A 113,905-nucleotide genomic window follows, 5' to 3' on the forward strand; every position below is an offset into this window, starting at 1 on the left:
CAACCGCACCCGCCCGCACGAACTGCGCCACCGCATCCTCGGCCGCGAGAACCTTTCCCATACTCACGACTTCCGTCCATGTTCTGCCCACGCGCACCGACTCAGCCCGACAACCGCACCCGCCCGCACGAACTGCGCCACCGCATCCTCGGCCGCGAGAACCTTTCCCATACTCACGACTTCCGTCCATGTTCTGCCCACGCGCATCGACTCAGCCCGACGACCGAGCCAGGCTCGACGAACCAGGACACGGCCTCGGTGGCGGTCAGTAACTTACGCACGCCGACCGCCACTCGGTGTAGAAGTCCCAGACCTGCGGCGAGCACTCGGGCGGGCCGAACTGCGACAGCTTGGCGCCCATGTGCGGCAGATGCGCGTACGCGCCCACGCCGGGCCGGTTGACGTGGAGCATCCCGGCCTCGAAGCGTTCCAGCGCCTCGAAGATGAGGGCCGGGTCCTGGGTGAAGATGGTGCCGCTCATGCCGTACTTGACCGAGTTGGAGATGCGCATGGCGTCGTCGAAGCCGTCGCAGTCGACCACGGAGAGCACCGGCCCGAAGATCTCCTCCTGGGCGATCTCGCTGTCCCACGGCACGTCGCGCAGCACGGTCGGCTCGACGTAGAAGCCGTTGCCGGGCGCCCGCCCGCCGCCCGCGACGACCTTCGCGCCGGCCTCCTGGGCGGTTCTGATCGCGTCCAGGCAGGCCTGCATGCGCGCCTCGCTGATCACCGGGCCGATGTCGGCGCCGACCTTGATCTGCGCGACCTCGGCGACCAGCTTGTCCAGGAACTGCTCCTTGACCGCCTTGTCCACGACGACCCGGGAGGTGGCGCTGCACCGCTGCCCGGACTGGCCGAAGGCGCCGAACGCCGTGGCCTTCACCGCCTTGTCGAGGTCCGCGTCGGCCAGCACCAGCACGGCGTTCTTGCCCCCGAGCTCCAGCTGCGTGCGCAGCAGGCGGGGCGCGCCCGCGGTGTGGATGGCCAGGCCCACCGGCAGCGATCCGGTGAAGCTGATGCCGGCCACTCCCGGGTGGGAGACCAGCGCCTCACCGGCGGCGATGTCGCCCTGCACGAGGTTGAGCACCCCGGCGGGCACGCCCGCGTCCACGAACGCCTCCACCAGCAGCGCCGCGGTCAGCGGCGTGAACGGCGACGGCTTGAGCACCGCCGCGCACCCGGCCAGCAGCGCGGGCGCGACCTTCCACATGGGGATGGCCAGCGGGAAGTTCCACGGCGTGACCAGCCCGACGACGCCGATCGGCGCGCGGAAGGTGTAGGCGAAGGTCCGCGGCTCCTCGGCCGGCAGCGTCTCGCCCTTGAGCCGGCGCCCCTCCCCCGCGGTGAAGTCGAGGATGGCGAGGGCCCGCTTCACCTCGCCGCGGGCCTCCTTGAGCAGCTTGCCCTGCTCGCGGGTGATCGCCTGGGCGAAGTCCTCCGCCCGCTCCTCGATGAGGCGCTCGGCGGCCCGCAGGTGCTCGGCCCGCTTGATCGGCCCGAGCGCCTTCCACGCCGGCATGGCCGCGGCGGCCGCCTCGACGGCCAGTTCGACGTCGGCGCCGCCGGACTCGGCGAAATCCCCGATGTGGTCGGAGACGTCGCCCGGGTTGATGTTCGGCCGGGTCTGCCCGCTCTCGGGGGCACGCCATTCGCCTCCGATGTGGTTGAGCAGGTAGCGACTCGGGATCGTCGCCATCGAGTTCCTTTCCTCTCATGTTCTAGTACGGCAAAGCCTCACTGCCAGGGATGTTCCGGACAAGGGGGATAAGCCTGATGCCCCCGATAGACAGCGGCTATACGCCTCTGCCTATGGCCGCCATAGGCAAATCACACATTGGCCGGGCCGTACACCTGGACTAGACATGCCGAAAGCCACCCCTCTCGATGGCAAGGCGCGAGTTCACCCCGAATTCACCTCCTTGAAGCCCGAGGGATATCCGACATAAGCCAGCATTCGGTGCGAAATCCCTCAGAAGGGTAGATAAAGGATGAAAATTCGTATCGGGGTTGCTCTCGCATCCCTGTTCGCGCTGACGGCCTGTGGCGGAGCGGGTGCGAGTGACTACGACTGGGCCGCCGCACCGGACGCCGCGAAGATCGCCGAGCAGGGCAAGGAACTGCCCACGTACGGCCTGGCCCCCGACTGGGCCAACTACGGCGAGGTGGTGAAGACGTTCTGCGCCAAGCACAACGGCGCCTGCGCCCACAAGGACACCGACATGTCGTCCTCGGAGGAGATCGTCCGCATCGACGCGGAGAAGGCCAACCCCATCGCCACGGCCAGCGACATCGGCCTGATGTGGGGCCCGGTCGCCGAGGCCAAGGGCGTGGTGCCCGCCTACCAGCCGCCGTCGGCCGCCAAGCTCAAGGACTGGCAGAAGGGCAAAGGCGGCTGGGTCGCCACCTTCGTCGGCGCGCCCGCCTTCGTGGTCAACACCGACAAGGTCAAGAACCCGCCCAAGAGCTGGGCCGACCTGCTCAAGCCGGAGTACAAGGGCATGATCGCCACCAAGAACCCGACCTCGTCCGGCACCGGCCAGGCCATGGTCGTGGCCGCCGCGGTCGCCAACGGCGGCTCGGCCGACAACCTTGCACCGGCCTACGGCTACTTCAAGAAGCTCAAGGACACCGGCAACCTCAGCGACGTCAAGATGAGCGAGGAGACGCTGGAGAAGGGCGAGGCCCCCATCCAGATCAACTACGACTTCAACGGCATCGCGCAGAAGACCGCGCTGAAGGAGAAGAACGTCAACGTCGAGGTGATCATCCCGGCCGACGGCTCCGTCTGGTCGCCCTCCGGCCTGATCATCAACAAGTACAACACCAAGAAGGGCGACTTCCTCAAGGGCTTCCTCGAGTACGTGCTGTCCGACGAGGCCCAGCTCCTGTTCGCCAAGTTCGGCGCCCGCCCCATCCGCGCCCTGAACGGCGACCTCCAGGTCCCGGCCGAGGCGAAGGCCAACTGGCTGCCGGAGAGCGCGTACGCGCCCGTGAAGGAGATCGAGATCACCAAGGTCAACGTCGAGACGATCCTCGCCGACTGGGAGGCCAAGGTTCTCGCGTGACCTCCCACGTAGAGGGACGACCGGCGATGCTCACGCGCCGGTTGTCCCCCCGCAGATTCCTCACCAGGTGGGGGCCGGCGCTGCCCCTGCTGGTGTTCACCACGGCCACGCTGGTGCTGCCCGCGATCATGCTGGTGTACGAGAGCTTCGCGCTGCCGGACGGCGGCCTCGGCTTCGAGCACATCACCAAGGTCGCGAGCAACCCCGTGGACCGCCAGGCCATCGGCGGCTCACTGGCGCTCGGCGTCGTGCAGGCCACGCTGGCCACCGCGATCGGCGCCCCCGCCGCCTGGCTGATCACCCGGATGCGCCTGGGCGGGCGCGCCTTCTGGCTCTCGCTCATGAACGTGGCGTCGAACTTCGCCGGCATCGGCCTGGCCTTCGGCTTCGTCGCGCTGATCGGCTCCACCGGCATGCTGACGCTCATCCTGAAGGCGCTGCTCGGCGTCGAGGGCAACCCGTTCCCCTCGACCGGCTCCTTCAACGGCATGAACCTGGTCTACCTGTACTTCAACGTGCCGATGTTCGTCCTGCTCACGCTGCCCGCGCTGAGCGTGCTCAAGAACGACTGGCAGGAGGCGGCCGAGGTCTGCAAGGCGACCCGGTGGCAGTTCTGGCGGTATGTCGGCATCCCGGTGCTGTCGCCGTTCGTGATCGCCGGCTGGCTGCTGGTCTTCACCTGGACGATCGGGGTCTACGCCGTCGCGTACGCGGTGGCGGCCTCGCCGGGCTCGCAGAAGCTCATCACCCTGCAGATCGGCACCACGCTGGAGACCTCGGTCTTCGGCCTCGGCCGCGCCGCCGTCCTGTCGGTGCTGCTGATGATCCTGGCCATCGGAGCCACCGTGCTCTACCGGCTCTGCCTCAAGCGCGCCGCGAGGTGGTTGTGACCAGACGCGTCTTCCTCGGCCTGCTGGCCGTCTACTTCGGCCTGCCGCTGCTGGCCGCGCTGCTCTACTCGGTGGCCACCCGGTGGACCGACACCCCGCTGCCCGACGGCTACACGCTGAGCCACTGGATCAACGTCTTCGCCAAGCCGGACGTGGTCGGCGCGCTCGGGCGTTCGCTGCTGCTGTCGGCCGTGGTGGTCGTCATCGAGATCGTGCTGGTCGTGCCGGCCGCGTACTGGTCGGTGGTGCACAATCCGCGCATCGGCTCGATGATCCAGACGATCGCCGTCATCCCGTTCGCGATCCCGTGGGTGGTCGTGGGGGCGGGGATCCAGCTCGTCACCAAGTCGGTGGCTCCCCAGCTGTTCGGCACGTTCTGGCTGCTGGCGGCCTCGACCGCGGCGATCTCCTTCCCGTTCATGTACCGAGCGGTGGAGAGCTCGCTGCTGGCGGCGGGAGCCGTACAGCTGAGCGAGGCCGCTGCGACGTGCGGGGCCAGCCCGATGCGGACGCTGCTCAAGGTCATCGTGCCGGCCATTCGCGGCGGCGTCGTCTCCGGCGCGCTGCTGGTCATCGCGACCGCCATGAACGAGTTCGCGCTGGCCAAGATCCTCGTCGGCGTCAGCTTCGAGACGCTTCCGCTGTGGTCGGCCCGCCAGTTCGTCTCCCGCACGCTCGGCGACCCCAACGCGCTCGCCGTCGTCACCATCTTCACCTTCGGCCTGCTGTTCGCGCTGTCCGCCCTGGTCGTCTGGCTCGGCCGCGGCAGGGTGAGCGCGAGCATGGGAGGGAACACCATCTCATGAGCCATGTCGTACTCGACCGCATCACCAAGCGCTTTTCCGGGCACACGGCGCTCAACGGCGTCAGCGTCCACGTGGAGCAGGGCGAGATGCTGGCGCTGCTCGGGCCCTCTGGCTGCGGCAAGACGACGCTGCTGCGCTGCATCGCGGGACTGACCGCCTTCGACAGCGGCCGGCTGACCATCGGCGGGGCCGACATGTCCGGCGTGCCGGTCAGGAAGCGGCCGATCGGGATGGTCTTCCAGTCCTACGCGCTCTTCCCCAACCTCACCGTCCGCGGCAACGTCGCCTTCCCGCTCACCGTGCGCAAGCAGGACCGCGGGCGCACGAAGGAGCGCGTGGACGAGATGCTCGCCCTCGTCGGCCTCGACCAGCTGGGCGACCGGCTGCCGAACCAGCTCTCCGGCGGCCAGCAGCAGCGCGTCGCGCTCGCCCGCGCCCTGTCGCCCGGCCCCGAGGTGCTGCTGCTCGACGAGCCGCTGTCCGCCCTCGACGCCCAGGTACGCACCCGGCTGCGCGACGAGGTACGCCGCATCCAGCACCAGGTCGGCATCACCACCGTCTTCGTCACCCACGACCAGGCCGAGGCGCTGGCCATCTCCGACCGCGTCGCGGTCATGAACGCCGGCGACATCGAGCAGTGCGGCCCGCCCGCCGAGATCTACACCGCGCCCTCCACCCGCTTCGCCGCCGGCTTCGTCGGCAACCGCAACACGCTCGAACTGTCCGCCGTCGACGGCAGGGTGCGCGCGGGCGGCGCGTTCGACGTGCAGGCGCCGTCGGAGCGGGTCCTCGCCATGTTCCGCCCCGAGGACGTCGAGCTCTCCCGCGACGGCGAGGGCGCCCGCGCCACCGTGGACGTCACCGTCTTCCTCGGCGCCACCACCCGCGTCTACACGCAGGTGCAGGTCAACGGCCACCCCGCCACGGTCTTCGCCGACATCTCCTCGCGCGCGGCAGCCGGCCTCACACCGGGCGACGAGGTCCGCATGCGCGTCGCCGACGCGCACGTCCAGGTCTTCCCCGCCTGACATTTCCGGTGCGGCCCCGCCGGGCGATCCCCCGATCGCCCGGTCAGCCGTTTCCTGTGGCCAGTACCCACGCGAGCGTGACCGGGACCGCCGCCCCCACGACCAGGAGCACCAGCACCCGCAACCACCCCGGCAGCCCCCGCTCCGTCACCACCGCGGCCGCCGCCCCGCTCAGCCCGAACGCCACCACCGCCGACACGCTGTCCGGCACCGTGTCGGTCCACACCGGCAGCACCCACTGCCCGAGCAGGACCAGCGCGACCAGCACAGCCGCCAGCCACCCGGTCGCCGCCGCCCGCGCCACGTTCACCAGCCGCAGCAGGTAACCAGCGCCGACCAGCACCGCCGCCGAGACCGCCGCCTGGGTCCCGAGCAGCGTGACCAGGCATCCCCACTCCTCACAGCCGACAGCCTGGTAGATCAGCTCGACGCTGGCCCACCACACCAGCCCCAGCGCGGCGTAGACCGCCGCCGCTCTCACCCACCGCCCCCGCATGGCCCCATCATGGCCAATCATCGTGATCTACGCGAGGTCGGCGGCCCGCTTCTCGTCCCAGGCGGCCTCGGCGACCCGGCCCAGCTCGCGCAGCGCGACGGCCCGGTTGGCGTGCACGTCGGCCTGCGGTTCCAGCTCCAGTGCCCGGGTCAGGTCGGCCACCGCGCCTTCCAGATCTCCCGTCTCGTAGCGCAGCACGCCCCGGTTGGCCCAGGCCGCGGCCAGCTCGGGCGCCGCCGCGACGGCCAGCTCGAACGCCTCGTGCGCGGTGGTGTACCGGCCGGCGGCGGTCTCCAACTGGCCGAGAACCGCCAGCAGGTGCGGATTGCCCGGCGCCAGCAGCAGCCCGGCCGTCACGTCGGCCCTGGCCTCCTCGTCCCGCTCGGCGGCGGCCAGCAGCCCGGCCCGGTTGATGTAGGCGTCGAGGTAGCCGGGATCCAGCACGATCACGTGGCCCAGGTCGGCCAGGGCGCCTTCCTCGTCGCCCTCGGCCAGGCGCAGCTCGGCCCGGTTGTAGTACGCCTCGGGCAGCGGCGGGCCCGCCTCGATCGCCGCTTCGTAGTCGGCCAGCGCCTCGGCGTACCTGCCGAGCCGGAAGCGCAGGTTGCCTCGGTCGACGTAGTAGTCGGGGAAGGCGGGGTCCAGCGCGATCGCCGCGTCGTAGTCCTGCAGCGCCTCGCGGGTACGGCCCGCGCCGGCCAGCAACTGAGCCCGGTTGGCCAGCAGCACCATCCGGTGCACCGGGTGCCGCTCCCCCAGTCCCTTGGCCAGCTGAACCGCCGACTCCACCAGCTCCAGCGCCCGCCCGGCGTTGCCGAGCCGCAGCTCCACCAGGGCCAGGCCGTTGCGGTCGAAGCCGAGCTTGAAGGCGCGCTCGACCGGGTCGGGCAGCAGGGTCGAGATGGCGATCGCCTGGTTGAGCCAGGCGCGGGCCCGGCCCAGGTCGCGTTGCGCGGGATCGGGGTGGCGGGCGTCCAGCATGGCGATGCCGTACGCGCCGGCGGCGTGGACGGCCGGATCCTGGCTCACGCGCCGCACGCGCTCCCACAGCGCCCGCGCCTCCCGGGTACGGCCGAGCCCGCCGAGCGCGGTCGCGGTGCGCTGGGCGAAGCGCCACCACAGGGCGCCACCGGCCGGGGCGCGGTCCATGCCGCGCTCGCCCAGTTCGACCACCGCGTGCAGGAACCCCTCCCGCACACACCGGTCGACCGCAAGCCACAGCTCCTCGGCGTCGCGCTCGTCGCCGGGATGTTCGGGTCCGTCCTCGTAGACGGTGAAGCTCAGCACCTCCGCCGGAACCCTGCGCATCAGCACGTTCAGCAGTTCGGCGTCAGTGGGGTCGGCCCGCGCCGCGTTGCACACCACGACGGTGCCGCCGGGCGGAGCGACCATGCGCACGAACTCGGCGAGCCCGTTGGCGATCCTGAGCGTACGGCGGGGCGCGGGGACCAGGATCCGCTCGTCGTCGGGTAGTTCGGCGTCGAGCGTCACCCGCCTGGCCGGCACCCGGTCGCGAAGACCGGGCGCGGCAGCACGGATCTCAATGTCGTGGGCCGCCACGAGACGTTTAGAACGTTCCATGGCGGCCGGCACGAGGTGGTGCAGTAGCGCTGCCCCGACGGTATAGGGACCATGAGGCAGCCGGTGCGCGTCGATCGGCGGCATCAGCAGCGACATCTCGTCCACTTGGGCCGGTGGTGCACCCTGAACCCTGAGATGGGACCTGTTCTCGATCACCCCTGGTGAATGACGCTGGAGGTCCCGGTAAGCTTCGCGGTTCCTGGCTTACGGACGACGATGCGCTTCATGGTGTACCTCTCTGTACGGGGGTAATTCACCATTATTCGGACACTCCACCGAATATCAAGATTTATAAGGAATAAGCCGGAGGCCAATAGGTGAGAACTTGTTGTAGCTTATTGGCCGTTATTTGTTGATTAGTTGGGCCGAAACCAGCTTGCTGCGGTGACCTTCTGCCGTTCTGCCTCCTCGATGAGCGTGCACAGACAGCGACCCAGCAAGGTCACCGACTGACAGCACCCCGGTCCCACGGTCGAGCGCGCCCTGACGATCGCCGTGGCACGCTGGAGCAGGCGGTCGAGACTCGGCTCGCCGCTGCCCTTGACGGCTCGGTTGTTCCACGGACACGACTCCCTCTCCGTGCAGGCCATCGCCTTGACCGGCACGATCGGCAGCGCCGTACGGACCAACTTGAGAGGATCGTCGCGTTTGACCCTAAGGTCCGCGAGGACCTTGGAGGCGCGGCGCGAGACCCGCAGCAGCCCGGCGTCGGAGCTCGGCGGGGACTGTTCGGTCCTCGCCACCTCGCCCGACATCGGCGGGCCGCCACGCCCGGGTACGACGAGCAGCATCGCCCCCGCCATGAGCCCGCCGCCGATGATCAGGCTCAGCCCGACCGGCTCGCTGAACCACAGCACCGCGATCGCCGCCACCCAGAGCGGTTGCGACGACATCAGCACCGCGCTCGGCACCGCCGGCACGTGAATCTGCCCGTAGGAACGTGCCAGGAAGCCCAGCGCGCAGGCCACCACCGACAGATGCGCCAGGATCGTCCAGTCGCCCCCGGTGGACGGGAGCACGATCCCGTCACGCGCCGCGAAGGCGCCGGTGGACAGGCCGATCGTGGCCAGCTGGATGACGGTGACGGCATAGGCGTTGAAGCCCTGCCTGGCCCTGGACACCCGCGCCAGCAGCAGCGTGTGCCCCGAGTAGAGCGCCGCCGCCCCGAGCGTGGCGGCCAGCGCGACAATGGATAGCTCGTGGTCCTCGGCCCCGCTCAGCAGGGTGAACACCGTCATCCCCGCCATCGCCAGCGCCACTCCCACCCAGACCCGCATCGGGACGCGAACCCGGAAGAGCGCCAGCGCGAGGAGCGGCGTGATGATCACGCTGCACCCCACCGCGAAGCCGGACACCGAGGAGGGCAGACTCTCCAGCGCGACCGCCTGGGCCGTCTGCCCCACACCGAACATCACCCCGAGAACGATCGCGTTGATCCAGGTGGATCGCGAAAGCCCCCGCAGACACCCCGGCCGGAGGAGAACGAGAGTGATCGCCGCGATGGTGTATCGCTCGGCGAGCAGATCCTCCACTGGTAACCGGTGAATGAGGTCCTTCATCAGCGGAAACGCCGACCCCCAAGCGGCGCTGACGAACAACAGAAGCACGGCTCCCAGGAGGGGTCGGGGAGCGGGCACGCCTGCCATGGGAAAAGCATGGCACTACAATCAGCAGCCGTTGGTGTACAGCCCGGAGCTGGTGATGCTCCTCTACCACTCGGAGTGAAGCTCCTCACTCACGGGTTCGCACACCCCTACCCGGCCCCCCTGACGAATCGTCCAATCCCCACAATTCCCCCGGCCACCTTGGGCATCTCCTTCCACGTTCCCCGGACGTGAAAAGGGGCGCCAGTCGTGACTGGCGCCCCGGAGAAGGACGGATCAGCGTTCCGCGACGGCCGCGGAGGTGAGGCGCTTCTCGATGAACACGACGGTCAGAGACCCCACGTTCCGCCGGGAGACCTCCTGCCACCCCAGCGCGAAGTACAGCGCCAGAGCGGCCTTCTGGTTGAGCGTGGTGTCACCCTGGACGCTGTGAAAGCCGAGCTCCAGTGCCCGCGCCTCCAGAGCCTGCACCATGGCCCGGCCGAAGCCGCGCCGCTGGAACTGCGGATGCACCCGCAGCCGGCACATCTCGGCCATGCCGGCGTCGACGGGCTTGATGCCACCCATGGCCACGACCCGGCTGTCGACCTCGCCGACGAGGAAGTCACCGCCGCACGCCAGATAGATCTCCTGGATGCGGGGGAAGTCGTCGTCGTAATAGACGCCGTCGCCCGGCGCCAGGCCCACCTCCGCGAGGCAGATCCGGTGCAGGGCGAGGATCGTGTCAAGGTCAGACCAGCGGTAGCGCCTGATCTTCAGGTTCATGCACCATTGCTCCCTTCCCCGACGGGTGCCGCCTGTGGCTTGTAGAGCTGACTCTGGAAGTCCGGCAGGTCGGGGTGGTTGGGTTCCCTGGCTTTCACGGACTGCTCCAACTGCAGAGCGGGCCGCATGACGAGTTCGGTGCGGTACTCGTCGGTGAGTTTCATGAGAGCGGCCGTGCCTATCTTGAGCGCTTCGCCGACGTCGCCCTCGATCAGGCGGCACTGCGCCTGGTCCAGGCGGATGAGCGTCTGGTCGAGGATGTGGTCGGAGTATTTGTCGAGCGCCTGGCCCAGGACGACCTCCGCTTCGAGCGTCTGCCCGAGCTTGGTGAGGACGTCACCCTGGTAGAAGTAGAGCTGCTTCTCGGTGTAGCCGAAGGCGACGTCTTCCTGCTCGTGCGCCTTCATGTGGGTGAACGCGTTCCTGGCCCGCAACAGCGCCTTCTTGGCCTGGTCGACGATCTCCTTCTTGCTGTCGGTGCCGGAGATCATGGCGAGCGCGCGGGCCTCCACGACCGGCGCCATGGCCTGCGCGGCGCAGGATGTCTGCCCGGCCAGGTCGCGGCTCTTCTTCGCGAGGTTGAGCGCTTCGCGGGCGTCGCCGTAATAGAGGGGTACGAGAGCTTCGCGAGCGGTGACCCACGCGCGCAGGGCCCGGTCGCCCGTCTCGTCGGCCGCGGTCCGGCCGGTGCGGAAGAAGGACCTGGCCAGCCGGTGGTCGCCCAGGTTGATCATGATCATGCCGCTCAGCCCGGCGAGCTGGGCGGCCATGCGGCACAGCCGTTCCTGAAGGTCGATCGGCTGCCTGCGCGACATCGCGGCGCGCACCGCGCTCAGCTCCAGCAGCACGTCACACAGCAACCGCAAGGGCGCGGTCGTGGTGTACTGCCGGCCGAACGCGAGGGTCGCGTCCTCCCACTGGTCGAGCATGGCGGCGGAGACGGACGACGAGACCAGCATCTCGTCCATCCGTCTCCTGATGCCCTCGGCGGCGCCGATGACCTGGGCGTCGAGCTTGAGCGACGTGTCGCCGCGCAGCAGCCTTAACAACGTCCTGCGCATGACGTTCTCGTGCTCTTCGCCGGCCTCGTCGGTGGGCTCGGTCGAGGAGGCCGGGACCCAGACGTCGCGCGGGCGGTCGATCTCGATGGCGTCGATCGTCTCGCTGCGGACCACACCGGGCATCCGGTGCCCGTGGCCGCAGATGCAGGGGCCGTCGTAGCCGAGCGACTTGGGCTCGACCCGGTAGACGCTGCACAGGTAGTGGAGGTATTCGGGTCCGGGCCGCTTGAGCCCGCTCTCGTACGCCGACAGCAACGTCTCACCGATGCCCGGCGGCGGCTTCTCATCACGCTCGAACAGGGCGCGAACCTGCTCGATGACGTCGGCCAGCGCGATGCCGTGGCTCAGGCGGTGACCCTTGATCTTGGTCGTCCCGAACTGTGGCTCACAGGCTTCGTGGATCTCCTCAGCGATCTGGGCAGCGGTACGGCCGGCGGCAAGGCCCTTGGCCCGGATCCGCCGTGCCATTTCCGTTTCCCTGTGCTGTCTGCCGGACATCCCGGCCCCTCTCACACACGTCCCGACGGGTCCGCTACCGCTGACGCAGCGTAGTCCAAAGATAGCACTGCGCCTACCAAGAACTATGGCCCATTAATGACAGGTTGAAAACGTCCTCTTGAAGCTTACGGTTAAGGATCGTCCCCCCGCGGACTGTTTCTTACAACCCACTAGGGAGAACGTCGCCCCCTGTGCGCGAAGGGCCTCGTTGCGTCACCGGCCGACTTGAGTCATCTTTTGCTCACCAGCAACGACTCAAGGGAGGCATCGAGGTGGGAGGCGACAACGTCGGACACTTGGAGAGGCTCGCGGCGGAACTCTGCAGCCACGGGCTGCTCGCCAGAGTAGTGCGGACGCAGTCCGGCCGGCTCTTCGTACGGGTCATCAATCCTGCGGCCACCAGCCTGTCCGAAAACGTCACCTGCCGGCCGAACGCCGACGTTCCCGACTGGTGGTACTGCTGGTCGTGGGGCGAACGGTTGCACACGGCCGACGATCCGGCCGGTGCGGCGACCAAGGTCGCACGCGTGCTCGCCGCGGTGGGGGAGTGACCATGCGGTGATCCGGGTGGAGCGCAGCCACCTCGGCTCACCGCGCCCAGCGCGGCCTCTCGGAGCCGGCGAGGTGCCCGGTGCGGAGGGTTTCCGTTTGCGGAGTCCTTGGGCATCTCGCCGGTTCCGGCCCCTTTCTCAGCTTGTAGGCCGCCTTCCGGGTCGAACCGGAGGGTGCATCGGGGGATCCCTCCCGGAGAACGGCACGGGACATGCTTCCGGGTGTGTGTCCCGTCCGAGCTGCCCGTCACCGGAGCGCCAGGCCCGCCCTCCGCGGCCCCGGGCCATGGCGACCCCGTCTTCCCCGGCGTGATGTGACGGCGGCCGGTTCGGTCGGCGGTATCTTTTGAGGCGATTTGCTCATTAGTGACCGTCGACCGAACCGCATCCGGAGGGGATCCACCTCGTGCTCCTGCTGGCTCCACCGTCATCCACGCCGTCCCCCTCGCCGAGTTCCACGTCGTCGTCCCTCAACCCGACGCAACTCATCAACGATGTGAGCAAGGCGTGCACGAATGACGGGTCGTTCTGCAGCCTGCTCTACGACCTGCTTCCGGTGGGTTCCTTCGCGCCGCTTCTGGCGACGGTCATCACGATCGCGCTGATCCTGGTCCTGGCTCTGCTGGTGCGCAATCTGGCGCACCGCCTCATCGGCCGGGTGGTCAACCGGGCCTCCACCACCACCCCGATCGCCGGCCGCTTCCGCAAGAACGGCGCCGCCACCGACGGCATCGACGCCCTCCTCAACGAACGCCGCAAACAGCGCGCCGAGACCATGGGCTCGGTACTCAAGCACATCGCCTCGATCGTCATCATCGGCACCGCCATCCTGACCGTGCTGGACCGGCTGACCATCCCCATCGCCCCGCTGCTCACCAGCGTCGGCATCCTCGGCGTGGCGATCGGCTTCGGCGCGCAGGAGCTGGTCAAGGACTTCATCGCGGGCATGTTCATGCTGCTGGAAGACCAGTACGGCGTGGGCGACGTCGTGGACGTGGGCGCCGCCGTGGGCACGGTGGAGGCGGTCACGCTCCGGGTGACGCGGCTGCGCGACGCCGACGGCCGGGTCTGGTACGTGCGCAACGGCACCATCGCCCGCGTCGGCAACGAGTCGCAGGGCTGGTCGCGCGCCTACGTGGACGTCCCGGTGGCCTACGACTCCGACGTGGCGGCGGTTCGCGAGCTGCTGCAGCGGGTCACCACGGAGCTGTGGGAGGACCCCGAGTTCCGCGAGTCGGTGATCGTGGAGGAGCCGAGCGTCTTCGGCGTGGAGCAGTTGTCGGACAGTTCGCTGGTCTTCCGGGTCTCGGCCAAGACGCTGCCAGCCCACCAGGCAGAGGTCGCCCGCGAGCTGAGGCTCCGCGTCAAGGCCGCCCTGGACGGAGCGGGAATAGCCATCGCCCCCTAACACTTAGGCTTATACCGTGACTGAGATTTCCTTCTATGACGCCGTCGGAGGCGAGGAGACGTTCCGGCGCCTCGTGCACCGCTTCTACGAGGGCGTCAGGGAGGACCCCTTGCTGCGGCCGATGTACCCGGAGGAGGATCTCTCCGGCGCCGAGGACCGGCTGCGCGGCTTCCTGATCCAGTACTGGGGCGGGCCGACGACCTACAGCCAGGAGCGCGGCCATCCCCGGCTGCGCATGCGCCACGCGCCGTTCCCGGTCGACGAGGCCGCACGGGACGCCTGGCTGCGGCACATGCACGACGCGGTCCAGGATCTGGAGCTGGCCGAGGACCTGGAGAAGCGGCTCTGGGACTATCTGGTGTACGCGGCGCACAGCATGGTGAACACTCCGACATAGCGGGCATGACACGCCACATGGATATCCCCTGGTGGCGTGATGCCATCGTCTACGAGATCTACGTCCGCAGCTTCTCCGACGCCTCCGGTGACGGTGTCGGCGACCTTCCCGGGATCCGGGAGCGCCTGCCGTACCTCAGAGATCTGGGTGTGGACGCGATCTGGCTGACGCCGTTCTACACCTCGCCGATGGCCGACGGCGGGTACGACGTGGCCGACTACCGTGACGTCGATCCGCTGTTCGGGACGCTGGGCGACTTCGAGTCGCTGGTCTCCGACGCGCACGAGCTCGGGCTGAGGGTGGTTGTGGACATCGTGCCGAACCACAGCTCCGACCGGCATCAGTGGTTCCAGCAGGCGCTGCGGGGCGAGCGGCGCGAGCGCTACCTCTTCCGGGAGGGCGGGGCGCTGCCGCCGAACAACTGGCAGTCGACGTTCAGCGGGCCCGCGTGGACGCGGGTGGCGGACGGGCAGTGGTATCTGCATCTGTTCGCGCCGGGGCAGCCGGACTTCAACTGGCGCGATCCCGAGGTCCACGCGGAGTTCCTGGACGTCCTGCGGTTCTGGCTGGATCGCGGCGTGGACGGCTTCCGCATCGACGTGGCCATGGGCCTGTACAAGGCCGAGGGGCTGCCCGACGTCGAGGACCAGTCGTTCACGTCGGTCTCGCCGGTGTGGGGGCAGCCGGAGGTGCACGAGGTGTACCGGCAGTGGCGCAAGGTCCTGGACTCCTACCCTGGTGAGCGCATGGCCGTCGGCGAGGTGTGGACGGACAAGGCGGAGGATCTGGCCCAGTACGTGCGGCCCGACGAGTTGCACCAGAGCTTCAACTTCGCGTGGCTGCAGGCGCCGTGGTCGCCGACGGCGTTCAAGAAGGTGATCGACGAGACGATGGCGACGGTCCCGTTCGCGACGTGGGTGCTGTCCAACCATGACGTGGTACGGCACCGCACCCGCTACGACACCGAAGACCCGGGAACCGGCCTCAATAGGGCAAAAGCCGCACTGCTCACCATGCTCGCCCTGCCCGGTAGTGCATACCTCTACCAGGGGGAGGAACTTGGACTCCCAGAGGTTAAGAATCTTCCCCCGGAAGCCCGTCAGGACCCAGTCTTCATCCAGTCCGAGGGCAAGCTCCCCGGCCGCGACGGCTGCCGCGTGCCGATGCCCTGGACCGCCCGCGGCGCCTCCTACGGCTTCTCGCCCGGCGACGTGAAGCCCTGGCTCCCCCAGCCGGAGGTCTTCGGCGAACTGAGCGCGGAAGCCCAGACCGGACAGAGCTCCTCAACCCTCGAGTTCTACCGCCAAGCCCTGACCACCCGCCGTGACCTCATACGTTCCCTGCCATACACCGTGGAGTGGCTGGATTCCCCCGAAGGTGCGCTTTTCTTCACCCGTGGCCCGCTGACCTGCGTGCTCAACTGCGGCCTGGAACCCGTGCCGCTCCCGCCGTACGAGAGCCTGATTCTGTCGAGCGGCCCGCTCGACGGCGGCCTGCTCCCGCCCGACACGGCGGCCTGGCTCCACCGCCCCTAGCCGGCCCGCGGGCGTCATGACGAGTCCTGATCATGGCGCCCCTGGCCCCGCTCCGCGCCGACCGGGATCACCGGCAGCGAGGCCAGGCACAACACCAGCCCGACGCCGAACCCCGCCCAGAACCCCGTCTGCGCGATCAGCACACCGAGCAGGGGCGCGGCGACCAGGGCGACGACGTTCTGGACGCCGTTGTGCGTGCCGAGCACCCGCCCCGCCCAGCCGGGCCCGGCCAGCTCCCCCGCGGCCAGGTAGGCCAGCCCGTTCCCGGCCACGGTCATCACCGCCGCCAGCGCCAGCGTCACCGGCCCCGCCCACGCGATCGCCGCCATCCCGGAGACCGCCTGCGCGCCGACCAGCAGCGCGAGCACCGCCGCCGTGGTGACCGTGAGGATCCGCAACGGCCCCATCCGCAGCCCGGTCCGGTCCGACCAGCGCCCCACCGCGATCCGCACCACCGCTCCCCCGATGGCCGCCGCCCCGAAAAGCTGCCCCGCGTGCACCTTGTCCCATCCGTAGGTGCCGACGAGGCAGGCCACGCCGTACGTGCTGACCGCGATCTGCGGCACGACGTGCAGCGCGCTCGTGCCGTGCACCCGCCACAACTCGCTCTTGCGGTACGGCGAGGCCGCCTGCGGAGCGCTCGCGGCGGCCAGTTCGCGCGGCGGCTCGGCCAGCAGCAAACCGGCCAGGACCGCAGCGACCAGACAGAACCCGGAGCAGACCAGCAGCACACCCGACAGCCCGTACGCGCTCGACACCGCGGGCAGCAGGAACCCGGCCACCGCCATCCCGAGCGTGTAGGAGACCTGCCGCAGCCCCATCGCGACGCCGCGCTCCGGCGGGTCGAACCACCGCAGCACGATGCGCCCGCCGCCCACCATGGCCGCCGATCCGGCCGCGCCCGCGAGCGCGAGCAGCGCGACGACCGCCCACGGCGCCTGCGCGAACGCCGCCGCCGCCAAGAACAGCGAGGCCAGCCCGACCCCGGCGCCCAGCGCCACCCGCTCGCCGCGCCGGTCGGCCAGCGCGCCCCAGGCGACGAGGGCGAGCAGGATCCCGATGCCGGGAGCGTTCCCGATCACCGCCGCGACGGGCAGCGACACCTGGAAGTCGCGCTGGATGTCCGGCATGACCAGGGGAAGCCCGAATAATCCGAGCGTGACACTCGCATGAGCGTTGACGCCGAGTCCCAGCATCCCCCAACGCCTCTTATCGCCCACAACCTCCGATATTTCACGATGTGAGGTTGTTTGCGCGAGCCTGTATTACTCCGCGAGATACCGCTTGAGATAGATGAGCTCGTCCTCCAGCAGCCGGCGCGGCGCCGCGCGGTCCACGTCGTAGGCCACGAGCACCGACCGGGCGGTCACGAAGACCTCTTTTTCGTCCCGGATCTCGTACTCCAGCGTGAACCGCACCGGCCGTACCTCGGTCACCCACGTCTCCACGTTGACCGGATCTGCCCGGAACGTCAGCGGACGCCGGTAGTCGATCTCATGCCGGGCCACCACGAGCCCCTTGAACGGCGCGTCCCCGGCACGATACGGGTCGATGTGCAGCATCCCCAGCCGGGCGTCCTCCAGATAGTCGAAAAACCGCACGTTGTTGACGTGCCCGAGCGAGTCGATGTCGGCGAACCTGACCATCCTCGGGAAGATGTGCCGCTTGGCCGGGGATCTCTTGACCACCCCTCCACGCTATCGACTGTCATGGTGTGGTTATGGGCTGGGGATGCCGTTCCCGTCGAACCCCTGCCCGGCCAGCACGTCGTCGAGCGTCACCCGGGTCCCGCCGTGGTCGCCGTCGGACTGGGCCAGCTGGATCAGCACCCCGTGCGCCTCCTTCGGGTGCAGGAACACCTCGCGCCAGCGCGGGTCGCCGGTGTTCAGCCCGTGCAGCCGGTACCCCTTCCCGGTCAGCCTGGCCACCGCCGCGTCCATGTCCGTGACGTGGAAGTTCAGGTGATGGACCCCGCCCCTGCCCCGGGTCAGCGCGAAGAAGCTGTCGAAGAAGTCCGATCCGGCCAGGGGTTCCATCAGTTCGACCTTGCCGCCTCCGGTGTAGGTGAGCTGCACGGTCCGGTACCCGGCCGCCCGGCTGTCGCCACCGCCGCCCAGGTGCCGTCCGCCCAGCAGATCCTGGTAGATCGGGAGCAGGTCCCTGATCCGGGGGGCGGCCACCGCCGTGTGGTCGAACGTCACGCCGAGGCCGTCAAGATCTTGTTCCAGTCCCACGCTTTGGCTCCTCTCGCGCCATCTAGAACTTGATTCTAGACATGCCCGTGCAGGCCCCAGCACCGCGGCTCCTGTCCACGGCGCCGCTGGTCCGTTGTTGCACTTGTCTGGGCAGGCGGGGCCGTGACGGCGGGTGCCACGTCCGACGTGAGAAGCGATCCCCCCGATCGGCGCGAGCCCACGGCGGCGGGTGGCGTGGGGGTGGCTCCGCCGTAACGGATGGGCCGCGGACGGCGAGAAGCACCCGATCGGCCGTAAGCCAGAACAAGAAGAACCTGAAACACCCGCACAAGCCGAACCACGACCTCAGGAAACGCCCACAACGCAAAAGCCCGCCGCCCTCGCGGACGAGGACGGCGGGAAACCGGAGCTAGTCGCGGTGGAGCTTGCGGTAGGTGACGCGGTGGGGGCGGGCGGCGTCGGCGCCCAGGCGCTCGATCTTGTTCTTCTCGTAGTCGGCGAAGTTGCCCTCGAACCAGAACCAGTTCGAGCCCTCCTCCCAAGCCAGGATGTGCGTCGCGATCCGGTCAAGGAACCACCGGTCGTGGGAGGTGATGACGGCGCAGCCCGGGAAGTCGAGCAGGGCGTTCTCCAGCGAGCCCAGCGTCTCGGTGTCGAGGTCGTTGGTGGGCTCGTCGAGCAGGAGGACGTTTCCGCCCTGCTTGAGGGTGAGCGCCAGGTTGAGGCGGTTACGCTCGCCGCCCGACAGCACCCCGGCCTTCTTCTGCTGGTCGGGGCCCTTGAAGCCGAACGCCGCGATGTACGCCCGCGAGGGCACCTCGACCTGCCCGACCTTGATGAAGTCGAGGCCGTCGGAGACGACCTCCCAGACGTTCTTGTTCGGGTCGATGCCGCCACGCGACTGGTCGGCGTAGGAGATCTTGACGGTGTCGCCGACGATGATCGCGCCGTTGTCGGGCTTCTCCTGGCCGGTGATCATGCGGAACAGCGTGGTCTTGCCGACGCCGTTCGGGCCGATGATGCCGACGATGCCGTTGCGGGGCAGGTCGAAGGTGATGTTTTCCATGAGGACGCGGTCGTCGAAGCCCTTGGTGAGCTTCTCGGCCCTGATCACCGTGGTGCCCAGGCGCGGGCCCGGCGGGATCTGGATCTCCTCGAAGTCCAGCTTGCGGTGCTTGTCGGCCTCGGCGGCCATCTCCTCGTAGCGCTGCAGACGGGCCTTGCTCTTGGTCTGGCGGGCCTTCGGGTTGGAGCGGACCCACTCCAGCTCGTCCTCCAGGCGCTTCTTGCGCTTGACGTCCTTCTGGCCCTCGACCTTCAGACGCTGCGCCTTGGCCTCAAGGTAGGTGGAATAGTTGCCCTCGTACACGTAGCAGCGGCCACGGTCGAGCTCCAGGATCCAGCCGGCCACGTTGTCGAGGAAGTAGCGGTCGTGGGTGACGGACAGGACGGTGCCCGCGTACTTCTCCAGGTGCGACTCCAGCCACTGCACGCTCTCGGCGTCCAGGTGGTTGGTGGGCTCGTCGAGCAGCAGCAGGTCGGGCGCCTCAAGCAGGAGCTTGCACAGCGCCACGCGGCGGCGCTCACCACCGGACAGCGTCGTCACGTCGGCGTCCGGCGGCGGGCAGCGCAGCGCGTCCATCGCCTGCTCGAGCTGCGAGTCGAGCTCCCACGCGTTGCGGTGGTCGAGCTCGTCCTGCAGCTTGCCCATCTCCTCCAGCAGCGCGTCGCTGTAGTCGGTGGCCATCAGCTCGGCGATCTCGTTGAAGCGGTCGAGCATGCCCTTGGTCTCGGCCACCGCCTCCTCGACGTTGCCGAGGACGGTCTTGTCCTCGCTGAGCGGCGGCTCCTGCTGGAGCATGCCCACGGTGTAGCCGGGCATCAGCTTGGCGTCGCCGTTGGAGGGGTGATCCAGGCCCGCCATCATGCGCAGCAGAGTCGACTTGCCGGTGCCGTTCGGGCCGAGCACGCCGATCTTCGCGCCGGGCAGGAACGAGAGCGTGACATCGTTCAGGACAACCTTGTCGCCATGCGCCTTGCGTACGCGCTGCATCGTGTAGATGTACTCGGCCATGCTCTCTAGCTTAGGGCGTGCGGCGCCCCGCCCTGGCCACGGTTGCGGCTAACGTATGCGGGTGCGCCAGGGACGGGTCGAGGTCATCGCGGGGCCGATGTTCGCGGGCAAGAGCGAAGAGCTCCTGCGGAGGGTACGGCGGGCCGTCATCGCCGGCCGCCGGGTCGAGGTGTTCACCCACCGGCTGGACGTGCGCAGAGGCGCCGACCGGGTCTCCTCCCACGCCGGCGCCGACCATCCCGCCCGCTCGGCCGCGACCGCCGCCGAGATCGAGTCCATGGCCGACCCGGCAGCCGATCTGGTCGCGGTCGACGAGGCCCAGTTCTTCGGCCCCGATCTGGCCGAGGCCGCCGACCGGCTGGCGGTGCGCGGCGCCGTCGTGGTCGTCGCCGGTCTGGACGTGACCTTCGACCGCCGGCCGTTCGAGCCGCTGCCGTCCCTGATGGCGCTGGCCGAGCGGGTGACGAAGCTCACCTCGATCTGCCTGGTCTGCGGCAACGACGCGATCTTCCACGAGCGGGTGTCGCACGCGGGCGGCAGCGCGACCGATGTGGTCGCTGAGCACGTCGGGGGCGAGGACAAGTACCAGGCCCGTTGCCGGGTCCACGTCAGAAGGTAGGGCTAACCCCCCTATGGTTCGGGGTGTCCACGGGCTTAGAACGGGGGGAGATCTTCAACAGACTCGTCATCATGACCACCGAGACGATCGCGCGGCCGGGCACCGGCAGCGACTACGCCCGGCTACTCCAGCGCGTGACCGACGCCGGCCTGATGCGCCGGCGCCCCGGCTACTACGTGGTGCGAATCGGCCTCATCCTCGGCCTGTACGCCGGCGGCCTGGCCGCCTTCTTCGCGCTCGGCGACTCCTGGTGGCAGGTGGGCGTGGCCGTGTTCTTCGCCGTCATGTTCGCCCAGGTGGCGCTGGTTTCCCATGACATCGCCCACCGTCAGGTGTTCCGTACCGAGAAGCCCACCAGGATGACCGGCTGGGTGACCGGCAACCTGCTCGTCGGCATGGGCTACGGCTGGTGGATGGAGAAGCACACCCGCCACCACGCCAACCCGAACCACGAGGACCTCGACCCGGACGTCCGCCCCGACGTCATCGTCTGGTCCAAGGATCAGGCGCGCTCCAGCAAGGGATTGGCCCGCATCATCGGCCCCCGCCAGGCGCTGCTGTTCTACCCGCTGCTCCTGCTCGAAGGCCTGAACCTGCACGTGTCCGGCTTCCGCTCGCTGACCAACCCGAAGCTCAAGTTCAAGGCCGTCGAGGGCGTCCTGCTGACCGTTCACGTCGTCGGGTACCTGGCCGCGCTGTTCCTGGTGCTGTCGCCTGTGAAAGCGCTGATCTTCCTCGCCGTCCACCAGGGACTCTGGGGCCTGTACATGGGCTCGGTCTTCGCCCCCGGGCACAAGGGCATGCCCACGCTCAAGCAGGGCGAGAAGCTCGACTACCTGCGCCGCCAGGTCCTGACCACCCGCAACGTGCGGGGAGGCGTCGTCACCGACGTCGCGATGGGCGGCCTCAACTACCAGATCGAGCACCACCTGTTCCCGAACATGCCCAGCCCGCACCTGCCGCTCGCCCAGTCGTTCGTCCGCGACCACTGCGCCGAGATCGACGTGCCCTACTACGAGACGAGCCTGATCCAGTCGCACCGCGAGGCCCTGCAGCACATGCACGAGGTCGGCGAGCCGCTGCGGCTGGGCAACCTCGAGTAGCCACCCGGGGGGGTGTCGAAGGGGCGGGCGCGGGAGGGGAGCGCCCGCCTCTTCGGCGTCAGTGCCGGTGGCCTTTGGCCGTCAGTGCCGGTGGCCGTCGTCGCCGTGCTGCGGCTCCGTCGAGTTCTCCACCGCCGTGTACGGCACCGCCGCCGCCTTGGCCAGCGCGCCGGTGTTGGCGGCGGCCGGGTCAGGACGGCCCGCGTGCGCGCACTGGCCGGTGGCCGCACCGGTGATCCGGTTCGCCGCGCCCAGGTTGGCCGGGGCGGCGCTGTTGCCCGTGCAGACCAGCGCGCCGCGTACGGTGCTCCCGGCCAGCGCCGGCGCCTGGTTACCGGTGAGCACGAGCGCCCCGCGCACCTCGGTACCGGCGATGACCAGGGCTTCCTTGGTGCCCTTGATCTCCACCGCGCCGTTCACGCGGCCCTTCAGCAGGTGCACCTGTGCCGCCTGGGACGTGCTCAGGACGCCCGAGATGCTGCCGCCGCGCATGACCAGGGAGGCGCCCGGCCGTACCGACACAGGACCGGACACCTTTGCGCCTTCCAGGCAGGTGACGCCGGAGGTGACCACGAGCGCGCCCCGGTACGTGCCGGTGACCGTGCGGTCGCACGCGGGCGGCGGCGCCATCGTGGCCACCCGGAAGCTGCCGGACCGGCCGTAGTTGCCCGCGGCGTCGATGGAGCGGTACTCGATCGTGTGGCGGCCGCGCGGGAGCTTGCCGTACACGAGATGGTCGATCACGGTGCCGCTCTCGCTGAACGTCCACGGCAGGTCGGCCGAGGTCGGCCAGCCGAAGTAGTTGAACCAGCCGTCGCCGTCCACGCGCGACTCGGACACCACGTAGCCGTCCTTGTCGTCGCGGCCGGTCAGCTTCATCGTGAACGGCCCGTTGTACAGGTACAGATCCCCGTCCTTCACCACAGGCGCGGACAGCTCATAGCCAGTCGTCGGCGGCGTCCCGTCGACGGTCCAGGTAACGGTGTCCGCTCCGGCGGTCGCGGTGAGCGTGTGAACACCCGGGCTCAGGTCCTTGAGCGCGAAGTCGCTGCCCGAGTCGCCCACCTTCGTCCCGTCCAGCTTCCAGGTCACGGGGACGAGCTGCTGCGCCGGATGCGTGGTCTCCACGTACATGACGTCCTCGCGCCCGGCCGGCCTGGTCGCGGGGGCGGCGGAGACGATGCCGGGCGCCAGCCCGTCGGGCGGCGTGGTGAGCGCGGTGTCGACCGTCCACGTCCTGGTGCGGGTGAGCGCGGCGCGCACCGCCGGGTCCCGCACGAACTCCGTCGTGTCCGCGACCGTCGCCGTGACCGTGTGCCTCCCCGGCGACAGGTTCAAGGTCCGCAGGTCAAGAGCATCCTCAGTCGACGGTACGGCGGCGCCGTCCACACTCCAGGTCACCTTCAACGCGTGACCCAGCGGCCGCATCGGCTCCACCCACAGCACCCGATCCGCACCCACAGGCACGTTCACCGGCGTCGAACCCTGGATCACGTCGGTCTTCGCGGTGATGCGCTGCACCATCACCTCGCGGCTGACCTGGTCGAAGTAGTAGCCGAGCGACTTCATCATCGAGTGCCGCGAGGGCCGCCACACCCCCGTCGAGGCGTACAGCCCGCCCTCGAACCGCGCGATCGGCCCGCCCGACTCGCTCTCCTCACCCAGCCAGCGCCACCACTTGCGCTTCTGGTCCAGCATCTGCTGCTCGGTCAGCAACGAGTGATGCGCACTGGACGGCTCAGGCCCGGTATAGGCGCCGCCAGGGACGCCACGCTGGTAGTAGTCGTACTCGTCCTGGAGCCCGCCCAGGGAGTGGCCCAGTTCGTGGGGGCTGATCAGGGCCGACATCGCGTTGCTGCCGGAGGCGGTGGCGTAGGAGCCGCCCGCGCCGCCGTACGTCTTGCTGTTGCCCAGCGCCAGAATCTGCCGATTGCCAGGCGTGGTGCCCGCGACCATGCTGGCGTAGCGGTTGGCGGCGGAGTTGTTCATAGTGATCAGCCGCTGGACACTCTGTGCGTTGCACTGCCCCCAGAACCCCATGCTCAAGGGCGTGTTCTTACGCGGCGAACTGAGATCCGGATCGCAACTGATCCCCGAGTCGGCCGAGACGATGTCCACGCGGTAGACGTTGATGTAGTTCCGGTAGCTCTTGAACGGCTCGATGGACCACATCACGTTGAGATGCCGGTCCACGTCGGTCTTGAAGGCGGCCTGCTCGCTCTCGGTATACCCGTCACCGAGAAGCACCAGATTGAAACGCTTGGCCGGATCCCCGGTGACCTGCACCGGAACCACCGTCGCCGCACCTGGCTCGGCGGCACTGGCGGGAAGCGGGTGAACGAGAAGTGATCCGGCCAGCAAGAGGGCGGCTAAGGCGCCGGTGGCGCGCAATGGGACCTCCGGGGTGTGGTACATGACGTGCTAGTACTATCCGCGCACGCCACCCATCCGTCCCATCTCACCTGGGCATAACCCCAGCGATATACCCCCACCCCCACCAACCCACCACCCACCCCAGCCAACACACCCACAACCACCCACTCACCCAGCACACCCACCACCGCCCACCCCCGGGCCAGCACACCCGCCCCGGTCCACCCACACAGCACACCCTCCCGCCTCCACCGGACAGCACGCCCTCCCGCCACCACCCACCCAGACAGCACACCCCCCGCCACCACCCGGACAGCACGCCCTCCCGGCACACCCGGGCAGGACATCGCCGACTACCCGGGAAGCCCACAGCGCGACACCTCACGCGGCAATCCCCAGGTACCCCGAAAGGCCCCAACGCGACGCCTCACGGCACACGCCTCACGGCACACGGCACACGGCGCACGGCACACGGCACACGGCACACGGCACACGGCACACGGCAGCGGCACAGGTAGCACGCCTGCGGCATGTGGGCAGCGGCACCCCTGCACGTCACTGCCACACCACACGCCCGAGACACCAGGGCACGTCACGAGCGCACGGGTCCTGAGGCAGCACCCGGGCCGCAGACGTGCCCGTGTCCTGAGGCGGCGCGACCGCAAGAGCCCGCAGCGAAACCCACAAGCGCCGGGATACCGCGTGGTCGGAGGGGTTCTGGGGTGGGGGGCGGTCAGGGTGGGGGGAATGGCTGGCCGTTGGGGTGGGGGCGGTCAGGGTGGGGGTGGGTCGAGTGGGGGTGGTCAAGGTGGGAGGAATGGCTGCCGTGGTGGGGGTGGTCAGGGTGAAGGGAGTGGTGGTCAGGGTGAAGCGAGGGACGGGTGGGGTGGGGGTGGTCAGGGTGCGGGGAGGGGTGGGTCGGGTGGGGGTTGGGGTGGGGGGGTGGGTTGGACGGCGGGGATGCAGATGCGGTCGCGGCCCAGTTCCTTCGCGCGGTACAAGGCGAGGTCGGCGGCGGCGAGGAGTTCGATCAGGTCGTCGCCGTGGATGCTCATGATGGCCACCCCAGCCGAGATCGTGATGGTGATCATGGCGTCGTCGGCCGGGATGGCCATGCGGCCGATGCGGTGGCGCAGGCGTTCGGCGACCCGGCGGGCTTCGGAGATGTCGGCTCTCGGGAGGAGGACCACGAACTCCTCGCCGCCGAAGCGGCCCACCACGTCGTAGTCGCGGAGCTGGCCGCGCAGGGTGGCTGCCACGCCTACCAGGACCTGGTCGCCTACCAGGTGGCCGTGGGTGTCGTTGACGCGTTTGAAGTGGTCGATGTCGATGATCAGCAGGGCCAGCGTCTCGCCTGTGCGGCGGGCGCGGACGATCTCGGTGTCGGCTTCGCGCTGCCAGGCGGCCGCGTTGAGGAGGCCGGTCTTCGGGTCGGTGCGGGCCGCCGCCTGCAACTGGGCGTGCAGGAGGCTGCGCTGCAGCAGGACGACCGGCGGCAGGGCCAGGACCAGCAGGGCCAAATTCAGGCCGCAGGCTATGGCCACCGTGACGCCCAGGCAGAGCTCGACCACGTCCAGCAGGACGCTCTCCCGGTCCCACAGGACGTCGCGCCAGCGGGTGTCGGGGTCGGCGGTGTGGGCGGCCACGGCGATGAGCGCGGTGTTGAGCAGGGCGAACAGCGTGGCGCAGGCCACCGCGTAGAGGATCGGGGCGCCGCCGCCCCTGGACAGGACGGCCGGGTCGGGGACCAGTCGGTGGAAGACCACCGAGGCGGTGCACCCGGCCAGGCCGATGGCGGCCGAGCTGAACACGCGGCGGTACAGGACCGTGGCGCGCACCCGCAACTGGAGCAACACCTGCAACAGGATCGGCGAGAACAGGGCGTAGACCGGCGGCAGCAGCAGCGCCACCGGCAACCACCACGCCGACAGCAGGTCGCGTGAGACGCCGGCCGGCATGCCCAGCCGCCTGGTCGCTTCGATGCAGACCGCCCCACAGGCCATCAACGCGCCGAACATCAGCAGATCTGACCAGCTAAATTCGGCAGATGTCGCAAAGACCGCAATGGCCGCGACATCCAGGATTACGATCCCTATGAGATAGACCACGAGGGCGCGGCGCTGCCCCAGCAGCGGCCAGCGGCCGGCCAGTGTTGACACACCGTCGCGAGACTTGACCGAGGTGTGACTGGTCGCCGCCATCCCGTCTCCTCTCAGACTAACGATGTGTAACACAATAGTTGCGGAGTGTGCGTTGCGCGATGGGAACCGCTACCTTTGGCTCGGTGGCCTCATGCGTCATGCGGCCACCGAATGGGATGCCGCTCACTCCGCGAGCGGGCCGTGCGGGAAAGGAGCAGCCATGGTGCGGGGCGTGACCTGGACCTGACAGATGCTCTCAACATCTGACACGGGCAACACCATCGGCTGATCCGCGAGGTGATCCGAGCTCTCCAGGCTCGGGGACACCGACACGTCACGGCCGGTGCCCCCTCCTCCTCCGCCCGCCCGCCTGACCTCAGGCGGCCGCCCGCTCCTCGACGGGATCGCCTGAGCCGTCGCCTGCCGCGCCGAGCACCCTCACCAGCGCATCCCCGTCGTCGAGCGCGCCCTCCGGCTCCTCACGCCGCCCCCGCCGCCGTCCACGAGCGGTCTCCGCCCCGCCCTTCCCCGGCTCCCGAACAGCCCCGGCCTTCCCAGATTCCGGAACAGCCCCAACCCCACCCTTTCCGGGCTCCGGAACCGCCCCGCCCTTCACAGCCTCCCGGGCGCTCCCAGCCTCGCCCTTCACGAGCTCCCGCGGGTTTACTGCCTCGGCCTGCATGAGCTCCCGAGCGACTCCGGCCTCGCCCTTAACAGGCTCCCCAGCAGCCCCGGCTTCGCCCTTCACGAACGGCCCAGGGCCCGGTCCGACCTCCTGAGCCGCTCCGGCATCACCTGTCTCAGGCGGCACGAGACCACCGGCGAGACCGAGGTCCCCACCGGCAGGCTGGAACGCACCGCCCGAATCCCACCCGGACGACCCCAGCACCCGAACCTCCCCAGCCGCGGCCGGAAGAGCGGCACGGAAGGGGTCGCCGCCGGTCAGGACACGCTCACGGGACTCCAGCGTGCCGAACGCCGGGTCGAGCTCGGCACCACCGGAGCGGGGACGGCCGCCGCCCATGGCCCAGTCCTGGGTGTCCTCGTCGAGCCGTTCGCGCCGCTCCCTGCTCACGATCGAGGCCCCGCGCTCCGGCTTGCTGAACACGCCGGTGCCCCACCGCAGGTCGTGACCCACAGAAGAGGCCTCCACCTCGGCCATGAACCGCCGGTCGTCCTCGGCCCCGAACTCCCTGATCCGCAGCTTCCCCGACACCACGACCGGGTGCCCGACCCGGATCGACTGGGCGACGTTGTCGGCCAGCGCGCGCCAGCACCGTACGGCGAAGCAGACCTTCTCCCCGTCGGCCCACTGGCCGGTCTTCTTGTCGAAATAGCGGTGGCTGGTCAGCACCCGCAGCGAGGTCACCCGGACCCCGTCCTCGAAGGTGTATTGGCGCGGCTCGGATGCGACGTTGCCGGTGAGCGTGATGTAGATGTCGTTCATCGGTTGCCTCCCATGCGGCGGGCGGGCTGCCCGCGGACGGAGGCCACGTTCTCGCGAACGGCACCCGGGAGAACCCGCCGAACGCCGTTCTGGGGACAACCGGCCCCTGTGGAGAACTCAGCCGGTGAGGCCCCTCATGGCGGCGGCGAACTCGTTGTGCCTGGTCAGCTCCCGCTCAACCGGCTCCACGACCATGCTCTCCGCCACCACGCCCACCCGACGGCGCATCTCCCGCTCCAGCCGCTCACGCTCGCGCGAGGCGCCCAGAACGACGAAGTTCCGCGAGGCGACCGCCGACAAAGCGCCCAATCCAAGCACGGAGGCCATCATCACCCCGACCCAGGGCAGCGCGGCCGTATCGCCGAGCACCGCGAGCGCCGACGGCAACGAGTCACCGGCCGTCAGCCCGACCCCCAGCCACACCAGCCCGAGGAAGAACGCCGCCACCAGCGTGTACTGCCACGCCTTGAGCGCCCGCCACCACCCCGGCACCCGGTCGAGCTCCGGCGCGACTTCGGCCAGCTCCTCGGTGAGCGCCTGCGGAAGCTGCCCGGCGCGCGAGCGAGCCGCGTGGTGCAGCCCGGTCCGCCACACGTCGGTCATCCCGCCCGTGAGCCCGTCGGCCAGCGCCTGCACGGCGTTGACCACCTCGGCGGGCTGCGCGGTGATCCGCCCGGTGACGACCTGCATCTCGTCCAGCTTGAGGCTCTTCAGCGGATCCGGCCGGAACTTCGCGATCCATCGCGGGTACGGCCAGCCGACCCACCGCCCGGACCGCTCGGCGTAGATGTTCTCCATGGCCTCGCCCAGCGCGGGCACGCCCACGGCGTCGCAGAGCGCGTCCGTCAGCCCGACCCGGCGCGCCGCGTCGACGTTGGCCGGCGCCTCGCCCACGGGGGAGGTTTCGGCCAGCCGTCTGGTCAACCGGTCAAGGTCGGCGTCGAGGCGCTGGATGGCGGCCCGCCGACGGGAGACCGCGTCGGCGATCACGCTCTTCAGGCTGTCGATGCCGCGCCCGGAAACGGCCGAGGTGGGCACGACGGTCGGCTGCGCCACGCCCTCGCGCTTGAGCAGGTCGTTGAGGTCGATGACCAGCTCGGCCAGTTCTTCGTGGGAGAGCCGGTCGGACTGGTTGAGCGCGAAGACGGTGACGGCCTCGTGCCCGGCCAGGTCGGTGACGTAGCGGCGGTGGGTGGAGGCGTCGGCGTACTTCTGCGGGTCCAGCACCCACACCACCAGGTCGGCCAGCCCGATCAGCCGGTCGGCCTCGTTGTCGGTGAGCGCCCTGATCGAGTCGTGGTCGGGCAGGTCGAGCAGGATCAGCCCGTGCAGGCGGCTCTCGCCCTTGTCGAGCGCGCTGGCGCGGGCGAAGCGGTGCCGCCACTGCACCTGCAGCCAGTCGAGGAGCGGCGCCGCGCCGTCGAGCCCCCACACGCAGGCGTGGGTACGCGCCGTCGTCGGCCGCCTGACGCCCGTCGGCGACAGTTCGAGCCCGGAGACCGCGTTGAACAGCGTCGACTTGCCGCTGCCCGTGCCTCCGGCCAGCGCGACCACGGTGTGCTCCGACGAGAGCTTGAGCCGGTCGCCGGCGCGCAGCAGCAGGGCGCCCGATTCGGTGAGCAGCTTCTCGTCGAGCCGACCCGGGCCGAGCTCCACGATCTTGGAAAGGGAGTTGAGCCGTGGGCCGAGCCCCGGCCTTCCGGTGGTGGTGACAGCCGTCATCGAGCGACCTCGAGGTTGTATGTCGCCTGGTAGAGCCTCGTCGCGGCCGACTCGTCCGGTATCCCGGCCGCGTCGAGCGCCTGCACGTAACGCATGGATTCCTCGTCGAACAGCACACCGATCCTGGCTCGCAGGTCGCTGAGCGCCTTCGCGCCGATGCCGCGCAGCGACTCGGCGCCGAGCAGGGCGTTGACCAGCTTGTGCGGCACGCCCTCGACGCTGCCGCCGCTGAACATCGCCACCATGAAGATCAACGCCAGCGAGTCGGCGTCGAACGACACGATCTTGGAGATCGACCGCTTGGCCACGCCTTCGGTCCTGACCAGCTCGGTGACGTGCTCCTGCCAGGCCGCGATGGCCCGGTTGGCGCGGCGCGCGAGCTCGTCGGAGGGGCGTTCGAGCCCGGCTCCGAGCAGCCCGCCCAGCTCGGCGCGGTGCCGCCAGCGGGCCACGACCTCCTCGGAGGCCCGGTTGGCCGCCGCCGCGATCAGCGACTCCAGGCCGGTGCGGATCGCGGTGCGGAAGGCCTGGATGCGCTCGGGCGTCTGCTTGGCCGCCTTGCCGCGCCTGCGTACCTGGAGGGCGCGGGTGAGCTCGCCGGAGCCGGTGAAGTCCTGCCAGCGGGCCAGCACCTCGCCGTTGACCAGCGAACCGTTCTTGGTGGCCCGCTCGATGTCGGACAGCGCGCCCAGGTAGGCGGCCTCGACGTCGGTACGCAGCTCGTTGCGGAAGGCGACCTGCTCCTCCAGCTGCCTGGCCAGCTCCGGCACCCGGGTGCGGAAGCTGTCGAGCACGCCGTCCAGCGTCTCGCGTACGGCAAGGGCCCGGCGCTCCTCGTCGACGGAGAGTTCGGCGAGCCAGAGCCGCAGGTCGGTGACCTCGCTGTCTGGCAGCCTGCCGTCGGTGACCGTGGCCTCGTTGACCACAAACCGGTCGGCGTCGCCCAGGCCGTACTCGGTGAGCATGCGGACGAAGTGCTTCAGCACCACGTCGCGCGCCCTCGGCTGGACCCGCGAGAGCACGATGCCGAGCCGGGCGCCGCGCTCCTTGGCCAGCCGCAGCAGCTTCCACGCGGGCGCGTCGGCGTAGCGGGCGGCGGTGGTGACGAAGATCCACAGGTCCGCGGCGTCGAGCATGCGGTGGGCGACGTCGTGGTGCTCCTCGACGACGGAGTCGATGTCGGGGGTGTCGAGCAGCGCCACGCCCTGGGGCAGCTTCTCGGTGGACACCACGACGAGGCTGTCGAGCCCGGTCTCCGGGGTCGGCTTCTCGATCCTCGTCAGCCCGCCGAGCAACTCGCCCGAGCTGAACCACGGCAGGTCGTCGGGATGGCAGGCCAGCACCGGTGTCCCGGTGGTGGGCCGGCGCACGCCGGTGCGGCTGATGTTCTTCTCCGCCAGGCTGTTGACCAGCGTGGACTTGCCCGCACCGGTCGACCCGGCCACCACGATCAGCGCCGGAGCCGTGCTGGTGCGCACCCTGGGCAGCACGTAGTCGCGCAACTGCGCCAGCAGGTCGTCCCGCGCCTGCCGCGCCTCCTCGGCACCGGGCAGGTCAAGCCCGAACCGCAGGTCGGCCACGCTCAGCCGCAACGCGTCGAGCGCGACGCCGAGCCGCTGAGCCGCCTCCTTGGGCAGCGCTTCCTCCCGCACCGCCTGCGCGGGCGCGTCCTGCCCCTTTTCCGGTACGGCTTCCGCCGCGTCCTCGGCCACCTCCGTGGCCTCGCCGTCAGCTTGGTCCTCGGTGTCCGCGTGGTCTTCTACCTCGGGCGCCTCGTCTACCTCTGGCGCCTCGGCGGCGTCCTCGGCCACACCGGGCCCGTCAGGCCCGTCATCGTCTCCGGCCTCGTCGTCATGCTCGGCGACGTCACCGGCGTCCTCATCCGCAATGTCCTCGTCTGCCACGTCCTCGGCGTCGACGTCCTCGCCGCCCGGATCCTGGGTCGCCTCAGCCTCCGGTGGATCGGCGTCGTGTTCGGCGGCCGGGTCGGGGGCGGCCGGCCGTACCTCTGCGGGCTGTCTGATGGGAGGCATGAACAGCGTCCGCTCCCCCGCGGACTCCTGGTGCCCGTCACCCATGGTGTTCACGGAACCCGCTCCGATCGAACCATCTCGACCTCCTGGCCGACCTTTACGACGTCACCGACGACGACGATCGCCGGGGGCCGTATCCCGGCCGCTGAGACGCGGTCGGCCACGGTGGCAAGCGTGGCGGTGACCGCCCGTTGCGTGGGAAGAGTACCGTCCTGTACCACCATTACGGGAGTTTCCGGCGAACGTCCGTCTCGCTGCAAGGCCTCGGCCACCTTCGCCAGCCGTTCCACGGCCATCATCAGCACGAGCGTGCCCTCGGAGCGTGCCATTCCGGGCCAGTCGACCGTGGAGCGTGGATCGTCGGGCGCGACGTGCACCGAGATCACGTGGAACTCCTGGCTGACCCCCCGGTGCGTGACCGGGACCCCCGCGGCGGCCGGGACCGCGACCGGGCTGGTGATGCCCGGCACGACCAGCACCGGGATGCCCGCGTGGGCGCAGGCCAGCATCTCCTCGCCGCCGCGCCCGAACACGAACGGGTCGCCGCCCTTCAGCCGGACCACGAACTTGCCCTGTCTGGCCCGCTCGATCAGCACCTCGTTGATGGCCTCCTGGGGCAGCGAACGCCCGTAAGGCACCTTGGCGGCGTCGATCAGCTCGACGTCGGGGGCGAGTTCGTCGAGCAGCGCCCGGGGCGCGAGCCGGTCGGCGACGACCACGTCGGCCTGGGCGAGCAACTGCCGCCCGCGCACGGTGATCAGGCCCGGATCGCCCGGCCCGCCACCGACCAAGGCGACACCGATGGGTTTCGCCCGGTTACGGCGGGCGTCGACGGTGCCGTCGCGCAGCGCGTCGACCACGGCGTCGCGGATTCCGGCGGCCCGGCGCGGATCGCCGCCCGCCGTGATCGCGACGCTGATCTCGTCGACCTTGCCCGAGGCGGGCGTCCAGGCGGCGGAGGCGTCCTTGTCGTCGGCGCGCACGCACCAGATCCGCTTGGCCTCGGCCTCGGCGGCCACGGCCGCGTTGACCGCGTGGTCGCTCGTGCAGGCCTGCACGAGCCACGCGCCGTCGCAGTCGCCCACTTCGTACGGCCTGGCGTGCCAGGTGATCCGGCCGGCGGCGATCAGGTCGTCGAGCGCCGGAGTGACGGAGGTCGAGACCACCGTGACCGCCGCACCGGCCTCCAGCAGCGCGGGAACCCGTCGCTGGGCGACCCGGCCGCCACCGACGACGAGGACCCGGCGGCCGGAAAGCCGCAGGCCGAGGAGGTAGGGGCCCATGGGGCGAATCTCCCGTTCGCGAAGGTTGGTGTGTTAGGAGGTAAACCTAACGGAAGATTGGCGATGTGGAACTAGCGGCCGTCAAGTAGAGGCTGCCGGGGATCCCAGCGCGGCCCGCCTCCATCGTCCTTGCGGCGTCTGGCCATCGCTGACAGAGCCTCAAGGATAACGCGGTTGCCGAGGAAGGCGGTGATCTCCGCGTGATCGTACGGCGGCGCCACCTCCACCACCTCCATGCCGGCCACGGGCAGTTCGTAGCAGATGCGGCGGACCGCGTCGAGAAGCTGCCTGGCCGACAGCCCGCCGGGCTCCGGCGTGCCCGTGCCGGGCGCGTGGCCCGGGTCGCAGACGTCGATGTCGACCGAGAGGAAGATCTGGTCGCACTCGTCCAGCGCGATCGTGAACGCCTCCGTCAGGCACTCCTCCAGCCCACGCGTGACGATCTCCGTCATCTCGTAGGAGCGCATGTTCTGCCCGGCCATCCAGTCGAGCGTCTCGGGCCCCGGCCAGTAGCCGCGCAGGCCGATCTGGAGGAAGCGGTCCCCCCTGATCGCCCCGGACTCGATCAGCCGGCGCATCGGCGTGCCGTGCCCGTGCAGGTGCCCGAACTCGATGTCACCCGTGTCCGCGTGCGCGTCAAAATGGATCATCGAGGTACGGCCCGGCTCGAACGCCCGCGCGGTGCCCTTGGCATCGGGCAGCGCCACGGTGTGGTCACCGCCGAGGATCAGCGGGATCGCACCGGAGGCGGCGATCCGGTGAACGGCGTCCTCGATGCCGGCCAGCGAGCTCTCGACGTCTCCCGAGTACATCTCCACGTCTCCGGCGTCCAGCACCCGCAGGTCCTGGAGGGCGTCCACGCGGAGCGCAAGGCTGGGCCTGGAACCGTCGTGCGGCAGGTAGCAGGCCTGGCGCAGGGCCATCGGGCCGAACCTGGCGCCCGGCCGGTTCGAGGTGCCGCCGTCGAAGGGGGCGCCGACGATGACCACGTCCGCGCCGGCGTAGGTGGCCGGATCGGCCACGTCGCACCGCTCGACGCCCAGGAAGGTGATGTCGGGTCCGTACATCGCACCGTAACGAGTCACCATCCCATCATCACACCCCGCCACCCACCACCCCCGGAACCCCGCGCCACTGAGCGACCCCGGCAAAGGCAACAGCCCACACCTCCCGAACCGGCCCAGAAAGCGCCACCCAGACACCCGGCCAAGCAACTCCCCGGCCACAGTCCCCGGAGCAGCCCCGGTCAGGAATTCCGGGGACACAGGGACACGGGGGACACAGGGACACGGGGGACACAGGGACACGGGGACACAGGGACACGGCCCTAAGCCAGGAGACACGGCCCCCCGGACACGGTGAGCGGGTTCCGGGAGACGGGAAGCCGCACCTGGACAGGCCTCAGAGGGCGCGGGTCAGCTGGGCTTCTCGGTTACGCCGGCGGCGTCGAAGGTGGCGACGTCGTGCATGACCCGGACCGCCGCGCACACCAGCGGATGCGCCAGCAGCCCACCCGTCCCCTCGCCCAACCGGAGCTCCAGGTCGACCAGCGGCCGCAGGCCCAGGTGCGCGAGAGCCACAGCGTGACCGGGTTCGGCGGAGCGGTGACCCGCCACGCAGTGGTCCGCGACCGAGGGGGACAGCGCGTGGGCGGCCAGGGCGGCGGCCCCGGCGATGACGCCGTCGAGGATCACCGGCACCCGCGCCGCCGCCCCACCGAGGATGAACCCGGCGATGGCCGCGTGCTCGAAGCCGCCGAGCGCGGCGAGGGTGGACAGGGGCGTCGAGGCAGCGGCGTTGGCGTCGAGTGCACGGCGGACCACCGCGATCTTGAGGGTATGGGTCGAGTCGTCCACGCCGGTGCCCCGGCCGGTGACCGCGGCGGCGTCCGTGCCGGTGAAGGCGGCGATGAGGGCGGCCGAGGCGGTGGTGTTGGCGATGCCCATGTCGCCGGTGATGAGGCAGCGGGCCCCGTCCGCGATGAGGGTGCGGGCCACGGAGATGCCCGCTTCGAGCGCCTGTACGGCCTGCGCCTCCGTCATCGCCGGCCCGAGGGAGAGGTCGGCGGTGCCGTACCCCACCTTCTTGATCATTAGGCCGGACGCGGGCGGAAGGTCGGCGGCCACGCCCACGTCGACGACGGTCACGGACGCGCCGACCTGGGCGGCGAAGGCGTTGGCCACCGCTCCCCCGGCCAGGAAGTTGGCCACCATCTGCTGCGTGACCTCCTGCGGCCACGGGCTCACGCCCTGGGCGTGCACGCCGTGGTCGGCGGCGAAGATGGCCAGGGCGGCGGGTTCTGGCATCGGGGGCGGGGAGGTTCTGGCCGCGCCCGCCAGGCGTACCGCGACCTCTTCCAGCACGCCGAGCGCGCCGGGAGGCTTGGTGAGGCGGTCCTGGTGGGAGCGGGCTTCGGCCAGCGCGCGGGCGTCGGCGGGGCGGATCGCGGCGATCGTCTCTTCCAGCACGCCCGCCAGACTAGCTAGTGGACGAGCTGGAGCGCTTCCTCGTAGCGGTCGATGACGACGTCGGCGAGGGTCTCGCAGTCGCCGATCACCTCGGCGCAGCGGATGTCGAGGTCGGGGTGTCCGGCGCCGTAGGCGAGCGCCTGGGCCCAGACCTTCTCCAGCATGACCCCGGCGAACAGCAGGTAGGGGACGACGATGACGCGCTTGGCGCCGAGCCGGCGGCAGCGCTCCAGGCCGCCGGGCACACCGGGCGGGGTGACGGAGACGAAGGCGGTCTCGACGGTCATGAAGTCGTAGGCGTGCGTCTCCCAGAACAACCGCGAGACCCGGTGCACCTCCGCGTTGGCGACCGGGTCCGTGGAACCCTCGCCGACCAGCACGACCGCGGTCTCGCCCGGCTCGATCCGGGGAATCTCGTCCAGGACGGCGGCGGAGTCGACGACGCGCAGGCGGGGCCGTTCGGAGACGGGCTCGACGATGTCGGCGGCGGCGTCCTTGAGCCGCTCGGCGAGGACGGCCAGCACGCGGGGGTCGGGGCCGAGGGGGCGGCCGTAGTCGTACATGAGCGTGGGGTGCCTCTCCTGCTCCAGGGCCATGGCGGCGGGGAAGTCGTCGCTGACCCGGCTGAGGCTGAGGGGCAGCGCCACCAGACGGTGATGGCCGCGTGCCACCAGGGAGGCGACGGAGTCGCTCAACCGGGGGGTCGCGCGTTCGAGGTAGCCGCCGGATACATCGGCGGCCTGCTCGTCGAGGCGGCATCGGAGCCGATGGACGAATCTGCCGAACTCTGCAGAATCGCCGTCATCGTTCGAGCCCTGCCCGACGAGCAGCAGCGGCGGCTTCATGTGTAGGGGTTCTCCGGTGCGTAGACAAGACACGCGAGGATAACCGATCGGCGACGGTTCAGAGAACCCTTGCGTGCACCACGAACACGGGATCGGCGGCTTGCAGGCCGTGTGAGCCGTCGGAGTGGGCGGTCAGCCTGGAGGCCTGGATCTGGGTGCCTTCGGCCTGGTAGCCCTGCTCGCGCAGCAGGTCGAGTACGGCGGGCACGTGCTCGACGGTCTTGAGCGAGCACACGAGCGTGCGGGGGCCGCGGGCGGCGCAGGCGGCGATCACGTCGGTTCCGCCGCCGCCGACGAAGATCGCGTCGGGGTCGGGCAGCGGTTCGAGGGCGGGCGGGGCCTGGCCTCGGGTGAGGGCGACCTTGACGCCGTGTTCGATGACGTTGGCGCGCAGGCGGGCGCAGGCCTCCTCCTCGCGTTCGACGGCGACGACGGCCGCGCCGAACCTGGCGCACTCGACCGCGATCTCTCCGGCTCCGGCGCCGACGTCCCAGATCAGGTCGCCGAGGCGGGGGCCGAGCTTGGCCAGGATGAACGCGCGTACCTCGGGCGCGATCCCCGTCCCGAACGGCAGCGCCCACTCCCCCGGCCCCGGCTGTGCCCCGGCCACCCAGCCCGGCTCCTTGGGCCGGTGCGACGGGTCGAGGACGAGCACGACGTCGGGGTCCTTCCACGGCCGGGTGGTGGCCTCGCCCATGCGGCTGTGGGTGACGCGCTGGCCGGGTCCGCCGAGGTCCTCGCAGACGATGAGGGAACGCGGGGTGGTGGGCGCCAGTTCGCGGGCCAGTTCGGCGGGGCCGACGCCGGGGGTGCACAGCACGGCGACCTTGGTGTGGGCGCGGCAGGCGTTGACGACCCGGGCGAGCTGGTAGGCCCCGGCGGGGGCGACGACGAGTGCGTCCTCCCAGTTGAGCCCGGCACAGGCGAACGCGCGGGTGATCACCGCGCTGGCGGGCAGCACCTCGGGCTTGATGCCGCGGGCGCGCAGCGCGGCGACGGCGCCGAACAGCCCGGGGTCGCCGTGGGCGAGCACGACGGCGGGTCCTTCGCCCTGTTCGAGGTGGTCGTCGAGGGCGCTGAGCAGCGCGTCGGACGAGGCGGTCGGCGCGTCGATCCCGAGTTCGCCGATGAGGTCGTCGGGGCCCACCACGAGTGCGGCCGCGCGCAGCCGGTCGGCCGCCATGGCAGGAAGGCCGGAACCGTCCCAGCCGATCACCGTGATTGTCACCCCCTCAGAGTGACGTCTTTCCCACCAGGTCGGAAGGGATGAGGCCATACACGACGAGGTCCTCGCCGTGGCCGCCGTTGCGGGCCACGCCCTCGCGGACGAACCCGGCCTTCTCCGCCACCCGCTGCGAGCTGGTGTTCGACGCCGCGGCCCGCAACTGGAGCCGCTGGAAGCCGTGGTCGTCGAAGATCCAGCGCGCGACGGCGAGCACGGCCTCGCCGATGTAGCCCTGCCCGCGCGCCCACGGCGCGGTCATGTAGCCGACTTCCGTGGTACGCATCCGCCAGTCGGTGTCCTTGAGGTCGACGCTGCCGACGTACCGTCCGCTGTCGCGCTCCTCGACCGTCCACGCGACGCCCTCGCCGTCGGCGCGCGCCTGCTCGACGTGGCGCAGGAAGCCGCGCGCGTCCGCCTCGGTGTAGCCGCGCGGAACCGTGGTGAAGGCCTGCGTCCGCGCGTCGGCGCCGGTCGCGGCCAGTCCGGGCAGGTCCCGCCGGTCCGGCCGCCGCAGCCGAAGCCGCGCCGTGAACAGCTCGTGGTGCGGGAAGACCTCTTTGGCGATACGGCTGTCGCCGCGCAACAGCCCGAACATGGCCAGGTCGTGCGGCCCGTCGTCCTCCAGGACCGCGGCCCGCAGCACGCCCTCCCTGGTGAAGCCCGCTTTCTCGGCGACCCGGATCGAGGCGGTGTTGTCGAGGTTGGCGGTCAGGTCGATGCGCCGCAGCTCGGTGTGCGCGAAGACGTGGTCGGCCAGCCCGGTGACCGCCTCCGGCGCGAATCCGCGGCCCCGGTAGAGCGGGTGGACGCCGTAGCCGACCTCGGTGGTGCCCGCGGTCCACGAGGTCTTGAACAGGCTGATCGCGCCCACGACCAGCCCTTCCGCGTCGGTCATGGCCAGGTGCGCGCCGGTGCCTGAGCGCTGCAGCTCGTGCGCGCCCGCGGTGAGCCACGGGGTGATCCCGGCGACGTGCGTGGGCGCGCCGGGCGGCAGGAAGATCGCCCCGGACTCGACGATCGCGCGGATCCGGTCGGCGTCCTGGGGCCCGAACGGGCGCAGGACCAGGCGTTCTGTCGTGACGGTGAGCTGTGCGTCGAACACGTGCGAAGGCTACCCAGTCAGGTGCTGATGATCACTTCCAGGGTCCTCGGACCGTGCACGCCCTCGACCCGGTTGAGCTCGATGTCGCTGGTGGCCGACGGTCCGCTGATCCAGGTGAGCGGCCTGGCCGGGTCGAGCCTCGCGACCGCGTCGGGGACGCCGCCGACGATCTGGTCGGCGCGCACCAGGCACAGGTGGTAGTCGGGCAGCAGCGTCTGGGCCCGCTCGCCCTGGCGGGTGTCCAGCACGATGGTGCCGGTCTCGGCGATGGCGATCGCGCAGCCGGTGACGACGCCGTCGGCCGCCGCCAGCTCGTCCCGCGTCCACGCGCGTTCGCCGGGCACGACCATCCGCTTGCCCTCGGTCAGCTCGGCCACCTTGGCGTCCACGTCGGCGGCGGGCACCACGTGCACGATGGCCCGGTAGTCGTCCAGCCGCTCGGCGAACAGCCCGACCGGGTCGGCCACGGTGACGCTGGTGCGGTAGTCGCGCGGGATCTCCACGTCGGGAGCGCCCTTCACGGCCGCCCTGATCCGCCCCAGAATCTCCTCACGCGCGCCCATCGCGCCCGTATCCATCCGGTCGCTCACCTCTCCTCACTCACTCCGCGGCCGCCCTCGTTCCTCGGGCGTCCACTCCGCTCGCTGCGTCGGGTTCGCTCCCACCAATCTCTGAACGACTCTTCGGGAATGTCCGGCAGGTCTCTGGTGTCGGTCCAGGCCGAGAGGGGGCCGGGGAGGCGCTTGGGGACCAGCTTGCGGAAGCGGGTGGCGAGGCGCTGGGCCTTGGCCAGCCGTACCTCGTTGTTGAGCACCCAGCCCGCGACCTTCATGCCCGCGCGTTCCACCCGGCCGTGCGGGACCTTGGCGCGCAGGTCGACCAGCACCTCCGGGATGTCGATCGCGACCGGGCAGGCGTCGAAGCAGGCGCCGCACAGCGACGAGGCGTAGGGCAGCGAGGCGTCCAGTTCGGTGTCGAAGCCGCGTAGCAGCGGGGTCAGGATGGCGCCGATCGGGCCCGGGTAGACCGAGCCGTAGGCGTGGCCACCGGTGCGTTCGTAGACGGGGCAGACGTTGAGGCAGGCCGAGCAGCGGATGCAGCGCAGCGCCTGGCGACCGACCTCGTCGGCGAGCACGCCGGTGCGGCCGTTGTCGAGGAGCACCAGGTGGAAGTCCTGGCCTTCGGCGGAGCCGGTCCAGGTGCTGGTGTAGGGGTTCATGCGCTCGGCGGTGGAGCTGCGCGGCAGCAGCTGGAGGAAGACCTCCAGGTCGCGCCAGGTGGGCAGCAGCTTCTCGATGCCGACCACGCTGATCAGCGTCTCGGGCAGGGTCAGGCACATGCGGCCGTTGCCCTCGGACTCCAGCACGACCAGCGTGCCGGTCTCGGCGATCATGAAGTTGCCGCCGGAGACGGCGACCTTGCTGGCCAGGAAGCGTTCGCGCAGGTGAAGCCGGGCGGCGTCGGCGAGCGCGGGCGGGTCGTCGGTCAGGTCCGGCGGCGCGGGGCGGCCCCATTCGGCCATCTTGCCGAGGAAGATCTCGCGGATCTCCGAGCGGTTGCGGTGGATCGCCGGGACCAGGAAGTGCGACGGGAAGTCCTCGCCGAGCTGCACGATCAGCTCGGCCAGGTCGGTCTCGTACGCGGTGATGCCCTCGGCGGCCAGATGCTCGTTGAGCCCGATCTCCTGGGTGGCCATCGACTTGACCTTCACCACCTCGCGCTCGCCGGTGGCCTTGACCAGGTCGGTGACGATGCGGTTGGCCTCGGCGGCGTCGCGCGCCCAGTGGACCGTGCCCCCGGCGCGGGTGACCGCCTCCTCCATCTGCAGCAGGTAGCGGTCGAGGTGGCGCAGGGTGTGGTCCTTGATCGCTTTCCCGGCCGCGCGCAGCTCCATCCAGTCCGGCAGTTCCTCGACCGCCTTCACGCGCTTGCCGCGGATGGTGTGCGTGGCCTTGCGCAGGTTGTAGCGAAGCTGACTGTCCTGTACGGCTACCGCCGCGTTGGCCGGAAAGCCGCCGGGCATGCCGAGGAAGGTGCCGCTCATCGTTCCTCCGTCGCTGCCAGGATCTCGGCCAGGTGCATGATCCGCACCCCGGTCCGCTGGCGCTTCATGGTGCCGCCGATGTGCATGAGGCAGGAGTTGTCGGCCGCGCAGAGCACTTCGGCGCCGGTGTCGAGCACGTTGCGTACCTTGTCGGCGCACATGGCGGCGGAGACGGCCGGGTTCTTGACCGCGAACGTGCCGCCGAAGCCGCAGCACTCGTCGGCGCCGCCCAGCGGGATGAGTTCGAGGCCGCGGACGTTGCGCAGGAGGCGGGTGGGGCGCTCGCCCAGGTGGAGGCTGCGGAGCGAGTGACACGTCGGGTGATATGTCACCCGGTGCGGGAAATATGCGCCTACGTCGTCGATTTTGAGGACGTCGAGGAGGAACTCCGACAGGTCATAGACCTTCGGGGCCACTTCGGCCACGGCCGCGGCTCCCCTGCTGCCGGGCTGTACCAGCTTGGGGTACTGCTCGCGCACCATCGCCGCGCAGGAGCCCGACGGCGCGACGATCGCGTCGTACCCGGCGAAGACCTCGGTGAAGTGGCGCGCCAGCCGTACCCCCTCATCGCGATAACCGGTGTTGACGTGCATCTGCCCGCAGCAGGTCTGGGCGGCGGGGAAGTCGACATCGCAGCCCAGCCGGCGCAGCAGCGACACCACCGCCTTGCCGGTGCCGGGGAAGAGCGTGTCGTTGACGCACGTGATGAACAGGGCGACCCGCACGGCACTCCTTCCTCTCTATGGTCTGACCACTGTATGGTCAGACCATAGAACGCGACAAGAGGGGTGCCCGTGACCGACACCGGATGGCGGCCCGTGAAACGGACCCGCGCGTTCGAGGACGTGCTGGCCCAGATCGAGCGCCGCATCGTGGAGGACGGGCTGACCGTCGGCGACCGGCTGCCCGGCGAACGCCAGCTGGCCGAGCAGCTCCAGGTCGGACGCTCGTCGGTGCGCGAGGCGCTGCGCGTGCTGGAGACGCTGGGCGTGGTCTCCTCCCAGGCCGGGCGGGGTCCGGACGCCGGCGCCGTGCTCACCTCCCGGCCCGACAGCGCGCTGACCGACCTGCTCAGGCTCCACCTCGGCCTGGCCAGCCTGGAGCTGCGCGAGGTGATCGACACCCGGCTCATGATCGAACGCTGGGCCGCCGCCGGCGCCGCCACCGCCCGCGCCGGCACCACCGCCCTCGTCGCCGCGCTGGAGGGGATGGAGCGGGCTCGGACGGCGGAGGAGTTCGTGGAGCACGACACGGCCTTCCACTGCGCCATCGCCGACGCCTCGGGGAACCGGCTGATCGCCGCGATCATGCGCTCACTGCGGGAGTCGGTGCGGCGGTACGCGATCGAGGCGGTCGAGCAGCTGGGCGACACCCGCGTGCTGCAGGACGGCCACCGGCGCATCCTCGCCGCGATCGACGCCGGATCGCCCGAGGAGGCGGCGCGCGCGGTCACCGACCACCTGGCCGACGCCTACCCCACCCTCTTCCCCCGCCCCTAACCGCCTCCCCCACTCCCAGCCGCCTCCCCCACCCCTCGCCGCCTCCCCCACCCCTCGCCGTCTCCCCTGCCTGAGCCGCCTTCCTCGGTCCTAGCCGCCGAAGGCGGCCTTGGTGTCTCTGGCCCACGACTCGAAGGAGCGCGATGGGCGGCCCAGAACGTCCTGGACCGCCGTGGTCACCACCGCGTTGCCCTCCGCCGCGATGAACGCCCAGCCCTTGGCCGCCGCCTTCGCGTAGGCCGGGTCGGGGATCTGGGCGGCGGCCTGCTCGATCGGCACGTTCACCGTCTCCACGCGCCGCCCGATCGCCCGCCCGATCAGTCCGGCCTGGTCGGGGGTGCTGAGCAGGTCGGGCCCTGTGACCTCGTAGATCCGGCCGTGGTGTCCGGAGCCGGTGAGCGCCGCCACGGCCACCGCCGCGATGTCGCGCGGGTCGACGATGCCCTGGCGGCCGTCGCCGGTCATGTTGGGGATCGGCTGCCCGGCCTTGACCGTCTCCGCCCAGCCCAGGGCGTTCGTGGCGAACATCGAGGGCCGGACGATCGTCCACTCCAACCCGGATCCGGTGACGGCGCGCTCGCCGGCCCCGTGCATGCCGCCGACGTCCTCGGGGTCCTCGCTCTCGCCCGCCCCGATGGCCGAGATCTTCACGATCTTCCGCACCCCCGCCCTGGCCGCCACGTCCACGAACGCGCGGTCGTGCGCGGCGATCTCGGCCCCGAACGGCGTCAGCAGCAGCGCCGCCGACACCTCCGTCACGGCCGCCTCCAGCGACCGCACGTCCCCGAAGTCCCCGTGTACGGCGGGCCCGGCCACCTTGCCGGGATCGCGGGTCATCGCCCTGGCCGGGACGCCGGCCTCGGCCAGGAGCCGGGTCACTTCACTGCCGATGGTGCCCGTGGCACCGGTGATCAGAATCATGCCGTCCACGCTGCCAGCGGCGCCCCGGCGGCCTATAGGAAGAATCGGCACGGCCTTGGGGTTGGCCACGGTCATGAGAACCCTGGAGGCCGAGGTGCTGACCCGGCCGGCGTACACCGATCACGAGGTGCACGTGCGCGCCCCGGACACCGCCGCCGTGCTCGCCTTCCGCAGCGGCAGGGACGGGACCGGACTGGTGGTGCTCGGGCCCAGGACCCGGGCGTCCTATCTCGCCCCGGGCGACGTTCCGCGCTGTGTGACGATCCGGCTGCGCCCCGGGACGGCCAGGGCTGCGCTCGGGGTGACGATGCGCGCGCTGGTGGACCAGACGGTGCTGCTCAGAGACCTGTGGGGAGCCTCGGCCGACACCCTCCTGAACCGGCTGGCCACCCGTGACGACGCCGAAGTGGCCCACCGCCTGGCCGGAGCGCTGGAGGAGCGGGTTCGGGCCGGATCGGCGGCCGACGCCGCCCGCGCCGATCTGGTGGACGCCGCCGCGGGACTCCTCACCGGTGCGGGCCGGGTGCCCGAGGTGGCCCGCGAACTGGGCGTCTCGGAACGGCACCTGCGCAACCTCTTCCACGACGCCGCCGGCATGTCACCCAAGCGCTACGCCCGCATCCACCGGGTACGCAGCGTGCTGGCCGGGGCCGGCGAGGAGCCATGGGCGGAGCTGGCCGCGGAGACCGGCTTCTACGACCAGTCGCACCTGTCGGCCGACTTCCGCGCGCTCATGGGCACGCCGCCGGGCGCCTTCCGCGCCGGCCGCCTGCCCGCCCCGATCCCGTGCGGCTGGTCACTCCTCTAAAACCCGGTCACTCCTGGAAAACCTGGGCTTTCCTGGAGAACTGGTCACTCCTGGAAAACCTGGGCACTCCTGGAGAACTGGTCACTCCTGCAGGTCGGCGACGCGGCACGAGGCTCCGGCGCAGCCGCGCATGGCCGTCAGCCGCGCCTGCAACCCCAGCACCAGCCCCAGGGGCGCGGTCCCGGCGAGGTTGTTCAGCTGGTCGGGGTCCTGGTTGAGGTCGTAGAGCTGGGTCTCGCCGGTCTGGTACTGGACGTAGGTGTAGTCCTTGGTACGCAGCGCCGCGTAGTCGGGCACCGGCGTCTGCTTGGCCGACATCTGGTTGAGCGGCCGGTTGAACTCCACGAGCACGTTCTTCCGCCACGGCCGCGGCGCCTGCCCGCGCAGGAACGGCAGCAGCGAGCGCCCCTCGGCGAAGGCGGGGGTGGCGGCCCCGCCGAGCTGGGCGAAGGTGGGGGCCAGGTCCACGGTCGCGGTCAGGTCCTGGACAGTCGCCCCCATCGGCACTCCCGGCCCGCGCACCACGAGCGGCACCCGGATCGCCTCCTCGAACGGCGTGGTCTTGCCCTGCTTCATGCGGTGGGTGCCGAGGTGGAAGCCGTTGTCGGAGGCGAAGAAGATGTAGGTGTCGGCGAGATTGCCGGTCTCCTGCAGCGTGGTCATGAGCGAGCCGACCAGGTCGTCGACGCCGAGCATGGCGCGCAGCCTGGCCCGGTAGCGCTCGTCTACGCGCTCGATGGCCCGCTGGCCGAGCTTCGGCATCGAGCGGAGCCAGACGGGCTCGTTGCTCACGTCCTCCTGGTTGAAGTTCTTGGTCCTGGGCGCCTGCGCGTCGGGGAAGGCTCCGGCGTGCCGTACCGCGGGATTGGCGGGGTTGTGGGGGGCGACCGGGGCCAGGTAGAGGAAGAACGGGCGCTGGCCGGAGGTGTGGACGAAGTCGCGCACCTTGGTCGCGAGCACGTCGGAGAGGTAGTCCTCCTCGGCCCATCCGTAGTCGACGAGGGTGCCGTTCTCGTTGAGGCGGTAGCCGTACTCCTCGTAGAGGTTGCGGACGGGCACGCGCCAGTCGTCCCAGCCGGGCGGCACGTAGGTGGGCGCGGCGGACTCGCCCGGGTAGTGGTTGAGGAATTTGCCCATGAGGGCGGTGCGGTATCCGGCGGACTGCATCCACGTTCCGATAGTGGAACGTTCCAGGCCTGAACGGTAGAACTTGTCGAATCCGCCTTCCGGCGCCGTGTTGGTCAGAACGCCGTGGCTGTGGACGTACTGGGATCTCAGGATCGAGCTGCGCGAGGGGCAGCACCAGGAGTTGGTCACGAAGAAGCGGTCGAACGAGGTGCCCTGGCTCACCAGCTGGCGGGTGATGTTCGGAAAGTACTGCAGCGTGCCCGACTCCAGGTCGTCGACCAGGACGAGCACGATGTTCGGCTTGGGCGCCCCCACCGCTCCCGAGGCGAGCGTCGTACCCATCGCGGCAGGTAGGAGCAGCAACAGGAAGGCGAGACGACAGAAACCCTTAACCACAGAACAGACTTCCCCGAAAGATGGTGCATTGACACCCAACGGCGTGCGCAGCACTAATAGAACTTAATTCGGAGGTGTCACATGAAGCTCGGGCTGAACCTCGGCTACTGGCAGCGCAACGCCGACGACGCGACCGACGCGGTCCTCGCGGCCGAGCGGCTCGGCTACGACTCGGTATGGACGGCCGAGGCCTACGGCAGCGACGCCTTCACCCCTTTGGCGTGGTACGGCGCACGCACCAGCCGCATCAAGCTGGGCACCTCTGTGGTCCAGCTGTCGGCCAGGACGCCCGTGGCCACGGCGATGACCGCGATGACCCTCGACCATCTGACGGGCGGCCGCCTGCTGCTGGGCGTCGGCGCCTCCGGCCCGCAGGTCGTCGAGGGCTGGTACGGCCGGCCGTTCGCCAAACCCCTGGCCAGAACCCGCGAGTACGTGGACATCATGCGCCAGGTCTGGCGACGTGAGGCCCCCGTCACCAGCGACGGCCCGCACTACCCCCTCCCCCTGCCCGGCGAGCTCGGCAAGCCCCTCAAGCTCATCACCCACCCCTTGCGCCCCGACATCCCCGTCTACCTCGGCGCGGAAGGCCCCAAGAACGTCGCCCTGGCCGCCGAGATCGGGCAGGGCTGGCTCCCGCTGTTCGCCTTCCCCTCCAAGATCGAGGAGATGTACGGCGCCGCCCTGGCCGACCGGGGCCCCGACTTCGAGATCGCCGCCATGGTGATGGTCGTCATCTCCGACGACGTCCGATCCGCGCTGGACGGCGTGAAGATGATGCTCACCCTGTACATCGGCGGCATGGGCGCCAAACACCGCAACTTCCACGCCGACATCATCGGCCGCATGGGCTACGCGGAGGCCGCCGAGCACATCCAGGCGTTGTATCTCGCCGGCCGCAGGGACGAGGCGTTCAAGGCGATCCCGGACGAGCTGGCCGACGGCATCTCGCTGGTCGGGCCGCCCGGCCGGATCAAGGAGCGGCTGGAGCTGTGGCACAAGTCCCCGGTGACCAGCCTGCTGGTGATGGGCCCGCGTGACGAGGACTCCCTGCGCACGGTCCGCGACCTGGTCCTTTCCTGACCTTCCAGGCGTCAGGCCAGGAAGGCGCGCAGCACGGCGATCAGCACGGCCGGGTTGTCCTCCTGAACGAGGTGGCCCGCGTCCGGCACGACCGCGAGCTCCCAGTTCGGGAGGCGATCGGCCAGGTGTTCTGCGACGGCCTGGGTGAGCACCCTGCTGCGGCCGCCGCGGACCAGCAGCACCGGCACCCCGGCCAGCTGGGCGGGCAGTCTTTCGATGGCCGCGAGGATGGCGGGGAAGTCAGGGGGACGCAGATCACCCTTGGGCGCCCAGTCCCCGCCGGGCCCACGGCGGAACAGGGTGCCCATCCGGTGGGCGACACCCGCGCGGTCGGCGCGCGGGTTGACGCGCAGCGCGGCCTCCACCACCGTCTCCAGGTCCGCCACCGGGCCCAGTCCGAACATGAAGGCCCGCACCTCGCTGGTGCTCTCGAAGTCCACGCCTGGCGCGACGTCGACGAGCGCCAGCCGGTCCACCAGATCGGGCCGCGATTCGGCCAGCCGGGCCCCGACCACGCCGCCGAGTGACATGCCGGCCAGCCGTACCCGGTCGAGGCCGAGGTGTTCGGCCGCGGCGGCGACGTCGGCGGCGTGGGTGTCGATGCGGTAGTCGTCGGACCAGTCGCTGTCGCCGTGCCCGCGCAGGTCGAGCGCGATCAGCCGGGCGTCGCCGCGCAGGCCGAGACTGACGAAGTCCCAGGTACGCGCGGTCAGCCCGCCGCCGTGCAGCAGGATCACCGGAGCGCCGGTCCCGCCCCAGTCGAGCCCATGCAACCGGCAGCCCTCGCGGGAGAAAAGGATCTCGCGCGGTGGCGCCGGATCGTGGATCGCCACCCCGAGGGCCGCGGCCAGCTCAATCGTGGTTCGCACGATGCCTCCTTACCTTGGGGCCTCAAGGTAAGAGAATTACCTTGGCCCGTCAAGGTAGAGTGGGCATGTGACCGGCCGAGTACGACGCAAACCCGACGACGCCAAGCGGATGATCCTTGAAGCGGCGAGCAGGCTGCTCACGGCGGGCGGTCCCGCCGCCGTGCAGGTACGCGCCGTCGCCGCCGAGGTCGGGATGACCGACGCCGCGATCAACCACCACTTCGGCACCCGCGATCGACTCCTGGAGTCCCTGCTGCGGTTCGGCGGCTCCAAGCTGAAGGCCGAACTACGCGCCGTCCTGGAGACCTGGGCCGACGGCCCGGTCGACCCCGCCGAGCTGGTCCACACCCTCTACGCGCTCTACAGCGGCGGTTACGCCGCACTGGCGATCGCGCTGCACCAGTCCGGCTGGCGCGACCCCGGCAGCGGGATGCTCGACGAGGTGGTGGACAGCCTGCACGCCCAGGCCCGCCCGCACTGCGAGAGCACCGGAAGAACCCCGCCGTCGCGCGAGGCGATCCAGCTCACGATGGCCGGACTGCACCAGGCCGTCGCGCTGGAACCGCTGTTCGGCGGCGAGTTCCGCAGAAGCGTCGGGCTGGACGAGGACGCCAGGGACCGCACGCTCGACTGGTGGATCACCCTCCTGCGCGCGACCCTCGCAGGGGGCCCGCGTCCCGACTAGGGAAGCGGGCGGGCGCCGCGGAGGAACTGTTCGACCGCGGTCTCCACGAGTCCGTCGAGGAGTTCCGGAGGGACGAGTTTGCCGTTGATGAGCGCGGCGATGCCCTGGAGGGTCGCGAACAGGACGATCCCGATCCTCGCGGTGTCGCCCTCCTGGAGCTTGCACTCCGCCTGCCCCTGAAGGATCAGTTCGATCATCAGCCCGAAGGGGGCCTCGGCCGCCTCGGCGATCTGCTTCGCGTCCGGCCGGTGCTTGCTGGTGTACATCAGTTCGAGCAGCGCGGCGTTGTCGGTGGCGAAGCGGGTGTACGCCGTCATCGTGGCCCGCACGCGGGAGGCGAAGTCCTCGCCCGCGCCCGCCATCGCGGTGCGCAGCGTGCTGTCCAGGCGGGCGAATCCGGCCACCGCGAGCGCGTCGAGCAGCGCCTGGCGGTTCGGGAAGTGCCGGCGCGGGGCGGCGTGGCTGACGCCGATCTCCCTGGCCAGATCACGCAGCGCCAGCTGATCGGCGCCCTGCTCCCGCAGAACGCGTTCGGCCGCGTCGAGCAGGGCGACGCGGAGGTTTCCGTGGTGGTAGGGGCGCTCCTCGGTCACTTCTGGCACGGGTCGAGGTTAGCACGATGTCCCCGTTGACAACATTGTTGTCGGTGCCTACTTTGTAGTCCATGACAACATTCTCTGCTTCCGACGTCCCGTCCATGGCGGGGCGTACCGTCGTCGTCACCGGCGCGAACAGCGGGATCGGCCGTGCCGCGGCGCACGTGCTCGCCGCCAAGGACGCGCGGGTCGTGCTCGCCGTGCGCGACGTCGGCAAGGGCCGGGCGGCCGCCGCCGGGATGTCCGGCCGCGTCGAGGTCCGGCGGCTCGACCTCGCCGACCTCGCCTCGGTGCGCGCGTTCGCCGAGGACTTCACCGAGCCGGTCGACGTGCTGATCAACAACGCGGGCGTCATGATCCCGCCGTTCTCGCGTACGGCCGACGGGTTCGAGCTCCAGTTCGGGACCAACCACCTGGGGCACTTCGCCCTGACGAACCTGCTGCTGCCGCGGATCAGGGAACGGGTCGTCACCGTCTCGTCCAGCGGGCACCGGATGGGCTCGATCAACTTCGACGACCTCGGCTGGGAGCGCAGGCCGTACCGGGCGATGGGGGCTTACGCGCAGTCCAAGCTCGCCAACCTGCTGTTCACCTCGGAGCTCCAGCGACGGCTCAGCGAGGCCGGCTCAACGGTGATCGCGACCGCCGCGCACCCCGGGACGTCGGCCACGAACCTGCTGCGGTTCGACGGCCGTAACCGCGTGCGCTATCTCGCGGCGAGGGCGGCGATCGGCCTGCTCGCGCAGAGCGACGACGACGGCGCCCTCCCGACGCTGTACGCGGCCGTGAAGGACATCCCGGGCAACAGCTACGCGGGCCCGCGCGGCTTCCTGGAGACACGCGGCGCACCCAAGCTGGTGGGCCGCTCGGCGAGAGCGCGCGACGCCGAAGCGGCACGGCGCCTGTGGGAGGTCTCCGAAGAACTGACGGAGGTCACCTTTCCCCGGCACTCTCTCCAAGCGGCCTGAGCCGCACCTAGTCCTTGAGCTTGGTCGTGACCAGGGCCGGGTCCGGAGCCTTGACGGAGACCTTCTTGCCCCAGCCGGTGAAGGTGCTGACGGCGGTGAACGTCTCATCCTCCAGACCGGGGAAGCTGACCACGGCCGCGGCGGCGTAGGTGCTGGTCACCTTGGTCACCAGGCCGGACGGGGCGACGTTGATCGTGTACTCGACGGGAGTGGTGTCGCGCCGGGCGAGGATCGTGCTGGCGAACCAGGGCGAGATCTTGTGCAGCTCCTTGAGCGTGACCTTCCCGGTGTACGCGTTGCCGCTGCGCTTGGCCCGCTTGACCAGTGCCGACAGGGTGCCGAGCTCGGCCGGGTTGATCACCTGGCCGAAGAAGCCGTAGCCGCCGGCCCCCATCAGCACGTTCTTGGTCTTGAACCAGGTCTTGCCCTTGGGCATGTCCTCGGCCCAGCCGCCGCCGTTGAGGTAGAGATCCTTGCCCATGCCGATCACGCGCTCCGGCTTGCGCGAGTCGGTCATCTCGATCGTCGGGCTGACGATCCTGCTGGTGATGTCGTACGCGGCGAAGCCCTTCTTGCCGAACGCGAAAACGCCTTTGCGCTTGACCAGGTCGACGCTGCCTCCGTCGGCCGACATCATCGTGATGTCGCTGAAGCGCACCCCCGCACCGGGCTTCATCAGGCTCTTCAGGACACCTACGGGGTCCTTCGGCGCGGCCTGGGCGGGGAGAGCGCCGGCGACCAGCGCGCCGGCGGCCGCGATGGCCGCGATCATCTTCTTCATGGGGGCGGATCCTGACAGACCCAGATCACCAGGAGATCACTCGCGTAAGGTCAGGACGTGGACAGTTCTCTCTTCGTCCTCGTCGAGGACCTGCGCGGCGAAGGCGTCGACAAGGTGCTCGACCGGGTGCTGGGGTACGGCGTGGCCGGGGTCACCGTCGGCGCCGTCCATCACGGTTCCCGCGACGTCACCCCGCACGGGCCGTCCAAGCTGACCCTGCGGCACGACGGTGCCCACTTCCCCGTGCCGGAGGACCTGTTCGCCGGGCTGCGCCTGGTGCCGCCGACCGGCTACACCGACGCCTTCGACGGTCTGCTCGCGGCCTGCCGTACACGCGGACTGAAGTTGCACGGACGGGTGGTGTTCCTGCGCAACGGCACGCTCGGCGCCCGGCACCCCGACGTGACCGTGCTCAACTGCTTCGGCGATCGCGGCTACCTGACCGACCTGTGCCCGGCTCATCCAGACGTGCGGCAGTATGCGGTGGCGCTGGCCCGGTCCGTCGCCAGGCTCGGGGTGGACAGCGTCGTGGCCGAGGGGCTGCATTACCGGCCGTTGAAGGCCGAGCGATCGTTCGTGCCGCTGGGGCCGATGGACGCGTACCTGATGGCGCTGTGCTTCTGCGACCACTGTGTGGCACGGGCGTCCGGCCTCGGCGTCGACGCCCGCGCGGCGCGCGAGGAGTGCGCGCGGATCGTCGGCGGCGTGCTCGACGGCGACCCGCCCGCCGAGGGCGAGGTGACCCGCGCCGCCCTGAACGCCTACGCCGGACCCGACGTCGTCGCCTACGCCCGCGCCCGCACCGAGACCATCACCTCGCTGGTCGCCGACGTGAAGGACGCGGTGGCCTGCGAACTCGTCTTCGTCGACCCGACCGGCGCCGTGAAGGGCTACCGCGACGGCCTCCCGTCTCCGGCCCTGGCCGCGCACGACGCCTGGCTCCTCGGCGTCGACCCGGCCGCGCTGGCCGACCTCGTCTCCTCCTTCGCCGTCCTCGCCTACGCGCGCGACGCCGCCCGGGTGGCCGACGACGTGCGCGCGTACCTGCGCTCGGTCGGCAAGCATCGAGAGGTACGCGTGGTGCTGCGCCCGGGCTACCCCGACAACGACTCGGCCGACCGCCTGACCGCCAAGGTGCGCGGAGCCCGGGCGGCCGGCGCCCACGCCGTCGACTTCTACGCCTACGGCCTGGCCAGCCACCGTGTGCTCGACCGCATCCCCCACGCGCTCTGTCCTACCTCACGGGAATGATGAGGCCATGTCCGAGGCGAGCATCCAGATCGTCCCCTACGACCCGGCCTGGCCGGAACGCGCCGCCACCGCGATGCGGGAGCTGCGGGAGGCGTTGCCCGGCGCGTTCGCGGACATCGAGCACATCGGCTCGACCGCGGTCCCGAACCTGGCGGCCAAGCCGATCATCGACCTGATGGCAGCGGCGGCGGACCTCGCGCTGGTCGAACGGCGTGAGGTGGCGCTCACCGGCCTCGGCTATGAGCGGCACTTCAACGACATGTCCGACCGGCTCCTGTACGTGCGCGCGAGGGGCGGCGTCCGCGCTTACCAGCTGCACGTGGTCACGCTCGTCAGCTGGCCGACGCGCAACCAGCGCTTCTTCCGCGACTACCTGCGCGAACACCCCGAGGACGCGGCCCGCTACGCCGAGCTCAAGCAGACGCTCGCCGCCACCGGGATCGCGCCCGGCGACTACGCCCGCGCGAAGACCGAGCTCATCCAGGAGCTGACCGACCGGGCCCGGCGGGAACGGGGCCTGCCGTCGGTTCCGGTCTGGGAGAAGTGAGCTACCTCTCCGCCGCCGCGACCAGCCCGGTGATCAGCATGTCGAGGGCCGCCTCGAAGTCCTTCTCCCGGTCGGTGTCCGGCACCAGGGCCAGCAGGCGGCTGAAGTGGGGTAGCTGGGCCGGGTCCACGCGGCGCAGGTAGCCGTCGAGCTGCTGCCTGTCGATGTCGCCGTAGAAGTCGTCGCTGGTGAACCCAGCCGTGGTCAGCATCAGCGAGCCGAAGATCAGGCTGTTGACGGCGGCCATCGCCCGCCGTACCCCCGCGTCGTCGAAGCCCGCCTGGAACAGCGCGCCCACCAGGTCGTCCAACGGGCGCAGGGCGGCGAGGGTCCTGGGGTTGGCCTGGTCGGTGGCGAGGGCCATCGGGACCACGGGGTGGCGGGCGAAGGCACGGTAGGTGCCGAGAGCCATCGCGCGGACCTGCCCGTGCCACGGGAGCGCGGGGTCGGGGCGGTCGATCTGGCTGAAGACCCGCTCGGCGATGCCGTCCAGGATGTCGGCCTTGTTGGAGACGTGCCGGTAGAGGGACATCGCCTCGACTCCCAGCTTCTTGGCCAGGCGGCGCATGGTCAGCCCGTCCAGGCCCTCTTCGGCGGCCAGGGCCAGTGCCGCGTCCAGCACTTTGTCCCGGCTCAGTGGCTCGCGCCGTGACACCTCACGCTCCTTTCGGCTTGACGAGCTTACAGCGTATGCATCATCGTTTACTGCGTAAGCTTACGTCGTAAGCAAGGAGGGGTTCCGTGTTTGACGTCATCGTTGTGGGCGGCGGGCCGGTAGGGCTGCTGCTGGCCGGGGAGCTGCGGCTCGCGGGGGTCGAGCCGCTGGTCCTGGAGGCGGCCGCCGGGACCGAACGCAGACGGCGGAGCCTCGGGCTGCGCTCGGTGAACGCGCGCAGCACCCAGACACTCGCCCTGCGCGGCCTGGACGAACCGCTGGCCCAGGCCCAGGAGGCGCAGTTCAAGGAACTGACCGACTCCGGCTCCGCCGACCTGGTCGCCTTCCTCGCCCGCGCGGTCCGCGACGGGCAGATACGCGGTCACTTCGCCGGGCTGCCGCTGCTGACCGAGGCTCCGGGCAAGGCCGACTACTTCCTGCTCAAACAGCACCTCCTGGAGCAGGTGCTGGCCGACTGGGCCATCGGGCTCGGCGCCGAGATCCGGCACGATCGCCAGGTCACCGACATCTCCGACGCCGGGGACCACGTCCTCCTCACGCTGGCCGGAGGCCGCACGCTCGAAGCCCGCTACGTCGTCGGTTGTGACGGTGGCCGGAGCACGGTGCGCAAGCGCGCGGGGTTCGCCTTCCCCGGCACACCACCCACCATGACCGGCCGCACGGCGGTCGCCACGCTCGCCGACCCCACCCTCGTCGCCTCCGACCTGCGCGGCCCCGGCGGCCTGGTCAACCTCTCGCTCGTACCCGGGGAGATCGCCACCATCGAGTACGACGGCGGGCCGGAAGAACGCGACGAACCCATGACCGCCGAAGAACTCCAGGCCAGCATCCGGCGCGTCAGCGGCGTCGAGGTGAAGGTGAGCGATCTTGAGGTCGGGATCCGCTACAGCGACAACACACGGCTGGCCGAGCCGTACCGCAAGGGCCGGATTCTGCTGGCCGGTGACGCCGCGCACGTGCACTCGCCGATCGGCGGCCAGGGGCTCAACCTCGGCATCCAGGACGCGGCCAACCTCGGATGGAAGCTCGCCCTCGTCGTGAAGGGGCAGGCGGACGAGGACCTGCTCGACACCTACACCGCGGAACGGCGACCGGTGGCCGAACGGGTGCTGCGCAACACCCGCGCCCAGGTCGCGCTCATGCGGCCGGGCGCCCAGGTGGACGCGCTCCGCGAGGTGCTGGCGGAAACGCTGGAACTGCCGGACGCCAAGCGGCACTTCATCGCCATGGCCAACGGCGCCGACATCGACTACGCGCCGCACTCCGCGCATCCGATGGTCGGCAGGTTCCTGCCCGACGTGGAACTCCACGACGGCCGCGGCCTGCTGATCGGCCTGAACACCAACACCGATGATCGGGTACGGCATGCCGGGAAGCCCGCACCCGACGGGCTCACCGCCGCACTGGTCCGGCCGGACGGCTACGTGGCCTGGGCCACCTCGTCGGGCGACGTCACCGGCCTGACGGACGCGCTCACCCACTGGTTCGGCCGACTATCGTCGGGCTAGATCGAGAACAACCGTATACAGACAAGGAAACCGTATGACCACCGCGCTCATCGTCGGCGACCTGCAGGCGGGCATCGTGGACAACTATCCCTTCGCCGCCGGCGTGATGCCCGTCGTGGAAAAGGTCGTCGCCGCGGCCAGAGCCGCCGGAATCCCGGTGATCTTCATCCGGTTCGGGCTGCGGGCCTCCGGCCTTGACGTGTCAGCCGGGAACCAGGTGATCAGCGGCCTGCACGGGGCCGGGACACGATTCCACGCAGAGTCGCCCGAGACGCACGTGCACCCGCGCATCGAGCCGCTGCCCGGCGAAGCCGTCGTGCTCAAGCACCGCGCCAGCGCGTTCGCGGCGACCGACCTCGACCTGATCCTGCGCGCCCAGGGCGTCGACTCGATCGTGCTGACCGGGGTGGCCACCGGGGCGATGGTCGCCGCCACGTTCTACGACGCCGCCGACCGCGACTACCGCCTCACCGTGATCAGCGACGGCTGCGCCGACGGGGAGGCGGACGTGCACGACTTCCTGGTCGGCCGCGTCTTCCCGGCCAGGGGCGCCGACGTGCTCACCGGCGAGGAGTGGATCGCCCGCCAGTAACCAGACTGGGTGGCAACAGCCGTTCAACAGCTCAAGCAGAGGACTGTCCGCGGGCGGCGAGCTCTTCGGCCAGTTCCATGCAGCGCAAGCGGGCCGGGGAGAAGTCGTAGGGCATCTTGCCGGTGGCTTCGAACACGCTCATGGACTCTTGCCCCGCCTCATCAGCGGTGGCGGGGTGCAAGGCGTCCCAGGAGTCGAAGAGCGCGTCGTCGCTCGCCGCCAGGCCGGAGTCCTCGATGACGGCTTGCAGGGCCTCTTCGAAGGCGTGCCGCTCGGCGGCCACCCGGGCCACGCGGGGGTCATCGACGGCGATCGAGTCATCGAGTGCTTCCTCGGCGGCATCGACACGGTCGGAGTCCTCCCGCAGATCCGGGTGGGTGGCCAGGGCGATGAAACGGGTGGCCTGGACGGCCGCGCCGAGTGGACCGAAGATCCGCTCGGTGACCAGCAGGGTGTCCAGGTCCGCCTGGCGCAGGGAGCCCTCGGGCAGGCTCTTGAGGCGGCTGGTGACGAAGTCGGAGAGCAGACCCATCCTGCTGCCCTCGGTACGCATGCGCCGCACGGCGGTCCGTTGCCGCCGTAGTTCCGCCTCCCGGGCGAGGAGGGTCTCCTCCAGCCGTTCCAGGATGCCCGCGATGCCGTCTTCGCTGCCGGCGCCGGCGGAAGCCGTGTCGGCGTCACGGATGTCGTCCAGGGCGACCCCGGCATCGGCCATCTTGCGGATCCACAGCAGCCGGATCATGTCTTCGTAGCCGTAGCGGCGGCGATCGTCGCCGCCCCGCACGGGCTCGGGGAGCAGGCCGATCTCGTGGTAATGACGGATCGCCCGCGGTGTGGTGCCGGCGAAGGCCGCCGCGTCACCGATCTTGACCTGGCGCGGCGGGACGAAGGACGAGTACATGAGCAGGGCCTTCCTCAGCGGGGCGGGACGTAAGTCCACCCGACCACATACCGCTACGGAACGTGCAACCCGCGCGGCATCCATGCCAGCTGCGTCGGGCCCGCCCTCCGCCAGGACAACCGCGGGCCGGGTCACAGCCACCGAAGTAGCCCTGCGACCTGGACCGCTGCGCGAGGAGTATGACCTGTCTTCACATACCCGAAGCGGCCGGTGCCTTGGCCAGCCCACACACCCAACCGCCTCACCCGGGCTTGCCCCTCAACAGAACGCCCGAGCGGAGCGAGGACCAAGTCCTTGTGGGGGTGTGGGGGGCGCTGAGCCCCCCACGTGTCACAGCCCGGAGCCTCCCCTTGCGCGAAGCGCCTTCTGAGATGAGCGGAGGCCCGAGTTAGTCGGGGCGGGGAGCCGGGTCGGCAGTGACCGCGCGTAGCAGTGGCCTGCTCAACGCTCCTGCCCCGATCACCCCGCCGAAGCCCAGCCCCACACAGACCGCCAGTGTGATCAGGCCGTTCACGCTCACCGAGCCCAGCATGAACGGCATCGCGCAGAACGCGCCCACCGCGATCGCGCCGCCGCCCATCACCGTCAGCGGGATCAACGTCTCCGCTCGCCGCGCCTGGTCGAGGACTGACAGCGGCGTCCCGGCCAGCCGCAGCAGCGCGTACGTCTGCCGACGGTCCAGCACCGACGACGCGGCCGTGATGCCTGAGCTGGCGATCGCCACCAGGAACGACACCGACAACACCACTACCGTCCCGGCCCCCACGTCGGCGAGCATCTGCATGCCGAATCGCTGGTCGTCGGACTCGGTGGTCGGGGTCCGGCCGGGGGTCAGGCCGTCCAGGGCCGTTCTGGCCCGGTCGATGACGCCGGCGTCCGCTGTGGAGCCGAGGGCGGCTACGACTACCTTCTTCTCGGCCTTCACCGTGGCTTGCACGCCTGCCTTCGACAGCCGTTCCTTGGCCTGGGTCACCGCGTCCTGCGCCGACCCCGACAACACCGTGACACGCAACTGCGCCGGCCCCGGGTCGGACGAGAAGGCCGACGGGCTCAGCAGCCCCAGGAAGCCTGCCACGAACCCGGTCAGCGCCACCCCGCTGACCGTGCGCCAGGCCGAGCGCGGGTCGTCCACGAGCCGCCGCCCGGCCAGCAGCCGCGCGGGACGGCGGGCGGATCCGGCCGTGATCCGGCCGATCAGCGCCACCACCCATGGCCCGACCAGGTTGATGCACAGGAACGCCAGCCCGATCACCACCGCGATCACGCCCACGCTGGTGCTCCGGCTCAGCATGGGAACGGCCGCCAGCACCGCGATCAACGCCAGCACGCGGAAGAACCGCAGCCCCGGCGGGGTCTCCCGCTTGGCCACCCCCAACGGGCTGACGACGACCCGGCGCAGTCCCGCCACCGCCGACATGCCGACGAGCAACGGCACCGCCACCAGCGTCGCGGCCAGGACGAGGGGGCTGGGCCACAGGTCGGACAGGTACCAGACGCCGCCGCCTATCTGAATGCGCGACAGCAGGGGTACGGCCACGCCGTACAGGATGGCGCCCGTCAGCGCACCGGCGAGGGCGACGATGACCGCCTCGGCCACGGTCATGCCGGCGACCTGGCCTGGGGTGGCGCCGATGAGCCGGAGCGAGGCGAGGCGCTGGTCGCGGCGGGCGACCGTGAGACGGGCCGCCGCGCCCCCGAACACGAGCAGCGGCACGATCATGAGCACGGTCGCGATCAGCGCCAGCACCTGGTACGCCTCGGCCTCCTCCGACGCCACCCCCGCGAAGGAAGCGATCTTGGTGGGTGGCGAGCCCACGATCCAGTCGTCGCTGCGCGGCGCGGTCATGGCGGCGGCGTCGGGACGGTGCCCGATGACGGCGACCAGCTCGTTGGGATGGACGAGCCCCTCGTCGCCGATCTGACCGGCGACCTTGGGATAACGACCTGCCAACTGGTCGGCAGGCAGTTCCTTGGCCAGGGCGGCCAGCGCCGGCGACAACCACACCTCCCCAGGCGCGGGAAAACGCGGCAACCCAGGCGGCGCAGGCACCACCCCAGCAGGCGCCACCCCAGCAGGCGCCACCCCAGCTGGCGCCACCCCAGCTGGCGTAACCCCGGCCGGTGCCACCCCAGCGGGCGCCACTCCGGCAGCCGCTTTTTCGGGGGGCAGGGCGGCCAGGTCGATGACGGTGATCTGGCGGTCGCGGACGTAGTCGTTGCGCTGGGCCTCGATCGCCACCGCCCCGGTCTGGGCGGGGACGGGGTTGCGCCAGGCGCCGCGGTCGGCGCGGGCGTCGAAGGCGAAGTTGGCGGAGACGGCGAACAGCAGCAGCGCGGTCGAGATGGCCACGGCGCCGAAGGTGAGCCAGGTGCCGAGCATGCCGCGGCGGCCACCGCCACGCAGCAGCCGCCAGCTGAGCGCGAGTGTGGTCTTCACCCGTGCGCTCCCCGAAGTGCCAGGATGTGGCCGTCGCGGACCTCGACCGTGCGGTCGCAGGCGGCGGCCACGTTGGGGTCGTGGGTGACGACGATAAGCGAGGCGTCGTTGTGCTTGGTGGCCTGGACGAGCAGGCGCATGGTGTCGTGGCCGGTGTTCTGGTCGAGCGCGCCGGTGGGCTCGTCGGCGAAGACGACGGCGGGCTTGGTGACCAGCGCGCGGGCGATCGCGACGCGTTGGGCCTGGCCGCCGGACAGTTCGCCGGGCCGCCGGGTCTCCATGCCCTGCAGGCCGAGGGGTCCGAACCACTCGCGGGCCTGCCGTACGGCCTGGAGGCGGGCTACGCCGCCCAGCATGAGCGGGAGCGCGACGTTCTCCTCGGCGGGCAGTTCGGGCAGAAGCTGCCCGAACTGGAAGACGAACCCGAAGCGGGTACGGCGCAGCGCGCTCCGCTGTCGTTCGCCCATGGCGTCGATGCGCTGGCCGAGCAGGTGCACCTCGCCGGAGTCCGGTTTCATGATCCCGGCCAGGCAGTGGAGCAGGGTCGACTTGCCGGAGCCGCTCGGCCCCATGATCGCCACAGCCTCGCCGGCCCGTACCGCTATGTCCACGCCGCCCAGCGCGACCGTCTGGCCGAATCGTTTGGCCAGCGCCCTTCCTGCAAGCACCTCGTTCATGAGGAAAAGCTTGTCGATCGACCGGGGGGCGGCGGATCGGCCGAGCGTCCGGTTGCTCCTCGGCCGAACGGCTGATTCTAGAGTTGGGGCCGTGACTATTCGCGTACTCATCGCCGACGACCAGGAGCTCGTGCGCACGGGCTTCCAGATGATCCTCGACGCCCAGCCGGACATGGACGTGGTGGCGGCGGTGGCCGACGGGGCCGACGCGGTCGCCGAAGCCCGGCGGCTGCGTCCCGACGTGTGCCTGCTCGACATCCGCATGCCGAAGCTGGACGGGCTGGAGGTGACCAGGGCGCTGGCGGGCCCGGGGGTGGAGAACCCGATGCGGGTGGTGATCGTGACCACGTTCGACCTGGACGAGTACGTCTACGGCGCGCTGCGCGCGGGCGCGACCGGTTTCCTGCTGAAGGACAGCGGCCCGACGCTGCTCATCGAGGCCATCAGGGCGGCGGCGACGGGCGACGCTTTGGTGTCGCCTTCGGTGACGGTCCGGCTGCTGCAGCACCTGGCCCAGCCCAGGCGGAGCGCCGCCCAGCCCGACGAGGCGCTGACCGAGCGCGAACTCGACGTGGTACGCCTGGTGGCCAGGGGCAGGACGAACCAGGAGGTGGCCGGTGAGCTGTTCGTCTCGCTGTCCACGGTAAAGACGCATCTCGGGAGCATCCAGTCGAAACTGGGTGCCAGGAACCGGGTGGAGATCGCCGCATGGGCGTGGGAATCCGGTGTGGTGAGCTGATTAATTCCGGGGCCCGCGGGATACAAGTTAGGAGAGAACCCAGCGCATGGCCCGGGGGGAGAACTACGTGCGGGCTGTCCAGACACCACCCACAGGGGCTGCCTCCGCCGTCTACCTGACGCTCGTCACCCAGGTCCTTTCCCTCGGGGCCCTGGTCGTCTTCGAGCAGGTCCGCGGCCGCAGCCTCGCCGGGCAGATCGCCGCGCTCGGCGGCGAGGCCCGAGGCTCACAGGCCGTGGTCGGCGCGGTCACCGTCTTCGCCGTCCTGATGATGTTGCTGGTCGGCACCACCGTCGCCGCCGCCATCGCCTATCTGACCTGGCTGATCCGCGCCAGGCAGGTCAACGCCCCCGCCGCCCCCGCGGCTCCCGTACTGGCCGCGTGGCTGGTGCCCGGCGTCAACCTGATCGCCCCGTTCGTCCTGGCCGACGAGGTGTGGCGGGGCGCCCGCCCGCCCTTCGACCGGCGCGGGCGCTGGCTGAGCCTGCTGACGGCCTGGTGGGTGTCGTGCCTGGCCGCGGTGTTCCTGGTGGCCGCCCGGCTGCTGGACACCAGCGCGGGCGAGCTGACCGGGCTGGGGCTGACGGAGCTCGCCGTGACGCTGCTGGCCGCGGTGCTGTGCGCGTGGACCGTGCGCGACATCACCGCCATCCAGCGTTCCCTGCACGACAGTCCGCAGGTACGCCGCCTGCCGCTGGCACGTTCCCGCCCCGCCCGCCACGCCGCCTCCGACGTGGCCTCCTGAAAGAGCAGGTCAGACGGCGATCTGGGTCGGGCCCGAGCTGCCCTGGCTGGCGTGCCAGAGCTTGCGGGGCGGGTTGGCGGTGATGGCCGGGCCCAGGTCGGAGTAGGGCGACAGCAGGAAGCCGTTGGCGTACTCGATCCGCCGGCCGCCCACGTTCTCGCGTTCCTCGGGCGTCTGGGCCAGCAGCGCCCTGACCGCGTCAACGCCCTGGGCGCGCCACAGGCGGTCCAGGTCGACGAGGTCCCAGCAGTCCACGGCCCGCATGGAGATCGCCCTCGGCCCGGTGCGCCTGATCACGCCGCGGGCCACCATCAGCCATGACCCGAACACCGTGGCCGCGCACCGCCCCTGCACCGACTCGAAGAACGTCAGGTCCACCGGCCCGGTCGAGTCGTCGAGCGTGGCGAAGATGACCCGCTGGCCGGAGCGCACCGCCGGCGTCTGGGTGGCCACCTTGACACCCGCCACCAGCACCTCGGCGCCGTTGCGCTGGTCGAGCAGGTCCTGGGAGCGCACCACGCCGATCAGGTCGAGCAGTTCGTCGTGGAAGCGGATCACATGCCTGCTCACGTCGATGCCGAGGATCTCCAGTTCGGCCTCGACCATCTCGCTCTCGGTCATCTCGGGCAGTTCGCCGGGCGCGATGTGCTCGGTGAACCCCAGCGGCAACTGCACGGCGCTTCCGGCTTCCGGCTGGTCCGGAGGCGCGGAATCAGGTATGCCGGAAGGCAGGCCCCCCGGCAGACGATGGCCGCCCGGTGAGCCCGGTGGGGTCGCGGCGCCGCTCTGCCGGGGGGCTGTTCTGGGGGTCTGGCCGGGGGTGTAGCCGCGCCGCCGGCGCGGCGCGGTGGTCGCGCCGGACGTGGAGGCGCGCTCCAGCACGCCGGTCTGGGCGATCAGATCGCGCCTGGTCAGCTCGCCCGCGCGCCAGCGTTCGCCGCCGGGGTGCAGGTCGTGCAGGGCGTCGAGGCCGCCCACCTGCACGATCCGCTCCATGGTCGGCCGTGCGGGCCGCGCCCGGTCCCAGAAATCGGCCATCGAGGTGTACGGCTGGCCTGCCACCATCCGCTCCACCTCGGCCTCGCTCACCCCCTTGACGGCGGAGAACGGCACGCGCAGCGCGTACCCCTTGCCGATCTCGGAGATCTTGAACTCACGCCGCCGGTAGTCGCCCAGGTCGGCCGGTTTGACCCGGACCTTCAGGCGTTCGACCTGCCAGTCCTTGCCGGACTTGTTGATGTCGAGCGGCAGGATGGCCACCCCGCACTGGCGGGCCTCGTCGATGATGACCCGCTGCGGGTACATGCCCGGCTCGTGGGTGAGCACCCCGGCGAAGAAGGCGGCCGCGTGGTGCCGCTTGAGCCAGGCCGACTGGTAGGTGGGCAGCGCGAAGGCGGCGGCGTGCGCCTTGCAGAAGCCGAAGGCGCCGAACGCGTCGAGCACCTTCCACGCCTTCTCCACCTCCTCGTCGGAGAAGCCCCGCGACTTGGCCAGCGGGACGAAGTGGCCGCGCACCTTCAACCGCCCCGCCTCGGTGGCGAGCGTGCGCCGCATGCTCTCGGCGAAGTGCAGGTCCTTCCCCGTCATCACCGAGATGATCTTGAGTACCTGCTCGTGGAAGACGACCACGCCGTGCGTCTCCTTGAGCGCCTCCCGCAGCTTCTCGTGCGGATAGTACGGCTGCCGCCACCCGTGCCTGGCCTCCAGGTACGGGGTGACCATGTCGGAGTTGACCGGCCCCGGCCGGAACAGCGAGATGTCCACGATCAGGTCGTGCATCGTGCGCGGTTCGAGCTTGGCCACGAGCTCGCGCTGCCCCGGCGACTCGATCTGGAAGCATCCCAGGGTACGGCTGGCGCAGATCATGTCGTAGGTGGCCGAGTCGTCGTGGGGCACGGCGTCCAAGTCGACGTCGGCGTCGTCCACCCGCTTGATCTCGCCGAGCGTGTAGGCCATGGCCGACTGCATGCGTACACCGAGGACGTCGAGCTTGAGCAGCCCCGCCTCCTCGACGTCGTCCTTGTCGAACTGCGACATGGGGAAGTCCAGGAAGCTGCGCTCGACCGGCGTCACGTCCTTGAGCCCGGCGTTGCCGATCAGCACGCCGCAGGGGTGCAGCGCGATGTGCCTGGGCAGGCCGTCGAGCTTCTCGGCCAGCCGGAAGACCCGGTCGAGCCCGGCCTCGCCGAGGCGGCTGTCGCGTAGTTCCGGCAGGTCGTTGAGTGAGGCGGTGATCTGGCGTGCACGAATGTGCGGGAAGGCCTTGGCGATGGCGTCGATCTCGTGGGGCGGCAGGCCCATGGCTCCGGCCACGTCGCGGATGGCGCTGCGGGCCCGGTAGGTCTCCATCATGGACACGCAGGCGACGCGGGCCTCGCCGTACTCCTCGAAGATGGCCTTGTAGCAGTCGAGGCGGCGGGCGGACTCGACGTCGATGTCGATGTCGGGCAGCCCGATGCGGCCGTGGGACAGGAAGCGTTCCATGAGCAGGCCGTGTTCGAGCGGGTTCACCTCGCCGATGCCGATGAGGTAGTTGACCAGGCTGCCCGCTCCGGAGCCCCGGATGGCACACCTGATGTTCATCTTTTTAATCATGTCGGTGATGCCGACCACTGCCACGAAATATCCGGACAGGCGCTTGCTCTCGATGATCGCCAGTTCCTCGTCCAGCCGCTCTCTGGCGTCGCGCGAGCCCTCCAGCCCGCGGGCGTGCAGGCCGTCCTCCACCCGGTGGCGCAGCAGCGGCACCGGGTCGCCGCCGATCTCGGGCAGGTGCAGGTTCGGCGGGTCGCTCCGCAGCGCCAGCATCGACGCGGGCTCCACCGCGCAGGCCTCGGCGAGCTGCCGCGTGGTCAGCAGCAGCCGCCCGGCCCGCTCGCGGTCGGCGCCGGTGACCTTCAACGCCACCTGCCACATCTCCTTGGTGCTCTTGAGATAGGCGTGCGAGGTGGGCCTGTCCAGGTGCCGGGGGTGCAGCGGGACGAGCTGCCTGGCCGCGTCGAGCACGTCGCCGACCTGATGGTCGGCGGGGTCGAGGTAGCGCACCGCGTTGGTCAGCACAGCGGGTACGCCGAGCGACTCGGCCAGGCCCAGCATGCGCACGGCGGTGCCTGAGTCGCGGTAGCCGTACTGGTCGACCAGTTCGATCGCGATCCCGGAGACCATGGAGCGCCACAGGTTGAGCAGCACCCTGGCGTGCTCGTCGCGGCGCTCGGCGACCGCCCTGCCCACGTCGGAACGCGGGCCGAGCAGCACGACGAGCCGGTCGTCGGCGCCGAGCTCGGCCAGCAGTTCGCGGGTGATCCACGGGTCGCCGCGCTCGCCCATGTGGTGGGCGGCGGTGACCAGCCTGGCCAGCCTCGGCCAGCCGCCCTTGCGGGCCAGCACGGTGACGCGGTCCTCCGCCATCGGCCCGGTCTTCGGCCGCCCACCGGAAAGGCCACCACCGGAAAGGGCGCCACCCGAAAGACCACCGCCCGAAAGGCCGCCACCCGAAAGGCCGCCACCCGAAAGACCACTGCCGGGAAGGCCGCCGCCGGAAGACCCGCCGGGGAAGCCGCCACCCCTGGAGCCGCTCCGGGAGCCGCCCCTTGAGCTGCCCCTTGAGCCGCCTCGGGAAGAGCCGCCACCGGAGAGATCGCCGCCCGAGTAGCCCGGGGGCGCGTCCCAGAAGGACAGGTCGGGGCCCGGTGCGCCCGCGTAGATGTCGGGCCGCAGCGCCAGGTTCACCCCGAACACCGCGCGCAGCCCGGCGTCTGCGCAGGCCTGGGCGTGCTTGACCGCGCCGTAGAGACCGTCGCGGTCGGTCAGGGCGAGGACGTCCATCCCGTGCTCGACCGCACGGGCGGCCAGCTGCTGCGGGAAGGCGGTGCCGTAGCGCATCGAGTAGGCGGAGCTGACGCTGAGGTGCGGGAACGGGCGCGTCATCAATCCCACGCCCGCAGCAGCAGCCAGCCACCGCTGGCGGTGTCGAAACGGAGCTCGTAGGAGCCGGTCTCGCGGCCGGGGCTGGCCTCGACCCGCCAGAACTGCCGTTCGCCCGGGTCGCCCTCGCTGGTCTTCCACCACTCCCGGGCCACGACCCAGTGGTCGAGGACGCGCCGGACGAGGTAGAGGCGGTCACGCCAGACGAATTGGGTGGGCTCCCCGTCACGGGTCCACACCTCGATCGGATCGCCATAGAGTCTACTCAAGACGCTTCTTCTCCCCGCGGCTCTGGTCCTTCGGTGAGCCACCCGGGGGAAGACGGGCGCTGCTAATACTCGAACATACGTTCTCACGCCCCGAAGTGCAAGTCGCCCGCCTGCCGTATGAGGGGGTTCGCGCCGATCGAGTTGCGGATGCTGAACGTCACGCTGCCGGCCCGGTAGCGGTCGTCCGAGCTCTCCACCGGCCGGCCTTCCTGCGTGGTGGTGATCCGGCGCTGGCGCAGGAGGGGGCTGCCGCGCCGTACCCCCAGAAGGCGGGCGTCCTGCGCGCCCGCGGCCACGGCGTCGATGAGGTGCTCGCCATAGGCGAAGACCAGCCCGGTGGAGTCGAAGAGCGCCTGCGTGATCGAGCCGCAGTCGCGCGGGATGGCCTCGACGGCGGCGGCGATCCAGCCCGCGTAGACGGTGCGCTCGACGAGGACGGGCTCGGCTTCGAGCGTGCGCAGGCGCAGGACCTCCAGGACCTCATCGGAGCCCAGCCTGGCCGCCTCCACGGGGCCCGCGGCCCGGCGGCGCTGCTGGAGCACCTGGCCGCCGAAGCTATAACCGTTGGATTTCGCCCACTGGGCAAAGCTATGCAATTCCGCGAAACTCTGACTGCGCGAGTTGCCCAGGACGATGCGGCGCGCCCCCTGACGGCTGCCGACCAGCCCCTCCGCCACCAGTACGGCCAGCGCCTGCCGCACCGTGCCACGGGCGGCGGAGTAGCGCGCAGCCAGCTCGGCGTCGGTCGGCAACGTGGACCCGACGGGGTGCGCACCTCGAAGAATGTCATCGCGCAGCTCAGCGGCGATTCGTTCATAGCGCGCGACCATTCTCGACCCTTCCCGTTCACGAAAGAGCAATCTTTATCCGACTTACTTGGGACTGGCCTTGTTTGTACAAGTTCCCCTAAGTTCGTTCTACACCCCCAGAGTTGGAGGCGACGTGTTCACTCCCCGCGCTAGCGTGGCAGGCGTCATAGCAGCCCTAACCGTAGCCACCGCCGCCTGCGGCGCGGCACCCGGCACGCAGACCGCCGAGCCGTCGAAGGGCGGGGTGGACGCCAAGGCGGCCACCTCAGCCGCCGACTTCGGTGGTTTCGACAAGCTTGTGGAGGCGGCCAAGAAGGAGGGCAACCTCCACGTGATCGCGCTTCCCCCGGACTGGGCCAACTACGGCGAGATCATCAAGACTTTCGAGGCCAAGTACGGCATCAAGATCGAGAGTGAGGACCCGGACGCGGCCAGCGCCGACGAGATCAACGCCGTCAAGACCCGCAAGGGCCAGGACCGCGCCCCCGACGTGCTTGACCTCGGCCAGTCCTTCGCCATCAGCGGCGCCAAGGAAGGGCTGTTCGCGCCCTACAAGGTGCAGTCCTTCGACAAGATCCCCGAGGGTCAGAAGGAGGCCACCGGCCTCTGGACCAACGACTACGGCGGCTACGTCTCCATCGGCTGCGACGCCAAGAAGATCACGAACTGCCCCACGAGCTTCAAGGACCTGCTCAAGCCCGAGTACAAGGGCAAGGTCGCGATGAACGGCAACCCGACCAAGTCCGGTTCCGCCTTCGCCGGCGTCTACGCCGCGGCCATCTCCAACGGCGGCTCCTTCGGCGACATCCAGCCCGGCATCGAGTTCTTCAAGCAGCTCAAGGCCGCCGGCAACTACAACCCGGTCGAGACCACGCCGGCGACCATCGAGAAGGGCGAGACCCAGATCAGCATCGACTGGGACTACAACAACGCCGCCTACGCGCCGCAGATGGCCACCAAGGGCCTCGACTGGAAGGTCAACGTGCCGAGCGACGGCAAGTACTTCCAGATGTACGCCCAGGCCATCAACAAGGACGCCCCGCACCCGGCCGCCGCCCGCCTGTGGCAGGAGTACCTCTACAGCGCCGAGGGCCAGAACCTTTACCTCAAGGGCTTCGCCCGCCCGGTCCTGCTGCCCGTCATGACCACCGACGGCAGCGTCGACAAGGCCGCCGCCGAGAAGCTGCCGCAGGTCGAGGGCACGCCCACGTTCCCCACCCCCGAGCAGGTGGACGCGGCCAAGGCGAAGCTCGCCGAAGGCTGGGACGCCGCGATCTCCGGATGAGGAAGTCCAAGGGCTGGCTGGGCGCGCTGCCGCTGTTCGTCGTCTACGCGCTCGTCTTCGGCGTCCCGGCCATCGCCCTGCTGGCCGGGGCGTTCACCTCGCGGGGTGAGCCCACGCTCGACAACATGCGGCTGAGCCTGCAGGGCGGCAACCTGACCGCGATCGCCGGCAGCGTCCAGGTGTCGGCGGTCGTCGCGGTCGTCGGCGCCGTGCTGGGCACGTTCCTGGCCTACGCCGTCGTCACCTCCAGGTCGGGCGCGCTGCGCTCGGCCGTGCTGACGGCCTCCGGCGTGCTGGCCAACTTCGGCGGGGTGCCGCTGGCGTTCTTCTGGGTGGCCACGCTCGGCAACTCGGGGATCGTCAGCGGCCTGTTCGGGCTGCCCTCCGGCGTGCTGTTCACGTTCTGGGGACTGGTCATCGTCTACCTGTACTTCTCGGTGCCGATGATGGTGCTGGTGATGGCGCCCGCGCTGGACGGGCTGAAGCCCCAGTGGCGGGAGGCGGCCGCCAACAACGGCGCCACCTCGTGGCACTACTGGCGCTACGTCGCCCTGCCCGTGCTCACCCCGGCCCTGCTCGGCGGCGTCGTGCTGCTGTTCGGCATGGCGTTCTCCGCCTACGCCACGGCCGCGGCCATGGGCGCGGGAACCGTCGTCCCGCTGGTCACCCTCAAGATCGCCAACGCGCTGACCAGCGACGTGCTGATCGGCCAGGAGAACGTCGCGCTCGCGCTCAGCCTCGACATGATCGTGGTGGCCGGGCTCGTGATGGCGGTCTACCTGCCGCTGCAGAAGAGGAGCACCCGATGGCTGCAGTAACGGGCCTGGAGAAGGTCCGCTCCACGCAGCAGGGAGGCCGCTGGCGCTGGTCCGTCTTCGTGCTGGCCGCCCTGTACTTCCTGGTGCCGCTCGGCGCCTCGCTCTGGTACACGGTCTACAACGCCGGCACCGGCTTCTCCCTCGCGCCCTACGCCGAACTGCTGACCGCCGAGGGCTTCGCCCAGTCGCTGCTGCTGTCGCTGAGCCTGGCCGTCGCGACGATCGTGCTGGTCCTGCTGCTCACGCTGCCGGCGATGCTGGCCGTACGGCTGGCCGCCCCGCGGCTGCGGCCCGTGATGGAAGTGCTGTGCACGCTGCCCCTCGTCGTGCCCCCGATCACGTTCGTCGTCGGGATCGGCAAGTCGCTGGCGGTGGGCGGCGAGGTGCTCGCGCCCACCCCGTTCTGGGCCACGCTCATCGCGATCCAGAACCCGGGCTTCCCCATGGTGCTCGTGCTCGCGTACGTGGTGCTGGTGCTGCCGTTCGTCTACCGCTCCCTCGACGCGGGCCTGCGCACCATGGACGTGCGCACGCTGGTCGAGGCGGCGCGCAACCTGGGCGCGTCGTGGCCGTACGTGATGTTCCGGGTGATCATCCCCAATCTGCGCTCGGCCATCGCCAGCGCCTCGTTCCTGACGCTGGCCCTGGTCCTGGGCGAGTTCACCGTGGCCAGGCTGCTCGGCTACCAGCCGTTCGCGGTCTGGATCGTGACGATCTCCGGCTCCAGGGGCCAGATGTCGGTCGCGGTCTCGATCCTCAGCCTGCTGCTCATCTGGCTGCTGCTGCTCGTGGTCTCCAGCGTCTTCGGTAAGGAGAAGAAGCAATGACCGAACGGAGTGAGGGCATCGTCGAACACAGCGCCCTTGTCGCGAGACCGACGAAGGAGGGCTCGTGACAGCTCAGGTCGAGTTCCGTGCTCTTCGCAGGGTGTTCGGCAAGACGGTCGCGCTCGACGGCCTGGACCTGACCATCGAGCCGGGCGAGCTCGTCGCCCTGCTCGGCCCGTCGGGCTGCGGCAAGACGACCGCGCTGCGCTGCGTGGCCGGGTTCGAGCACCCCGACTCGGGAGCCGTGCTCGTGGACGGCAAGGACATCACCGCCGTCCCGGCCAACAAGCGTGACGCGGGCATGGTCTTCCAGTCCTACTCGCTCTTCCCGAACCTCAACGCCGCCGACAACGTCTCCTTCGGCCTGCGGGTGCGCAAGGCTCCGGCCGCGCAGCGCCGGACCAAGGCGCTGGAACTGCTGGAGCTGGTCGGCCTGCCGTCCCACGCCGACCGCTACCCCCACCAGCTCTCCGGCGGCCAGCAGCAGCGGGTGGCGCTCGCCCGCGCGCTGGCCCTGGAGCCGCGCGTGCTGCTGCTCGACGAGCCGCTGTCGGCGCTCGACGCCAAGGTCCGCGTCAACCTGCGCGAGGAGATCCGCCGCCTGCAGCTCGACCTCGGCATCACCACCATCTTCGTCACCCACGACCAGGAGGAGGCGCTGTCGATCGCCGACCGGGTCGCGGTGCTGCGGGACGGCCGCCTGGAGCAGTGCGGCGCGCCCGCCGAGGTCTACGACCGGCCGGCCACCCCGTTCGTGGCCGAGTTCGTCGGCACCATGAACCACCTGGCCGGACGGGTGTCCGGTGACCAGGTGACGGTGCTCGGCCAGCTCCTTCCCGTGGACGGCGAGGTGCCGGAGGACCCGTCCGTGGACGTGCTCATCCGCCCGGAGGCCGTCCAGGTCACCCCCGCGGAGGACGGCAGGGCCGAGGTCCTGGCCGCCTCCTTCCGCGGCGCCTCGGTCCGGCTCAGGGTGGCCCTGGAAGGGGGCGAGGTGCTCGCGGACGTACCAGGTCACGAGGCGGTACGGCTGGCGGCCGGCACTAGGGTGACCGTACGCCTGGTCGAACGACCGGTCCTGGTGGCCGCCCGCACGGTCACGGTCCCCGTCCCCGTCACGGAAACAGCAGATGCCGTCTGATCTCCCCGCCGCCGTCCTGTTCGACATGGACGGCACCCTGGTCGACACCGAGGGCCTGTGGTGGCAGGCCACCGCCGACGTCGCCGAGTCGCTCGGCCACGGCGGCCTCGGCCCCGAAGACGTCCCCCACGTCCTCGGCCGCTCGGTCGAGGACACCGCCGCCCACCTGGCGCCCGCCGACGCCGGGGCAGTGGCCGTACGCCTCACCGACGCCTTCGCCGAGCGCATCGCCGGTGGCATCGACCTCATCCCCGGCGCCCTCGACCTGTTGCGCGAGCTGACGGCCGCCGGGGTGCCCACGGCGCTGGTGACCGCCTCGCCGCGGAGCATCGTCGAGCGGGTGCTGCCCAACCTCGACGGGCACCGGTTCGACCTGGTGATCACGGCGGAGGACAGTTCGCGGGGCAAGCCGTACCCGGATCCCTATCTGAAGGCGGCGCGGCTGCTGGGGGTGCGGCCGCAGGAGTGCGTCGCGGTGGAGGACAGTCCGACCGGCATCGCGGCGGCCACCTCGGCCGGATGCCGGGTCGTGGTCGTCGATCCTGCGCATGGCCTGCCCGAACTGCACTCCATGTCGGTAAGCTAACCCGCCGTGAGCGGTGAAACCTCCCACATCGGGCGCTACAAACTGATCAGCGTGCTGGGCCGCGGCGGGATGGGCACGGTTCACCTGGCCGAGGACCCCGCCGGCGTGCGGGTCGCGGTCAAGGTGATCAACCCCGAGTTCAGCCAGCACGAGCAGTTTCGCATGCGCTTTCGCCGGGAGGCGGACGCGGCGCAGCGGGTGCGGCGGTTCTGCACGGCCGCGGTGCTGGACGCCGCGCTCGACGGCAACCAGCTCTACGTCGTCACCGAGTACGTGCCGGGGCCCAACCTGGAGGAGGCGGTCAAGCAGTCGGGACCGCTGACCGGCTCCAGCCTCGACGCGTTGGCGGTCAGCGTGGCCACCGCGCTCACCGCCATCCACGGCGCCGGGGTCGTGCACCGCGACCTCAAGCCGTCGAACGTGCTGCTGTCGCCGGTCGGCCCGCGAGTGATCGACTTCGGCATCGCGCGGGCGCTGGACGAGCTGGGCGGGGTGACCGGCACCGGCGAGATCATCGGCACGCCCCGCTACATGGCGCCCGAGGTGCTGCGGGGCGAGCCGGTCTCGCCCGCCTGCGACGTGTTCTCCTGGGGCTGCCTGATCGCCTTCGCGGCCAGCGGGCGCGCGCCGTTCGGCGGCGACTCGCTGCCCTCGATGATCTATTCGGTGCTCAGCACCGAGCCCGACCTCGGCGGCGTGGAGCCGGCGCTGCGCCCGCTGGTCGTGGCGGCGCTGCAGAAGGACCCGGCGCTGCGCCCGACCGCGCAGCAACTCCTCGACCACCTGGTGGGCAGGCAGGCCGCGCCCGAGCAGGCCGCGCACACCGTGCAGGTGGCCTGGCAGCGGGCGACCACCCCGCTCACCACGGCGCAGCCCGCTCCGCCGGGAGGCGGCGGCCGGCGCGCCAAGCTGATCGCCGGCGTCACGGGCGGGGCCGTGCTGGTCACGGGCGGCGTCGTGGCGGCGCTGCTGCTGTCGCAGAGCTCGCCGCCGACCCACCTGGGCCGCCTCTACCAGGAGGACTTCACGACCTCCTCCGGCGGCTGGGACGGCACCTACGACGCCGACGACGAGGCCAGCTACGGCTACAAGACCGACGGCACCTACGGCCTCGACGTCGAGCCGAGCTACGAGCAGCGCTGGGCCAAGGCCCCGGCGCCCTTCGCCAACGCCTCCCCCACGCCCTCGCCCAGCGCCACCCCGACCCCGCTCATGCCCGACTCCGTGCTGGTCAGCGTGACGGCGCAGGCCAGCAAGGTCTCCGGCGACGGCGAGTACGGCGTCTACTGCCACAACACAGCGGACGGCACCTTCTACGAGTTCGGCCTCGACACCACGGGCAACGCCCGGATCAGGAAGATCATCGACGGTGCCGGAGGCACGCTCGCGCAGCAGGCGAAGCTCGAGATCAAACCGCGGGCCAAGGTCCGGCTGGAGGCCTTCTGCGAGCAGTCGGGCTCGACGGTGAAGCTGACCATGTGGGTGGACGGCAAGCAGGTGCTGCGGGCCGAGGACCCCAACGGCATCAAGACCGGTCATGTCGGATTGTTCGCCCGGGTGCCGAAGGACGAGCAGTCGATCATGAAGACCGTCTTCGACGACTTCGAACTGCGCGGCCAGCGCTCCGAGCAGCCCTGACCCGTCCGGGCACGGACCGCCGTGGACGGCGTGATCGTCCGCGTCCGCGCGGCTGGAAGCAATAAGCGCGCGGCTGGGTTAGACAGGACTATGCGCGCAGTCGTCATCGCCGCCCAGGGCGGCCCAGAGGTCCTCGAATATGCCGAGCACCCCGATCCCGTCGCGGGTCCAGGAGAGGTGGTCGTCGACGTCGCCGCGAGCGGCGTCAACTTCATCGACATCTACCAGCGCTCCGGCGTCTACCCACTGCAACTCCCCAGCCCCATCGGCTGTGAGGGCGCCGGCACCGTCTCTGCCGTCGGCCCCGGCGTCACCGGCTTCGCCGTCGGCGACACCGTCGCCTGGGCGAACGTCCTGGGCAGCTACGCCGAGAAGGCCGTCGTGCCCGCCGACCGCCTCGTGCCCGTGCCCGACGGCGTCAGCGCGGACCTGGCCGCCGCCGCCCTGCTGCAGGGCATGACCGCCCACTTCCTCGTACGCTCCACGCACGAGGTCAAGGAGGGCGACCGGGTCCTCATCCACGCCGGGGCTGGCGGCATGGGCCAGCTGCTCATCCAGCTCGCCAAGCTCTACGGCGCCACCGTCCACACCACCGTCTCCACCGACGAGAAGGCCAAGCTGGCCCGCGCCGCCGGCGCCGACGAGGTCCACTCCTACGACGACTTCGCACAGACGCTCAAGGACAGCATCGACGTGGTCTACGACGGCGTCGGCGCCACCACCTTCGAAGGCGGCCTGACCGCGCTGCGCCGCCGCGGGCTCATGGCCCTGTACGGCGCGGCCAGCGGCCCCGTGCCGCCCATGGACCCGCAGTTGCTCAACCGGTCGGGCTCGTTGTTCCTGACCCGGCCCACGCTCGTCCACTACGTCGACAACCGGGAGGAACTGCTGTGGCGGGCCCGCGAGGTCTTCGGGTGGATCGCCGCCGGGCAGCTGCGCATCGACGTCTCCCACCGGTACCCGCTGGCCGAGGCGGCCCGCGCGCACGAGGACCTGGCGGCCCGCCGTACGACGGGCAAGCTGCTCCTGATCCCCTGAGACAGAGGCCCCGAGGACGGCTCACGGGAAGAGCCGTCCTCAGGGGCTCACACGTGGGAGCCGCCGTCGACGCGCAGCTCCACGCCCGTGAGGTAGGCGCCGTCGGCCGAGGCCGCGTAGGCGATGGTGCCCGCGATCGCCTCCGGCTCGCCGAAGCCGACCTGCGGCATGATCCGTCCGTAGAAGGAGGCGTCCACGTCCTCGGGGAAGGTCACCGAGCTCATCAGCGGCGTCACCACGCCGCCCGGCGAGACCGTCACGACCCGCACGCCCCGCGGCGCCACCTCCGCCGCCAGGCTCAGCGAGAACGCCAGGACGCCGCCCTTCGACGCCGCGTACCCGGTCATGTAGGGGTGGGCGTGCGTGGCCGAGGTCGAGGCCGTGTTGACCACCACGCCCTTGCTCTCCACCAGGTACGGCATGGCCTCCCGGCAGAACAGGAACGTGCCGAGCAGGTTGACGTCCAGGAGCCTGCGGAAGTCGGCGAGCGAGAGCGTGGCCAGCGGCGTCGTCTTGTGGATGCCCGCGACGTTGATCAGCGTGTCGATCCCGCCGAGCTCCTTGGCCGCCTGGGCCACGGCCGTCTTGACCTGCTCCTCGTCGGCCACGTCGGCGACATGCGGGGTGATGTCCGGATGGCTGGGAATCTCCGGGTTGAGGTCGACGGCGAAGACCCGCGCCCCCTCCCCCGCCAGCCGCAGGGCCGTCGCCCGCCCGATCCCGGTTGCCGCGCCGGTCAGCAGGACCTTCTTGCCCGCGAAACGTTCCATGCATCCTCCACGTCTCATCACGAGACAACTATGTCTCGTCTAGGATATGTCCTGATGACCACCTCCGATTCCATGGCGAGAACACGGGACGCGATCCTCCGCGCCGCCGCCACGGCGCTGCGCACCCACGAGCGAGCCGGCATGGCCGACATCGCCGCTGCGGCCGGAGTCGGCCGCGCCACCCTCTACCGCCACTTCGCCACCCGCGACGACCTGCTGGTCGAGCTCGGCCGCTTCGCCGCGGAGGAGTCCATCAGGGTGATCGACGCGGCCGGCATCGACGGCGTCGGGACCGAGGCCGCCCTGACCCGCCTGACCAGGGCGCTGCTGACGTCCGGCCGCGAGTTCTGGGTGGTCAGCACCCACCGGCCGCAGCTGTGGCCGGAGGAGGAAGAGGTCGGCGAGCGGCTGCGCGTCCTGGCCGAACGCGGCCAGCGCGAGGGCGTGCTGCGCGCCGATGTCCCCGCCGAACTCCTGGCCGCCGCCCACGGCGCGCTCATCCTGGGCGCGCTGACGCTGGCGCCGCTGTCGGAGCTGGGCGTCGAGGACGCCACGGACACCATCGTCAGGCTCTACCTCCAGGGCGCCCGGCTCACACCCACGGAAGCGTCGCCTCCACCCTGAACCCGCCCTGCGGCGACGGCGCGGCCCGGGAGACCCCGCCGAACAACGCGGCCCGCTCGGCGATGTTCACCAGGCCGTGCCCCGACCTGCGCGGCGGCGCGGGCGGGCGACCGGCGCCGTCGTCGACGACCGTGATGTCCAGCGCCCGCTCGCCGTAGCTGAGCACCACGTCGGCCGCGGCGTCCTTGCCCGCGTGCTTCAGCGCGTTGGTCAGCGCCTCCTGAACGATCCGGTAGGCGGCCAGCCCCAGCCCCGCCGGCACCGCCCTGACCCGCCCCTCGACCCGCAGCCGCACCTCCAGCGGATGCCGCTCCACCAGCGCGTCGATCGCCTCGATGCCCGGCTGCCGCTCCCCCGGCTCCTCACGCAGCCCGCCCAGCAGCAGCCGCAGCTCCGTCAGCGCGGCCTCCCCCGACTCCCTGATCGACTCCAGCGAGGTCCGCGCGGGCCCGCGATCCTCCGCCGCCAGCGCCGACACCGCGACGTGCGACTGAATCACCATCGCGCTGACGTTGTGCGCGACGATGTCGTGCAGTTCACGGGCGATCCGCACCCGCTCCTCCGCCACCATCGCCCGCGCCCGCCCCTCCTCGGCACTGGCCGCCGCGGCCACCCACCGCCGCCGCGCCACCCCCGCGCCCCACGGCAGCGCGCACACCAGCGCCGACATCACCCCCGCCGGCGCCAGCACCCCCAAAATCAGCAGTCCGTGGTACGGCGAGGCCCGCCACCTGCCCACCGTGTAGAAGGCGACCTGCAGGGCGGTGGACGCCCCGAGCTCGGCCCACGAGGCGTTGACCTCGGCCCACACATCCCAGCGCCCCACCGCGAGCCACAACACCCAGACCGCCGCCAGCACCCCGAGCGGCCACCGCCGCCGCAGGGCCAGGCAGGCGAAGGCCGCCAGATCCCCCCAGAACGTCAGCGGAATGCTCCCGATCCGGGCCAGCGTCGCATCGGTGTAGGGAACCACGATCAGCAGATAGGCGCACGCGATCCCGGCCAGCGACGCGTCGGCGGCCGTCGGATGCCGCTCCAGCCAGGCCAACCGCCGCCCAAGCCAAGCCACCAACCGCCCCACCCGAGCGACCGGCCGCCGCAGCCAAGCCACCGGCAGCCTCAGCCGATCCCGCAGCTCAGCCCGCACGACCGACCGGCCCGGCGTCGACGCTGAGCCCGCCCTTGTCCTTCAGCCGGGGAAGGCGTTGGAGCGGATATCCCCCGAATAATCGGATGATATTTCGCCATTGACCGGCGACCACGACCGCCCCGAACCAGCAAAACGTGAAATAGCCAATCACTGACTGTTCTTCCGATACGGCCAGCGTGTCGTTATGCGAGAAGACCGGCACGGGCAGGAAGGCATTGCGCGGAAAGCACCGTTCCAGGATCGACGTGGCCCGGTCGAGCAGACTATCGATCATAGACGGGAGTATTGCAGCACTTCCATCTGATGTTTACTGTTCGCTCGGCGCAGACGGTGCCCGGTCAGTCCTGTACGGCCAGCCGTACCCCGAACCCGATGATCACCACGCCCGTGAGGCGGTCGAGCAGGCGGCGGACCCTGGGCGTGCGCAGGACGCCGCCCATGAACGTGGCGAAGGCGACCAGCAGCGCACTCCACACCAGGCCCTCGCCCACGTGCACGCCGGCCAGCGCCAGCCCCATCAGCGCGGGCGGCACGTCGTCCGGGATGAACTGGGGCAGCATCGCCACGTAGAACGCGCCGACCTTGGGGTTGAGGAGGTTGGTCAGCAGGCCGCGGCGGAAGGCGCGCCCGAAGGTCTGGTCGGTGACCGGGTCGGCCTCCGACCGGGCGGGGTGGCGGGCGTTCCAGAGCATGCGGGCGCCCATGTAGACGAGGTAGGCGACGCCGGCCCAGCGCAGGATCTCGTAGGCCAGCTGCGAGGCCGCGAACAGGGCGGACAGGCCGGCGGCGGTGGCCAGGCCCCAGACCAGGATGCCGGTCTGGATGCCGAGGACCACGCCCCACGCCGGACGCCGGCCCGACAGCACGGACGTGCGCATGATCAAGGCCGTGTCCAGGCCGGGTGTCAGCGTCAGCAGGGCGACGACGGCGGCGAACGAGGCGATTGATCCTGCTATATCCATGGAGATCAGCGTAGCGAGGCGGCGATGTGCTGGGCGGCGGCGTAGCCGAACGTCATCGCCGGGCCCAGCGTGGCGCCCGGCCCCGGGTAGGTCTCGCCCATGACGGCGGCCGGGACATTCCCCGCCGCGTACAGGCCGGCGATCGGCGAGCCGTCCCCGCGCAGCACGCGGGCGTCCACGTCGGTGAGCACGCCGCCCTTGGTGCCGATGTCTCAATCACGATAACGCGCCCCGTGCCGTGATTAGTCCGGCCCAGGCGGAGCCGGACGGCGGCTGACCGACTGCACAGGCTGAGCTGTCAGGTAGGTGCCCGGGGGCGCGGTGCCGTACCTCAGCTGATCATGACGGCGGCCAGTCGAGCAGCCGCGCCCCCAGCACCGCCGTCTCCAGCGTGAACCGCTGCGTCGGCTCGTCCGGTGAGAAGCCCGTCAGGCGGCGGATGCGCTCCAGCCGGTAGGTGACGGTCCTGGTGCTGACGCCGAGCCGGCGCGCGGCCGCCGCCTGGTTGCCGTGCACGGCGAAGACGGCCGCCAGCGTCTCCAGCAGCGGCTCGTGCCCGCCGCGCGCGCCGAGCAGCGGGCTGAGCACGCTGTTGACCAGGTCCTCGATGGCGGCCCTGTCGCGCAGGAGCACCGGGAAGACCAGCAGGTCGGCGGCCTTGACCACCGAGGCGGCCAGGCCCAGCCGGCCCGCCAGCTCCAGCGCCCGCTCGGCCTCCCTGAAGGAGGCGACGACGCCGCCGGGACCGCGCTGCGCCCGCCCGACCGCCACCCGCCAGCCGGGCGCGAACCGGGCCCGCACGTGGTGCGTGAACTCCCCCACCGCGGCCGGCAGCGTCGCCGGTGACACGCACACCAGCAGGGCCTCCCGCCCGGCCACCAGGATGTTGTGCGAGCCGAACCTGGCTACCAGGTCGCGTTCGATCCGGTCCTGGTCGCCGTCCTTCATGCCGCTGGCCACCGCCACCACGTACGACTCGGCCAGGCGCAGCCCGAAGTGCTCGGCCCGCTCGGCCAGGCGCTCCGCGCGGCCTTGGAGCAGGTCGTCCACGAACTCCTTGCGGGCCGCCTCCTCGCTGCGCAGCGCGGCGTGCTGGGCCGCCTCGTAGCCGTCCATCAGCGCGGCGACCAGCCGGCGCAGCGCGGGCGCCGCCGTACCGTCGGCCGCGGCCAGCGCGTCGTCCACCAGCACGCGCAGCGGGACGCCGCGCACGGCGGCGCTCTCGCCGATCGCGCGGCACTCCTCCACCGCCGCGCGGCCCGGCAGCCGCCCCGTGGCGGCGTGCTCGGCCACGAGGCGCCGCAGCGGCTCGTCCATCTGCCCGTCAGACTCCTACGTCGCGCCGGTCGAAGGCGAGGACCGCGGTGAGCGCCAGCACGACCGCCGCCCCCGCCAGCACAAGGTAGTCCCACGTGGGCAGCCCCTGGTAGACGGGCCTGCCCTCGCCGTAATAGTGAAACGGCGAGAGCCACTTGAGCCAGGAGATCGCCTCGACGTTCCTGCCGACGGTCACGACCATGTACCCGGCGACCGCCCAGACGCCGACGGCGGCCATCGCCGGGGCCTTGCGGCCGGTCACCGCGCCCACGGTCACCGCGACCGTACCGAAGAACACGGCGAGCAGGAAGACGCCGGTGTGGGCGGCGAGGATGCGGTCCACGCCGACGCCGAGGTCGATCGACTGCGCCACGGCGACCAGGACCCCGAAGGTGATCGCGGCGATCACGAAGAGCGCCACGACCATCGCGGCGTAGCGCTCCAGCAGCAGCCGCCTGCGGTCGACGGGCAGCGTGATCGTCAGCTCCAGCGTGCCGGACTCCTCGGGCTGGGCGATGGCCCGGTTGCCGAGGACCATCGCGCACACGATGAACATGATCGGGACGAGCAGCTGGTAGACGACGGTCTGGAGGTAGCCGGCGCCGGTGGCGACGTCCTCCATGCCGCCCATGATGTCGCGCAGCGCGCCCGGCGACTTGGCCAGCGCCTGCTTGCTGAGGGTCTCGGGGTCCTCGCGCAGGCTGGCGTAGATGCTGACGTACATGGTCAGGAACAGGCTGATGCCGACCGACCAGCCGACGAGCGACCTGCGGTACTCGCCCAGGGCTTTGGCGATCATGATGCCTCGCTGTAGTAGGTCAGGAAGATCTCTTCGAGGTCGGGTTCCGAGCTGACGAGGTGCACGACGGTGAAGCCCGCGGCCGCCTTGATCAGCGCGTCGGGGCGGCCGTCGATCGTGCACGCCAGCGCGGCGCCGCGGATGCTGAGCTCGCGCACCCCCGGCAGGTCCGCGAACGCCTCGGGCGGCACCGGCGCGTCGAAGTGCAGCTCCACCCGGCGCACCGCCTTCTCCCGCAGCGCCGAGACGTCCTCCACCGCGACCAGGCGGCCCTCCCGGACGATGCCGACCCGGTCGGAGACCTGCTCCACCTCGGCCAGCACGTGCGAGGACATGAGCACGGTCCGCCCCGACACCCGCACCTCGCGCACCATCGACAGGAACTCCCGCTGCAGCAGCGGGTCGAGGCCGCTGGTCGGCTCGTCCAGGATCAGGAACTCCGGCTCGCGCATGAACGCCTGGATGAGCCCGACCTTTTGCTTGTTGCCCTTGGAGAGCTTGCGCATCGGCACCGACAGGTCGGCGTCGAGCCGCTCGGCCAGTTCCTCGATCCGCTTGGGCGGCACCCCGCCGCGGATCCGGCCCAGGAAGCGCAGGTAGTCGCGGGCCTTCTCGCGGCCCTCCAGGACCAGTTCGCCGGGCAGGTAGCCGATCCTGGCGCGGGCGGCGGGCTCGCGGGAGCCGTGCCCGAGGACCCGGACCGTGCCCCTGGTCGGCCGGATCACGTCGAGGAGCAGGCGGATGGTGGTCGTTTTCCCTGCCCCGTTCGGGCCCAGGTAGCCGAAGACCTCGCCAGGACGGATCTCCAGCGTCAGGTCCTCCAGGCCGCGGCGCGCCCGGTAGTACTTCGTCAGCCCTTCGGCCTCCACGACTGCTGTCATGTCCCGGATGCTCCTCCGTCGCCGGGCTCTTCGTCATCGCATGAGTCCGGCAGTCGCGGAGACTGCTTGGTTTCCGTCTTCCGGCAATAATGTTGCCTTCGTGGAGACGGCATTCGTGCTCGGCGGCGGCGGGCTGCTCGGCGCCCACGAGGTGGGCATGCTCAGGGCGCTCGACGAGGCGGGCGTGCGCCCCGACGTGGTGCTCGGCACCTCGATCGGCGCGCTCAACGGCGCGGTGCTGGCCGCCGACCCCGATCGCGCGGTCGAACGGCTGACCACCCTGTGGTCTTCCGACGTGGTCCGTACGGCTTTCGCCGGCTCGTGGGTCTCGCGGCTGTCCACCCTGGCCAGGACCGGCACCCACCTGCATCCGGCCGGGCCGCTGCGGCGGATGCTGGCGGCCACGCTCGGGGTGGAGCGGATCGAGGATCTGGCGGTGCCGTTCCAGTGTGTGGCGGCGTCGGTGGAGCGGGCGGCGGCACACTGGTTCACCGGCGGGCCGCTGGTGGACGCGGTGCTGGCCTCGTGCGCGGTGCCGGGGTTGCTGCCGCCGGTGGACGTGGGCGGTGAGCACTTCTTCGACGGGGGTCTGGTGCACAGCATTCCGGTCGGGCGGGCCGTACATCTGGGGGCGGAGCGGGTTTTCGTCCTTCATGTCGGACGGATCGAGCGTCCGCTCAGCGCGCCGACGCGGCCGTGGGAGGTGGGGATGGTGGCCTTCGAGATCGCGCGCCGGCACCGGTTCGCCGAGGAGATGGCGAACCTGCCGCCGGGCGTGGAGGTGCACGTGTTGCCGGCGGGGGCGCCGGAGCCGGTCTCTCCGCTCCGCTATCGGGACGCTTCGCTTATTTCGGCTTATGTCGAGCGGGCTTATGAGGCTTCTTCCCGATATTTGGCTTCAAGAGGAGGATGAGGGCGTGCCCCCACGCATCCTGCGGCGCCTCATCCTCGCTCCCCTGGTCATCGTGCTGACCGTGGTGGTCGTCGTCACGCTGCCGTTCTGGCTGCTGGTGGTGGCGGTGGCCTCGCTGCGCCTGCCGCCGCCGCAACGGCGCGGGGTGCGGCTCATCTGGTTCGCGGCGGCGTGGCTGGTGCTGGAGTGCGGCGCGCTGCTGGCCTGCTTCGCGCTGTGGGTCGCCGCGGGCTTCGGCGGGCGGCTGCGCAGGGACGAGTTCCAGACGCGCCACTACTCGCTGATCAAATGGTTTCTCGCCCGCGTGTACGGCACCGCCGAACGCGTCTTCCGCCTGAGTGTCACCATCGCCGAACCCCCGATGACCGAACAAGAACAGGCCGCCCGGCTGACCCGCCCGGTCATCGTGCTCTCCCGCCACGCGGGCCCCGGCGACAGCTTCCTGCTGGTCTACCACCTGCTGGCGTTGTACCGGCGCAAACCGCGCATCGTCATGAAGGCGGCCCTGCAGTACGACCCCTCGCTGGACGTCCTCGTCAACCGCCTGCCCAACGCGTTCGTCCCGCGCCGGGTGACCGAGAGCGGCATCCTCGACGAGATCACCCGCCTGTCCTCGACCATGGAGGACCACGACGCCCTGGTCATCTTCCCGGAAGGCGGCAACTTCACCCCGCGCCGCCGGCGGCTGGCCATCCGCCGCCTGGAGGAGAAGGGCCTGGCCGCCGAGGCCGAGCGGGCGCGCGGCCTCGACCACCTGCTGCCGCCCCGGCCTGGCGGGGCGATCGCCGCCATCGAGGCCTGCCCGTCGGCCGACGTCATCTTCGTCGCCCACACCGGCCTCGACGACCTCGTCACCGTCGGCGACATCTGGCGCCGGCTCCCCCTGGAGGCGAAGATCACCGCCCAGTGGTGGCGGGTGCCGGCCGCGGAGATCCCGCGCGAACGCGAGGACCGCATCCGCTGGCTCTACGACCAGTGGGAGACCATCGACGACTGGATCGCCGCCCAGAAGGTGGCCGGCTAGGACCTGCGGGCCCGGTTGTTGGCGATCAGCTCGTGGTGGCGCACGACTTCGGCGATGATGAAATTGAGAAAGCGTTCCGCGAATACCGGGTCGAGTTTCGATTGTTCGGCCAAGCTGCGCAACCGCGTAATCTGGCGCTTCTCGCGCTCGGGATCGGCGGGCGGCAGGCTGTATTCCGCCTTCAGTTTCCCGACTTCCTGCGTGCATTTGAACCGCTCCGCGAGCAGGTGCACCAGGGCGGCGTCGAGATTGTCGATACTGTCACGGAGCCGCTGCAGCTCCTTTTGCACGAATTCCCGGTCACCGTCCATCAACAATTCCTCATTCCCTGCTGGTGAAATCCCAATTCAGGGAGCTTACTACCATGTCCGTATGAGCACGCACGGCTTCACCCTCGCCGCCGAGGGCCCCTTCGACTTCGCCGAGTCCCTGCGCTTCGTCGAGGACTGGCCGGCCACCAGCACGCTCGCGCCCAGCGACGGCACGGCCCTGCGCTTCGCCTACAACACGGAGTCCGACTGGCGGCCCATCGGCGTGACCGTGCGCGCGGCGCCCGGCGGCGTCGCGGTGGAGACCACCCGCCCGGCGGGCCCGGCGATCCGCGCCGAGATCGCCCGCATCCTCTCCCTCGACGTCGACGGCACCGGCTTCGCCGCGCTGGCCGCCGCCGACCCGGTGCTCGGCGACGTCCTGCGCCTGCGTCCCGGACTACGGCCGGTGTGCTTCTGGAGCCCGTGGGAGGCGGCGTGCTGGGCGGTGATCGTGCAGCGCTCCTCGATGCACGTCGCCGCGCGCATCAAACAGCGCATCGCCGAGCGGTACGGCGCCACCCTCGACGTCGACGGCCACCCCTTCGTGGCCTTCCCTCCCCCGATCTCCCTGGTGGAGGCCGGCGGGCTCGGCCTGCCCGCACGCAAGGAGGAGTGGATCCACGACCTGGCCAGGGCCGCGCTCGACGGCGTCCTCACCACCGAGCACCTGCGCGGCCTGCCGCCGTCCGAGGCGCTGGCGGAACTGCGCGCGCTGCCCGGCGTCGGGCCGTTCACGGCCGGGCTCATCCTGATCCGCGGCGCGGGCGCGCCGGACGCCTTCCCGGGTGACGAGCCCCGGTTGTTCGCGATCCTGCGCGAGGCGTACGGCCTGCCGGAGGACGCCCCGCCCACCGCCTACCGGAAGATCGCCGACTCGTGGCGCCCCTACCGGTCATGGGCCTCCTTCCACTTCCGCGCCACCGGATATCAGGTGCGCCGGCCGTAGGAAGACTCGTACGCTGGCGCCCCATGGACCATTTCCTGAACGTCGTGGACGTCGAGGCGACCTGCTGGCCCGGCTCCCCGCCGCCGGGCATGGTCAGCGAGATCATCGAGATCGGCCTGACCGTCGTGGACCTGGCCGCCGGCGAGCGCCTGTCGCGGCACGGCATCGTGGTGAAGCCCGCCCGCTCCACGGTCAGCCCGTTCTGCACGGAGCTGACCGGTCTCACCGAGGACGAGGTCGGGCGCGGCGTGCCGTTCGCCGAGGCCTGCCGGATCCTGGCCGCCGACCACAAGGCGGGCTCGCGCCCCTGGGCGAGCTGGGGCGACTACGACCGCAAGCAGTTCACCCGTCAGTGCGCGGCCACCGGCACCCGCTACCCCTTCTCCCGCGACCACACCAACGCCAAGCTGCCCTTCACCGCGGCCCACGGGCTGCGCAAACGCCCCGGCATGGCGCAGGCGCTGACCATCGCGGGGCTCCCGCTCGAAGGCCGGCACCACCGGGGCGAGGACGACGCCTGGAACATCGCCGCCCTGATCCTCCACCTGGCGTCTAGGGACGCGTGGTCCCTCCCGGCGGAAGAAGCGGAACGTCGGGCGGACCACGCTCGATGAGGCGCATCATCGCGCCGACGTCCAGATGCTGTTCGACCAGATCGCCCAGCGCGTCCAGGCGCTCCTCGCGCAGCGCGGCGAAGCTGACGTCGGGCGCCGGGACGTAGGCGCGACCGGCGCGCGCGGCCACGTCCGTGAGGAAGGCGCGGCGGAAGTCGTCGTTCTCCAGGGCGCCGTGCCAGGTGGTGCCCCAGACGTCGCCGACGCGGCAGCCGTCCAGGAACGGCTCGCCGCCCTCGACGGCGGCCACGCCGTGGTGAATCTCGTAGGCGCGCACGGGATGGCCGTAGGCCTGGCCGGTGGGGCGGGCGAGCGTCTTCTCCGCCCGGAACGTCACGGTCACCGGAAGTAGCCCGAGCCCCCTGACATGCCCGGCGCCGGACTCCACGCCGTCGTGGATGTCGCGGGCGAGCATCTGGAAGCCGCCGCAGATGCCCAGCACCGGTCCTTTTCTCTCCTGTACGGCACGCGCCAGCCCGTTCTCCCGCAGCCAGGCGAGGTCGGAGACCGTGGCGCGGGAGCCGGGCAGCACCACGAGGTCGGCGTCGTCCAGTTCGGCGGGGTCGGTGACGAAGCGGACGATCACGCCAGGTTCGGCGGCCAGGGCGTCCAGGTCGGTGAAGTTGGAGATCCTGGGCAGCCTGACCACCGCCACGCGCAGGGTCTGCCTGCCGTGCGGGCCGCGGGTGACGACGCGGCGGTTGTCCAGGGCCAGGGAGTCCTCGACGTCGAGCCAGAGCCCGTCGAGCCAGGGCAGCACGCCGTAGACGGGGCGTCCGGTCAGGTCGTGGAGGGTGTCGAGTCCGGGTTGGAGGAGTTCGACCGCGCCGCGGAACTTGTTGACGATAAATCCGGAAATATGGGCTTGGTCGGCGGCGTCCAGCAGCGCCACCGTCCCGTAGAAGGCGGCGAACACCCCGCCCCGGTCGATGTCGCCCACCACCACGACCGGCAGCCCCGCCGCCCTGGCCAGGCCCATGTTGGCGATGTCACCGGCCCGCAGGTTGATCTCGGCCGGGCTGCCCGCCCCTTCGCAGATCACCACGTCGTGGGCGGCGCGCAGCCGTTCCAGCGACTCCAGGGCCTTCTCGCGCAGCATGTCCTTGAGCGCCCCGTACTCCAGCGCGTCCACGTCCGTCAGCGGCCGGCCCATGAGGACCACCTGGCTGCGCCGGTCGCTGCCCGGCTTGAGCAGGATGGGGTTCATGTCCGCGACGGGCTCCAGCCGCGCCGCCCTCGCCTGAACCTCCTGCGCCCGCCCGATCTCCGCGCCCCCGGCGGTGACGAAGGAGTTCAGGGACATGTTCTGCGCCTTGAACGGCGCCACCTTCACCCCTTGGCGCACCAGCCACCGGCAGATGCCCGCGGTCACCACGCTCTTGCCCGCGTCCGACGTCGTCCCCGCGACCAGCAACGCACCCTTCACCGCGGCATTTTTTCACACCTGCCCCATTTACAGCGCACTGCCCTTCTAGAACAATATCCTAGAACGTTGCTCTAAGAGAGGTGCCGCATGGTCGGGACGTTCGGATCACCACGAACCGGTGTGATCAACGCACAGGACCGCGCTCCGTACGGCTGGACGCCACTCGTCGTCCTGTTCATCGTCGGCCTGGTCGACCGCATCGAATTCAACCTGCTGTCGGGCGTCCTCCCCCTGGTCCAGGCGGAATGGGGCTTCTCCGACACCGCGGCCGGATCCATCCCCACGGCCGCCGCCCTCGCCGCCGCGGTGGTGGCCCTGCCCGCCGGATACTTCGCCGACCGCTACAACCGCACCCGCATCCTCGCCGTCGTCGTCTTCCTCTGGGCGATCGCCACCCTCGGCTCCGGCCTCGCGACCGGATTCGCCATGTTCTACCTGATGCGCGTCTTCCTGGCCGCTGCCGAGAACATCGACAACCCCGCCGCCGGCAGCCTGCTCGCCGACTGGTATCCCCCGCTCTCGCGCGCCAAGGCGTACGGGCTCACGCGCGTCACCACCTATCTCGGCGGCATCGGAACCCTGCTCGGCGGCGTACTCGGCCAGGCCATGGGCTGGCGCAACGCCTTCCTCGTCATGGTCATCCCGGGCGTGCTCACCGCGATCCTGTGCTGGATGCTGCGCGAGCCCAAACGCGGCGAACTCGACCGGCTGGTCGCGGGCGGCACCACCCCGGCCTCCCCGGCGAAGGCGCCGAAGCAGCCGTTCTGGCCGCAGTTCCGCCTCGTGCTGCGCAATCCGACGCTGATGTTCGTCTGCGTCGGCCTGGCCCTGCTCACGCTCGGCCTGGCCGGGATCTTCTTCTGGCTGCCCACCCTGATGGTGCGCGCGTTCGGCGCCACCCCGGCCACCGCCGGCTCCTACAGCGGCCTGATCACGGTCGCCGGCACGCTCGTCGGCACCCTGGTCGGCGCGTGGCTCGGCCGCAAGTGGCACGGCACGATCAAGGGCGGACGGCTGCTGGCCGGCGGCGGCGGGATCACGATCGGCGCCGCCGTGCTCGCCGCGGCCCTCTCCATGAACTCCCTGCTCGCCATGGCCGCGCTCACCCTGCTGGCCTGCTCGCTCATGTCGATCGCCATCCCGAACATGACCGCCTGCCTCGCCGACGTGGTCGGCGCGGGCTCGCGCGGGCTCGGCTTCGCCGTCCTTCAGGTGTTCACGACCGCGGGCGGCGCGTTCGGCTCGCTGATCGTGGGCATCTTCTCCGACCGGCTGGGCTCCCTGGTCGGCGGCATGTACGTGCTGATCGTGCCCATGGTCGCCGGCGGGCTGATCACGCTGGGCGCGCGGGCCTCGTTCGAGCGGGACGCCAAGAAGGTCCTCGACGAGGCCAGGGACGCATAGCCGCCAGCACCGCCAGCGCGGCGGCCGTGAAACTCACCGCCCTGGTCAGCCGGACCGCGCGCCTGATGTCCCCGACCTCGGGCGCGCGGCCGTCGCCCATGGTCGGACGGTGTTCGGTCCGCCCGCCGTACACGTTGGTGCCGCCGAGCGTCACCCCCAGCGCGCCGGCGAAGGCCGACTCGCACTGTCCCGCGTTCGGGCTCGGGTGCCGATGCCCATCCTTCTTCAGTACGGCCAGCGCCCCCGCCCGATCCGGCCCCACCGCCACGGTGATCAGCCCGGTCACCCGCGCCGGAACATAGTTGGCCACGTCATCCAGCCGCGCTGCCGCCCAGCCGAACCGCTCGTACCTGGGCGAACGATGCCCGATCATCGCATCCAACGTGTTGATCGCCCGATAGGCCAGCAATCCGGGAATCCCCGCCACCGCACCCCAGAACAACGGCGCCACCACCGCGTCCGAGGTGTTCTCGGCCAGCGACTCCACCGTCGCCCTGGCCAGCTCCGGCTCCTCCAGCCCGGACGGGTCGCGCCCGCACAGGTGCGGCAGGCGGCGCCTGGCCCGCTCGACGTCCTTGTCCTCCAGGGCGCCGGCCATGTGGGCGCCTTCGCGGGCCAGCGTCGTACCGCCGAGCACCGCCCAGGTCGCCGCCGCGGTGAGCGCGGTGCGGGCCAGCGGGTGGCGTACCCGTTCCGCCAGCATGCCGACGCCGGCCGCCGCGCCGACGCACAGCGCGACGTGGGCCACGCCGTTTGGGCGGGCGTCGCCGTACAGGCGCTTCTCCAGAGCGGCGGCCGCCCGGCCGAACAACGCGACGGGATGCCCGCGGCGCGGATCCGCGAACACGGCGTCAAGCGCGACACCGAGCGCGATACCGGCAGACCTAGACCAGATGTGCATGAAGTTCATCTTCGTGCACATCAAGCCAGGCGGCCGCCCGGCGGATGCGCTCACCGGCGCCGCCGGCCCACATCGCCGCCCAGGCGCCGCCCTGGTCCGCCCGCTTCCGCATCACGTCGTAGCTGCGGTGGAAGCGGAGCCTGGCCAGGTCGAGCAGGCGGCGCCGGTCTCGGGGCGGCAGGCCGTACGCGTCGCAGAAAAGCCGCAGCCGGGCGCCCACGTCCACGCCCCGCAGGAGCGGATGGCGGTCGAGCGGATCGGCGATGGGCGCCCAGTGCCGCAGCGTGGTGACCACATCGAACAGCCGCGTCGTAGGCCGAGCCTGGTCGAAGTCGATCAGCGCGACGGCGCTGCCACGATGAAAAATCGTGTTCTCCGGCCGTAAGTCACAGTGCCCGATGACTTCCGGCGCCCTGTCATCATTGGACCCCTCGACCCACCCCTGGGCGGAGAACCCTTCGGTGGCGTCATGAAACCCCCGCAACAGCCCGGCAAGACTCCGAAGCCCATCCTCGGCAACGTTGTGCACGGTAATCCCACAACTGCCCGGAATGTAGGTGATGACCTCGCGGTCGAACTCGTCGAACCCCACCACCCGAGGCGCCCCGGCGAACCCCGCGGCCTCAAGATGCCGCAAAAGGGCGTGCACGGCGGGCGTGGACGGGCTTTTCGGACGGCGGACCGTATCCCCGACCCGAACCACCCCGTCCGTCACGTCCCCGCCCCGCAGCGGTGTCTCATGCAGGAGCGTCGCGACCATGCAACGGCATCTTAGACCCCTTTAGACCGATCCCGCCTGGCTTTTTGTGTCGGACCACCGCCCCGGCGCCGCCTGCCCATAACGTGGCCCGTATGGCGATCCTGCTGTCCGTCGTGGCGTTCCTGATGACGCTCCTGGGCGGCCTGGTCGCACACCGCGTCCGCGAACGCCGCAACCTCGTCCTGGGCGCCGCCGCCGGCGTCATGCTAGGCGTGGTGTCCTTCGACCTCCTCCCGGAGGCCCTCTCCCTGGACACCATCCACATACACGGCGTCCCCCTCCCCATGCTCACCTTCGCCGCCGGCTTCCTGGCGGTCCACACAGTGGAACGCGCAGTAGCCATGCACGACACCCACGAAGGCGACTACGCCGCCCACCGCCACGCCCACGCCGGCATGGGCCTGGCAGCGGGCAGCGCATTGGTGATCCACAGCTTCCTGGACGGCGCCGCGATAGGCGCCGCCTTCCAGACAGACACCACCCTCGCCGTGGCAGTGGCGATAGGCGTCATAGCCCACGACTTCACCGACGGCTTCAACACCTACACACTCACCACCCTGTACGGCAACGCCCGCCGCCGAGCCATCACCCTCCTGTGCCTGGACGCCATAGCCCCAGTGGCCGGCGCCACCCTGACCACCCTGCTCCCCATCCCCAAAACCCTGCTAGCTGCATACTTGGGACTCTTCGCCGGCTTCCTCCTATACCTGGCCACCTCCCACATCCTCCCCGAAGCCCACACCCCCCGCCGATCCACCGGCCTCACCCTGGCGGCTACGCTGGCGGGCACGCTGTTCATGTGGGCGGTGATCGGACTCACCGAGTGACACGGGCAAATCGAGTGCGTGACAACTCGCCGGATCATGCACAATAAGGCGGGAGCGCCCTTAGCTCAGCTGGATAGAGCATCGGACTTCTAATCCGACGGTCGCAGGTTCGAATCCTGCAGGGCGCGCACAGACCATGGCGTTGACCTGCGGAAACACATCCCGCCACACCCGTACGGAACATAGTTCTAGGCCATCGGTGCTCGCGCGGTGCTCGCCCGTACCAACCCTGTACACACCATGATCATCATGCCGTCCGACAGCGCACTCAGCGGTTCCCGCGATACGGCGGACGGCCCCGTCCGCCGCAGCTCCGGCGGGACGAAGCCGTCCTGTGCCCCTGTCAGGCACTCCCCCGGCTATGCGCGGAGATGCCGCAGTGTGCCGTGCCCCTCGTCCTCGCCCAGCAGCAGCGCCGCGGTCTTCTCCGCTGCCGCCATCGCCACCTGGGGGAAGACCGAGGTGTAGGTGTCGGCGGTGAACGCGCTGGAGGTATGCCCCAGCGTCTCCTGGACCACCTTGATCTCCACGCCCGCGGCCAGCATCAACGACGCCGCGCCATGCCATAGATCATGGAGCCGGATCGGTGGTAGCCCTGCCAGGTAGGCCAGCCACAGGAACTGGTCGGACACATGCTGCGGGTGCAGCCGATCGCCATCGGATTGGGTGAATACGAAGCCGGTCCCCTTCCACATCTCGCCCGCCGCGAGTTGTTGTTCGCGTTGACGTCGCTGGTGCCCGCGCAGGATCGTGACCGTTTCGGCGTCCAGGGCGATGGTGCGCATGGAGGCGTCGGTCTTGGGCTTGCCCTCGTGGATGCGCCCGGCCAGCTGCACCAGCTGCCAGGAGATACTCGCGGCCCCGGTATCGAGATCGATGTCTTTCCAGCGCAGCCCGCACGCCTCGCCACGCCGCAGCCCTCGAAGCGTGATCAGCCGATACAAGGCGAACAGCGGATGCCGACCGGCCTCTTCCAGAAACAGCCGGGTCTGCTCCGGTGTCCACACCATCACCGCCGACGGGCGCGGCACCCGGATGTAGGCGTCGATCGGATCCACCCGCCGCCCTCCACGACGCGCCTTCTCCGCGCTGCGGTAATCACGGAAGCCCTGTTCTGGGTGCCGCGCTCCCAGCGCGCCCACGTGCTGAGGGACACGCCGATCTGTTCGGCGGCCCGCTCCTGGGTCAGACCACGCTGCAGCCGCGCCCGGATCAGGCCGGGACGAGACGGCTTGACCAGCCCGGCCTGCTGGGACGAGTTTCGCTGTTCTGGTTGGTGGGTCACCACGCCACGCTCCCTCAGCATTTAGGGGACCACACAGCATGCGCCGACTCCAACCCCGCCTCCAGCCTGACCGGGAAACGCCCTGCAAACGCCCTATCCGCCTACCGGGCGTCACCTGGGCGTGGTCAACGCCCAGGTGACGCTCTTCCGCCGGGCGTCCGGCAGCGGGTTCCATTGGCGACCGTCACCCGGTGTGACCAAGGCGCGATGGGTGGCCGGAATCCGGCCCAGAAGTCAGGACATCTCCTGGATTCTTCGGGCCAGCGATTCGGGACCGCATGCCGTGCGGGACTGGGAGCTAGCCGAGCCTCGGTCAGGCGCGGGTGCGAAGACCGGTACGGCTCGGCCAGCTCGGGGTGCTGGCCGATCCCTTGAGGAGGACACAGCTGATGTTCGAGAGGTAGCGAGGCGATGATGGTGATCTACTCCTTTCCACCCACCCAACAACTTCAGCCGGTCGGCATCCTGCACCTGGCGCGCAGCGACCGGGCCCCGTATCTGGCCCGGGAGGCTGTCAGCGCGTGGCTGGGGCCCGGCCATCCAGCTCGAGATCGCGGTGCTGGCGGCCTCGGAGCTGGTCACCAACTCCGTGCGGTACGCCGACACCAGCCGCACCTGCGGGAACGACGAGGGCGATGGTGATGGTGAAGGCGGTCAGTGTTCGATCACGCTCAAGCTGTGTCAGGGCGCCGACTATCTGCGGCTGGGCGTCACCGACCCCGGCTCGTCCTGCTCCAAGCCGTCCGCGATCCCGCTGCAGGCGCCGAGCCTGAGCGCCGAGCGTGGCCGGGGGCTGGCGATCGTGCAGGCGCTGTCGCGCAACCGGTGGGGCAGCTTCCGGCTGCCGTCCACTGGTGGGCGCGTGGTGTGGTGCCACCTCAACCTCGACCCGACCCCGGCCCAGATCGAGGAGCTGTTTCTCGCCCCGGTGTAGCCAGCCGACCTCGCAACCCCTCACCTCCAGACTCGTGCTGGCCGATCGAGAAAGGGCGGAGAACCGTCGTGCGCCGTCATCACCTGTTCATGCTCGTCCCGGTGCTCATCACGGCCGGGTTCGTCGGCTGGATCACCGCCGCGCCCGGCAGTACCCCGATGCCGGTGAAGGTGGCGGTGCTCATCGGCGGGCCGAGCCTGTTCGCAGGGGTCGTGCTCGGGCGCCGCTGGCGGCTGCGTCGCAAGGCACTCAACAGCCGTTCGCTGTTCGGCCCCTGACCCAGCCCTTCTTTCGTTTCGTGAACTGGAGTTCGTCGTATCCCGTCGTCATCTGATCAACGGGCTGCTGGTGGCCTTCACCGCCGCTTTCGCGGTCTTCTCCGTGGTGGCTCCGGCCGGGGTGGTCCGTCCGGTGGCGCTGACCGTGCTCGGACTGATCGTGGCCTGGGTTGTCGCGGTGGTGGTGTGGGCTGGTTACGTCGTGTGGCGGCGTCGCAAGCAGAACCAGCCGTCCGCCTGAAGCTGTCATCCCCGCGCCCCGCTACAGCCGCCGTACGCGGCTGCCTGCCCCTTCCCCCTTCTCCTGACCGTTCTCGGAGTCGACCATGTCCGATCCTGTTCCTTCGGTGATAGCCGACCAGGCCGCCCTCTACCTGACCGACCTGCAGCACGCGTTGCAGGCGCGGGGCTTACTCGCCCGGGTGCTGACCGATGCGGGGCGGCTGCCGCGCCTGCGGGTGATCAACCCCGACGCCACCTCCCTGGCCGAGGTGGTGTCGGCTTCGCCGCGGTAGGGTGAGTGGTTGTTCTGGTGGTCGTGGGCAGTGCCGATTGTCGAGGTCGCCCATCCGGACCGGGCGGCCGAATGTGTGGGCCGGGTGCTGGCGGTAGCGGCCCCGGACACCGTCTGACCGGCACGCGACCACGCCGACCGGGGCCGGTTGCTGTCGTTCCCGTGTCGCGGCCCTGTCGTCGCCGTCAGCGGCCGGGGAACGGCGGCCACAAGCCCTGTCACTACGGTGATCCGTCCGCGTGGGGCGGGGGCCGTGGGTGGCAGCGCCCTCACCGCACCCTTTTCGGATCGGGGTGTTTCTGGCGGTGGCATCCCGGCCGGGGGCCGGGGGCGGGTGAGGGCTCCCCGTAGTGGCTTCTCGGATGGGTGCCGGGTGGTGGTCGACCGTGACCGGTGCCTGTCCGAGTCCGAGGTGACCGCGTGGTGTGGGATCACGTGGTCGCCTGTGGTGGCTGGCTCGGCAAGGCGGTCAGCCACCCGCTTGTGCGGCGATTCGCGTGGGTCCCCCGCTCGCGTAGATCGCCGCCTGAGGGGGCGGTCTCTCAGCTGGGAGGGAACCATCGCGAACGCAGACTCCGCGATGGGAGGGACCGCCCCCTTCTCCAGACGTGCACAAAGGAAATGGGAAGGCTTCTCGCGAGCGATGCGGCCGGGCGGACGTGCAGGCCCGCCCGGCAGCACTCCCGAGAGTGGGTGACCGCGAGCGCCTCAGGCAACCGCGGACGCGGTCACCCTTGGGGTGGCGGACCGGATACCCGAGGAGGTCCGGCCAGTCACCCTCCGGGGATGACCGGGCGGTTCCCCTTCCGCCCGGTCATCTGGTGGGCGCCCCCTTGTGCTGGTGCGGAGCGCGGCAACTCTTGGGGCTGCGGGGCAAAGGGGGCCGCCCATCCTTGAGAACGTCATGAACGTCCGGTAGCGGCACGCTCCAGTCATCGCGGGTGCCGCTACCGGACCCGGACCCCTCTGGTGGGCGGTTGTGCGCTGGCAGCCGTGTTCGCCGGGGGAGGGGAGGTGGCTGCTCGGGCTTTGGCCCGGTGGAGTGCAGTCACCTGGCTGACCGGTGTGGAACCCGGTCGGCCAATGCTGATGGTCTGGTGCAGCCACCGACTCACCAGACTGTGGCGGGCGGCTCCAGCAGCGTCACACATGCGGGGGAATCCGGGCCCGCGACACAGCAACTGGAGCCGCCCACCCTCCTGGACGCCACCGAAACGTCCGGCAGCCGTAGCACTGCCTCCCCTGTTGCGTGTTGCTGCCAGGCCAGGGGAGACGTGAGGCCGGAGTCCACTATAGTGACGCAACGTCACATCTATCCCTTATGTGGCATTTCATCACTTTTGGCATATTTATCCTGTGCCTGCATCGCGAAAGTGTGTACGTGAATCCAACGCTCCACCTGGCGTCCCTGAGAAAACTCGGGCTCGTCATCGGCACGACCCTCTTGTCCATCGTCGCGGCGCTCGGGCCCGGCCTGCAGTACGTCCCCGCGCAGGCGGCGACGGCCGGTAACGGCCAGTTCAAGCAACTGTGGGAGACAGTCCTGCTGGATACCCGCTCGGGCTCCGGCACGCCCACCGGCGCTTCGGCGCAGATCCCGGCCGAGGGCAGCCTCACCTTCCGCACCACGGGCAAGGCGGGAATCCCGGCCTCGTCCGTCGCGGCGGTGTCGCTGAAGTTCATCGTGCACAGCCCCGCGGCGGGCGGCTGGCTGGAGGCCTATCCGGCAGGTGAGTCCGCACCTCATGTCTCCTCTCTCACCTGGGCTCCCGGGGAGTCGACCGCCGGCGCGGACTTCACCCGCGTCAGCGACAGCGGAACCATCACCATCGTCAACCACGGCACTGGTCCGATCCACCTCACCGCCAGCACCAACGGCTACTTCCAGGACGCCGCCGGCGCAGGAGACAAGACCGGATACGTGCCTGTCGAATCAGCTGTCGTCTACGACACCCGTAGCGGAACAGGCACACCCGCGCGTACCACGCCTATCCCCGCCAACAGCGAAGTCTCATTCCAAGTGCTGGGCCGGGCCGGCATCCCCGCCGACGCCAACTCCGCGGCAGCCGTGGCGTTCAACGTCGTCGCCTCTCAGCAGACCGCCGGCGGCTCGATCAGCCTCCGCAACAGTGGCGTGCCAGGCGGCGGCAACCCGATCTTGTCGTACATCGCCGGCGAGGCCAACTCCGCCTTCACCATCGCCCAGAGCGCGGCCAGCGGTACCTTTATCGTCCGCAACAACGGAAGCGGCACCGTCCACGTGTCGGTCTCCGTTCGCGGCTACTTCGACTTCGCCAACAGCGCGACAGCCGGCAGGTTCATGCCGACCCACCCCCAGGTGATCGTGGAAACCCTCGAGGGCACCGGCGTGAACGGCGATCAGACTCCCATCCCCGCAGGTGGCTCCATCACCATCTCCACCGCCGCCTACACCGGCCAGCCGAGTAACAACCTGGTCGCCGTTGCCCTGTCCATCAATGTACGCGGGCCGATGGGCGACGGATACGTCTCGGTCTACCGCCCGGGCAGGAACGACCCCAAGGTCCCCACGGTGTACTTCAGCGCAGGCGAAAGCAACGTCGGCTTCGAGACCATCGCGCCGGATGACAGCGGCCGGGTGAGCGTCGCCAACCACAGCACCGGTACCATCCACCTGCAAATCACCGGCCGCGGCTACTTCGTGAAGAGCACTGGCGAGGAAGGCACGGCCATCCCCGCCGAAGCCCGGCAGGCACTCGACAGCATCAAGGCCGCCAACGGGGAAGTCAGCCAGGACAACCGTGAGACCCTGCTGCGCTACCCCGTGATCGGCGGCAAGGTTCTTGACCCCTCACAGGTAGAGGAAGGCTTCGAGGACTCACCCGAGACCGAAGAAGAAGTACCGGTCGAGGAGTTCCCCGAGTTGGAAGGCACCATGGCCGCCAAGGCGAAGGTCAAGGCCACCTGCAAGATCACCAATCGCTACCAGGTCCACCACACCGTCACCCGCACGGTCGGCTGGAAATACCACACGCGGGTCAAGTGGTGCTACACCAAGTCCGGAGTCACCTCAGTGCCCGAACGCTCCCACTTCTTCAGCAGCGTCCTGTCGACCTTCAAGGAGGAAGCCAAGAGCGGCTTCATCAAGACCTACAACGTCTCGGGTACGACCAGAGAGGTGCACTCTCAGAAGACCATCGAGAACTGCCTGCTCAAGTATGGTTGTGTCGGTACGTGGATGCCCTGGAACCGGGTAAAGGTCAACAACAAGGGCACCGTCAGCTTCAGCAGCGGAACGTGAGCCCATGCGTCCAACCTTCAAAGCAACCCTGATCGGCATCGGCGTCTTCGTGATCTTGCTACTCCTCACCCAACTCGGCGGAGGCTTCGGACCACTTGAGGTCGGCATCGCCGCGGTGATAGCCATCGCGACCACGCTCATCATCAGCCGCATCACCCGCAGCTCACGATAGAGCAACCGCGCGAACGGGAGACGATCACTAGACGGTCGTCTCCCGTTCCTGCCAGACCGCCCCCTACCCCCAGCGGCGGGCGAATCGCCTTGGAGACTGCGCCTGCCGAAAATTGTGTCCGTGCAGGTCAAGCCGCGTGTGAGTATGCGTGGAGAATACCGCCGAGTCGATCGCGTCGGCGGATGTTCGGATCGAGGTTGCGCGCCGGTTTGGTGATCGGGTCGGGTGCGGCGCGGAGCGGGGCGGCTTGGTCGAGGGCTTGATGAGCGCGATGCTCGTTGTAGAAACGTTCATACTCGCCCAGGGCGTAGCGCAGGTGGCGTTCATTCCAGAGCAGGCAGCGGTCCAGGAGTTCGCGGCGGCAGCTCTGCACCCACCGCTCCATGATGGAGTTCATCCGCGGCATCCGGATGCCGGTGAGCACGGTCTGGATACCGGCTTCGGCGAGGATCTCATCCATGAGAGCGGGGAACTTGCCGTCACGGTCGCGAATCAGGAACCGGACCCGGCAACCCGCATCCTCCAGATCCATGACGAGATTCCTGATCGCCTGGGTCACCCAAGCCGCGGTGGGATGAGTGGTGGTGCCGAGCACGCGGATGCGCCGGGTGGCGTGCTCGATGACTGCGAGGATGTAGAGGCGCTGTCCGCTCAAGGTGACGGTCTCGATGAAGTCGCAGGCCAGAAGTGCGTCGGCTTGCGATCGCAGGAAGTCGGCCCAGGTGGTGGCTGTTCGTCCGGGTGCTGGGTCAATGCCTTCCTGTCGGAGAATCTCCCAGACGATGGACGCGGCGGCTTTGACGCCGAGTGTGGTGAGCTCGCCGTGGACCCGCCGATAGCCCCAGGACGGGTTCTCGCGGACCAGGCGCAGGATGAGCAGGCGGATGGAGCGGACGGTTGGCGGGCGCCCACGACGTTTCGACCGGCAGGTCCGGGCATGCTGCTGCATCACGATCTCGCGGTGCCAGCGCAGGATGGTGTCCGGGCGGACAACAAGCCGCAACCGGCGCAGGACAGCTCGGGGCAGGGAGGTCAAGAGCGCCGCCAGAAAGAGGCGGTCTTCGGGGGTGAAGCTCACCCGTACATCGGCACCGAGCTGCCGCTGCAGGACCATGACCTGATGACGCAAGGCGAGAATCTCGGCGTCCTTGTCACAATCGCTCACCGACAGTAGCCGCAATGCGGCGAACGCGTTCGTGACGGTCAGATAGGCCAGGCGAAGAAGCACGAACGATCATCATGCCGCACCCAGTTCCCTCCCCGGACAAATGGAGACGCCCTGCCATTCTGAGCTCCGCACGGCCATGACCTGGCCGGACGGCATTATCGGCAGGCGCAATGTGGCCGAGGTCGTCCACGACCAGTTCGTCGACGCGTTCGTCGCGCGCACCAAGAACCTCAAGGTAGGCGCCCATACGACTACAGCCGCGACGTCGGCAGCCTCACCATGGCCTCCCAACTGGCCACCGTCACCGCGCACGTCGACGACGCCGTCGCCAAGGGGGCGACCGTTCTGGCGGGCGGCAAGGCGCGGCCGGACCTGGGGCCGCTGTTCTACGAACCGACCATCCTCCTCGACGTCACCCCCGACATGACGCTGCACGCGCACGAGACCTTCGGCCCCGTCGTGTCGGTCTACTCCTTCCACGACGTCGAGGAGGCGATCGCGCGGGCCAACGCCACGCCGTACGGCCTCAACGCCAGCGTCTGGTCCCGCAACGGGGCCCGAGGGCGGGCCGTGGCCGCCCGCGTGCACGCCGGCACCGTCAACGTCAACGAGGCTTACGCCGCCGCGTGGGGCAGCATCGACGCGCCGATGGGCGGCAAGGGCGACTCAGGACTCGGACGCCGCCACGGCGCCGACGGAATCCTCAAGTACACCGAGCCGCAAACCGTCGCCCACCAGCGCGTCCAGGGGTTCACCCCGCCGGCTCGCATCTCGCCCGACACCTGGGCCGCCCTCCTGACCGGCGCGCTGAAGATCCTGAAGGCAACCGGCGTCCGCTGAGGAATCAACGGCCGACCGGTTGCTGTCCCGATCGAGCCACGTCGTCAACACGGAGCCGGGCCGTCACCACAGAGGCTCGGCCTACCGCTGCGCGGCAGTGCCGCATCGGCTCACCGGGCCGGGCAGGCCCTCGACGCAGGCGGCCCGGCGAATGCGCGCCTTGTGGAGGGACCGGCGATCAGCTCACCAACATCATGGCAATCGACCCGGAGCGATGATGCGGGTGTTGCCGGAACCTGCCGACACCCGTTGACGCTGAGATTGCTGGAAGCGGCGACCGGCGGCGGCCTTGAGCGCGTCATCCTCCCGATCGGCCTCGCCTATGTTGACACTGCACACAACGCTTCCTTAATGTGTGGGGTGCATACATTGTGTGCTGTCCGACGAACCGGAAACGGGATTCCCGTGCCCGGCGACCTGCTGGCGCCGCTGGCGCGGCATTCCGGGCTCACGCCGCGCGATCGGGTGGCGGGGGCGCTGGAAGAGGGCCGGGTCGGCAGCAAGCTGGCGCCCGGCGGACGATCGCCGGCACCGCCGAAGCCGACCGATCTCCCGCCTGTCGGCTTCGAAGCGCACGACGCACTCCAGCCATCACGCTTCTCGGGCTGACGGGCACGCGCTCGGCCGTCTGTCGAGCGGCGGCGATGAATGCACCGCCACGGCAGGGCGGCCGGATGGATGCCCCGATGTCGGTGGCCGGCCCCTTGCGCGAGTCGGCGCCGCTGTCCGGCTCTCGGGCGCGGCGGCTTTCGTCACGCCGCTCTCAGACCCGGCTCGACCAGGCCCGCTCCATCCGTGAGACCAAGGACCTGAAAGGTAGCCACTGATGAAAGCTGCTGTGATCCGCGAGAACGGCGGTCCGGAGGTACTCCGCTACGAGGACGTCCCCGATCCGGATTGTCCTGCAGGCTCGGTCGTGGTTGACGCCGCCGCGATCAGCATTGAGGGCGGCGATCTGCTGGCCCGCGCCCAGGGCGCGCTGTCGGAGGTACCGCACGTCGTCGGCTACCTGAGCGCTGGAACCGTCAGCGCGACCGCCCCCGATGTGACCGGGCTCCGTGTCGGGGACCGCGTGGTCGCGCTGGGGCTCGACGGCTCGCACGCCACCAGGAGGGCCACTCCCGCGGCCTTCACCTGGAAGATCCCCGAAGGGCTGGACGAGGCCCGCGCCGCGTGCGTGCCGGTCGCGTTCGGGACCGCGTACGAGTGCCTGTTCACGGCCGGCGGTCTCACAGCAGGGCAGACCGTGCTGATCCACGCCGGTGCCGGCGGCCTGGGCATGGCGGTGATTCAGCTCGCCAAGCAGGCTGGCGCGACCGTGATCGCGACCGCTTCCAGCCGCGGGAAGCTGGAACGCCTGAAGCACCTGGGAATGGACCACGGGATCGACTACACGGCCGACAGTTTCGTCGCGCAAGTCAAGGAATTGACCTCGTCGCGGGGCGCGGATGTCATCGTCGACTCGATCGGCGGCCGGAACCTCATCGACAGCGTCTCCGCCCTCGCCTACCGGGGGACCCTGGTCAGCGTCGGGTTGGCGGCGCGTGCCGGATCGTCCATCGAAGCCCAGTCGCTGTGGGCGCAGAACGCGTCGTTGCGCGGCGTCTATCTCGGCGCTTCCCTGTTCGCCGAGTACGCCCGGGTCCATGCGCTGATCGGCGACCTACTGGCCCGGGTTGCCGACGGCGGACTCCGGGTTGAAATCGACAGCACGTGTCCTCTGGCCGACGCCGGGGCGGCCCACGCTTACGCCGAGAGCCGCAAGGCGTTCGGCCGGGTGGTCATCACGCCGTGACCCCGTAGGGCCGCATACCTCCCCGCCTGCGGGCCGCACCTCGGCGCGTGCCGGGCGCGAGCGGGTCAAGCGGTTCATCGTCACTTCCCTTGGTGTGGTGAAGATGGTGTCAGATGAGCGCCCATGGCACCCGGTCCGGTCAACACCATCTACGTGGCTCGCTCCACCTGGCCCCGACGTTGTTGACCAGCCTGTGCAGGCCCCGCTCTCGCGACGGTTCTGAGGGGGCCGGGGGCGCGGCAATGCGTCCCTGCTACCCGCCGAGTTCAGGGCCGATTACGCGGGCCGGCTCGCTGCGGCGGTGCCCCGTGACGCGGGCAGCCAGGCGCGGTAGCGGCGCAGCGCCTGCCGCTGCCGGCGTTGCTCGGAAAGCAGGGCGTACGCGGGGTGGGCGCCGGGCTTGGGGTCGCTTCCGCGGGCGATGCGGCGCATCTGGTAGCGGACTTGGGCCATGCTGGCGGCCGAGGCGAGGGCCTTGTCGGACCAGGTCACCGGCCGCAGCTGCCGCTCAGCCTCGTGGCGGTGCCTCCAGCGGTCAGGCAGGTCCGGGGTGACGGCGAGGGCGGTGCCCATCCCGATGAGCGCAACGCCGCTGTCGAGGACCTTCTCGGCGGTGTCGCGCCGGGTGATGCCGCCGGTGAGCATCAGCGGGAGGGGGCTGGTTGTGACCAGATCTGTGGCCAGGTCCAGGAAATAGGCCTCGCGGGCCTGGGTGTGCGCATCGGCGGGGCGGCCGGTCATCGCCGGGCTCTCGTAGCTGCCACCCGACAGTTCGACCAGGTCGACGCCGAGCGGCTGGAGCATCGCGATCACCTGTCGTGCGTCGTCGGTGTCGAATCCGCCGCGCTGGAAGTCGGCGGAGTTGAGCTTCACCGCGACCGCGAAGGAGGGTGAGACGGCGGCGCGGACGACGCGGACGACGTCAAGCAGCATCCGGGCCCGGTTCTCCAGCGGCCCGGCCCACGCGTCGGTGCGCTGGTTGACCAGGGGTGACAGGAACTGCGACAGCAGATAGCCGTGCGCGGCGTGGATCTCCACACCGTCGAACCCGGCCAGTTCAGCGCGTTGGGCCGTGACCGCGAACCGGGTCACGGTGTCCTCGATCTGCCCGGGAGTCATGGCGACGGGGCGGCCGAAGCGGCTGCTGTGCCGGCCCAGGTCGACGCCCACGGCGGATGGGCCCCACACGACGCCGGGCATGTCGGCCTGGATCTGGCGGCCGGGGTGGTTGATCTGCATCCACATCGCCGCGCCGCCGGCCTTGCCGGCCTTGGCCCATTCGGTGAACGGCTTCAGCGGCGCGGCCTGGTCGAGCGCCACACCGGCGGGACCGGTCAGCGCCTCGGCGTGGACCATGACGTTGCCAGTAATGAGCAGTCCGGCGCCGCCGGCGGCCCAGCGGCGGTACAGGGCCATCAGCTGCCGGTCGGGCAGCTGGCCGTCGCCGGCCATGTTCTCCTCCATGGCGGCCTTGGCGATCCTGTTGCCCAGCACCTGCCCGGAGCGCAGGGCCAACGGCGAGAACAGCTCGCTGGTCATCGGCATCCGAGTTCCCCTTTCCTAGCCCCATCAAGTAATGTTTGCAGTGCACACATTATCTAGTGAAATGTAAGCGCTGCAAACATCGGGGAGTGTGTCCTGTGTCGCAATCCAGTGCCTCGTACCACCACGGGGATCTACGCGCCGCCTGTCTGCGCGCCGCACGGGAACTGCTTGAGGAGGACGGCAGCGCGGGGCTGTCGCTGCGGGCGGTGGCGCGGCGAGCCGGCGTGTCGCCGACGGCCCCTTACCGCCACTTCCCCGAGCGCGACGCCCTCGTCTCCGCGGTCGCCGCGCAGGGCTACCGGGAACTCGCCGGGCACCTGGCCGCCGCGCATCCCTCACCGACGACGCTCGACGACCTCGCCGCGGTCGCGCTCGCCTACGTCCGTTTCGCGCTCGATCATCCGGCGCTGTTTCGGGCGATGTTCGCCGAGCCCTGCGATCCGAACAGCGAGGAGCGGGTCGCGGCGACCGCCGCCATCTCGGAATATGTACGCGGCATCGTCGGCAAGGCGTTCCCCGGCGCGGATCCCGACGCGCTCTGGGCCCCGGTGTGGGCGCTGGTCCACGGCCTGGCTTTTCTGCACCTCGACGGCAAGCTCGACTCTTCCACCCCCGACGTGGTCGCCCATCAGGTCCACGCCGCCGTCCACGCGCTGCTCACCGCCTCCTCGGCGATGCCGCATGCGGCAGACGCATAGCCCGCGACCGGCGCCCGGCCGGCAGCGACGTGGCAGCCGCACGGCACCGCCGCCGCCCCGCCGACGGGTGGCAGATGACGCCCGACACCGGCGACGTCCGCGCGATCCCCTCGATCGGGGTCACGCAGCCTGGAGGGCGCAATGCCGTACGGCCCATCGGCGGAACAACCCATCGGGCCCATGCGACGGGATGAGAGGACAGGGGCGATGACCAAGGTGCTTTTCGTGGTCTCGGCGGCGGATCGCTGGACGCTGCGTGACGGGAGGGTGCACCCATCGGGCTACTGGGCCGAGGAGGTGGCAGTACCCCACCGGATCTTCCGTGCCGCCGAAGGGACATCACCATCGCCACCCCCGAGGGGGTGGCCCCCACCCTCGACAAACTCAGCCTCGGCATCGCCGGCGGCACGCCCTGAAAGCGTCGGGCGATCAGCCGCTACCTCGACTCATCCGCGAACAACTCGGCCGTCCCCGCCGGCTCTGCGACGTCGACGAGAGGGACTACGACCTCGTCTTCTACCCGGGCGGGCACGGCCCGATGGAGGATCTCGCCCATGACGAGACCTCGGGCGCGCTCCTGACCCGCCGCCTGAACTCCGGCAAACCCCTCGCGCTGCTGTGCCACGCACCGGCCGCCACGCTCGCGGCCAAGAGTCCCGACGGCAGTTGGCCCTTCGCCGGCTACCACATGACCGGGCTGTCCAATACCGAGGAGCGCCTCAACCGCTTCGCCCGCGACGCCAGGTAGCTGCTCGAAGACCGTCTGCGCGAAAACGGCGCCGACTACGTCAAGGCGACCTTGCCCCTGCGCCCCTTCGTCGTCTCCGACCGCAATCTCCACACCGGCCAGAACCCGCAGTCCTCCGAACGACTCGCCACTCAGCTCGTCGAACAACTCACCCCACGCGCGGACTGACCGACGGCAAGGCGGACGCCGCCACCCCATGTTGACAGTGCATACTTCAACAACCTAATGTAAGCGCTGCATACATTGCGCTTCCCGGCGACGCCAGCTTCAGGGCCAGACCCCCGCCATTCGTGATCATGACTTGGTCTTCCCCGGCCTCGCGCCTGTTCGCCCAGGTACGGCGGGCCGTGCTTGCCTCAACCGGGAGCGCCCATCATCCGGCATCGGAACGGAGTGTCATGAAAGCTGTATTGATCAGGGAACCCGGTGGCCCCGAGGTCCTGGAGTGGACCGAGGTCGAAGACCCCCAGCCCGCCGACGGCGAGGTCGTCATCGACGTGGCGGCCAGCGCCCTGAACCGGGCCGACCTCATGCAGCGCATGGGCCTCTACCCGCTGCCGCCGGGCACCTCGCCGTATCCGGGGCTGGAGGTCTCCGGCCGCATCAGCGCCGTCGGCCAGGGCGTCACCGGCTGGCAGGTGGGCGACGAGGTCTGCGCGCTGCTGACCGGAGGCGGCTATGCGCAGAAGGTCGCCGTCCCCGCGGGGCAGCTGCTCACCGTGCCCAAGGGGATCAGCCTGGTCGAGGCGGCGGCCCTGCCGGAAGCGGTCGCCACGGTGTGGTCCAACATCGTCATAACCGCGCGGCTGCAGGAGGGCGAGAGCTTCCTCGTGCACGGTGGGGCCGGAGGCGTCGGCACCATGGCCATCCAGATCGCCAAGGCACTCCAAGCCCGTGTCATCACCACCGTGGGCAGCCCCGAGAAGGCCGCCCGGGCGCGAGAACTGGGCGCCGACCTGGCCATCGACTATCGTACGCAGGACTTCACCGCGTACGGCCCCTATGACGTGATCCTCGACGTCATCGGCGGTCAGTACCTCGAACGCAACATCCGCTCCCTGGCCGCCGACGGACGCCTGGTCGTCATCGGCCTGCAAAACGGCCTGGAGGCTCAGCTCAACCTGGCCGAGATGGTCTTCAAACGCATCTCCGTGCACGGCACCACCCTGCGGACCCGATCCGCACAGCAGAAGGCCGCCATCATCGCCGAAGTGCGGAGCCAGGTCTGGCCGATGATCGAGAACGGAGCCGTTCAACTCGTCATCGACCAGACCCTGCCCATGGCCGACGCCGCCCAGGCGCACCGACTCATGGAGACCGGCCAGCACCTCGGCAAAATCGTGCTGATCAACGACTGAGCCACCAGACGGCAACCACCGACGTGCGCGAAGGCCGAAGAGAGGGGGGCAACGCAGCGAGACGGAACGCTCGGCACCCACCGGCCACCAAAGATGAGCCAGACTTCCGCCGGGAAGGCATCAACCTCGGCGCTGGCCGGGGGTGGCCCGCACAAGCCGACGATGACTGCAGTCGACCGCTCTCAGAAACGATCCATTCCAGAGCAAGATCAAAAAGAGCCGCGCGGAGATCGCGAAGCCCCGGCTGGGTTCGCAGAACCGCAGTGCGCGCTGCGGTGGTGGGGTCGTGACCGCCTGGCTGGGCCGCAGGACATACCCAGCATCGCCGCGCCCCTGCTGCTGTACCGGCTGGATTGGGAGGCCCAGACCGACGATCGAGGGTGTTGGCCGCGCTGATGGCCGAGCGAGCTGGGGCGGCCATGTCGAGTGATGGGCGGCGGCGCCAAGCCCGGCTCGGCGATGACGGCCGCTATCGCGGACGCCACCCACCAGGCCCTGCTGGACGAGCTGACCAGCATATAGGCACCGGCCGGATCGCTACCGTCGTCGACTTCCAAGAGCGGATCACCACGTACAAGTTCGGCGCACCCGTGTCAGGTGACATCCGATCTGGCCATTGATCATGGACTGGCCTTGTACTGGCCACTTGGCTGGCACAGTCCGCCCCGCAGATCGCGCCATTGAAAGTGGCCATTTTCGGCGAGAGACGCCGGCACTGACGGAGCCGAGTGCCTTGTTACTCAACTTCTGATCAAAGCCGCCGGATCATGGTGTGCCTCCCGCACGTGACCGCAGCCAAGCCAACCGGGCCCCGAGCGCGACCTGGGCCACAGCCAAGAACGCGGATACGGGACGTTGAGCCGCTCACGGTTGGCCTCCTCGTGGACGCCCCGCGGGCGGCGGCCTCACAATGACATCAACAAGCAACCGAGGAGATGGATTGTCCACATATCTCTTGGGCGGGGATCTGCCCGTCGCACGGCTTGGGCTGGGCACGATGCGGCTGACTGGGCCCGGCGTCTGGGGCCCGCCGTCCGACCGGGAAGAAGCGCTGCGTGTGCTGCGACGGGCGGTCGAGCTGGGGGTGAACCTGATCGACACGGCGGACTCCTACGGCCCGTTCGTGAGCGAGGAACTCATCGCCGAGGCGCTGCACCCTTACCCGGAAGATCTGGTTATCGCGACCAAGGGCGGCTTCACCCGCCAGGGCCCCAATGCGTGGGCACCGTTGGGACGTCCGGAATACCTACGCCAGTGTGTCGAGATGAGCCTGCACAGGCTGAAGGTTGAGCGCATCGACCTGTACCAGCTTCACCGGATCGACCCTCAGGTCCCCCTCGCCGACCAGCTCGGTGAACTGGCGGCTCTGCAGAAGGAGGGCAAGATCCGGCACATCGGGCTGTCCGCGGTCGAGGTGGCCGAGATTGAGCAGGCCCGCGTGCTGGCCGAGGTGGTCAGCGTTCAGAACATCTATAACCTCACCAGGCAGCGCCATCGTGACGTGCTCGAATACTGCGCGCGCGAGTCGCTCGCCTTCATCCCCTACTTCCCGCTGCAGGCCGGATCGCTGGCCGGGACCGGTGGTGAACTGGCGGAGCTGGCCAAGGGGTACGGAGCCTCGCCGTCGCAGATCGCGCTGGCCTGGCTCCTGGCCCTGTCGCCGGTCACGCTGCCGATCCCAGGCACCTCACGGACGGCTCACTTGGAGGAGAACCTCGCCGCCACAGGCGTCCGGCTCACCGACGAGGACGTCGCTCACCTCACCCGCCAATGGTCGGACGAACCCTGAGATGCTCGGACCGTCGCTGACCTGCGCTCTGGCCAAATTGCATGGCACAACATGAATCGTCCCGGGTTCGGTGGGGACTTGATCTCTTGAGAGGATCGAGTCCATGCCAGGTAAGTCTCCCTATCCCGCCGAGCTGCGTCGTCGAGCGGTTCGTATGGTCGCCGAGGTGCGGCCGGATTACCCGACCGAGTGGGCCACGCTCAACGCGGTGGCGACCAAACTCGGTATCGGCACCGCGGAGACACTGCCTACCTGGGTCCGCCAGGCCCAGATCGACGAGGGCAGCCGGCCCGGCCGCACCTCAGATGAGTCGGCCGAGTTGAAGCGGCTGCGCCGGGAGAACGCCGAGTTGCGGCGGGCTAACGAGATCTTGAAGGCCGCGTCGGCTTTCTTCGCGTGAATACTCTTTGAGTCATCTCGACGGGTTCGCTCTTTTCTTTGCTGCCCCGGCCCTGCTGGTGGCTTGTCGTGATGTGCGGCCCGTCGGGGTCCGGCCGCCCGGCGTGGCTTGATAGGTGCGTGCGGATCAGCTCGATTTAGGCGTGCCCGCCGGTGGTCTGGACCCAATCCCCTGGTCAGACCGGCCTTAGGAGGCACAGTTGATCGTCATTGGCGTCGATGCCCACAAGCGCACCCACACCCTGGTCGCGGTCGATGAGGTCGGCCGTAAGCTCGGTGAGCGAACCGTTCGGGCGACTCCGGACGGGAACATGGAGGCTGCGACCTGGTCCACCCGCTGGCCGCAGGTGAAGTTCGCGATCGAAGACTGCCGGCATGTGACCCGGCGGCTGGAAGCCGACCTACTCACCGCCGGCTATCAGGTCGTCCGGGTCACCACCCAGCTGATGGCCGGACAGCGTCGCGCGGGCCGTGAGCGCGGCAAATCCGATCCGATCGACGCCCTGGCCGTTGCCCGCGTTGCGCTGCGCGAACCAGATCTGCCTGTCGCTCGGCTGGATGGCCTATCACGGGAGGTCAAGCTGCTGGCCGACTACCGCGATGACCTCGTCACCCAGCGCACCCGTGTCTGCAGCAAGCTGCGCTGGCATCTGCACGAGCTCGACCCCGAGCTGCAGATCCCGTCCCGAGGGTTGCGCCGTCGCTGCGTCCAGGACCAAGTGGAGCAGCACGTGGCCGCAATGCCCGGAGTGGTCGCTCAGCTCGCCCGCGAGTTGCTCGAGCGCTGCCGCGAGTTGACGGTGCGTATCAACCAGTTGGAAAAGCAGCTCAAGCAGCTTGTGCAGGCCATGGCCCCACAGCTGCTCGAGATCGCCGGATGCGGCGTGCTGGGAGCCGCCACCATCATCGGCGAGAGCGCCGGAGTCGACCGCTTCCGGTCCAAGGCCGCCTTCGCACGCTTTACCGGCACCGCCCCGATCCCCGTCTGGTCGGGCAACAGCAGCCGAGTTCGCCTCAACCGCGGCGGCAACCGGCGGATGAACTGCGCCTTGCACATGATCGCTGTCACCCAAGCCCGTGGCATAGGACCAGGCAAGGACTACATCGACAAGCTCGCCAAGACGTATGGCCGCGCCCCAGTCAGCGTGGGGACCTCGAAGAAGTCACAGGCCAAGCAGCGCATCGGCCTGACTGCGTAAGAAATCGGACCAGGCGGTGTGCTCCCGTTCTGGAGAGGGGCCGATGCCGTGGTCTTTGAGGACCTCCCAGACCGTGCAGGCGGCGACCTTGATGCCGAGCGCGGCCAGTTCGCCGTGGATACGCCGGTAGCCCCACGAGGAGTTCTCCCGGGCCAGCCGGAGCACCAGGACGCGGATGGATCCGACGGTGCGCGGGCGTCCCCGCCGCCGATGAGCGCTTGCTGCGGCGTGCCGGCGTCACAGCAGATCACGATGCCAGCGCAGGATCGTGTCAGGGCGGACCAGCAACGTGAGGTGCCGCAACCTGCCCATCGGCAGACGATGCAGCAGCCCCGCGAGGAGAAACCGATCTTCCCGAGTGAACACGGGCTTGGTCACCGTCCGTTGCGGCACCGTCAGCTGATGCCGGAGCACCAAGATCTCGATGTCCTTGGCGCGATCGCTAGTGGATAGCAATCGCAGGAGCGAGAACGTGGTCGTCATCGTGAGGTAGGCCAAGCGCAGTTAACACGATCGGCCATCATGCCGTGAGAGGCGCACGACGGGAGCACAAGAGAGCGCATCACCTCCATGAACTGCACGGATGAATACATCCCGCCCATCACAAGAAGGGCATCAAACCCCGCCGCCGTGCTTGAGAAAGCACACTCCGCAACCGTCCGAAATGAGGGGCCCCACCCCATACGCGAAGATCGGGAGTTAAACGACAAGCTGAGGGACGGCCACGAAGAATCCCTTCGGGCGTCGTGTCATCGGCGACGCGGTGGTGCGGCGTATGACACGACATGATGGCCGGTGGCGCGGTTACGGGATGCGAGGCTCGTACATCGGGGTGCGGGCCCGCCTCCAGCACGGCGGAGCCCGTAGCCCCTCGCCGGGGCAGCGCCTGTCGATCTACAGCGCCGAAGACCTCGCCCTCGTCGCTGTAGAACTCAACAACCGCCCGCGTAGGACCCTCGACTGGCAAGCGCCCGCCGAGCGGTTCGCTAAGCTCGTCGCAACAGTCGAATGATCGCGTGTTGCGATGATCATGCGAATCCGCCGTCCGTGGATGGGGCCAACTCACTCGCTAGAAACCAACCATCTGCCGGCGAAACTCCGGCGGATAGTTGTTCGGCACAGTGAACTCCTTCTTCCGGGAACCAGGGTTCCTCAGAGATCAGGCGTCCACCAAACCAGGGCAAGACCAGGCGCAAATTAGCGCATGAAGTGAAGCATCATCCCAACCCGTCATAACCCATAGCCGCGCCGAGAAAGCACTGGCATGATCCATCACATGGATCATGCCCCCGAACCCCTCAACATGGACACGTGGCCGCGGCAACAGCACTTCCACCACTTCCGGCGCGTTCCCTGCACATACTCAATGACCTTCGAAATCGACGTCACCGCGTTCGTCGCCGCGCTGCGGCAATCACCGCGCAAGTCGTACATCGCGCAGGTCTGGGCGCTCGCCACGATCGTCAACCGGCACGATGAGTTCAAGATGTGCCTCACCGAGGAGGGCGCCCCGGCAGTATGGCCCGTCGTGCACCCGGCCTTCACGGTCTTCAACCCCGAACTCGAGACTTTCGCGGGCGTGTTCGCTGAATACGACCCCGATTTCGGCGCGTTCCACGATGTCGCCGCCCCGCTGCTCGTCAAGCACAGTCAGGCCACCGAATTCGTTCCGCAAGGGTTCCGGCCCCCCAACGCCTTCGACATCTCCAGCGTCCCGTGGGCGTCCTTCACCGCATTCAACCTCAACATCGACAATGACTGGGACCACCTGTCGCCGATCTTCACGCTCGGTCGTTACATCGAGCGAGAGGGCCGTGTGCGACTTCCCGTCGCGGCGCAGGTACATCACGCCGTGGCAGACGGATTCCACGTGGCGCGCCTCATCAACGAGCTAGAGACCCTGGTCCAGGACACCAGCTGGCTCTGAGCTTGTCGTTTAAGTTCTGGCCTTCGTGTTCGCGGCGTTCGTGACATTCCGGGTGGTGGCTGTGTTGCCCGGTTATGTGGTGCGGCGGGGTTTGGTGCCTTTGCGGTGGCGAGCTGGGCGTTTGCAGGTCTCGCCGGTGACCGGCTGGAGAAGTGGTCGAGCGCGCAGCGCCCTGGGCAGTTCGTCGGGCACGGGCAGCGGCGCGGTGCCAATCGGGCCGAGTCGATCGCAGCTGCGGCAAGGATCCGTGGCCTCGCCGACGCGATCGAGGTGCCGAAGAGTCAGGCGGTGGCTTCCGGGGCGGCCATCTCGGCGGCCTGGCCGGCCTGGTCGTGCTCGCGCAGCATCCGTAGCACCGTGGTGACGGTAGGTGGGCCAAGACCAGGTCCAGGATCACAGGATCAGGGAGCGCCCGGTGTGCCCGCCCGTGGCGATGCCCTCTGCAGCTGCGGGTGCCGATTAATCATCCGGCCAGGTCAAGCTGCATGTCGGTATTCCTTCAGGACACCCTCGAGTCGATCACGTCGGCGGAGATCCAATGAGGCGATCGATGCCGGGATCAATGAGTGGGTGAAGCGGGGCGGCCTGTCGGAGAGCCCGATGAGGCCCGTGTTCGTTATAGAAGGTCTCGAACTCTGCGCATGCCGAAAACGCCATCCATGCAGTTCAAGCGGCATATGAGTACTCGTGGAGGACTCCTCCGAGTCGGTCTCTTCGGCGTATGTTCAGATCGATGATTCGCTCTGGATCGGTGATCGGATCCGGGACGGTGCGCAGCGGAGCCGCCTGGGCCAGGGCTTGGTGGGCTCGGTGCTGGTTATAGAAGTGTTCGTACTCGCGGAGGGCGTGCCGCAGGTGGTGTTCGTCCCAGATCAGGCAGCGGTCCAGGAGTTCGCGTCGGCACGACTGCACCCATCGCTCCACGACGGAGTTCATGCGAGGCATGCGGACACCAGTGAGCACCACGTAGATGCCGACGTCGGTGAGGATCTCTTCCATGAGGACCGGGAACTTCCCGTCTCGGTCCCAAGCGGCCCAGAAGCGGTTCAGCGACCTCGGGGATCAGGGTTCCACGCACTTCGATGGCCTGCGCGCCGTCTGCGTGTGAGAGCCGATCCTTGAACCGTCGGCGTAGCCTCCGGCATCGCACTGTCTCGGCGGGGGGCTACGGGCGCCGCAGTGCTGGAGACGGGCCCGCGCCCCCGGTGCACGATCTTTGCATCCGTGGCCGCACCTCCGGCCATTGACCAGAGCACGCTGATTCCCCGGGCGACCCGGATGCGGAGCTGTCATCGTGGCGAGGACGGATCCGTCATCATCACGTGGACACCGCGTGGACATCTTGGGGAGTTCTCGGACGCGGCCGGCGGGGGCCGGTTTGGCCGAGTCGGTTGTTCGGGATGGCGTGGTTGGTCAGTGTTGCGGCGTGACAGCACACGACGAGCCCGGCCGGGCAGGTGATCGCGCGGGGTGGCGGGCTGAGGCGAGCGGGCCGCGCTCGGCCGCGGTGCGGGACAACTTGGGCGCGATCGTCACCGGTGACGTGCACGCGCCGCGTCGTCCGCCGCTGCCGTCACCGGCGCGGGTGCAGGCACCGGGCGGGTTGCTGGGGTTGCCCCGGCGGCCGGCGGCCTGGTTCGCCGGCCGCGAGCTCGCGCTGGAACAGCTGGCCGCGACGCTGGAGACCGGTGCCGGGGCGGGGGTGATCAGTCAGGCGGTGGTCGGGCTGGGCGGGATCGGCAAGAGTGAGCTGGCGTTGCAGTACGGCTTCGCCCACCGCCTGGACTATGCGCTGGTGTGGTGGATCGATGCCGACAGCCCGGCGCAGATCCAGGCCGGGTTGGCCGCCTTGGCGCGGGCGCTGGTGGCGGGCAGCGAATCGGTGGCGGCCGGGCAGGCCTCGATCGAGGAGGCCGCCGCCTGGGCGATCACCTGGCTGGCCGGCCGTACCGGCTGGCTGGTGGTGTTCGACAACGTCGAAGAGCCCGCGCACGTCGAGCCGTACCTGGCCAGGTTGACGAGCGGTCATGTGCTGATCACCACCCGGCGTGACGTCGGCTGGCGGCAGCTGGGCATTGCCCCGCTGCGGCTGGACACCCTGACCCGGTCGGCGTCGATCCGGCTGCTGGGCGACTTGATCGGCCCGCCCGACGCCGCCGACGCCGCCGTGCTGGACGAGCTCGCCGCCGAGCTGGGCGACCTGCCGCTCGCCCTCACCCAGGCCGGCGCCTACATCGCCCGCACCCCACGCTGCACCCTGGCCGACTACTTGCGGCTGCTGAAGCAGACGCCGGCCCGGATGTACGCGGCCGCGCCCGCGGGCGGCGACGCCGAACGGGTGGTGGCCAAGGCGTGGGAGCTCAGCCGGGCCCGCGTCACCCAGCTCGACCCGCTGGCAGGACGGCTGCTGAACCTGCTGGCCTGCTATGCGCCCGACCATCTGCCCTGCCTGGTGCTGGCCGGAGCCGACGATGACGAGCAAGCGGTCAACGAAGCGCTCGCGCTACTGGCCTCCTACAGCCTCATCACCGTCACCACCCACCACGACGCCTCCGCTATCGGCGGCGGGGCCTGCCAGGCGGAGCAGGAGACGGTGAGCACGCATCGGCTGGTGCAGTGCGTCATCTGGCACCAGCTCGACGACGACCACCGTAACCAGGCACGCGGCAAGGCCGCCGAGCTGATTTCCGCGGCTCTGCCCGGACAACCCGGCGCGTTGCACGCCCGGGCGCTCTACCGCCGCCTGCTGCCGCACGCTCAAGCCGTAATGGCACCCGCGTCTCCGGCGTGGGATGAGTTCCTGGACTACCTCGACGCCAGCGGCGACTATGCCACCGTGGCGAACATCCAGCAGCAGATCCACGCGCACGTCCTCGACGCGCACGGCCCTGAACACCCTCACACTCTGGCTGCCCGCAGTTACCTCGCCCACTGGACAGCGCTGGCGGGGAACGTCGCGCCGGCCCGCGAGATGTACGCCGAAGTGCTGCACGCCACCGCGCGGCTGCTCGGTCCTGACCACCCGCACACTCTGACCGCACGCAACGGCCTCGCCTACTGGACCGAGCGGGCGGGCAACCCGGTCACGGCCCGCAACCACCATTTCGCGCTTCTGCCGCACCGTGTACGGGTGCTGGGCCCCGACCACCCCGACACCCTGGCCACCCGCAACAGCCTCGCCCACTGCACAGGCAAAGCGGGGGATGTAGTGGCGGCGCTCGAGATGTTCGCCGAACTGCTGGCCGACCGCGAGCGGGTGCTCGGCCCCGACCACCCCCACACCCTGACCACCCGCAACAACCTGGCCCGATGGACGGGCGAGGCGGGGGTGGTCGCAGCGGCCCGCGAGATGCTCGCCGAGCTGCTGGCCGACCGCGAGCGGGCGCTGGGCCCCGACCATCCGGACACTCTGACCACGCGCAGCGACCTCGCCCACTGGGATAGGTAAAGAGGGCCGCAGACGCCACCGCCGGGTTAGGAGATTGATCACGGATGGCCGAGTTGACCCCGGAGAGCCCCACTGGATAGCAGACATTCCCACTGACAACCAGCACCTCCTCCCTGGCCGCGATGGCCTGACGTCCTGGGCGACCAGGAAACCGGGTCATCCGGCGCCCGGCTGAGGTCTACGGGCAGCCCAGCCTGGGATTGCACGGAGGGTCTTCCGGCTCGGGTTCCGGCGCCGGATCTCCTCCGGGGTTGTGGGTTCTGGTGAGGGTGAGCGGGAAGCTGGTGCTGTGGACGGTGCCGCCGGCTGTTCCGGTGAAGGTGATGGTGTAGGTGCCGGCCGGGACGCTTTCGTCGACCTGCATGGTCACCGTCGAGGCGGCGCCCGCGATGACGGCGGGCGAGTTGAAGGTGATGGCGATGCCGGGTGTGGGCGGGTTGATGCTCGCGGTGAGGTTGATGAGCTGGTTGGAGCCGTACCGCGCATGGGTGGTCACCAGCGCGCTGGTGTTGAAGGACGGGATGAGGCGGATAGTGGTGGGGTGGTAGGGGGTGTCGATCGTGAAGTCGGGCGTCGCGTCCGGGGCGGTGATCGCTCCGGTGTGGGAACCAGAGCCGGCCGCCACCTCGATCGCGCCGCTCGGCCCGGACACCTGGACCGGGCTGGTCCTGTTGGTGGTGGTGCCGTCTCCGAGTTCGCCTCCCAGATTGCGTCCCCAGGTCCAGACGGTGCCGTCGTTGCGGACGGCCGCGCTCATGTCCCCTCCGGCGCTGATCTTGGTGATGCCGGTCAGCCCAGGCACGCGGAAGGCGATGATCCTGTTACTGGTAGTGCCGTCGCCGATCTGGCCGCAGCAGTTGAAGCCCCAGGTCCACACGGTGCCATCGCTGCGCAATGCCATGCTGTGATTGTTGCCGGCCTCGTTGGAGACGGTGTCCGCAACGAGGCCGGGGGCGGTCTAAGAAGCGTCGGCCAGCAGGGGCCGATCGTTACCGAAGGGCGGCTCGTGGGAGCCGGTGCGGGAGCGGACTTGTCGGGCTGGCGTGGGTTGTCAGTCGATGGCCGGTCCCGGGACCGGGACGTAGCCGGTGAAGGAGCCGAGCAGCCCGTTGGCACCTGGGCCCGCGAAGTTCCTGGCCAGGGCGCCCCCGGGCTCGCGGGCCAGCAGGATCTGGGCCTGCTGGCCCTCGAAGCCGCCGGCGCTGAGAGCCGTGGGGTTACTGCTCACCTGACCATCGATCCTGGTGAAGCCGAGGAAGCCGACGGAGCTGATGCGCTTGTTGATGGAAAGGGCGTTGTCGCTGCCACGGGTGTAGACGGCGGTGAGGTTGGCCTGGGAGCTGACCGCAGGGTCGCTGGTGAGGAAGCCGCCCAGTGGCCGCCAGCCGCCGTTGGTCGTCAGCAGGGTCCACAGCCCGTTGTCCTCACCGCGGGCGAAGATCTCCGTCCCGTTGAAGAACATGTCGTCGGCGAGCGCGATGTTGCTGGTGACGCGCAGGTCACCGAGCGGCTGGAAGCCGCTGGCGCCGGTGGGCGTCACCAGGTTGAGGTAGACGCGATGGTCGGCGCCCCGGACGTAGACCCTGATCTGGTTGGAGGGGATGAAGACGCGGCCGGTGGTGATCTCGCTGGTGGCGAAGCCGCCCAGGCTGCTCCAGCCGGTCCAGGCGCCTCCGCGCAGGACGTTGGTCCACACCGCGCCGTCGGTGCCGCGGGCGAAGATCCTGATGTTGGTGGAGGATTCGCCTCTGGCCACGATCGACTCGATGTCGCCGGTCACCGTGAGACCGGGCACGTGGGAGAAGCCGGTGATGGCGCCGGCCGGGGTGATCGTGGTGGTGTAGACCTGGTCGTCGGTGCCACGGACGAAGAACTGCGTGCCGTTGGGCGTGACGACGACGGACGGGTCGCCGACGATCGTCCCGCCGAGCGATTGCAGGGGTGCGAAGCCGTTGCCCGACCGGACGCCGTACAGCAGGGAGCCGTCGGCGCCACGGACGGCGACGCCCTTCGCCGCGGACATGAAGGACACGTCATAGGCGATCTGCGGAGTGCCGAGGTTGGGCAGGTCGGGTGCGTAGGGAAGAGGCGGCTGCGCCGCCGAGGCGGGTGCGGCCGAGCCCAGCAGACTCGCGGCCATCGTGGCGGCGGCGAGGATGGCCGCCGCAATGGAGCCGCGTAGCCGACGTGGACGTTTCATAGGGGTCGGTCCCTTTCTTCGTGGGAACGGGATGACCACCATTCGCCTCATGCCGGTGCGCGGATCATCGGCGCCGCGGAAATTACCCGCTCGCCGGGGCGCGCCGGGCATCACGGGTACCGCCGGACATCGCTGGCATCGTTGGCGTCACCGACGTCATGGGCGCTTCGCGGCGTACAACGCGTGATCGATGAGCCG

At 70.1% G+C, this 113,905-nt stretch carries 107 protein-coding genes, 1 tRNA gene and 3 pseudogenes; 54 read left to right on the forward strand and 57 right to left on the reverse strand.

The annotated features are described in order from the left end of the window. Window positions 1–265 precede the first annotated feature (265 nt). Window positions 266–1,696 carry an aldehyde dehydrogenase family protein gene (locus HNR40_RS08320; protein ID WP_184959636.1) on the reverse strand — a complete coding sequence of 477 codons (1,431 nt, stop codon included), beginning with the start codon at window positions 1,694–1,696 and terminating at the stop codon, window positions 266–268. Between the two features lie 292 nt (window positions 1,697–1,988). Here HNR40_RS08320 and HNR40_RS08325 point away from each other — a divergent pair, with 292 nt between their 5' ends. From HNR40_RS08325 to HNR40_RS08340, 4 genes are read left to right on the forward strand one after another with little or no spacing between them, the layout of a single operon-like run. Then, window positions 1,989–3,065: an extracellular solute-binding protein gene (locus tag HNR40_RS08325; RefSeq protein WP_184959638.1), complete on the forward strand. Its 1,077-nt coding sequence runs from the start codon at window positions 1,989–1,991 to the stop codon at window positions 3,063–3,065. Beyond that, window positions 3,062–3,955, forward strand: coding sequence for an ABC transporter permease (locus tag HNR40_RS57085; RefSeq protein WP_184959640.1), 894 nt, complete (start codon window positions 3,062–3,064; stop codon window positions 3,953–3,955). Before HNR40_RS08325 ends, HNR40_RS57085 begins: the two co-directional genes overlap by 4 nt. After that, on the forward strand, window positions 3,952–4,761 hold the full coding sequence (locus HNR40_RS08335) for an ABC transporter permease (RefSeq protein WP_184959642.1): 810 nt from the start codon (window positions 3,952–3,954) through the stop codon (window positions 4,759–4,761). Before HNR40_RS57085 ends, HNR40_RS08335 begins: the two co-directional genes overlap by 4 nt. Beyond that, window positions 4,758–5,789: an ABC transporter ATP-binding protein gene (locus HNR40_RS08340; protein WP_184959643.1), complete on the forward strand. Its 1,032-nt coding sequence runs from the start codon at window positions 4,758–4,760 to the stop codon at window positions 5,787–5,789. The genes HNR40_RS08335 and HNR40_RS08340 overlap by 4 nt, the downstream gene beginning before the upstream one ends. A gap of 43 nt (window positions 5,790–5,832) precedes the next feature. On the opposite strand, the gene HNR40_RS56125 is transcribed toward HNR40_RS08340, so the two are convergent. The 5 genes from HNR40_RS56125 to HNR40_RS08365 all read right to left on the reverse strand — a co-directional run bounded on the left by HNR40_RS56125 (window position 5,833) and on the right by HNR40_RS08365 (window position 11,764). After that, window positions 5,833–6,285 (reverse strand): hypothetical protein, encoded by a 453-nt coding sequence (locus HNR40_RS56125; RefSeq protein WP_184959645.1) that lies wholly within the window; start codon window positions 6,283–6,285, stop codon window positions 5,833–5,835. Window positions 6,286–6,312: 27 nt separating this feature from the next. Further along, complete coding sequence (locus tag HNR40_RS08350; protein WP_184960481.1) at window positions 6,313–7,962, reverse strand: tetratricopeptide repeat protein; 1,650 nt, start codon at window positions 7,960–7,962, stop codon at window positions 6,313–6,315. Window positions 7,963–8,222: 260 nt separating this feature from the next. Continuing rightward, window positions 8,223–9,512, reverse strand: a complete 1,290-nt coding sequence (locus tag HNR40_RS08355) for a DMT family transporter (protein WP_281395107.1) — start codon at window positions 9,510–9,512, stop codon at window positions 8,223–8,225. A 234-nt stretch (window positions 9,513–9,746) separates the two neighbouring features. Continuing rightward, window positions 9,747–10,235, reverse strand: a complete 489-nt coding sequence (locus HNR40_RS08360) for a GNAT family N-acetyltransferase (RefSeq protein ID WP_184959649.1) — start codon at window positions 10,233–10,235, stop codon at window positions 9,747–9,749. Continuing rightward, on the reverse strand, window positions 10,232–11,764 hold the full coding sequence (locus HNR40_RS08365; RefSeq protein ID WP_246508773.1) for an NsdA family TPR-like regulatory protein: 1,533 nt from the start codon (window positions 11,762–11,764) through the stop codon (window positions 10,232–10,234). The genes HNR40_RS08360 and HNR40_RS08365 overlap by 4 nt, the downstream gene beginning before the upstream one ends. A gap of 326 nt (window positions 11,765–12,090) precedes the next feature. On the opposite strand from HNR40_RS08365, the gene HNR40_RS08370 reads away from it, so the two are divergent. The 4 genes from HNR40_RS08370 (at window position 12,091) to HNR40_RS08385 (ending at window position 15,685) form a co-directional block, all read left to right on the forward strand. After that, on the forward strand, window positions 12,091–12,345 hold the full coding sequence (locus HNR40_RS08370; RefSeq protein ID WP_221340171.1) for a hypothetical protein: 255 nt from the start codon (window positions 12,091–12,093) through the stop codon (window positions 12,343–12,345). A gap of 496 nt (window positions 12,346–12,841) precedes the next feature. Then, window positions 12,842–13,753: a mechanosensitive ion channel family protein gene (locus HNR40_RS08375; protein ID WP_312896239.1), complete on the forward strand. Its 912-nt coding sequence runs from the start codon at window positions 12,842–12,844 to the stop codon at window positions 13,751–13,753. A 16-nt stretch (window positions 13,754–13,769) separates the two neighbouring features. Further along, complete coding sequence (locus tag HNR40_RS08380; protein WP_184959656.1) at window positions 13,770–14,150, forward strand: globin; 381 nt, start codon at window positions 13,770–13,772, stop codon at window positions 14,148–14,150. A 17-nt stretch (window positions 14,151–14,167) separates the two neighbouring features. After that, window positions 14,168–15,685 (forward strand): glycoside hydrolase family 13 protein, encoded by a 1,518-nt coding sequence (locus HNR40_RS08385; RefSeq protein WP_184959658.1) that lies wholly within the window; start codon window positions 14,168–14,170, stop codon window positions 15,683–15,685. Window positions 15,686–15,699: 14 nt separating this feature from the next. Here the strand turns inward: HNR40_RS08385 and HNR40_RS08390 are convergent, their stop codons facing one another. The 4 genes from HNR40_RS08390 to ettA all read right to left on the reverse strand — a co-directional run bounded on the left by HNR40_RS08390 (window position 15,700) and on the right by ettA (window position 19,954). Next, window positions 15,700–16,881, reverse strand: coding sequence for an MFS transporter (locus HNR40_RS08390; RefSeq protein WP_281395108.1), 1,182 nt, complete (start codon window positions 16,879–16,881; stop codon window positions 15,700–15,702). Between the two features lie 69 nt (window positions 16,882–16,950). After that, the gene (locus HNR40_RS08395) at window positions 16,951–17,373 is read right to left on the reverse strand and encodes an acyl-CoA thioesterase (RefSeq protein ID WP_312896240.1); all 423 of its coding nucleotides are present in this window, start codon (window positions 17,371–17,373) and stop codon (window positions 16,951–16,953) included. A gap of 30 nt (window positions 17,374–17,403) precedes the next feature. Further along, window positions 17,404–17,919 carry a VOC family protein gene (locus HNR40_RS08400; RefSeq protein WP_184959662.1) on the reverse strand — a complete coding sequence of 172 codons (516 nt, stop codon included), beginning with the start codon at window positions 17,917–17,919 and terminating at the stop codon, window positions 17,404–17,406. Window positions 17,920–18,289: 370 nt separating this feature from the next. Then, window positions 18,290–19,954, reverse strand: coding sequence for an energy-dependent translational throttle protein EttA (ettA, locus tag HNR40_RS08405; RefSeq protein WP_184959665.1), 1,665 nt, complete (start codon window positions 19,952–19,954; stop codon window positions 18,290–18,292). 61 nt (window positions 19,955–20,015) lie between these two features. On the opposite strand from ettA, the gene HNR40_RS08410 reads away from it, so the two are divergent. After that, window positions 20,016–20,573 (forward strand): thymidine kinase, encoded by a 558-nt coding sequence (locus HNR40_RS08410; RefSeq protein WP_221340172.1) that lies wholly within the window; start codon window positions 20,016–20,018, stop codon window positions 20,571–20,573. Window positions 20,574–20,644: 71 nt separating this feature from the next. Next, complete coding sequence (locus tag HNR40_RS08415) at window positions 20,645–21,676, forward strand: fatty acid desaturase family protein (protein ID WP_184959669.1); 1,032 nt, start codon at window positions 20,645–20,647, stop codon at window positions 21,674–21,676. A gap of 81 nt (window positions 21,677–21,757) precedes the next feature. On the opposite strand, the gene HNR40_RS08420 is transcribed toward HNR40_RS08415, so the two are convergent. The 14 genes from HNR40_RS08420 to HNR40_RS08485 form a co-directional block, all read right to left on the reverse strand. Then, complete coding sequence (locus HNR40_RS08420; RefSeq protein ID WP_312896241.1) at window positions 21,758–23,971, reverse strand: M64 family metallopeptidase; 2,214 nt, start codon at window positions 23,969–23,971, stop codon at window positions 21,758–21,760. Between the two features lie 974 nt (window positions 23,972–24,945). Then, window positions 24,946–26,067, reverse strand: a complete 1,122-nt coding sequence (locus tag HNR40_RS08425; RefSeq protein WP_246508774.1) for a GGDEF domain-containing protein — start codon at window positions 26,065–26,067, stop codon at window positions 24,946–24,948. A 499-nt stretch (window positions 26,068–26,566) separates the two neighbouring features. Continuing rightward, window positions 26,567–27,637, reverse strand: a complete 1,071-nt coding sequence (locus HNR40_RS08430; RefSeq protein WP_184959673.1) for a single-stranded DNA-binding protein — start codon at window positions 27,635–27,637, stop codon at window positions 26,567–26,569. Between the two features lie 117 nt (window positions 27,638–27,754). Further along, window positions 27,755–29,359, reverse strand: coding sequence for a GTP-binding protein (locus tag HNR40_RS08435; protein ID WP_184959675.1), 1,605 nt, complete (start codon window positions 29,357–29,359; stop codon window positions 27,755–27,757). Then, on the reverse strand, window positions 29,356–31,437 hold the full coding sequence (locus HNR40_RS08440) for a GTPase (RefSeq protein ID WP_221340226.1): 2,082 nt from the start codon (window positions 31,435–31,437) through the stop codon (window positions 29,356–29,358). Before HNR40_RS08440 ends, HNR40_RS08435 begins: the two co-directional genes overlap by 4 nt. Window positions 31,438–31,442: 5 nt before the next feature. Further along, complete coding sequence (gene cobA / locus HNR40_RS08445; RefSeq protein WP_184959677.1) at window positions 31,443–32,675, reverse strand: uroporphyrinogen-III C-methyltransferase; 1,233 nt, start codon at window positions 32,673–32,675, stop codon at window positions 31,443–31,445. A 71-nt stretch (window positions 32,676–32,746) separates the two neighbouring features. Further along, entirely contained in the window at window positions 32,747–33,763 is a 1,017-nt protein-coding gene (gene speB / locus HNR40_RS08450) for an agmatinase (protein WP_246508775.1), read from the reverse strand. A gap of 327 nt (window positions 33,764–34,090) precedes the next feature. Beyond that, on the reverse strand, window positions 34,091–35,143 hold the full coding sequence (cobT, locus tag HNR40_RS08455) for a nicotinate-nucleotide--dimethylbenzimidazole phosphoribosyltransferase (protein WP_184959678.1): 1,053 nt from the start codon (window positions 35,141–35,143) through the stop codon (window positions 34,091–34,093). Between the two features lie 14 nt (window positions 35,144–35,157). Beyond that, complete coding sequence (locus HNR40_RS08460; protein ID WP_184959680.1) at window positions 35,158–35,988, reverse strand: sirohydrochlorin chelatase; 831 nt, start codon at window positions 35,986–35,988, stop codon at window positions 35,158–35,160. Window positions 35,989–36,046: 58 nt separating this feature from the next. Further along, window positions 36,047–37,216: a bifunctional cobalt-precorrin-7 (C(5))-methyltransferase/cobalt-precorrin-6B (C(15))-methyltransferase gene (locus HNR40_RS08465; RefSeq protein WP_312896242.1), complete on the reverse strand. Its 1,170-nt coding sequence runs from the start codon at window positions 37,214–37,216 to the stop codon at window positions 36,047–36,049. Window positions 37,217–37,220: 4 nt separating this feature from the next. After that, complete coding sequence (locus tag HNR40_RS08470; protein ID WP_184959683.1) at window positions 37,221–38,315, reverse strand: GNAT family N-acetyltransferase; 1,095 nt, start codon at window positions 38,313–38,315, stop codon at window positions 37,221–37,223. 17 nt (window positions 38,316–38,332) lie between these two features. Then, a complete protein-coding gene (locus tag HNR40_RS08475; protein ID WP_246508776.1) occupies window positions 38,333–38,893 on the reverse strand; it encodes a LutC/YkgG family protein in 561 nt (186 codons plus the stop codon). Window positions 38,894–38,901: 8 nt separating this feature from the next. Beyond that, a complete protein-coding gene (locus tag HNR40_RS08480) occupies window positions 38,902–40,359 on the reverse strand; it encodes a lactate utilization protein B (RefSeq protein WP_184959684.1) in 1,458 nt (485 codons plus the stop codon). Further along, on the reverse strand, window positions 40,356–41,084 hold the full coding sequence (locus HNR40_RS08485; RefSeq protein WP_184959685.1) for a (Fe-S)-binding protein: 729 nt from the start codon (window positions 41,082–41,084) through the stop codon (window positions 40,356–40,358). The genes HNR40_RS08480 and HNR40_RS08485 overlap by 4 nt, the downstream gene beginning before the upstream one ends. Window positions 41,085–41,153: 69 nt before the next feature. Here HNR40_RS08485 and HNR40_RS08490 point away from each other — a divergent pair, with 69 nt between their 5' ends. After that, window positions 41,154–41,858 carry a FadR/GntR family transcriptional regulator gene (locus HNR40_RS08490; RefSeq protein WP_184959686.1) on the forward strand — a complete coding sequence of 235 codons (705 nt, stop codon included), beginning with the start codon at window positions 41,154–41,156 and terminating at the stop codon, window positions 41,856–41,858. A 90-nt stretch (window positions 41,859–41,948) separates the two neighbouring features. Here the strand turns inward: HNR40_RS08490 and HNR40_RS08495 are convergent, their stop codons facing one another. Further along, window positions 41,949–42,779: an NAD(P)H-binding protein gene (locus tag HNR40_RS08495; protein WP_184959687.1), complete on the reverse strand. Its 831-nt coding sequence runs from the start codon at window positions 42,777–42,779 to the stop codon at window positions 41,949–41,951. Between the two features lie 73 nt (window positions 42,780–42,852). Here HNR40_RS08495 and HNR40_RS08500 point away from each other — a divergent pair, with 73 nt between their 5' ends. Further along, window positions 42,853–43,587 (forward strand): helix-turn-helix domain-containing protein, encoded by a 735-nt coding sequence (locus tag HNR40_RS08500; RefSeq protein WP_221340174.1) that lies wholly within the window; start codon window positions 42,853–42,855, stop codon window positions 43,585–43,587. A gap of 81 nt (window positions 43,588–43,668) precedes the next feature. Here the strand turns inward: HNR40_RS08500 and HNR40_RS08505 are convergent, their stop codons facing one another. Further along, window positions 43,669–45,057, reverse strand: coding sequence for a sulfatase family protein (locus HNR40_RS08505; protein WP_184959688.1), 1,389 nt, complete (start codon window positions 45,055–45,057; stop codon window positions 43,669–43,671). A 135-nt stretch (window positions 45,058–45,192) separates the two neighbouring features. On the opposite strand from HNR40_RS08505, the gene HNR40_RS08510 reads away from it, so the two are divergent. Continuing rightward, window positions 45,193–46,194, forward strand: a complete 1,002-nt coding sequence (locus tag HNR40_RS08510; protein ID WP_184959689.1) for an LLM class F420-dependent oxidoreductase — start codon at window positions 45,193–45,195, stop codon at window positions 46,192–46,194. An 11-nt stretch (window positions 46,195–46,205) separates the two neighbouring features. Here the strand turns inward: HNR40_RS08510 and HNR40_RS08515 are convergent, their stop codons facing one another. Then, a complete protein-coding gene (locus HNR40_RS08515; protein WP_184959690.1) occupies window positions 46,206–47,063 on the reverse strand; it encodes an alpha/beta fold hydrolase in 858 nt (285 codons plus the stop codon). Between the two features lie 67 nt (window positions 47,064–47,130). On the opposite strand from HNR40_RS08515, the gene HNR40_RS08520 reads away from it, so the two are divergent. Further along, window positions 47,131–47,748 carry a TetR family transcriptional regulator gene (locus HNR40_RS08520; protein WP_184959691.1) on the forward strand — a complete coding sequence of 206 codons (618 nt, stop codon included), beginning with the start codon at window positions 47,131–47,133 and terminating at the stop codon, window positions 47,746–47,748. Here HNR40_RS08520 and HNR40_RS08525 read toward each other — a convergent pair. Next, window positions 47,745–48,350, reverse strand: coding sequence for a TetR/AcrR family transcriptional regulator (locus HNR40_RS08525; protein ID WP_184959692.1), 606 nt, complete (start codon window positions 48,348–48,350; stop codon window positions 47,745–47,747). The two genes, HNR40_RS08520 and HNR40_RS08525, sit on opposite strands and share 4 nt — an antisense overlap. 62 nt (window positions 48,351–48,412) lie before the next feature. Between HNR40_RS08525 and HNR40_RS08530 the strand changes: the two genes are divergently transcribed. Further along, window positions 48,413–49,312, forward strand: coding sequence for an oxidoreductase (locus HNR40_RS08530; protein ID WP_184959693.1), 900 nt, complete (start codon window positions 48,413–48,415; stop codon window positions 49,310–49,312). 7 nt (window positions 49,313–49,319) lie between these two features. On the opposite strand, the gene HNR40_RS08535 is transcribed toward HNR40_RS08530, so the two are convergent. After that, window positions 49,320–50,093, reverse strand: coding sequence for a hypothetical protein (locus HNR40_RS08535; RefSeq protein ID WP_184959694.1), 774 nt, complete (start codon window positions 50,091–50,093; stop codon window positions 49,320–49,322). A gap of 57 nt (window positions 50,094–50,150) precedes the next feature. On the opposite strand from HNR40_RS08535, the gene HNR40_RS08540 reads away from it, so the two are divergent. Together HNR40_RS08540 and HNR40_RS08545 are read left to right on the forward strand one after the other, a co-directional pair. Beyond that, entirely contained in the window at window positions 50,151–51,344 is a 1,194-nt protein-coding gene (locus tag HNR40_RS08540) for a hypothetical protein (RefSeq protein ID WP_184959695.1), read from the forward strand. Window positions 51,345–51,351: 7 nt separating this feature from the next. Next, window positions 51,352–51,891 (forward strand): GrpB family protein, encoded by a 540-nt coding sequence (locus HNR40_RS08545; RefSeq protein WP_184959696.1) that lies wholly within the window; start codon window positions 51,352–51,354, stop codon window positions 51,889–51,891. 1 nt (window position 51,892) lies between these two features. On the opposite strand, the gene HNR40_RS08550 is transcribed toward HNR40_RS08545, so the two are convergent. After that, on the reverse strand, window positions 51,893–52,546 hold the full coding sequence (locus tag HNR40_RS08550; RefSeq protein ID WP_184959697.1) for a TetR family transcriptional regulator: 654 nt from the start codon (window positions 52,544–52,546) through the stop codon (window positions 51,893–51,895). Between the two features lie 86 nt (window positions 52,547–52,632). On the opposite strand from HNR40_RS08550, the gene HNR40_RS08555 reads away from it, so the two are divergent. Both HNR40_RS08555 and HNR40_RS08560 read left to right on the forward strand, forming a co-directional pair. Then, a complete protein-coding gene (locus tag HNR40_RS08555; RefSeq protein ID WP_184959698.1) occupies window positions 52,633–54,075 on the forward strand; it encodes an FAD-dependent monooxygenase in 1,443 nt (480 codons plus the stop codon). Between the two features lie 34 nt (window positions 54,076–54,109). Next, complete coding sequence (locus HNR40_RS08560; RefSeq protein ID WP_184959699.1) at window positions 54,110–54,667, forward strand: cysteine hydrolase family protein; 558 nt, start codon at window positions 54,110–54,112, stop codon at window positions 54,665–54,667. Window positions 54,668–54,698: 31 nt separating this feature from the next. Here HNR40_RS08560 and HNR40_RS08565 read toward each other — a convergent pair whose 3' ends face one another. The 3 genes from HNR40_RS08565 to HNR40_RS08575 form a co-directional block, all read right to left on the reverse strand. Further along, window positions 54,699–55,568: a MerR family transcriptional regulator gene (locus tag HNR40_RS08565; RefSeq protein WP_184960487.1), complete on the reverse strand. Its 870-nt coding sequence runs from the start codon at window positions 55,566–55,568 to the stop codon at window positions 54,699–54,701. Window positions 55,569–55,956: 388 nt separating this feature from the next. Next, window positions 55,957–58,005 (reverse strand): ABC transporter permease family protein, encoded by a 2,049-nt coding sequence (locus tag HNR40_RS08570; RefSeq protein WP_312896243.1) that lies wholly within the window; start codon window positions 58,003–58,005, stop codon window positions 55,957–55,959. Further along, entirely contained in the window at window positions 58,002–58,682 is a 681-nt protein-coding gene (locus HNR40_RS08575; RefSeq protein ID WP_184959700.1) for an ABC transporter ATP-binding protein, read from the reverse strand. Before HNR40_RS08575 ends, HNR40_RS08570 begins: the two co-directional genes overlap by 4 nt. Before the next feature lie 91 nt (window positions 58,683–58,773). Here HNR40_RS08575 and HNR40_RS08580 point away from each other — a divergent pair, with 91 nt between their 5' ends. Then, entirely contained in the window at window positions 58,774–59,421 is a 648-nt protein-coding gene (locus HNR40_RS08580) for a response regulator (RefSeq protein WP_312896244.1), read from the forward strand. A 67-nt stretch (window positions 59,422–59,488) separates the two neighbouring features. Continuing rightward, window positions 59,489–60,166 carry a DUF4328 domain-containing protein gene (locus HNR40_RS08585; protein WP_312896245.1) on the forward strand — a complete coding sequence of 226 codons (678 nt, stop codon included), beginning with the start codon at window positions 59,489–59,491 and terminating at the stop codon, window positions 60,164–60,166. A 9-nt stretch (window positions 60,167–60,175) separates the two neighbouring features. Here HNR40_RS08585 and HNR40_RS08590 read toward each other — a convergent pair whose 3' ends face one another. From HNR40_RS08590 to HNR40_RS08600, 3 genes are all read right to left on the reverse strand, one after another. Next, a complete protein-coding gene (locus HNR40_RS08590) occupies window positions 60,176–64,093 on the reverse strand; it encodes a DNA polymerase III subunit alpha (protein ID WP_184959705.1) in 3,918 nt (1,305 codons plus the stop codon). Further along, window positions 64,093–64,359: a DUF6504 family protein gene (locus HNR40_RS08595; protein WP_184959707.1), complete on the reverse strand. Its 267-nt coding sequence runs from the start codon at window positions 64,357–64,359 to the stop codon at window positions 64,093–64,095. The genes HNR40_RS08590 and HNR40_RS08595 overlap by 1 nt, the downstream gene beginning before the upstream one ends. Before the next feature lie 83 nt (window positions 64,360–64,442). After that, window positions 64,443–65,189: a GntR family transcriptional regulator gene (locus HNR40_RS08600; protein WP_184959709.1), complete on the reverse strand. Its 747-nt coding sequence runs from the start codon at window positions 65,187–65,189 to the stop codon at window positions 64,443–64,445. 112 nt (window positions 65,190–65,301) lie between these two features. Here HNR40_RS08600 and HNR40_RS08605 point away from each other — a divergent pair, with 112 nt between their 5' ends. The 7 genes from HNR40_RS08605 to HNR40_RS08635 all read left to right on the forward strand — a co-directional run bounded on the left by HNR40_RS08605 (window position 65,302) and on the right by HNR40_RS08635 (window position 72,501). Further along, window positions 65,302–66,453: an ABC transporter substrate-binding protein gene (locus HNR40_RS08605; protein WP_184959711.1), complete on the forward strand. Its 1,152-nt coding sequence runs from the start codon at window positions 65,302–65,304 to the stop codon at window positions 66,451–66,453. Beyond that, window positions 66,450–67,271 (forward strand): ABC transporter permease, encoded by an 822-nt coding sequence (locus HNR40_RS08610; RefSeq protein WP_184959713.1) that lies wholly within the window; start codon window positions 66,450–66,452, stop codon window positions 67,269–67,271. The genes HNR40_RS08605 and HNR40_RS08610 overlap by 4 nt, the downstream gene beginning before the upstream one ends. After that, window positions 67,259–68,098 (forward strand): ABC transporter permease, encoded by an 840-nt coding sequence (locus HNR40_RS08615; RefSeq protein ID WP_184959715.1) that lies wholly within the window; start codon window positions 67,259–67,261, stop codon window positions 68,096–68,098. Before HNR40_RS08610 ends, HNR40_RS08615 begins: the two co-directional genes overlap by 13 nt. Before the next feature lie 64 nt (window positions 68,099–68,162). Next, window positions 68,163–69,239, forward strand: coding sequence for an ABC transporter ATP-binding protein (locus HNR40_RS08620; RefSeq protein WP_184959717.1), 1,077 nt, complete (start codon window positions 68,163–68,165; stop codon window positions 69,237–69,239). Further along, the gene (locus HNR40_RS08625; RefSeq protein ID WP_184959719.1) at window positions 69,229–69,825 is read left to right on the forward strand and encodes an HAD family hydrolase; all 597 of its coding nucleotides are present in this window, start codon (window positions 69,229–69,231) and stop codon (window positions 69,823–69,825) included. The genes HNR40_RS08620 and HNR40_RS08625 overlap by 11 nt, the downstream gene beginning before the upstream one ends. A 6-nt stretch (window positions 69,826–69,831) precedes the next feature. Beyond that, a complete protein-coding gene (locus HNR40_RS08630; protein ID WP_312896246.1) occupies window positions 69,832–71,463 on the forward strand; it encodes a serine/threonine-protein kinase in 1,632 nt (543 codons plus the stop codon). A gap of 90 nt (window positions 71,464–71,553) precedes the next feature. Then, window positions 71,554–72,501 (forward strand): quinone oxidoreductase family protein, encoded by a 948-nt coding sequence (locus HNR40_RS08635; RefSeq protein ID WP_184959721.1) that lies wholly within the window; start codon window positions 71,554–71,556, stop codon window positions 72,499–72,501. A gap of 47 nt (window positions 72,502–72,548) precedes the next feature. Here the strand turns inward: HNR40_RS08635 and HNR40_RS08640 are convergent, their stop codons facing one another. Next, on the reverse strand, window positions 72,549–73,271 hold the full coding sequence (locus tag HNR40_RS08640) for an SDR family NAD(P)-dependent oxidoreductase (RefSeq protein WP_246508777.1): 723 nt from the start codon (window positions 73,269–73,271) through the stop codon (window positions 72,549–72,551). A gap of 54 nt (window positions 73,272–73,325) precedes the next feature. Between HNR40_RS08640 and HNR40_RS08645 the strand changes: the two genes are divergently transcribed. Then, window positions 73,326–73,895 carry a TetR/AcrR family transcriptional regulator gene (locus HNR40_RS08645; protein ID WP_184959723.1) on the forward strand — a complete coding sequence of 190 codons (570 nt, stop codon included), beginning with the start codon at window positions 73,326–73,328 and terminating at the stop codon, window positions 73,893–73,895. On the opposite strand, the gene HNR40_RS08650 is transcribed toward HNR40_RS08645, so the two are convergent. The 7 genes from HNR40_RS08650 to HNR40_RS08680 form a co-directional block, all read right to left on the reverse strand. After that, complete coding sequence (locus HNR40_RS08650) at window positions 73,864–74,964, reverse strand: sensor histidine kinase (protein ID WP_312896294.1); 1,101 nt, start codon at window positions 74,962–74,964, stop codon at window positions 73,864–73,866. The two genes, HNR40_RS08645 and HNR40_RS08650, sit on opposite strands and share 32 nt — an antisense overlap. A 67-nt stretch (window positions 74,965–75,031) precedes the next feature. Further along, complete coding sequence (locus tag HNR40_RS08655; protein WP_184959727.1) at window positions 75,032–75,319, reverse strand: hypothetical protein; 288 nt, start codon at window positions 75,317–75,319, stop codon at window positions 75,032–75,034. A gap of 64 nt (window positions 75,320–75,383) precedes the next feature. Beyond that, on the reverse strand, window positions 75,384–76,007 hold the full coding sequence (locus HNR40_RS08660; RefSeq protein WP_184959729.1) for a LysE family translocator: 624 nt from the start codon (window positions 76,005–76,007) through the stop codon (window positions 75,384–75,386). A gap of 5 nt (window positions 76,008–76,012) precedes the next feature. Continuing rightward, complete coding sequence (locus HNR40_RS08665) at window positions 76,013–76,216, reverse strand: FAD-binding protein (protein WP_312896295.1); 204 nt, start codon at window positions 76,214–76,216, stop codon at window positions 76,013–76,015. A gap of 130 nt (window positions 76,217–76,346) precedes the next feature. Next, window positions 76,347–77,324 carry a PucR family transcriptional regulator gene (locus HNR40_RS08670; RefSeq protein ID WP_184959732.1) on the reverse strand — a complete coding sequence of 326 codons (978 nt, stop codon included), beginning with the start codon at window positions 77,322–77,324 and terminating at the stop codon, window positions 76,347–76,349. 7 nt (window positions 77,325–77,331) lie between these two features. Continuing rightward, window positions 77,332–78,123, reverse strand: coding sequence for a DUF2705 family protein (locus HNR40_RS08675; protein WP_184959734.1), 792 nt, complete (start codon window positions 78,121–78,123; stop codon window positions 77,332–77,334). Then, window positions 78,120–79,004, reverse strand: a complete 885-nt coding sequence (locus tag HNR40_RS08680; RefSeq protein WP_184959736.1) for an ABC transporter ATP-binding protein — start codon at window positions 79,002–79,004, stop codon at window positions 78,120–78,122. Before HNR40_RS08680 ends, HNR40_RS08675 begins: the two co-directional genes overlap by 4 nt. 100 nt (window positions 79,005–79,104) lie before the next feature. Here HNR40_RS08680 and HNR40_RS08685 point away from each other — a divergent pair, with 100 nt between their 5' ends. Both HNR40_RS08685 and HNR40_RS08690 read left to right on the forward strand, forming a co-directional pair. Further along, window positions 79,105–79,917 carry a patatin-like phospholipase family protein gene (locus HNR40_RS08685; RefSeq protein ID WP_312896247.1) on the forward strand — a complete coding sequence of 271 codons (813 nt, stop codon included), beginning with the start codon at window positions 79,105–79,107 and terminating at the stop codon, window positions 79,915–79,917. A 4-nt stretch (window positions 79,918–79,921) separates the two neighbouring features. Then, window positions 79,922–80,941 (forward strand): 1-acyl-sn-glycerol-3-phosphate acyltransferase, encoded by a 1,020-nt coding sequence (locus HNR40_RS08690; protein WP_312896248.1) that lies wholly within the window; start codon window positions 79,922–79,924, stop codon window positions 80,939–80,941. On the opposite strand, the gene HNR40_RS08695 is transcribed toward HNR40_RS08690, so the two are convergent. Next, window positions 80,938–81,252, reverse strand: a complete 315-nt coding sequence (locus tag HNR40_RS08695) for a chorismate mutase (protein WP_184959739.1) — start codon at window positions 81,250–81,252, stop codon at window positions 80,938–80,940. The genes HNR40_RS08690 and HNR40_RS08695 overlap by 4 nt on opposite strands. Before the next feature lie 61 nt (window positions 81,253–81,313). Between HNR40_RS08695 and HNR40_RS08700 the strand changes: the two genes are divergently transcribed. Together HNR40_RS08700 and HNR40_RS08705 are read left to right on the forward strand one after the other, a co-directional pair. After that, window positions 81,314–82,198 carry a DNA-3-methyladenine glycosylase family protein gene (locus tag HNR40_RS08700; RefSeq protein WP_184959740.1) on the forward strand — a complete coding sequence of 295 codons (885 nt, stop codon included), beginning with the start codon at window positions 81,314–81,316 and terminating at the stop codon, window positions 82,196–82,198. A 23-nt stretch (window positions 82,199–82,221) separates the two neighbouring features. Continuing rightward, window positions 82,222–82,812, forward strand: a complete 591-nt coding sequence (locus HNR40_RS08705; protein WP_184959741.1) for a 3'-5' exonuclease — start codon at window positions 82,222–82,224, stop codon at window positions 82,810–82,812. On the opposite strand, the gene HNR40_RS08710 is transcribed toward HNR40_RS08705, so the two are convergent. Continuing rightward, window positions 82,751–84,238 carry a cobyric acid synthase gene (locus tag HNR40_RS08710; RefSeq protein ID WP_184959742.1) on the reverse strand — a complete coding sequence of 496 codons (1,488 nt, stop codon included), beginning with the start codon at window positions 84,236–84,238 and terminating at the stop codon, window positions 82,751–82,753. The two genes, HNR40_RS08705 and HNR40_RS08710, sit on opposite strands and share 62 nt — an antisense overlap. A gap of 120 nt (window positions 84,239–84,358) precedes the next feature. Here HNR40_RS08710 and HNR40_RS08715 point away from each other — a divergent pair, with 120 nt between their 5' ends. Then, on the forward strand, window positions 84,359–85,642 hold the full coding sequence (locus HNR40_RS08715; protein ID WP_312896249.1) for an MFS transporter: 1,284 nt from the start codon (window positions 84,359–84,361) through the stop codon (window positions 85,640–85,642). On the opposite strand, the gene HNR40_RS08720 is transcribed toward HNR40_RS08715, so the two are convergent. After that, a complete protein-coding gene (locus HNR40_RS08720; protein ID WP_184959745.1) occupies window positions 85,572–86,543 on the reverse strand; it encodes a cobalamin biosynthesis protein in 972 nt (323 codons plus the stop codon). The genes HNR40_RS08715 and HNR40_RS08720 overlap by 71 nt on opposite strands. Next, on the reverse strand, window positions 86,527–87,303 hold the full coding sequence (locus tag HNR40_RS08725) for a phosphotransferase (protein WP_184959747.1): 777 nt from the start codon (window positions 87,301–87,303) through the stop codon (window positions 86,527–86,529). Before HNR40_RS08725 ends, HNR40_RS08720 begins: the two co-directional genes overlap by 17 nt. Before the next feature lie 92 nt (window positions 87,304–87,395). Here HNR40_RS08725 and HNR40_RS08730 point away from each other — a divergent pair, with 92 nt between their 5' ends. Together HNR40_RS08730 and HNR40_RS08735 are read left to right on the forward strand one after the other, a co-directional pair. Beyond that, window positions 87,396–88,130, forward strand: coding sequence for a ZIP family metal transporter (locus HNR40_RS08730; protein WP_184959749.1), 735 nt, complete (start codon window positions 87,396–87,398; stop codon window positions 88,128–88,130). 54 nt (window positions 88,131–88,184) lie between these two features. After that, window positions 88,185–88,258: transfer RNA gene (locus tag HNR40_RS08735), tRNA-Arg, on the forward strand. A gap of 231 nt (window positions 88,259–88,489) precedes the next feature. On the opposite strand, the gene HNR40_RS08740 is transcribed toward HNR40_RS08735, so the two are convergent. Then, window positions 88,490–89,188: a site-specific integrase gene (locus HNR40_RS08740; protein WP_184959750.1), complete on the reverse strand. Its 699-nt coding sequence runs from the start codon at window positions 89,186–89,188 to the stop codon at window positions 88,490–88,492. Continuing rightward, a complete protein-coding gene (locus HNR40_RS57820) occupies window positions 89,140–89,436 on the reverse strand; it encodes a helix-turn-helix transcriptional regulator (RefSeq protein WP_184959752.1) in 297 nt (98 codons plus the stop codon). The genes HNR40_RS08740 and HNR40_RS57820 overlap by 49 nt, the downstream gene beginning before the upstream one ends. 529 nt (window positions 89,437–89,965) lie before the next feature. Here HNR40_RS57820 and HNR40_RS08750 point away from each other — a divergent pair. The 6 genes from HNR40_RS08750 to HNR40_RS08775 all read left to right on the forward strand — a co-directional run bounded on the left by HNR40_RS08750 (window position 89,966) and on the right by HNR40_RS08775 (window position 94,593). Next, window positions 89,966–90,349: an ATP-binding protein gene (locus HNR40_RS08750; RefSeq protein WP_512699311.1), complete on the forward strand. Its 384-nt coding sequence runs from the start codon at window positions 89,966–89,968 to the stop codon at window positions 90,347–90,349. Between the two features lie 68 nt (window positions 90,350–90,417). Further along, on the forward strand, window positions 90,418–90,627 hold the full coding sequence (locus HNR40_RS08755; RefSeq protein WP_184959756.1) for a hypothetical protein: 210 nt from the start codon (window positions 90,418–90,420) through the stop codon (window positions 90,625–90,627). A gap of 70 nt (window positions 90,628–90,697) precedes the next feature. Next, window positions 90,698–90,868 (forward strand): hypothetical protein, encoded by a 171-nt coding sequence (locus HNR40_RS08760; RefSeq protein WP_184959758.1) that lies wholly within the window; start codon window positions 90,698–90,700, stop codon window positions 90,866–90,868. A gap of 85 nt (window positions 90,869–90,953) precedes the next feature. Next, window positions 90,954–91,142 carry a hypothetical protein gene (locus tag HNR40_RS08765; protein WP_184959760.1) on the forward strand — a complete coding sequence of 63 codons (189 nt, stop codon included), beginning with the start codon at window positions 90,954–90,956 and terminating at the stop codon, window positions 91,140–91,142. A gap of 1,320 nt (window positions 91,143–92,462) precedes the next feature. After that, entirely contained in the window at window positions 92,463–94,421 is a 1,959-nt protein-coding gene (locus tag HNR40_RS08770) for a hypothetical protein (protein WP_184959761.1), read from the forward strand. A 4-nt stretch (window positions 94,422–94,425) separates the two neighbouring features. Further along, window positions 94,426–94,593: a hypothetical protein gene (locus HNR40_RS08775; RefSeq protein ID WP_184959762.1), complete on the forward strand. Its 168-nt coding sequence runs from the start codon at window positions 94,426–94,428 to the stop codon at window positions 94,591–94,593. A 127-nt stretch (window positions 94,594–94,720) separates the two neighbouring features. On the opposite strand, the gene HNR40_RS57090 is transcribed toward HNR40_RS08775, so the two are convergent. Further along, entirely contained in the window at window positions 94,721–95,821 is a 1,101-nt protein-coding gene (locus HNR40_RS57090; protein WP_184959763.1) for an integrase core domain-containing protein, read from the reverse strand. A 219-nt stretch (window positions 95,822–96,040) separates the two neighbouring features. On the opposite strand from HNR40_RS57090, the gene HNR40_RS08785 reads away from it, so the two are divergent. From HNR40_RS08785 to HNR40_RS08795, 3 genes are all read left to right on the forward strand, one after another. Then, window positions 96,041–96,601: an aldehyde dehydrogenase family protein gene (locus tag HNR40_RS08785; protein WP_376773461.1), complete on the forward strand. Its 561-nt coding sequence runs from the start codon at window positions 96,041–96,043 to the stop codon at window positions 96,599–96,601. A gap of 405 nt (window positions 96,602–97,006) precedes the next feature. Beyond that, on the forward strand, window positions 97,007–97,210 hold the full coding sequence (locus HNR40_RS08790) for a hypothetical protein (protein ID WP_184959764.1): 204 nt from the start codon (window positions 97,007–97,009) through the stop codon (window positions 97,208–97,210). Window positions 97,211–97,427: 217 nt separating this feature from the next. After that, window positions 97,428–98,396 (forward strand): quinone oxidoreductase family protein, encoded by a 969-nt coding sequence (locus HNR40_RS08795; RefSeq protein WP_184959765.1) that lies wholly within the window; start codon window positions 97,428–97,430, stop codon window positions 98,394–98,396. A 276-nt stretch (window positions 98,397–98,672) separates the two neighbouring features. Here the strand turns inward: HNR40_RS08795 and HNR40_RS08800 are convergent, their stop codons facing one another. Next, window positions 98,673–99,941, reverse strand: a complete 1,269-nt coding sequence (locus HNR40_RS08800; protein ID WP_246508778.1) for an NADH:flavin oxidoreductase/NADH oxidase family protein — start codon at window positions 99,939–99,941, stop codon at window positions 98,673–98,675. A gap of 95 nt (window positions 99,942–100,036) precedes the next feature. On the opposite strand from HNR40_RS08800, the gene HNR40_RS08805 reads away from it, so the two are divergent. From HNR40_RS08805 to HNR40_RS08830, 6 genes and pseudogenes are all read left to right on the forward strand, one after another. Continuing rightward, a complete protein-coding gene (locus HNR40_RS08805) occupies window positions 100,037–100,639 on the forward strand; it encodes a TetR/AcrR family transcriptional regulator (RefSeq protein WP_184959766.1) in 603 nt (200 codons plus the stop codon). Window positions 100,640–101,177: 538 nt separating this feature from the next. Beyond that, entirely contained in the window at window positions 101,178–101,387 is a 210-nt protein-coding gene (locus HNR40_RS57095) for a type 1 glutamine amidotransferase family protein (protein ID WP_312896250.1), read from the forward strand. A 398-nt stretch (window positions 101,388–101,785) separates the two neighbouring features. Continuing rightward, the gene (locus HNR40_RS08815; RefSeq protein ID WP_184959767.1) at window positions 101,786–102,745 is read left to right on the forward strand and encodes an NAD(P)H-quinone oxidoreductase; all 960 of its coding nucleotides are present in this window, start codon (window positions 101,786–101,788) and stop codon (window positions 102,743–102,745) included. 910 nt (window positions 102,746–103,655) lie between these two features. Continuing rightward, entirely contained in the window at window positions 103,656–104,534 is an 879-nt protein-coding gene (locus HNR40_RS08820) for an aldo/keto reductase (RefSeq protein ID WP_184959768.1), read from the forward strand. A 103-nt stretch (window positions 104,535–104,637) separates the two neighbouring features. Further along, window positions 104,638–104,925, forward strand: a pseudogene (locus tag HNR40_RS08825) (transposase); the annotation flags it as partial. A gap of 208 nt (window positions 104,926–105,133) precedes the next feature. Beyond that, complete coding sequence (locus tag HNR40_RS08830) at window positions 105,134–106,132, forward strand: IS110 family RNA-guided transposase (protein WP_221340178.1); 999 nt, start codon at window positions 105,134–105,136, stop codon at window positions 106,130–106,132. On the opposite strand, the gene HNR40_RS08835 is transcribed toward HNR40_RS08830, so the two are convergent. After that, window positions 106,097–106,297 (reverse strand): transposase, encoded by a 201-nt coding sequence (locus tag HNR40_RS08835; protein ID WP_184959770.1) that lies wholly within the window; start codon window positions 106,295–106,297, stop codon window positions 106,097–106,099. The two genes, HNR40_RS08830 and HNR40_RS08835, sit on opposite strands and share 36 nt — an antisense overlap. 72 nt (window positions 106,298–106,369) lie before the next feature. Further along, complete coding sequence (locus tag HNR40_RS08840; protein WP_184959771.1) at window positions 106,370–106,615, reverse strand: hypothetical protein; 246 nt, start codon at window positions 106,613–106,615, stop codon at window positions 106,370–106,372. 394 nt (window positions 106,616–107,009) lie between these two features. On the opposite strand from HNR40_RS08840, the pseudogene HNR40_RS58110 reads away from it, so the two are divergent. Both HNR40_RS58110 and HNR40_RS08845 read left to right on the forward strand, forming a co-directional pair. Then, window positions 107,010–107,144 (forward strand): annotated as a pseudogene (locus tag HNR40_RS58110) (IS30 family transposase); the annotation flags it as partial. A 291-nt stretch (window positions 107,145–107,435) separates the two neighbouring features. Beyond that, window positions 107,436–108,059, forward strand: a complete 624-nt coding sequence (locus HNR40_RS08845) for a CatA-like O-acetyltransferase (protein WP_246508867.1) — start codon at window positions 107,436–107,438, stop codon at window positions 108,057–108,059. 666 nt (window positions 108,060–108,725) lie between these two features. On the opposite strand, the gene HNR40_RS08850 is transcribed toward HNR40_RS08845, so the two are convergent. Beyond that, window positions 108,726–109,058: an integrase core domain-containing protein gene (locus HNR40_RS08850; protein ID WP_184959773.1), complete on the reverse strand. Its 333-nt coding sequence runs from the start codon at window positions 109,056–109,058 to the stop codon at window positions 108,726–108,728. 427 nt (window positions 109,059–109,485) lie between these two features. On the opposite strand from HNR40_RS08850, the gene fxsT reads away from it, so the two are divergent. Further along, window positions 109,486–111,507: an FxSxx-COOH system tetratricopeptide repeat protein gene (gene fxsT, locus HNR40_RS08855; protein ID WP_184959774.1), complete on the forward strand. Its 2,022-nt coding sequence runs from the start codon at window positions 109,486–109,488 to the stop codon at window positions 111,505–111,507. 178 nt (window positions 111,508–111,685) lie between these two features. Here fxsT and HNR40_RS53510 read toward each other — a convergent pair. Both HNR40_RS53510 and HNR40_RS08865 read right to left on the reverse strand, forming a co-directional pair. Beyond that, window positions 111,686–112,417 (reverse strand): annotated as a pseudogene (locus tag HNR40_RS53510) (RCC1 domain-containing protein); the annotation flags it as partial. Window positions 112,418–112,558: 141 nt separating this feature from the next. Then, the gene (locus tag HNR40_RS08865; RefSeq protein ID WP_184959775.1) at window positions 112,559–113,707 is read right to left on the reverse strand and encodes a DUF8189 domain-containing protein; all 1,149 of its coding nucleotides are present in this window, start codon (window positions 113,705–113,707) and stop codon (window positions 112,559–112,561) included. Window positions 113,708–113,905 lie beyond the last annotated feature (198 nt).

It is taken from the genome of Nonomuraea endophytica (assembly GCF_014203235.1).
GTDB lineage: Bacteria > Actinomycetota > Actinomycetes > Streptosporangiales > Streptosporangiaceae > Nonomuraea > Nonomuraea endophytica.

Bases quoted from the DNA above. Each gene is read 5' to 3' on its own strand.
- HNR40_RS08505 (WP_184959688.1), bottom strand. From the start codon at position 45,057: ATGGGTACGACGCTCGCCTCGGGAGCGGTGGGGGCGCCCAAGCCGAAC.
- HNR40_RS08590 (WP_184959705.1), bottom strand. From the start codon at position 64,093: ATGACGCGCCCGTTCCCGCACCTCAGCGTCAGCTCCGCCTACTCGATG.
- HNR40_RS57095 (WP_312896250.1), top strand. From the start codon at position 101,178: ATGGAGGATCTCGCCCATGACGAGACCTCGGGCGCGCTCCTGACCCGC.
- HNR40_RS56125 (WP_184959645.1), bottom strand. From the start codon at position 6,285: ATGCGGGGGCGGTGGGTGAGAGCGGCGGCGGTCTACGCCGCGCTGGGG.
- HNR40_RS08655 (WP_184959727.1), bottom strand. From the start codon at position 75,319: ATGATCGATAGTCTGCTCGACCGGGCCACGTCGATCCTGGAACGGTGC.
- HNR40_RS08675 (WP_184959734.1), bottom strand. From the start codon at position 78,123: ATGATCGCCAAAGCCCTGGGCGAGTACCGCAGGTCGCTCGTCGGCTGG.
- HNR40_RS08340 (WP_184959643.1), top strand. From the start codon at position 4,758: ATGAGCCATGTCGTACTCGACCGCATCACCAAGCGCTTTTCCGGGCAC.
- HNR40_RS08350 (WP_184960481.1), bottom strand. From the start codon at position 7,962: ATGTCGCTGCTGATGCCGCCGATCGACGCGCACCGGCTGCCTCATGGT.
- HNR40_RS08430 (WP_184959673.1), bottom strand. From the start codon at position 27,637: ATGAACGACATCTACATCACGCTCACCGGCAACGTCGCATCCGAGCCG.
- HNR40_RS08320 (WP_184959636.1), bottom strand. From the start codon at position 1,696: ATGGCGACGATCCCGAGTCGCTACCTGCTCAACCACATCGGAGGCGAA.
- HNR40_RS08460 (WP_184959680.1), bottom strand. From the start codon at position 35,988: ATGAAGCCGCCGCTGCTGCTCGTCGGGCAGGGCTCGAACGATGACGGC.
- HNR40_RS08795 (WP_184959765.1), top strand. From the start codon at position 97,428: ATGAAAGCTGCTGTGATCCGCGAGAACGGCGGTCCGGAGGTACTCCGC.
- HNR40_RS08670 (WP_184959732.1), bottom strand. From the start codon at position 77,324: ATGGACGAGCCGCTGCGGCGCCTCGTGGCCGAGCACGCCGCCACGGGG.
- HNR40_RS08360 (WP_184959649.1), bottom strand. From the start codon at position 10,235: ATGAACCTGAAGATCAGGCGCTACCGCTGGTCTGACCTTGACACGATC.
- HNR40_RS08355 (WP_281395107.1), bottom strand. From the start codon at position 9,512: ATGGCAGGCGTGCCCGCTCCCCGACCCCTCCTGGGAGCCGTGCTTCTG.
- HNR40_RS08385 (WP_184959658.1), top strand. From the start codon at position 14,168: ATGGATATCCCCTGGTGGCGTGATGCCATCGTCTACGAGATCTACGTC.
- HNR40_RS08495 (WP_184959687.1), bottom strand. From the start codon at position 42,779: ATGATTCTGATCACCGGTGCCACGGGCACCATCGGCAGTGAAGTGACC.
- HNR40_RS57820 (WP_184959752.1), bottom strand. From the start codon at position 89,436: ATGCTGAGGGAGCGTGGCGTGGTGACCCACCAACCAGAACAGCGAAAC.
- HNR40_RS08415 (WP_184959669.1), top strand. From the start codon at position 20,645: ATGACCACCGAGACGATCGCGCGGCCGGGCACCGGCAGCGACTACGCC.
- HNR40_RS08325 (WP_184959638.1), top strand. From the start codon at position 1,989: ATGAAAATTCGTATCGGGGTTGCTCTCGCATCCCTGTTCGCGCTGACG.
- HNR40_RS08440 (WP_221340226.1), bottom strand. From the start codon at position 31,437: ATGGGTGACGGGCACCAGGAGTCCGCGGGGGAGCGGACGCTGTTCATG.
- HNR40_RS08625 (WP_184959719.1), top strand. From the start codon at position 69,229: ATGCCGTCTGATCTCCCCGCCGCCGTCCTGTTCGACATGGACGGCACC.
- HNR40_RS08535 (WP_184959694.1), bottom strand. From the start codon at position 50,093: ATGAAGAAGATGATCGCGGCCATCGCGGCCGCCGGCGCGCTGGTCGCC.
- HNR40_RS08575 (WP_184959700.1), bottom strand. From the start codon at position 58,682: ATGAACGAGGTGCTTGCAGGAAGGGCGCTGGCCAAACGATTCGGCCAG.
- HNR40_RS08510 (WP_184959689.1), top strand. From the start codon at position 45,193: ATGAAGCTCGGGCTGAACCTCGGCTACTGGCAGCGCAACGCCGACGAC.
- HNR40_RS08500 (WP_221340174.1), top strand. From the start codon at position 42,853: ATGAGAACCCTGGAGGCCGAGGTGCTGACCCGGCCGGCGTACACCGAT.
- HNR40_RS08765 (WP_184959760.1), top strand. From the start codon at position 90,954: ATGTCCGATCCTGTTCCTTCGGTGATAGCCGACCAGGCCGCCCTCTAC.
- HNR40_RS08600 (WP_184959709.1), bottom strand. From the start codon at position 65,189: ATGGTCGCGCGCTATGAACGAATCGCCGCTGAGCTGCGCGATGACATT.
- HNR40_RS08615 (WP_184959715.1), top strand. From the start codon at position 67,259: ATGGCTGCAGTAACGGGCCTGGAGAAGGTCCGCTCCACGCAGCAGGGA.
- HNR40_RS08565 (WP_184960487.1), bottom strand. From the start codon at position 55,568: ATGTACTCGTCCTTCGTCCCGCCGCGCCAGGTCAAGATCGGTGACGCG.
- HNR40_RS08435 (WP_184959675.1), bottom strand. From the start codon at position 29,359: ATGACGGCTGTCACCACCACCGGAAGGCCGGGGCTCGGCCCACGGCTC.
- HNR40_RS08545 (WP_184959696.1), top strand. From the start codon at position 51,352: ATGTCCGAGGCGAGCATCCAGATCGTCCCCTACGACCCGGCCTGGCCG.
- HNR40_RS08680 (WP_184959736.1), bottom strand. From the start codon at position 79,004: ATGACAGCAGTCGTGGAGGCCGAAGGGCTGACGAAGTACTACCGGGCG.
- HNR40_RS08840 (WP_184959771.1), bottom strand. From the start codon at position 106,615: ATGACGACCACGTTCTCGCTCCTGCGATTGCTATCCACTAGCGATCGC.
- HNR40_RS08635 (WP_184959721.1), top strand. From the start codon at position 71,554: ATGCGCGCAGTCGTCATCGCCGCCCAGGGCGGCCCAGAGGTCCTCGAA.
- HNR40_RS08785 (WP_376773461.1), top strand. From the start codon at position 96,041: ATGGCCTCCCAACTGGCCACCGTCACCGCGCACGTCGACGACGCCGTC.
- HNR40_RS08560 (WP_184959699.1), top strand. From the start codon at position 54,110: ATGACCACCGCGCTCATCGTCGGCGACCTGCAGGCGGGCATCGTGGAC.
- HNR40_RS08645 (WP_184959723.1), top strand. From the start codon at position 73,326: ATGACCACCTCCGATTCCATGGCGAGAACACGGGACGCGATCCTCCGC.
- HNR40_RS08480 (WP_184959684.1), bottom strand. From the start codon at position 40,359: ATGAGCGGCACCTTCCTCGGCATGCCCGGCGGCTTTCCGGCCAACGCG.
- HNR40_RS08845 (WP_246508867.1), top strand. From the start codon at position 107,436: ATGGACACGTGGCCGCGGCAACAGCACTTCCACCACTTCCGGCGCGTT.
- cobA (WP_184959677.1), bottom strand. From the start codon at position 32,675: ATGGGCCCCTACCTCCTCGGCCTGCGGCTTTCCGGCCGCCGGGTCCTC.
- HNR40_RS08475 (WP_246508776.1), bottom strand. From the start codon at position 38,893: ATGGATACGGGCGCGATGGGCGCGCGTGAGGAGATTCTGGGGCGGATC.
- HNR40_RS08730 (WP_184959749.1), top strand. From the start codon at position 87,396: ATGGCGATCCTGCTGTCCGTCGTGGCGTTCCTGATGACGCTCCTGGGC.
- HNR40_RS08530 (WP_184959693.1), top strand. From the start codon at position 48,413: ATGACAACATTCTCTGCTTCCGACGTCCCGTCCATGGCGGGGCGTACC.
- HNR40_RS08695 (WP_184959739.1), bottom strand. From the start codon at position 81,252: ATGGACGGTGACCGGGAATTCGTGCAAAAGGAGCTGCAGCGGCTCCGT.
- HNR40_RS08365 (WP_246508773.1), bottom strand. From the start codon at position 11,764: ATGGCACGGCGGATCCGGGCCAAGGGCCTTGCCGCCGGCCGTACCGCT.
- HNR40_RS08610 (WP_184959713.1), top strand. From the start codon at position 66,450: ATGAGGAAGTCCAAGGGCTGGCTGGGCGCGCTGCCGCTGTTCGTCGTC.
- HNR40_RS08865 (WP_184959775.1), bottom strand. From the start codon at position 113,707: ATGAAACGTCCACGTCGGCTACGCGGCTCCATTGCGGCGGCCATCCTC.
- HNR40_RS08850 (WP_184959773.1), bottom strand. From the start codon at position 109,058: ATGGAAGAGATCCTCACCGACGTCGGCATCTACGTGGTGCTCACTGGT.
- ettA (WP_184959665.1), bottom strand. From the start codon at position 19,954: ATGGCCGAGTACATCTACACGATGCAGCGCGTACGCAAGGCGCATGGC.
- HNR40_RS08390 (WP_281395108.1), bottom strand. From the start codon at position 16,881: ATGCTGGGACTCGGCGTCAACGCTCATGCGAGTGTCACGCTCGGATTA.
- HNR40_RS08425 (WP_246508774.1), bottom strand. From the start codon at position 26,067: ATGTTCGGCGCGTTGATGGCCTGTGGGGCGGTCTGCATCGAAGCGACC.
- HNR40_RS08725 (WP_184959747.1), bottom strand. From the start codon at position 87,303: ATGGTCGCGACGCTCCTGCATGAGACACCGCTGCGGGGCGGGGACGTG.
- HNR40_RS08800 (WP_246508778.1), bottom strand. From the start codon at position 99,941: ATGCCGATGACCAGCGAGCTGTTCTCGCCGTTGGCCCTGCGCTCCGGG.
- HNR40_RS08705 (WP_184959741.1), top strand. From the start codon at position 82,222: ATGGACCATTTCCTGAACGTCGTGGACGTCGAGGCGACCTGCTGGCCC.
- HNR40_RS08720 (WP_184959745.1), bottom strand. From the start codon at position 86,543: ATGCACATCTGGTCTAGGTCTGCCGGTATCGCGCTCGGTGTCGCGCTT.
- HNR40_RS08640 (WP_246508777.1), bottom strand. From the start codon at position 73,271: ATGGAACGTTTCGCGGGCAAGAAGGTCCTGCTGACCGGCGCGGCAACC.
- HNR40_RS08700 (WP_184959740.1), top strand. From the start codon at position 81,314: ATGAGCACGCACGGCTTCACCCTCGCCGCCGAGGGCCCCTTCGACTTC.
- speB (WP_246508775.1), bottom strand. From the start codon at position 33,763: ATGGTGACTCGTTACGGTGCGATGTACGGACCCGACATCACCTTCCTG.
- HNR40_RS08815 (WP_184959767.1), top strand. From the start codon at position 101,786: ATGAAAGCTGTATTGATCAGGGAACCCGGTGGCCCCGAGGTCCTGGAG.
- HNR40_RS08660 (WP_184959729.1), bottom strand. From the start codon at position 76,007: ATGGATATAGCAGGATCAATCGCCTCGTTCGCCGCCGTCGTCGCCCTG.
- HNR40_RS08770 (WP_184959761.1), top strand. From the start codon at position 92,463: ATGTGGCATTTCATCACTTTTGGCATATTTATCCTGTGCCTGCATCGC.
- HNR40_RS08775 (WP_184959762.1), top strand. From the start codon at position 94,426: ATGCGTCCAACCTTCAAAGCAACCCTGATCGGCATCGGCGTCTTCGTG.
- HNR40_RS08820 (WP_184959768.1), top strand. From the start codon at position 103,656: ATGACATCAACAAGCAACCGAGGAGATGGATTGTCCACATATCTCTTG.